Source organism: Nocardioides sp. cx-173 (assembly GCF_021117365.1).
GTDB lineage: Bacteria > Actinomycetota > Actinomycetes > Propionibacteriales > Nocardioidaceae > Nocardioides.
On the sequence record NZ_CP088262.1, the window covers coordinates 2456619 to 2571961 of the forward strand.

The 115343-nt window shown below is 70.5% G+C and carries 105 protein-coding genes, 4 tRNA genes and 1 pseudogene (2 of these 110 cut by a window edge); 38 read left to right on the forward strand and 72 right to left on the reverse strand.

From position 1 onward, the window contains the following. A protein-coding gene (gene hsaA / locus LQ940_RS11925) for a 3-hydroxy-9,10-secoandrosta-1,3,5(10)-triene-9,17-dione monooxygenase oxygenase subunit (protein ID WP_231242782.1) crosses the window boundary here: on the reverse strand, positions 1-97 show its start. Its footprint begins 1070 nt before the window's first position; 97 of the gene's 1167 nt are visible here — the first part of the coding sequence; its start codon is at positions 95-97; its stop codon lies beyond the left edge, outside the window. 79 nt (positions 98-176) lie between these two features. On the opposite strand from hsaA, the gene LQ940_RS11930 reads away from it, so the two are divergent. From LQ940_RS11930 to LQ940_RS11940, 3 genes are all read left to right on the forward strand, one after another. After that, positions 177-911 (forward strand): glycoside hydrolase family 16 protein, encoded by a 735-nt coding sequence (locus LQ940_RS11930; protein ID WP_231365022.1) that lies wholly within the window; start codon positions 177-179, stop codon positions 909-911. 79 nt (positions 912-990) lie between these two features. Further along, complete coding sequence (locus tag LQ940_RS11935) at positions 991-1914, forward strand: hypothetical protein (RefSeq protein WP_231242777.1); 924 nt, start codon at positions 991-993, stop codon at positions 1912-1914. 4 nt (positions 1915-1918) lie between these two features. Continuing rightward, entirely contained in the window at positions 1919-2227 is a 309-nt protein-coding gene (locus LQ940_RS11940) for a hypothetical protein (RefSeq protein WP_231242775.1), read from the forward strand. A gap of 196 nt (positions 2228-2423) precedes the next feature. Here the strand turns inward: LQ940_RS11940 and LQ940_RS11945 are convergent, their stop codons facing one another. The 7 genes from LQ940_RS11945 to LQ940_RS11970 all read right to left on the reverse strand — a co-directional run bounded on the left by LQ940_RS11945 (position 2424) and on the right by LQ940_RS11970 (position 8745). Further along, positions 2424-3656 (reverse strand): DUF222 domain-containing protein, encoded by a 1233-nt coding sequence (locus tag LQ940_RS11945; protein WP_231242773.1) that lies wholly within the window; start codon positions 3654-3656, stop codon positions 2424-2426. A gap of 179 nt (positions 3657-3835) precedes the next feature. After that, positions 3836-4762, reverse strand: coding sequence for an AraC family transcriptional regulator (locus LQ940_RS11950; protein WP_231365023.1), 927 nt, complete (start codon positions 4760-4762; stop codon positions 3836-3838). Positions 4763-5026: 264 nt separating this feature from the next. After that, positions 5027-5239 (reverse strand): hypothetical protein, encoded by a 213-nt coding sequence (locus tag LQ940_RS21825; protein WP_331275727.1) that lies wholly within the window; start codon positions 5237-5239, stop codon positions 5027-5029. Beyond that, entirely contained in the window at positions 5236-5805 is a 570-nt protein-coding gene (locus LQ940_RS11955) for a DUF3887 domain-containing protein (protein ID WP_231242770.1), read from the reverse strand. Before LQ940_RS11955 ends, LQ940_RS21825 begins: the two co-directional genes overlap by 4 nt. Positions 5806-5899: 94 nt before the next feature. Then, positions 5900-6982, reverse strand: a complete 1083-nt coding sequence (gene dmpG / locus LQ940_RS11960; RefSeq protein WP_231242768.1) for a 4-hydroxy-2-oxovalerate aldolase — start codon at positions 6980-6982, stop codon at positions 5900-5902. Between the two features lie 48 nt (positions 6983-7030). Beyond that, complete coding sequence (locus LQ940_RS11965) at positions 7031-7936, reverse strand: acetaldehyde dehydrogenase (acetylating) (RefSeq protein ID WP_231242766.1); 906 nt, start codon at positions 7934-7936, stop codon at positions 7031-7033. A 2-nt stretch (positions 7937-7938) separates the two neighbouring features. After that, positions 7939-8745, reverse strand: a complete 807-nt coding sequence (locus LQ940_RS11970; RefSeq protein WP_231242764.1) for a 2-keto-4-pentenoate hydratase — start codon at positions 8743-8745, stop codon at positions 7939-7941. 34 nt (positions 8746-8779) lie between these two features. Between LQ940_RS11970 and kstD the strand changes: the two genes are divergently transcribed. Then, complete coding sequence (gene kstD, locus LQ940_RS11975) at positions 8780-10501, forward strand: 3-oxosteroid 1-dehydrogenase (protein ID WP_231242762.1); 1722 nt, start codon at positions 8780-8782, stop codon at positions 10499-10501. After that, positions 10501-11349, forward strand: coding sequence for a MaoC family dehydratase (locus tag LQ940_RS11980; protein WP_231242760.1), 849 nt, complete (start codon positions 10501-10503; stop codon positions 11347-11349). Before kstD ends, LQ940_RS11980 begins: the two co-directional genes overlap by 1 nt. Positions 11350-11392: 43 nt before the next feature. Here LQ940_RS11980 and LQ940_RS11985 read toward each other — a convergent pair whose 3' ends face one another. The 8 genes from LQ940_RS11985 to LQ940_RS12020 all read right to left on the reverse strand — a co-directional run bounded on the left by LQ940_RS11985 (position 11393) and on the right by LQ940_RS12020 (position 21331). Further along, on the reverse strand, positions 11393-12607 hold the full coding sequence (locus LQ940_RS11985) for a DUF480 domain-containing protein (protein WP_231242758.1): 1215 nt from the start codon (positions 12605-12607) through the stop codon (positions 11393-11395). Between the two features lie 128 nt (positions 12608-12735). Further along, positions 12736-13962: a DUF480 domain-containing protein gene (locus tag LQ940_RS11990; RefSeq protein ID WP_231242756.1), complete on the reverse strand. Its 1227-nt coding sequence runs from the start codon at positions 13960-13962 to the stop codon at positions 12736-12738. A 59-nt stretch (positions 13963-14021) separates the two neighbouring features. Then, positions 14022-16511, reverse strand: a complete 2490-nt coding sequence (hrpB, locus tag LQ940_RS11995) for an ATP-dependent helicase HrpB (protein ID WP_231242754.1) — start codon at positions 16509-16511, stop codon at positions 14022-14024. 207 nt (positions 16512-16718) lie between these two features. Beyond that, entirely contained in the window at positions 16719-17882 is a 1164-nt protein-coding gene (locus LQ940_RS12000; RefSeq protein WP_231242752.1) for a lipid-transfer protein, read from the reverse strand. Next, positions 17879-18265 (reverse strand): MaoC family dehydratase, encoded by a 387-nt coding sequence (locus LQ940_RS12005; protein ID WP_231242749.1) that lies wholly within the window; start codon positions 18263-18265, stop codon positions 17879-17881. Before LQ940_RS12005 ends, LQ940_RS12000 begins: the two co-directional genes overlap by 4 nt. After that, the gene (locus LQ940_RS12010) at positions 18262-18651 is read right to left on the reverse strand and encodes a Zn-ribbon domain-containing OB-fold protein (protein ID WP_231242747.1); all 390 of its coding nucleotides are present in this window, start codon (positions 18649-18651) and stop codon (positions 18262-18264) included. Before LQ940_RS12010 ends, LQ940_RS12005 begins: the two co-directional genes overlap by 4 nt. After that, a complete protein-coding gene (locus tag LQ940_RS12015; protein ID WP_231242745.1) occupies positions 18648-19154 on the reverse strand; it encodes an FAS1-like dehydratase domain-containing protein in 507 nt (168 codons plus the stop codon). Before LQ940_RS12015 ends, LQ940_RS12010 begins: the two co-directional genes overlap by 4 nt. Next, positions 19151-21331, reverse strand: a complete 2181-nt coding sequence (locus tag LQ940_RS12020; protein WP_231242743.1) for an acyl-CoA dehydrogenase — start codon at positions 21329-21331, stop codon at positions 19151-19153. Before LQ940_RS12020 ends, LQ940_RS12015 begins: the two co-directional genes overlap by 4 nt. Before the next feature lie 90 nt (positions 21332-21421). On the opposite strand from LQ940_RS12020, the gene LQ940_RS12025 reads away from it, so the two are divergent. Beyond that, entirely contained in the window at positions 21422-22336 is a 915-nt protein-coding gene (locus LQ940_RS12025; RefSeq protein ID WP_231242740.1) for an alpha/beta fold hydrolase, read from the forward strand. Between the two features lie 138 nt (positions 22337-22474). On the opposite strand, the gene LQ940_RS12030 is transcribed toward LQ940_RS12025, so the two are convergent. Beyond that, positions 22475-23926, reverse strand: a complete 1452-nt coding sequence (locus tag LQ940_RS12030; RefSeq protein WP_231242738.1) for a WS/DGAT/MGAT family O-acyltransferase — start codon at positions 23924-23926, stop codon at positions 22475-22477. A 60-nt stretch (positions 23927-23986) separates the two neighbouring features. Between LQ940_RS12030 and LQ940_RS12035 the strand changes: the two genes are divergently transcribed. The 6 genes from LQ940_RS12035 (at position 23987) to LQ940_RS12060 (ending at position 32658) form a co-directional block, all read left to right on the forward strand. Then, on the forward strand, positions 23987-25219 hold the full coding sequence (locus LQ940_RS12035; protein ID WP_231242736.1) for an alpha/beta hydrolase: 1233 nt from the start codon (positions 23987-23989) through the stop codon (positions 25217-25219). Between the two features lie 105 nt (positions 25220-25324). Continuing rightward, the gene (locus tag LQ940_RS12040) at positions 25325-25699 is read left to right on the forward strand and encodes a response regulator transcription factor (protein WP_231242734.1); all 375 of its coding nucleotides are present in this window, start codon (positions 25325-25327) and stop codon (positions 25697-25699) included. After that, positions 25696-28089: a sensor histidine kinase gene (locus tag LQ940_RS12045; protein WP_231242732.1), complete on the forward strand. Its 2394-nt coding sequence runs from the start codon at positions 25696-25698 to the stop codon at positions 28087-28089. The genes LQ940_RS12040 and LQ940_RS12045 overlap by 4 nt, the downstream gene beginning before the upstream one ends. A gap of 224 nt (positions 28090-28313) precedes the next feature. Next, positions 28314-30815, forward strand: a complete 2502-nt coding sequence (locus tag LQ940_RS12050) for a hybrid sensor histidine kinase/response regulator (protein ID WP_231242730.1) — start codon at positions 28314-28316, stop codon at positions 30813-30815. A gap of 216 nt (positions 30816-31031) precedes the next feature. Beyond that, a complete protein-coding gene (locus tag LQ940_RS12055) occupies positions 31032-32246 on the forward strand; it encodes a pyruvoyl-dependent arginine decarboxylase (protein ID WP_231242728.1) in 1215 nt (404 codons plus the stop codon). A 28-nt stretch (positions 32247-32274) separates the two neighbouring features. Next, positions 32275-32658 (forward strand): response regulator, encoded by a 384-nt coding sequence (locus tag LQ940_RS12060; RefSeq protein ID WP_231242726.1) that lies wholly within the window; start codon positions 32275-32277, stop codon positions 32656-32658. A gap of 12 nt (positions 32659-32670) precedes the next feature. Here the strand turns inward: LQ940_RS12060 and LQ940_RS12065 are convergent, their stop codons facing one another. Further along, complete coding sequence (locus tag LQ940_RS12065; protein WP_231242724.1) at positions 32671-34746, reverse strand: acyl-CoA dehydrogenase; 2076 nt, start codon at positions 34744-34746, stop codon at positions 32671-32673. A 58-nt stretch (positions 34747-34804) separates the two neighbouring features. On the opposite strand from LQ940_RS12065, the gene LQ940_RS12070 reads away from it, so the two are divergent. Next, a complete protein-coding gene (locus tag LQ940_RS12070; protein ID WP_231242722.1) occupies positions 34805-35464 on the forward strand; it encodes a class I SAM-dependent methyltransferase in 660 nt (219 codons plus the stop codon). A gap of 104 nt (positions 35465-35568) precedes the next feature. Here LQ940_RS12070 and LQ940_RS12075 read toward each other — a convergent pair whose 3' ends face one another. The 17 genes from LQ940_RS12075 to pgsA form a co-directional block, all read right to left on the reverse strand. Continuing rightward, positions 35569-37800 (reverse strand): RelA/SpoT family protein, encoded by a 2232-nt coding sequence (locus LQ940_RS12075; protein ID WP_231242819.1) that lies wholly within the window; start codon positions 37798-37800, stop codon positions 35569-35571. A gap of 100 nt (positions 37801-37900) precedes the next feature. Beyond that, positions 37901-38443, reverse strand: coding sequence for an adenine phosphoribosyltransferase (locus LQ940_RS12080; RefSeq protein ID WP_231242720.1), 543 nt, complete (start codon positions 38441-38443; stop codon positions 37901-37903). 9 nt (positions 38444-38452) lie between these two features. Next, positions 38453-39679: a protein translocase subunit SecF gene (gene secF, locus LQ940_RS12085; protein WP_231242718.1), complete on the reverse strand. Its 1227-nt coding sequence runs from the start codon at positions 39677-39679 to the stop codon at positions 38453-38455. Next, positions 39679-41520 carry a protein translocase subunit SecD gene (gene secD / locus LQ940_RS12090; RefSeq protein ID WP_231242715.1) on the reverse strand — a complete coding sequence of 614 codons (1842 nt, stop codon included), beginning with the start codon at positions 41518-41520 and terminating at the stop codon, positions 39679-39681. Before secD ends, secF begins: the two co-directional genes overlap by 1 nt. A gap of 1 nt (position 41521) precedes the next feature. After that, entirely contained in the window at positions 41522-41818 is a 297-nt protein-coding gene (gene yajC / locus LQ940_RS12095; RefSeq protein ID WP_231242713.1) for a preprotein translocase subunit YajC, read from the reverse strand. A gap of 111 nt (positions 41819-41929) precedes the next feature. Then, entirely contained in the window at positions 41930-42964 is a 1035-nt protein-coding gene (gene ruvB / locus LQ940_RS12100; RefSeq protein WP_374107423.1) for a Holliday junction branch migration DNA helicase RuvB, read from the reverse strand. Positions 42965-43007: 43 nt separating this feature from the next. Beyond that, positions 43008-43604 carry a Holliday junction branch migration protein RuvA gene (gene ruvA, locus LQ940_RS12105; RefSeq protein ID WP_231242711.1) on the reverse strand — a complete coding sequence of 199 codons (597 nt, stop codon included), beginning with the start codon at positions 43602-43604 and terminating at the stop codon, positions 43008-43010. Next, entirely contained in the window at positions 43601-44143 is a 543-nt protein-coding gene (gene ruvC / locus LQ940_RS12110) for a crossover junction endodeoxyribonuclease RuvC (RefSeq protein ID WP_231242815.1), read from the reverse strand. The genes ruvA and ruvC overlap by 4 nt, the downstream gene beginning before the upstream one ends. A gap of 179 nt (positions 44144-44322) precedes the next feature. Then, positions 44323-45093: a YebC/PmpR family DNA-binding transcriptional regulator gene (locus LQ940_RS12115; protein WP_231242709.1), complete on the reverse strand. Its 771-nt coding sequence runs from the start codon at positions 45091-45093 to the stop codon at positions 44323-44325. Between the two features lie 12 nt (positions 45094-45105). Next, complete coding sequence (pdxT, locus tag LQ940_RS12120) at positions 45106-45720, reverse strand: pyridoxal 5'-phosphate synthase glutaminase subunit PdxT (protein WP_231242813.1); 615 nt, start codon at positions 45718-45720, stop codon at positions 45106-45108. A 69-nt stretch (positions 45721-45789) separates the two neighbouring features. Further along, positions 45790-46863 (reverse strand): signal peptidase I, encoded by a 1074-nt coding sequence (locus LQ940_RS12125; protein WP_231242708.1) that lies wholly within the window; start codon positions 46861-46863, stop codon positions 45790-45792. After that, positions 46860-47477 (reverse strand): SipW-dependent-type signal peptide-containing protein, encoded by a 618-nt coding sequence (locus LQ940_RS12130; protein ID WP_231242705.1) that lies wholly within the window; start codon positions 47475-47477, stop codon positions 46860-46862. Before LQ940_RS12130 ends, LQ940_RS12125 begins: the two co-directional genes overlap by 4 nt. After that, on the reverse strand, positions 47474-47971 hold the full coding sequence (locus LQ940_RS12135; RefSeq protein ID WP_231242703.1) for a hypothetical protein: 498 nt from the start codon (positions 47969-47971) through the stop codon (positions 47474-47476). Before LQ940_RS12135 ends, LQ940_RS12130 begins: the two co-directional genes overlap by 4 nt. Further along, positions 47968-48540, reverse strand: a complete 573-nt coding sequence (locus LQ940_RS12140; RefSeq protein WP_231242701.1) for a signal peptidase I — start codon at positions 48538-48540, stop codon at positions 47968-47970. The genes LQ940_RS12135 and LQ940_RS12140 overlap by 4 nt, the downstream gene beginning before the upstream one ends. A gap of 30 nt (positions 48541-48570) precedes the next feature. Next, entirely contained in the window at positions 48571-49125 is a 555-nt protein-coding gene (locus LQ940_RS12145) for an alternate-type signal peptide domain-containing protein (RefSeq protein ID WP_231242699.1), read from the reverse strand. Between the two features lie 146 nt (positions 49126-49271). Further along, positions 49272-50189, reverse strand: coding sequence for a pyridoxal 5'-phosphate synthase lyase subunit PdxS (pdxS, locus tag LQ940_RS12150; protein ID WP_231242697.1), 918 nt, complete (start codon positions 50187-50189; stop codon positions 49272-49274). Between the two features lie 19 nt (positions 50190-50208). After that, a complete protein-coding gene (gene pgsA, locus LQ940_RS12155) occupies positions 50209-50832 on the reverse strand; it encodes a phosphatidylinositol phosphate synthase (protein ID WP_231242695.1) in 624 nt (207 codons plus the stop codon). Positions 50833-50963: 131 nt separating this feature from the next. On the opposite strand from pgsA, the gene LQ940_RS12160 reads away from it, so the two are divergent. Further along, a complete protein-coding gene (locus tag LQ940_RS12160) occupies positions 50964-52115 on the forward strand; it encodes a N(5)-(carboxyethyl)ornithine synthase (protein ID WP_231242693.1) in 1152 nt (383 codons plus the stop codon). Between the two features lie 39 nt (positions 52116-52154). Here the strand turns inward: LQ940_RS12160 and LQ940_RS12165 are convergent, their stop codons facing one another. Beyond that, complete coding sequence (locus LQ940_RS12165; RefSeq protein WP_231242811.1) at positions 52155-52688, reverse strand: HIT family protein; 534 nt, start codon at positions 52686-52688, stop codon at positions 52155-52157. A 223-nt stretch (positions 52689-52911) separates the two neighbouring features. On the opposite strand from LQ940_RS12165, the gene LQ940_RS12170 reads away from it, so the two are divergent. Next, a complete protein-coding gene (locus LQ940_RS12170; RefSeq protein ID WP_231242691.1) occupies positions 52912-54237 on the forward strand; it encodes a hemolysin family protein in 1326 nt (441 codons plus the stop codon). Beyond that, positions 54234-55265 carry a hemolysin family protein gene (locus LQ940_RS12175; protein WP_231242689.1) on the forward strand — a complete coding sequence of 344 codons (1032 nt, stop codon included), beginning with the start codon at positions 54234-54236 and terminating at the stop codon, positions 55263-55265. The genes LQ940_RS12170 and LQ940_RS12175 overlap by 4 nt, the downstream gene beginning before the upstream one ends. 12 nt (positions 55266-55277) lie before the next feature. On the opposite strand, the gene LQ940_RS12180 is transcribed toward LQ940_RS12175, so the two are convergent. Beyond that, positions 55278-56219, reverse strand: a complete 942-nt coding sequence (locus tag LQ940_RS12180) for a hypothetical protein (protein ID WP_231242687.1) — start codon at positions 56217-56219, stop codon at positions 55278-55280. Positions 56220-56230: 11 nt separating this feature from the next. Continuing rightward, a complete protein-coding gene (locus LQ940_RS12185) occupies positions 56231-56695 on the reverse strand; it encodes a PPOX class F420-dependent oxidoreductase (RefSeq protein ID WP_231242685.1) in 465 nt (154 codons plus the stop codon). Positions 56696-59485: 2790 nt separating this feature from the next. Here LQ940_RS12185 and LQ940_RS12190 point away from each other — a divergent pair. Next, entirely contained in the window at positions 59486-60712 is a 1227-nt protein-coding gene (locus LQ940_RS12190) for an HNH endonuclease signature motif containing protein (RefSeq protein WP_231242683.1), read from the forward strand. Positions 60713-61066: 354 nt separating this feature from the next. Here LQ940_RS12190 and thrS read toward each other — a convergent pair whose 3' ends face one another. From thrS to LQ940_RS12215, 5 genes are all read right to left on the reverse strand, one after another. Further along, positions 61067-63061: a threonine--tRNA ligase gene (thrS, locus tag LQ940_RS12195; RefSeq protein WP_374229519.1), complete on the reverse strand. Its 1995-nt coding sequence runs from the start codon at positions 63059-63061 to the stop codon at positions 61067-61069. A 116-nt stretch (positions 63062-63177) separates the two neighbouring features. Next, the gene (locus tag LQ940_RS12200) at positions 63178-63900 is read right to left on the reverse strand and encodes a VOC family protein (RefSeq protein ID WP_231242681.1); all 723 of its coding nucleotides are present in this window, start codon (positions 63898-63900) and stop codon (positions 63178-63180) included. Between the two features lie 150 nt (positions 63901-64050). Then, on the reverse strand, positions 64051-65145 hold the full coding sequence (locus LQ940_RS12205) for an ABC transporter substrate-binding protein (protein ID WP_231242672.1): 1095 nt from the start codon (positions 65143-65145) through the stop codon (positions 64051-64053). Between the two features lie 70 nt (positions 65146-65215). Further along, positions 65216-66985: an ABC transporter permease gene (locus LQ940_RS12210; RefSeq protein WP_231242671.1), complete on the reverse strand. Its 1770-nt coding sequence runs from the start codon at positions 66983-66985 to the stop codon at positions 65216-65218. Further along, positions 66982-68154: an ABC transporter ATP-binding protein gene (locus tag LQ940_RS12215; protein ID WP_231242670.1), complete on the reverse strand. Its 1173-nt coding sequence runs from the start codon at positions 68152-68154 to the stop codon at positions 66982-66984. The genes LQ940_RS12210 and LQ940_RS12215 overlap by 4 nt, the downstream gene beginning before the upstream one ends. Positions 68155-68349: 195 nt before the next feature. Between LQ940_RS12215 and LQ940_RS12220 the strand changes: the two genes are divergently transcribed. Beyond that, positions 68350-69309: an LLM class flavin-dependent oxidoreductase gene (locus LQ940_RS12220; protein WP_231242669.1), complete on the forward strand. Its 960-nt coding sequence runs from the start codon at positions 68350-68352 to the stop codon at positions 69307-69309. 104 nt (positions 69310-69413) lie between these two features. Beyond that, positions 69414-70802, forward strand: coding sequence for an amidohydrolase family protein (locus LQ940_RS12225; RefSeq protein WP_231242668.1), 1389 nt, complete (start codon positions 69414-69416; stop codon positions 70800-70802). A gap of 76 nt (positions 70803-70878) precedes the next feature. On the opposite strand, the pseudogene LQ940_RS21875 reads toward LQ940_RS12225, so the two are convergent. Continuing rightward, positions 70879-71172, reverse strand: a pseudogene (locus tag LQ940_RS21875) (type II toxin-antitoxin system RelE/ParE family toxin); the annotation flags it as partial. 20 nt (positions 71173-71192) lie between these two features. Next, positions 71193-71417: an addiction module protein gene (locus LQ940_RS12230; protein WP_231242667.1), complete on the reverse strand. Its 225-nt coding sequence runs from the start codon at positions 71415-71417 to the stop codon at positions 71193-71195. A 431-nt stretch (positions 71418-71848) separates the two neighbouring features. Between LQ940_RS12230 and LQ940_RS12235 the strand changes: the two genes are divergently transcribed. The 4 genes from LQ940_RS12235 (at position 71849) to LQ940_RS12250 (ending at position 77170) form a co-directional block, all read left to right on the forward strand. After that, the gene (locus tag LQ940_RS12235; protein WP_231242666.1) at positions 71849-73009 is read left to right on the forward strand and encodes a tyrosine-type recombinase/integrase; all 1161 of its coding nucleotides are present in this window, start codon (positions 71849-71851) and stop codon (positions 73007-73009) included. 664 nt (positions 73010-73673) lie between these two features. Next, positions 73674-75974, forward strand: coding sequence for an ATP-binding protein (locus LQ940_RS12240; RefSeq protein ID WP_231242665.1), 2301 nt, complete (start codon positions 73674-73676; stop codon positions 75972-75974). Between the two features lie 204 nt (positions 75975-76178). Beyond that, positions 76179-76769, forward strand: a complete 591-nt coding sequence (locus tag LQ940_RS12245) for a nucleotidyltransferase domain-containing protein (protein ID WP_231242663.1) — start codon at positions 76179-76181, stop codon at positions 76767-76769. Next, the gene (locus LQ940_RS12250; protein WP_231242660.1) at positions 76769-77170 is read left to right on the forward strand and encodes a hypothetical protein; all 402 of its coding nucleotides are present in this window, start codon (positions 76769-76771) and stop codon (positions 77168-77170) included. Before LQ940_RS12245 ends, LQ940_RS12250 begins: the two co-directional genes overlap by 1 nt. A 127-nt stretch (positions 77171-77297) precedes the next feature. Here LQ940_RS12250 and LQ940_RS12255 read toward each other — a convergent pair whose 3' ends face one another. The 8 genes from LQ940_RS12255 to LQ940_RS12290 all read right to left on the reverse strand — a co-directional run bounded on the left by LQ940_RS12255 (position 77298) and on the right by LQ940_RS12290 (position 89053). Next, positions 77298-77495 (reverse strand): helix-turn-helix transcriptional regulator, encoded by a 198-nt coding sequence (locus LQ940_RS12255; protein ID WP_231242658.1) that lies wholly within the window; start codon positions 77493-77495, stop codon positions 77298-77300. A gap of 3 nt (positions 77496-77498) precedes the next feature. Then, positions 77499-77726 (reverse strand): hypothetical protein, encoded by a 228-nt coding sequence (locus tag LQ940_RS12260; protein ID WP_231242656.1) that lies wholly within the window; start codon positions 77724-77726, stop codon positions 77499-77501. Positions 77727-77867: 141 nt separating this feature from the next. Further along, positions 77868-80582 (reverse strand): MobF family relaxase, encoded by a 2715-nt coding sequence (mobF, locus tag LQ940_RS12265; RefSeq protein WP_231242654.1) that lies wholly within the window; start codon positions 80580-80582, stop codon positions 77868-77870. Between the two features lie 306 nt (positions 80583-80888). Continuing rightward, positions 80889-83936 (reverse strand): type I restriction endonuclease subunit R, encoded by a 3048-nt coding sequence (locus LQ940_RS12270; protein ID WP_231242652.1) that lies wholly within the window; start codon positions 83934-83936, stop codon positions 80889-80891. Next, positions 83933-85135, reverse strand: a complete 1203-nt coding sequence (locus LQ940_RS12275; protein ID WP_231242651.1) for a restriction endonuclease subunit S — start codon at positions 85133-85135, stop codon at positions 83933-83935. The genes LQ940_RS12270 and LQ940_RS12275 overlap by 4 nt, the downstream gene beginning before the upstream one ends. After that, complete coding sequence (locus tag LQ940_RS12280; RefSeq protein WP_231242650.1) at positions 85132-86703, reverse strand: type I restriction-modification system subunit M; 1572 nt, start codon at positions 86701-86703, stop codon at positions 85132-85134. The genes LQ940_RS12275 and LQ940_RS12280 overlap by 4 nt, the downstream gene beginning before the upstream one ends. Continuing rightward, positions 86700-88769 carry a DUF262 domain-containing protein gene (locus LQ940_RS12285; RefSeq protein WP_231242648.1) on the reverse strand — a complete coding sequence of 690 codons (2070 nt, stop codon included), beginning with the start codon at positions 88767-88769 and terminating at the stop codon, positions 86700-86702. The genes LQ940_RS12280 and LQ940_RS12285 overlap by 4 nt, the downstream gene beginning before the upstream one ends. A gap of 212 nt (positions 88770-88981) precedes the next feature. Continuing rightward, positions 88982-89053 (reverse strand) — tRNA-Val (locus LQ940_RS12290). 213 nt (positions 89054-89266) lie between these two features. Here LQ940_RS12290 and LQ940_RS12295 point away from each other — a divergent pair. Then, positions 89267-89698, forward strand: coding sequence for an SsgA family sporulation/cell division regulator (locus LQ940_RS12295; RefSeq protein WP_231242646.1), 432 nt, complete (start codon positions 89267-89269; stop codon positions 89696-89698). On the opposite strand, the gene LQ940_RS12300 is transcribed toward LQ940_RS12295, so the two are convergent. Further along, complete coding sequence (locus tag LQ940_RS12300) at positions 89684-90505, reverse strand: aminotransferase class IV (RefSeq protein WP_231242645.1); 822 nt, start codon at positions 90503-90505, stop codon at positions 89684-89686. The genes LQ940_RS12295 and LQ940_RS12300 overlap by 15 nt on opposite strands. A gap of 143 nt (positions 90506-90648) precedes the next feature. Here LQ940_RS12300 and LQ940_RS12305 point away from each other — a divergent pair. The 3 genes from LQ940_RS12305 to LQ940_RS12315 all read left to right on the forward strand — a co-directional run bounded on the left by LQ940_RS12305 (position 90649) and on the right by LQ940_RS12315 (position 90913). Continuing rightward, positions 90649-90721 (forward strand) — tRNA-Gly (locus LQ940_RS12305). A 31-nt stretch (positions 90722-90752) separates the two neighbouring features. After that, positions 90753-90826: transfer RNA gene (locus LQ940_RS12310), tRNA-Cys, on the forward strand. Between the two features lie 12 nt (positions 90827-90838). Continuing rightward, positions 90839-90913, forward strand: a tRNA-Val gene (locus tag LQ940_RS12315). 135 nt (positions 90914-91048) lie between these two features. Here LQ940_RS12315 and LQ940_RS12320 read toward each other — a convergent pair. Continuing rightward, entirely contained in the window at positions 91049-91426 is a 378-nt protein-coding gene (locus tag LQ940_RS12320; protein ID WP_231242644.1) for a winged helix-turn-helix transcriptional regulator, read from the reverse strand. A gap of 112 nt (positions 91427-91538) precedes the next feature. Here LQ940_RS12320 and LQ940_RS12325 point away from each other — a divergent pair, with 112 nt between their 5' ends. After that, positions 91539-91910 (forward strand): DoxX family protein, encoded by a 372-nt coding sequence (locus LQ940_RS12325; RefSeq protein ID WP_231242642.1) that lies wholly within the window; start codon positions 91539-91541, stop codon positions 91908-91910. 50 nt (positions 91911-91960) lie between these two features. On the opposite strand, the gene LQ940_RS12330 is transcribed toward LQ940_RS12325, so the two are convergent. Continuing rightward, positions 91961-92326, reverse strand: a complete 366-nt coding sequence (locus LQ940_RS12330) for a hypothetical protein (protein WP_231242641.1) — start codon at positions 92324-92326, stop codon at positions 91961-91963. A gap of 141 nt (positions 92327-92467) precedes the next feature. On the opposite strand from LQ940_RS12330, the gene LQ940_RS12335 reads away from it, so the two are divergent. Continuing rightward, a complete protein-coding gene (locus tag LQ940_RS12335; protein WP_231242640.1) occupies positions 92468-93208 on the forward strand; it encodes a hypothetical protein in 741 nt (246 codons plus the stop codon). 181 nt (positions 93209-93389) lie between these two features. Here LQ940_RS12335 and LQ940_RS12340 read toward each other — a convergent pair whose 3' ends face one another. Continuing rightward, positions 93390-93611: a PLDc N-terminal domain-containing protein gene (locus tag LQ940_RS12340; protein ID WP_231242639.1), complete on the reverse strand. Its 222-nt coding sequence runs from the start codon at positions 93609-93611 to the stop codon at positions 93390-93392. A gap of 150 nt (positions 93612-93761) precedes the next feature. Between LQ940_RS12340 and LQ940_RS12345 the strand changes: the two genes are divergently transcribed. Next, the gene (locus LQ940_RS12345; protein WP_231242637.1) at positions 93762-94355 is read left to right on the forward strand and encodes a hypothetical protein; all 594 of its coding nucleotides are present in this window, start codon (positions 93762-93764) and stop codon (positions 94353-94355) included. A gap of 43 nt (positions 94356-94398) precedes the next feature. Here the strand turns inward: LQ940_RS12345 and LQ940_RS12350 are convergent, their stop codons facing one another. After that, the gene (locus LQ940_RS12350; RefSeq protein ID WP_231242636.1) at positions 94399-94830 is read right to left on the reverse strand and encodes a pyridoxamine 5'-phosphate oxidase family protein; all 432 of its coding nucleotides are present in this window, start codon (positions 94828-94830) and stop codon (positions 94399-94401) included. A gap of 272 nt (positions 94831-95102) precedes the next feature. On the opposite strand from LQ940_RS12350, the gene LQ940_RS12355 reads away from it, so the two are divergent. After that, a complete protein-coding gene (locus LQ940_RS12355) occupies positions 95103-95786 on the forward strand; it encodes a helix-turn-helix domain-containing protein (RefSeq protein WP_231242635.1) in 684 nt (227 codons plus the stop codon). A 538-nt stretch (positions 95787-96324) separates the two neighbouring features. Here LQ940_RS12355 and LQ940_RS12360 read toward each other — a convergent pair. From LQ940_RS12360 to LQ940_RS12370, 3 genes are read right to left on the reverse strand one after another with little or no spacing between them, the layout of a single operon-like run. After that, on the reverse strand, positions 96325-96618 hold the full coding sequence (locus LQ940_RS12360) for a hypothetical protein (protein WP_231242633.1): 294 nt from the start codon (positions 96616-96618) through the stop codon (positions 96325-96327). Positions 96619-96663: 45 nt separating this feature from the next. Next, positions 96664-97758: a potassium channel family protein gene (locus tag LQ940_RS12365; RefSeq protein WP_231242632.1), complete on the reverse strand. Its 1095-nt coding sequence runs from the start codon at positions 97756-97758 to the stop codon at positions 96664-96666. 35 nt (positions 97759-97793) lie between these two features. After that, entirely contained in the window at positions 97794-98756 is a 963-nt protein-coding gene (locus tag LQ940_RS12370) for a YihY/virulence factor BrkB family protein (RefSeq protein WP_231242630.1), read from the reverse strand. Positions 98757-98773: 17 nt separating this feature from the next. Between LQ940_RS12370 and LQ940_RS12375 the strand changes: the two genes are divergently transcribed. Beyond that, a complete protein-coding gene (locus LQ940_RS12375; protein ID WP_231242629.1) occupies positions 98774-100444 on the forward strand; it encodes an acyl-CoA dehydrogenase family protein in 1671 nt (556 codons plus the stop codon). 39 nt (positions 100445-100483) lie between these two features. Here LQ940_RS12375 and LQ940_RS12380 read toward each other — a convergent pair whose 3' ends face one another. Further along, the gene (locus tag LQ940_RS12380) at positions 100484-101926 is read right to left on the reverse strand and encodes a glycine hydroxymethyltransferase (protein ID WP_231242628.1); all 1443 of its coding nucleotides are present in this window, start codon (positions 101924-101926) and stop codon (positions 100484-100486) included. A 59-nt stretch (positions 101927-101985) separates the two neighbouring features. Beyond that, positions 101986-102705 carry a hypothetical protein gene (locus LQ940_RS12385; RefSeq protein WP_231242626.1) on the reverse strand — a complete coding sequence of 240 codons (720 nt, stop codon included), beginning with the start codon at positions 102703-102705 and terminating at the stop codon, positions 101986-101988. Positions 102706-103093: 388 nt separating this feature from the next. On the opposite strand from LQ940_RS12385, the gene LQ940_RS12390 reads away from it, so the two are divergent. From LQ940_RS12390 to LQ940_RS12405, 4 genes are all read left to right on the forward strand, one after another. Then, positions 103094-104809, forward strand: a complete 1716-nt coding sequence (locus tag LQ940_RS12390) for a nitrite/sulfite reductase (protein ID WP_231242625.1) — start codon at positions 103094-103096, stop codon at positions 104807-104809. Continuing rightward, on the forward strand, positions 104806-104976 hold the full coding sequence (locus LQ940_RS12395) for a hypothetical protein (RefSeq protein WP_231242623.1): 171 nt from the start codon (positions 104806-104808) through the stop codon (positions 104974-104976). Before LQ940_RS12390 ends, LQ940_RS12395 begins: the two co-directional genes overlap by 4 nt. After that, positions 104973-105719, forward strand: a complete 747-nt coding sequence (locus LQ940_RS12400) for a phosphoadenylyl-sulfate reductase (protein ID WP_231242621.1) — start codon at positions 104973-104975, stop codon at positions 105717-105719. Before LQ940_RS12395 ends, LQ940_RS12400 begins: the two co-directional genes overlap by 4 nt. Positions 105720-105789: 70 nt before the next feature. Next, positions 105790-106533, forward strand: a complete 744-nt coding sequence (locus LQ940_RS12405; RefSeq protein ID WP_231242620.1) for a sirohydrochlorin chelatase — start codon at positions 105790-105792, stop codon at positions 106531-106533. A gap of 10 nt (positions 106534-106543) precedes the next feature. Here the strand turns inward: LQ940_RS12405 and LQ940_RS12410 are convergent, their stop codons facing one another. The 8 genes from LQ940_RS12410 to LQ940_RS12445 all read right to left on the reverse strand — a co-directional run bounded on the left by LQ940_RS12410 (position 106544) and on the right by LQ940_RS12445 (position 112291). Further along, positions 106544-106927 (reverse strand): DUF3037 domain-containing protein, encoded by a 384-nt coding sequence (locus LQ940_RS12410; RefSeq protein ID WP_231242619.1) that lies wholly within the window; start codon positions 106925-106927, stop codon positions 106544-106546. Further along, positions 106924-107691 (reverse strand): HipA family kinase, encoded by a 768-nt coding sequence (locus LQ940_RS12415; RefSeq protein ID WP_231242617.1) that lies wholly within the window; start codon positions 107689-107691, stop codon positions 106924-106926. The genes LQ940_RS12410 and LQ940_RS12415 overlap by 4 nt, the downstream gene beginning before the upstream one ends. Further along, the gene (locus tag LQ940_RS12420) at positions 107688-108542 is read right to left on the reverse strand and encodes a PPK2 family polyphosphate kinase (protein ID WP_231242616.1); all 855 of its coding nucleotides are present in this window, start codon (positions 108540-108542) and stop codon (positions 107688-107690) included. The genes LQ940_RS12415 and LQ940_RS12420 overlap by 4 nt, the downstream gene beginning before the upstream one ends. A gap of 21 nt (positions 108543-108563) precedes the next feature. After that, the gene (locus LQ940_RS12425) at positions 108564-109322 is read right to left on the reverse strand and encodes a GNAT family N-acetyltransferase (protein WP_231242615.1); all 759 of its coding nucleotides are present in this window, start codon (positions 109320-109322) and stop codon (positions 108564-108566) included. Then, complete coding sequence (locus tag LQ940_RS12430; protein ID WP_231242614.1) at positions 109271-109765, reverse strand: phosphoribosyltransferase; 495 nt, start codon at positions 109763-109765, stop codon at positions 109271-109273. The genes LQ940_RS12425 and LQ940_RS12430 overlap by 52 nt, the downstream gene beginning before the upstream one ends. A 58-nt stretch (positions 109766-109823) precedes the next feature. Next, positions 109824-110429 (reverse strand): regulatory protein RecX, encoded by a 606-nt coding sequence (locus LQ940_RS12435; protein ID WP_231242613.1) that lies wholly within the window; start codon positions 110427-110429, stop codon positions 109824-109826. Then, positions 110413-111468 carry a recombinase RecA gene (gene recA, locus LQ940_RS12440; protein WP_442939791.1) on the reverse strand — a complete coding sequence of 352 codons (1056 nt, stop codon included), beginning with the start codon at positions 111466-111468 and terminating at the stop codon, positions 110413-110415. Before recA ends, LQ940_RS12435 begins: the two co-directional genes overlap by 17 nt. 142 nt (positions 111469-111610) lie before the next feature. Next, entirely contained in the window at positions 111611-112291 is a 681-nt protein-coding gene (locus LQ940_RS12445) for a DUF4396 domain-containing protein (protein WP_231242611.1), read from the reverse strand. A 46-nt stretch (positions 112292-112337) separates the two neighbouring features. Here LQ940_RS12445 and LQ940_RS12450 point away from each other — a divergent pair, with 46 nt between their 5' ends. Both LQ940_RS12450 and LQ940_RS12455 read left to right on the forward strand, forming a co-directional pair. Beyond that, positions 112338-113285 carry a hypothetical protein gene (locus LQ940_RS12450; protein WP_231242610.1) on the forward strand — a complete coding sequence of 316 codons (948 nt, stop codon included), beginning with the start codon at positions 112338-112340 and terminating at the stop codon, positions 113283-113285. A 26-nt stretch (positions 113286-113311) separates the two neighbouring features. Beyond that, entirely contained in the window at positions 113312-114433 is a 1122-nt protein-coding gene (locus LQ940_RS12455; RefSeq protein WP_231242609.1) for a DNA glycosylase AlkZ-like family protein, read from the forward strand. On the opposite strand, the gene LQ940_RS12460 is transcribed toward LQ940_RS12455, so the two are convergent. Continuing rightward, positions 114430-115343: the 3' portion of an MFS transporter gene (locus LQ940_RS12460; protein ID WP_231242608.1), read on the reverse strand. The gene runs 358 nt beyond the window's last position; only the last 914 of its 1272 coding nucleotides appear in the window; the start codon falls outside the window, past its right edge; the stop codon is at positions 114430-114432. The two genes, LQ940_RS12455 and LQ940_RS12460, sit on opposite strands and share 4 nt — an antisense overlap.

Consider the following 115343-nt stretch of genomic DNA (forward strand, 5'->3'; position numbering starts at 1 on the left):
ACGCCTCCGGGACGACGCGGAGCCGCTCGGCCTCGTCGGCGCGCTCGCGGATGGCGGGGAGCAGGTCACGGACACCGTCGAGCACAGCCTGGGACATCGAGAGCTCCTGTCGTGGTGGGACAGGGTCAATACTAGAACACGTTCTCGTTTTGGTCGATATCGCTGGCGGCCACCGCGTGGACCTGACCGCGAGCGACGGCGATACTGCGGTGATGTGGAGCCAGGACTTCGAGGGCCCGGCCGGAGCGCGGCCCGACCCGCGGGTGTGGGGCCACGAGCGCGGCGGCGGTGGCTGGGGGGACGCCCAGCAGCAGGTCTACACCGACGATCCCGGCAACGTCGCACTCGACGGCGCCGGACACCTGGCGATCACGGCTCGACGCGAGCCCGACGGGACCATCACCTCGGCCCGTCTCACCACGCACCGCCGCTTCGCCACGACCTACGGGCGCGTCGAGGCGCGGATCAAGGTCCCCGGAGGTCGCGGCAGCTGGCCGGCGTTCTGGATGCTCGGTGACGACCTGGACGACGTCGGGTGGCCGGCGTGCGGCGAGATCGACGTGATGGAGCACGTCGGCGCCCAGCCTCACCTGTGTCACGGGACCGCGCACGGCCCGGGCTACAGCGGTCTCGCCGGGGGTCTGGGTGGTGCGGTCGACGCGGGCACGGACCTGTCCCAGGACTTCCACGAGTACGCCGTCACCTGGGACCGGCGGGGCATCACGTGGTCCCTCGACGAGCGGGAGTACCACCGGGTGACACCGGCCGACGTCGCTGCCTGGCCGTTCGATCACCCCTTCCACCTGGTGCTCAACCTCGCGGTCGGCGGCGACTGGCCAGGCAACGACACCGAGGACCCCACACTTCCGGCTGTGCTGCTGGTCGACCACGTGCGGGTCCACCCGCGCTAGCCCGCGCAACACGGCCCCGCCCCGCATCGTCGGCGAGCCCGTTGCCGGCGGGACGGTCACCGTCGAGCCGGGGACCTGGGTGGGCACCGGGCCGCTGCGACGCCTCGCCTGGGTCGAGGCCTGCGACGCCGACGGCTGCCGGCGGCTCGGCCCGGTCGACCCGGCGGGAGCCGAGTACACCAGCCCCGACCTGGCCGGGCCGGCGACCTACGCCGTGGGGCGCGAGCAGGTGGGCAAGCGCCTGCGCGTCGTGGTGGCGGGCTACTCGTGGCGTGGGGTGAGCACGGCGTCGTCCGAGCTCACCCCGGCCGTGACAGGTCCCCCCATCGAGGCGGCTCCGACCTACCGCACCACGTCCCCGCCGTACGTCGAGATCGTCGGGAACACGCTCGTGGCGCCCCGCCGGTTCACGCACTGGTCCTCCATCGCGCAGCCGGAGCTCGCCTTCCAGTGGGAGCGGTGCGCCGGCGAGACCTGCGAGCCCGCCCCCGGCGCCGCCGGCCCGCTGCACCCGCTCGTCACCGACGATGTCGGCCATGAGCTGCGCGTGACTTTCACCGCGACCAACGCCTACGGCTCGGTCTCGGGGACGTCGGCCCGCATCGGCGTCTCCGCGGAGATGCTGCGACTGAAGTCCGGAGCCCTCGCCGTCGACCAGCCACGGCTCAGCGGTGTCGCGCAGGCCGGCCTCCCCCTGCAAGTCGAGCCCGGCGCCTGGATCGACGACGGCAGCGCGCACCGGTACTCCTGGCAGCGGTGCACCGACACCTGCAGCGACATCCCGGGCGCCGCCGCGGCGACGTACACGCCCACCTCCGCCGACGTCGGCGCCCGACTGCGGACCCTGGTCACCGCGACCGGCACCGTCCGCACCTGGTCGGGACGCCCCGCCACCGTGAACGTCGCCACGGCGACGACCGAGCCGGTGCTGCCGGGGCGGGAGGACCCGGGACCACAGGAAGCCCGGACCACAAGACCCCGGACCACAGCAGCCGGTGCCTGATCGCGTGTCGCCGCGGCTCACCGGCGTCACCCTCACCCCCGTGCGACTGGGGGCGCGTGGCGCAAGGCTGAGCCTGTTCAGCTCGGAGCGCGCCTCCCTGCTGCTGAAGGTCACGCGGGTGGGTAGACCCGGGCGCGTCGTCACCCGGGCCCGCCGCGCGGTCGTGGCCGGAGCCCAGCGGCTGCATCTGAGGCGGCGCATGGGCGGGGTCAGGCTTGCGCCAGGCCGCTACTTCCTCACGCTCGTGGCCACCGACGCCGCCGGCAACCGATCGACCGCCACCGTGCTGCGGTTGCGCGTCCAGCGTCGCTGACGACCAACCGCTCGGATGCGAACTGACTCGCGGCAGTCCGCCGCGGCGAGGGCTACTCCCCCGGCGGCGGGTCCGGGTGGGGTCCCGGCTGGTTCGTGTCTGGCTCCTCACCGTCCGGAGTCGGCGGCTCGGCGTCCTGATCGTGCTCGTGAGCGGGGTCCGTGGTCATGAGGACCGGTACCCGGGCTCGCCCGATCTACGTGCGCCGATGGAAGCGGACCCGGCCGTCGGCGAGCCGGTCGACGCGGTAGTGGTGGTCGTGCGCACGATGGTGGTGGAACGAGCAGAGCAGGTCTGCCTGCGCCAGGTCGGTCCGACCTCCTGCGGACCACGGCTCGCCGCCGTGATGGGCCTCGCACCAGGAGGAGGGGATGTCACAGCCCTCGGAGCGGCAGGTCGGTTGACGTACGGCGAGCGCCTTGCGCTGCGCGGGCGAGTAGAGGCGGCGCGCCCGGCCCAGGTCGAGCACCTGGCTCTCACCGCCGAGGACGACGGGGATGATGCTCGCGGTGCACGCGAGTCGGCGCGCCTCGGCGGCCGAGATGGGCTCGTCGCCGGCGAGCGCCACGCCCAGCCCGCCCATGAGCGTCTGCAGGTCGATCGTCACGAGCACCGTCGTCGCGTCGCCGCCGTGCATCGGGATCCGCGCAGGGTCGGCCGCCTCGAGGAAGGCGCCGAAGGCATGGCCGAGCTTCTGGTCGTGGGGTCGCCGGTCGTCCGGGGCGCTCTTGCGCTCGCGGCGCGGCGAGGTGAAGGCGTTGAGGTAGGTCAGCAGCCGGGCACAGATCCGGTCGGAGACCCGGATGTGGATGTCAGTCGTGCCGTCACCGTTCCTGCGGGTCCTCAGGAAGGTGCGCCGGGAGGCCTGCCTCTCCTCCTTCTCGAGCTGACGCTCCTCGATCCCCTCGCCGACCTCCGGCGCCACGACCTCCAGGACCCGGCGCCCGAGCACCCGCAGCACGTCGGGCGCGAACTGGGCGGCCTCCGCCACCAGGCGCTCCTCCGCCGCAGCGCGCACTGCCGCGTCGACCTCCTCGGGCAGCGCCTCGACGGCGCTGACCACCACCGAGGCCTGGGCAAGGTTGAGCGCCCCCTGGCGCAGCGCGTCGGCCGTCGTCGGGTGCTGCGTCAACGTCTTCGCCAGCGGCAGCCGACGCCGGCACTCACCGCGGTCGCGTCGTCCGCGGTGTGCCAGCCACGCGGCCGCGTCGCGGGCGCCATCGCGCTCCGCGACGTCGTCGGCGTTGGCCAACACGCGCATCCGCAGCTCCTCGACCCCGTCGATCACCGAGCTGAGCCCCAACAGGGCTGCGGCCTTGTCCTCCGTCGACAGGTACATCGGGTCGACATCGGCCGTCTCGGCCAACGCCCGATTGAGCGCGTCGACCGCCGCAAACACCGGATGCTGCGGGACTTCGGTCTGAGACATGGAGGCACCTGGAGATCGACGGTCGCCCGGGGACCCACCCCACCGGGACTCAACAGAACGTCGATGCCAGCGCGTCGCGTGACGAGCTCCACCGAAGCGGAGGACTACTGCATCTGCACTTATTAGATCATGTGTTCGAAGCAAAGTCAAGTGTCGACGTGCCGTTGTGAACATGCAGGTCAGCGCCACATCGGCGAAGATGAGTCTTCGGCCGCGCCGTCGCGCCTTCCTATGCGGGCTCGACGGGTAGCCAGAGCTCGCAGGTGGCGGTCCCGGCTTCGGCATCGAAGGCGAGGATGGCGACGATCTCGGGTCCGGGGCGCAGCCGCCACGGCTGCGACGGGAACCAGGTGCCCGAGGTCGCTGCCCAGACGTCCTGCAGGGCTTGCGGGTGCGGACCCTCGGTTCGGAAGACTGCCCACGTCCCCAGCCGGCACCTGGATGACGTCGAGACCCTCGGGTGCGGCGGCTGTGGTGGCCACACCGTGCAGGTAGGTGAGCTCGCTCCCCTCCGTCCGGTCAGGGTCGAGGTCGTCGCTGACGGCGAGCACCCCCGACGGCTCGGTGTCGTTCAGGCTCTTCAGCCGCTTGACCTCCTCGACCGCGATGCTGGCAACGTGCTCGGCGATGTGCGCATTGATGCCCTCGTGGATCAGTGGCACGCGCTTGGCGTAGCCGATGAGGCGGACGGCGGGCAGGCTGGTGATGCGGGTGTCCATCGGGACGCTCCCTTCAACGGTCAGGTGGAACCTGATCCGTGGTTGTGTGCGTAAGGGGCCCCCATCACGCCGTGCGTCGCTCGGACCGACCCCGTGCACAGCACGGAACGCTCGCCCGAACGCCTCGGTCGAGCCGTAGCCGTACCGGACCGCGATCGTGAGCAGGTCATCATTCGTGGTGACCAGGTCCGAGGCGGCCAATGACATCCGGCGCCGGCGTACGTACTCCGACAACGGCATCCCGGCCAGCGATGCGAACATCCGCCGCAAGTGGTGCTCTGTGGTGCCCGTGCGCGTGGCGGTGCCTGACGCATCCACCGGAGCGGACGGGTCGGTCACCAGGTGTGACTCCACGTCGTCGACGGCGAGGTTGAGAACGGCGATCATCTGGGTCCCTCCTTTCGCCTCCAGCCTGCGGCCCCTGAGCGCTCAGGACCCGATCATTGCGGTCCGATGCCGTCAGCAACCCGTGAGGAACCGCACGACGAGGCGAGAGGAGCAGACACGCAGATAGGTCGCTTCGCGGGCCTCGCGGCCATGCCTGGTCCGGAGGGCCCGAGACCTGCGTCATCGCGCCGCGTTGGTGCGGAGTGAACTAGGTGTTGCTGGACAGGAGGTTAGTGAGGCGCCTTGCGGGGCTGGGGCCGGGGATCACTGAAGGATGCGGTCTACGAACTCGCTGATGGCGGCGTCCACGGATAGTCCGATATCGATCGGCGCGGTGAGGTGGTCGAGCATCAGTCCGTCGATGGCGTAGTGGAACAGGGCGATCTCGGCTTGTCCCCCTGGCAGGCCAGAGCCGTTGTTGAATGCGACGTCCTCCGGGAATGCTCGCTGTCGCCACGCCGACAGGGCCTCGCTCAGAACGGAAGCGGCTGGTGATCTGGGGAAACGATGAGCAGACCCACCACGCGTAGTGCATTGTCGACCGCGACCCGCCCCATCACCTCACCGGCTTCGCAGTTCAGCGTCGTGACGCCGACGACCGTTCCGAGTATCTGCTCGTCGTCCTCGATCCGGTCACCGCCCGGCAGCACGACGTGAATGTCGGTCTGTGTCTCCAGCGCTCCGACCTCTGCCAGTACGCGGGACCAGGTGTCCATGACGAGGACCTCCGGCAGCTCGCTGCGAACGTCGGGGTGGAGCAGCTCTTCGAGACTCGCGTAGTCGCCGGAGCTGATCAGCTGAAACACGCGCTCGGTCAGTGTGCGGACCTGCTCAACGGACATGTTCTCTCCTGTGATCGGTTGGCCGGTGGCCGGGTTGGTGGCGCGCCCGAAACGCTTGAAAGCCGCCTGACGCGTCATGCCGAGGGTCTTGCCGATGTCGGCCCACGTGCGGCCCTCCGCACGGGCTTGATCGACCGCCCGGTTCAGGTTCTGTCGGGCGTGCTCAAGCTCGGCGCGAGCTGCGCTGATCGGATCCACCACGTCCGCAGTCAACCGGAGGATGACAAGATCGTCAACCTTTGGATGACGCCAGCGAAGCCCGTGAGTTGCTTGTGGGCGGCGACCCGGGTTTGGGTCAGGAGTTGGCGGCCTGCTTGTCCTGCTCTGCCTTGAGCATCAGGGCGATGTCGATGAGCTGGTCCTCCTGGCCGCCGATGAGCTTGCGGCGGCCGGCCTCGAGCAGGATCTTGGCGCCGGAGACGCCGTAGCGCTCCGCGGCGTTGCCGGCATGCTTGAGGAAGGAGGAGTAGACGCCGGCGTAGCCCATCATCAGCGTCATCCGGTCGAGCTGGCACTCCTCGGGCATGGCCGGCTTGATGACGTCCTCCGACGCATCGACGATGGTGAGGAAGTCGATCCCGGTCCTCCATCCGAGCTTGTCGCAGACACCGACGAAGGCCTCGAGCGGGGTGTTGCCGGCGCCGGCACCGAAGCGGCGCACGGAGCCGTCGATCTGAGTGGCGCCGGCGCGGGCGGCGATGACGGTGTTGGCGACGCCGAGGCCGAGGTTCTCGTGGCCGTGAAAGCCGACGGTCGCCTCTCCCCCGACCTCGGCGACGACGGCCGCGACCCGGTCGGCGGTCTGCTCCATCACGAGCGCGCCGGCGGAGTCGACGACGTAGACGCACTGGTTGCCGGAATCGACCATGATCCGGGCCTGCCTGGCCAGGACCTCGGGGGGCTGGGTGTGGCTCATCATCAGGAAGCCGACCGTCTCCAGGCCGAGCTCGCGAGCCAGGCCGAAGTGCTGGATCGAGGTGTCGGCCTCGGTGCAGTGGGTGGCGATGCGGCAGATCTGGCCGCCGTTGTCCTGGGCGGCGCGGATGTCGTCCTTGGTGCCGACGCCCGGCAGCATCAGGAACGCGATCCTGGCGCGCTTGGCCGTCTCGGCCGCGATCCTGATCAGCTCCTGCTCGGGCGTGCGGGAGAAGCCGTAGTTGAACGACGAGCCGCCGAGGCCGTCGCCGTGGGTCACCTCGATGACCGGCACGCCCGACTCGTCGAGCGCCTCGACGATGTCGTGCACCTCCTGCGCGGTGAACTGGTGCCGCTTGTGGTGCGAGCCGTCGCGCAGGCAGGTGTCGGTCAGGCGCAGGTCCAGCCCGCTGTCGGGGTCGGTCTGGGACCAGGTACGGGCGAGGGTGTCACGGTCGTTCATGTGGCTGCCTTTCCGGGACGTGGTTTCGAGGCTCGCTTCGCTCGCACCTCAACCACCGAGGGACCTCGCGATGCTCTCGCCGACGCGGGCGGCGGCGGCGGTCATGATGTCCAGGTTGCCGGCGTACGGCGGCAGGTAGTCGCCGGCGCCCTCCACCTCGACGAAGACGCTCACCTTGGTCTGGCCGCGGGTGGCCGGCGACGGGTCGTCGATCTGCGGCTCCTGGAGAAGCCGGTAGCCGGGCACGTACTCCTGCACGGCGTTCTCCATCGCGAAGACGCTGGCGACGATCGCGTCGCGGTCGGCGTCGGGCGCGACGGCGCAGTAGATCGTGTCGCGCATGATCATCGGCGGCTCGGCCGGGTTGAGGATGATGATCGCCTTGCCGTGGGCGGCGCCGCCGATCGTCTCGACGCCGGCGGCGGTGGTGCGGGTGAACTCGTCGATGTTGGCGCGGGTGCCGGGCCCCGCCGACCTGCTCGAGACCGAGGCGACGATCTCGGCGTAGGACACCGCGGCCGCGCGGGAGACGGCCGCGACCATCGGGATGGTGGCCTGGCCGCCGCAGGTGATCATGTTGACGTTCATCGCTCCCAGGTGCTCCTCACCGTTGACCGGCGGGATGACCGCGGGGCCCACGGCGGCCGGGGTGAGGTCCACCGCGCGGATGCCGGCCTCCTCGTAGCGCGGGGCGTACTCGCGGTGCACGTAGGCGGAGGTCGCCTCGAAGATCAGGTCCGGCAGCTCGTCCTGCTTGAGCAGCCAGTCGACGCCCTCGTGGCTGGCCTCCAGCCCGTGCTCGGCGGCCAGGCGCAGGCCCTCGGAGACCGGGTCGACGCCGATCATCCAGCGCGGCTCGACGCTGCCCCCGTCCCGGGCGCTGCGCAGGAGCTTGTACATCAGGTCGGTGCCGATGTTGCCCGGCCCGACGATCGCGGCGGTGCGCTTGGTCATGCTCACTCCTCGAACTGCACGCTGAGCGGCGCGAAGCCGCTGATGGTCGCCACGACCCGGTCCCCCGGGGCGAACGGCACGAACGGGCCCAGGGCCCCGGACAGGATCAGGTGGCCCGCCCGCAGCGGGTCGCCGAAGCGGTACGCCTGCACGGCGAGCCAGCGCAGCGCCTCCAGGGGGTCGCCCAGGCAGGCCGCGCCGGTGCCGGAGGAGCGCTCCTCCTCGTTGATGCTCAGCGACATCGCGACCTCGCGGGGCTCGATCTCCTCGAGGCTGCGCCCGTCGCGGCCCACCACGAACAGGCCGCTGGAGGCGTTGTCGGCGACGGTGTCGGTGAAGCCGATGTCCCAGTCGGCGATCCGCGAGTCGACGATCTCCAGCGCGGGCAGCGCGACCCCCACGGCCGCGCGCACGAGGTCGAGGGTGATCTCGTCCTCGTGCTCGGGCGCGAGGTCCCGAGCGAGCTCGAAGGCCACCTCCCCCTCCACCCGCGGCTGCAGCAGGGTGCCCATCGAGACCGGGGCCCCGTCGGCACCGTGGCTGACGTCCATGTCGCTGAGCAGGTAGCCGAAGTCCGGCTGGTCGACGCCGAGCTGGCGCTGCACGGCCTCCGACGTGGCGCCGATCTTGCGCCCCACGACCCTCGCTCCGACCGCCAGGCGGGCACCGACCAGTCCCTGCTGCACGGCGTACGCCGCCGGGAGGTCGTCGGTGCCGATCAGGTCGCGCACCGGGGCGCACGGCACGCGGGTCGCCTGGGCGTGCGCGAGCCGGTCCACGGCCGCCGCGATCGAGTCTCCGGAGGTCACGGCACCAGAGTAGAACCTGTTACAGTTTCGCGCCATGAGCACCCCCCTGCCCCCCGAGGTGGACGTCGTGGTCGTCGGCGCCGGCGGGGCCGGCATGACCGCCGCGCTGGCCGCCACGAAGCGCGGGCTGGAGACGGTGCTGGTCGAGCGGAGCGCCTACTTCGGCGGCTCGACCGCGCGTAGCGGCGGCGGGGTGTGGATGCCGGGCAACTACGCCCTCCGGCAGGCGGGCCAGGCGGACCCGCTCGAGGAGTCCAAGCGCTACCTCGACTGGATCGTGGGCGACGTGGTGCCGAAGGTCCGCCGCGACACCTACGTCGACCGCGGAGCCGAGGTCCTCGACTTCGTGCGCGAGCACACTCCCCTGCGCTTCACCTGGGTGCCCGGCTACTCCGACTACCACCCCGAAGCGCCCGGCGGCCGGGCCGAGGGCCGCAGCTGCGAGCCGGTGCCGCTGGACGCGCGCGTCCTCGGCGAGGAGCTGCGGCGGCTGCACCCGCAGTACACCAAGGCGCCGGCCAACATGATCGTCACGCAGGCCGACTTCCGGAAGATCAGCCTCGGGATGCGCACGCTCCGCGGGCCGATGACGATGGTCAAGGTCCTGCTCAACCGGATCCTCAGCGGCCTGCGCGGGCGCCGGATGTACGCGATGGGCAACGCGATCGCGATCGGTCTGCGACAGGGGCTCATCGACGCCGGGGTGCCGCTCCACTACGAGACCGACCTGACCGAGCTGGTGCTCGAGGACGGCCGCGTCGTGGGTGTCCGCGTGACGCAGGGCGGTCGGGAAAGTGTCGTACGGGCACGGCGCGGGGTGATCCTCGGCAGCGGCGGCTTCGAGCGCAACCTGGAGATGCGCGAGAGGTACCAGCCGCGGCCCACCTCGGTCGAGTGGACGACCGGCTCGGAGTTCAACACCGGGGGCGGCATCGTCGCCGGCATCGCCGCCGGCGCGGACACCGACCTGCTCGACGACGCGTGGTGGGGGCCGACGATCCCGCTGCCCGGGCGGCCGTGGTTCTGCCTGGCCGAGCGCAACCTCCCGGGCTCGATCATCGTCAACCAGGCCGGCGAGCGGTTCATGAACGAGGCGCTGCCCTACGTCGAGGCCGTCCACGAGATGTACGCCGGCGAGGCCACCGGCGTGGGCCACGTCCCGAGCTGGATGGTGATCGACCAGCGCTACCGCAACCGCTACGTCTTCGCCGGCCTGATGCCGCGACAGCCGTTCCCCGGGCGCTGGTACAAGGACGGCGTGATCCGCACGGCCGACTCCCTTGCGGCGTTGGCCGCCGAGATCGAGGTGCCGGCCGCAGCACTGACCGCGACCGTCGAGCGCTTCAACCGCTTCGCCCGATCGGGCACCGACGAGGACTTCCACCGCGGCGAGTCGGCCTACGACAAGTACTACTCCGACCCCACGGTCAAGCCGAACCCGTCGCTGCACACGATCGACCAGGGGCCGTTCCACGCCGTCAAGATCGTGCCCGGCGACCTGGGCACGAAGGGCGGCCTGGTCACCGACGAGCGGGCGCGGGTGCTGCGCGCCGACGGCTCGGCGATCCCCGGCCTCTACGCCGCCGGCAACGTGTCGTCCGCGGTCATGGGCCGCACCTACGCCGGGCCGGGCGCCACCATCGGGCCCGCGATGGCGTTCGGCTACCTGGCCGCCCAGGACCTCGCGTCGACGCCGGTGGTCGAGGAGGACGGGCAGCAACCGGCGCGAGACCCCGGAGCCAAGGAGACCGCCTGATGCCCATCGACGCCTCCGTCGCGATCGGCGCAGACCTGGGCTCGCGTGAGTTCGCCTGGACCGAGAGCGACGTGCTGCTCTACCACCTGGCCATCGGCGCGACCGACCTGTCCTACACGCTCGAGACCGCCGGGCTGCAGGTGCTGCCGTCCTTCGGCGTGGTGGCGCCGACGTTCCACGACACCGACCCGCCGCCGCTCGACCTGCCCGGCTGCGACCTCGACCTGGCCCAGGTCGTCCACGGGTCGCAGTCCATCTCGACGGCAGGACCGCTCCCGACCTCCGGGTCCGCCACCGTCTCGACGCGGATCAGCGACGTCTGGGACAAGGGCACGGCCGCGGTCATCTGGCAGGAGGGCGTGGCGACCTCGCCGTCCGGCCAGGAGCTGTGGACCACCCGCTCCTCGATCTTCGTCAAGGGCGAGGGCGGCTGGGGCGGGCACCGAGGCACGTCGGAGAAGGTGGCACCGCCCGATCGGGCGCCCGAGGTGGACGCGACGTACGACGTGACGGCGCAGCAGGCCCTGCTGTACCGCCTGTGCGGAGACCGCAACCCCCTGCACGCGGACCCCGAGTTCGCCGCCGGCGCCGGCTTCCCCGCCCCCATCCTGCACGGCCTCTGCTCCTACGGCATCGTCCTGCGCGAGCTCACCGACCGACTGCTCGGCGGGGACGCCGCCGCGGTGTCCGGCTTCGCTGGCCGCTTCGCGGGCGTCGTCTTCCCCGGCGAGACGATCCGGGTGCGGGGCTGGCGCGACGGCGGACGCATCGTGGCCTCGGCCAGCATCGCCGGTGGCGAGCGCGACGGCGCGCCGGTCCTGGCCGACGTGGTGCTGGCGCCGGCGTGACGGCGCCCCGTTCTCGGCGGCTGCTGGGTTCGCCGAGCGTGCGTCAGGCCGGCTTGGTCGCCAGCAGGTAGAACCGCTCGGTGATCTCGCCGCGCCAGGCGAGCGGACCGCGCAGGTACCACTCCAGGTCGACGAGCCCGGCGGCCTCGACGGCGGAGCGCACGTGCGCGGGGTCGTGCATGACGAAGTCCAGCGACACCTCGACGTCCAGCCACGAGTCCAGGTGCCGTACGGCGGGTCCCGCCTGCATCGCCAGCATGAGCCGCCCGCCGGGGCGCATCGGCCGCGCCAGCGCACCGACGGCCTCGGTGAGCTCCGATGGGGCCAGGTGGATCAGGGAGTACCACGCGAGCACCGCGCCCCAGCCGTCGCCGGTGGCGGGCCGCATCAGCCGCCTCAGGTCACCCACGTCGTAGCGCCCCTCGGGGTAGCGGCGCCGGGCCTGCTCCACCATCTCGGGGGTGAGGTCGAGCCCCCACGCCTCCACTCCGGCGTCGGCGAGGTACGCCGTCACGTCTCCCGGCCCGCAGCCCACCTCGACCACGGGCTGGTCCCCTGCCTCACTGGCCACCCGATCGAGCAGCCATCGCTCGAACGGCAGTCGGGCGAGGTCGTCGCTCAGCTGCTCGGCGTAGGTCTCGGCCAGGGCGGCGTAGCTCGTCCGCACGCGCTGGTCGCGCGCCTCGCCGCCCTCGGCGAGCACGACGTCGAGGTCGGCGGTCGCCGCGGCCGACGGAGCCGTCGAGCCGGCTTCGACCGGTCCGAGCAGGTGGACCCAGCGGTTGTCGTGCTGGCCGGGGCGCCGTTCGAGCTCGCGCACCAGGGGGGTGGGCCGGGCGGCCATCCGGCGCAGGGTCTCCTCGACGGCCTCGCGGTCGGCGAAGGCGTGCAGCCGCTCCGTGCGCGAGCGCAGCTCCCCGGGCGCCTGCCGCCCGCGCAGCAGCAGCACCGTGACCAGCGCGCGCTCGGCGTCGGTCAGGGACAGCGTCTCGGCGAGCGTCTCGTGGTACTTCAGGGTCCGGCGCCCGGTCGGGGCCCAGACGATCCGCACCAGACCACGGTCCTTGAGCTCGCGTGCGACGCGCTCGACCGTGGCCTCGTCGTAGTCGGTGATCGGGTCGCGGCTGCTCGTCTGGTTGCAGGCCGTGCGCAGCGCGTTGAGGGAGAGCGGGTACGACGCCGGGACGGTCCGCTCCTTCTCGAGCAGGGCGCCGAGGATCCGCTGCTCGGTGGGGTCCAGGTCGGGTAGCTCGGACATGTGCCGACACTAGCCACGGGCCGCGACCTCAGCGCCGCATGACCAGCCCTGCCGGCGGACGAGCCCGGCCGGGCGCCAGCGCCCTCGCGTCCCGCACGATCGCGGGGCGGCTGCCTCGGTGCGGGCGGTCAGTCGGGCTTGCGGGCGATCACATAGAGCCGCTCGGACGTCTCGCCCCGCCAGGTGAGCGGTCCGCAGTGGTACCACTCGACGTCGACCAGGCCCGCGGCCTCCACGACCGACCTGACCTGCTCGGGCCCGTGGAAGACGAAGTCGAGCGAGACGTCGAGGTCGAACCACGAGTCGACGCGCGTAACCGCCGCCGCGCCCGCGTGCAGGGCGAGCACCAGCCAGCCGCCGGGCCGGATCGGACGCACCAGCGCCGCGACCGCGTCGGGCAGCTCGGAGGGGGCGAGGTGGATGAGGGAGTACCACGCGAGGACGGCGCCCCAGCCGTCGCTGGCCGTGGGGCGCATCAGCCGGCGCAGGTCGCCCACCTCGTAGCTCCCTCCCGGGTGCCGGCGGCGCGCCTCCTCCACCATCTCGGGCGTGAGGTCGAGCCCGGTCGCGTGCGCGCCCGCGGCCGCGAGGTACGCCGTGACGTGGCCGGGCCCGCAACCGACCTCGACCACCGGCTGCTCCCCGGCGTGCGCGGCGACCCGGTCGAGCAGCCAGCGCTCGAACGGCAGCCCGGTGAGCTCGTCACCCAGCCGGTCGGCGTACGTCGTGGCCACGGTGCCGTAGGCCGCCCGCACCCGGTCGTCGCGGACCTCGCGGCCCTCGGCGATCACGCTCTCGAGGTCGACCGCCGGCTCGCCGGCACCAGCCGCGGCGGACCCGGCGCCCTCGTCGACCGGTCCGAGCAGGTGCACCCACCGGTGGTCGTGCTGCCCGGCTCGACGCGGCAGCCGGCGCACCAACGGGGTCGGGCGCTGCGCCATCCGCTGCAGCTCCGCCTCGACCGACTCCCGGTCGGGGAAGTGGTGCAGGCGCTCGGTGCGCGAGCGCAGCTCCCCGGGCGCCTGCGGGCCGCGCAGCAGCAGGCCCGTGATCAGCGCCCGCTCGGCCTCGGTGAGCGAGAGCTCCTCGGCCAGCGTCTCGTGGTACTTCAGGGTCCGGCGCCCGGTCGCCGCCCAGACGATCCGCACCAGCCCGCGGTCCTTGAGCTCACGTGCCACCCGCTCCACCGTGGCCTCGTCGTAGTCGGCGACGGGCTCGCGGCTGCTGGTCTGGTTGCAGGCGGTGCGCAGCGCGTGGAGCGAGAGCGGGTAGGACCCGGGGACGGTCCGCTCCTTCTCCAGCAGGCTGCCGAGGATGCGCTGCTCGATCGGGTCCAGGACGGGCAGGTCGGCCATGCTCCAGACCTTAGGCGCCGGGCCCAGGCCGACTCTGGCGCCCCTTCTCTCGGGGAGGATCAGCGCCTGACGCCGCGCGTGGGCGGCGCCGTGCGCGGGTCGTCGGGCCAGGCGTGCTTGGGGTAGCGGCCGCGCAGCTCGGCGCGCACCTGCGGGTATCCGGTGTCCCAGAACGACGCCAGGTCGGCGGTCACCGCCGCGGGGCGGCGCGCGGGCGAGAGCAGGTGCAGCAGCAGCGGGACCCGGCCACCGGCAAGCGCGGGCGCCGCCGCCCAGCCGAAGACCTCCTGGATGCGCACGGCCAGCACGGGCTGGTCGCCGGTGTAGTCCACGCGGACCGCCGACCCACTCGGCACCGTGACCCGCTCGGGCGCCAGCTCGTCGAGGCGACCCGCCTCCGGCCACGGCAGCAGCCGGCGCAGCGCCGCCGTCACGTCGATGCGGCGAAGATCGCCCGCGCCCCGCACCCGCGCGAGGTCCGGCCCCAGCCACCGCTCGGCGCCCTCGACCAGCGCCTCGTCGGAGACGTCCGGCCACGGCGCCCCGAGCGTGCGGTGCAGGAAGGCGAGCCGGGCGCGCAGCGCCGTGGCGGCCTCTCCCCACGGCAGGACGGCGAGCCCGTTCGCCCGCAGCCCCTCGCGTACGGCGGCCGCCACCAGGTGCGGGGCCGGATCGGCCAACGGGGCGGAGGTGAGCTCGATGGCACCGAGCGACGTCGTACGCCGGGCGACCACGCGGCCGTCGCGCCAGGCGACCTCCTCGTCCTCGCGCCACAGCGCGGAGGCGGCCTGGAGGGCGAGGTCCTCGTCGAGGGGGGCGGCCGCGCGGATCGTGGCGTCGCGCCGGCCTCGGGGCCGGTCGGCGTCGGCGACGGCCAGCCACGGGGTGCCGGAGAGCGACGACTCACCGCGTCCGAAGACGGCACCGGTGCCTCCGGCCATCAGGTAGGCCGACCCGCCGGGCCGCAGCCGGGCGATGCGGTCGGGGTGGGCGAGGGCGACGACCACGCCGACCGCCAGGTCGTCGCTCAGTGCCTGGCCCTCGTGCTGCCCGGCCGCGCCCTCGAGGCGGCGGACGGCCGCTCGCCAGGCCGCGCCGTCGGGCCCGCCGCGGCGCAGCCCTCGCAGGGCCGCGACCAGGTCGGCGCCGGGCGCACGGACGTCCTCGGCCAGCATGGCTACGACCTCCGCCGCTCGTCGCGAGCCCACCAGCGGGGCGCCGTCGAGCAGGGCCCGGGCCAGACGCGGGTCCACGGCGACCGCGGCGATGGCGCGGCCCCGGTCGGTGACGGCACCGGTCGCGTCGACGGCCCCCAGCCGGGACAGCGTCTCGCGCGCCGCGCTCATCGCCGCGGCGGGAGGCCGGTCCAGCAGCGCCAGACCGGCGCCGTCGGGGCTGCCCCACACGGCCAGCTCGAGGGCGAACGACGTCAGATCCGCGGTCGCGATCTCGGGAGCCGGGTGCTCGGCCAGGTGCTCGTCCTCGGCCGGCGACCAGCACCGGTAGGCCGCGCCCGGCCCCTCGCGTCCGGCCCGCCCTGCCCGTTGCGCCGCGCTCGCCCGGCTGACCCGCACGGTGACGAGGCCCGCCAGCCCGCGGCGGTGGTCGGTCCGAGGCTCGCGCGACAGCCCGGCGTCGACCACGGTGCGCACCCCGGGCACGGTCAGCGACGACTCGGCCACCGCGGTCGACACGACCACCCGCCGCCGCGGGCCGGCGGTGAGCGCCAGGTCCTGCTCGGCGTGGGGCAGCCGCCCGTGCAGCGGGCGCACGTCGGCGCCCACACCGGCCAGGCGGCGTACGACGCCGGACACCTCGGCGGCGCCGGGCACGAACACCAGCACGTCGCCGGCCCGCTCGTCGAGGGCCCGCCGGGTGGTGGCGGCGACATGGTCGAGGAAACGCGGGGTGACCCCGCGGTCGTCGAGCCGCAGCACCCCGCTCGGGAGCGGACTCCACACCGTGTCCACCGGGTGCAGGGAGCCGGGGACGTCGACGACCGGCGTGCCGGGCCCGAGGAGTGCGGCCGTGCGCTCGGCCTCGACGGTCGCGGACATGGCCACCACCGCGAGGTCCTCGCGAAGGTTCTCCCGGACGTCCACCAGGAGCGCCAGCGTGAGGTCGGAGTCGAGCTGACGCTCATGGACCTCGTCGAGGACGACGGCGCCGACGCCGGTCAGCGCCGGATCCCGCTGCAGGCGGCGCAGCAGGACGCCGGTCGTGACGAACTCGACCCGGGTGCCGGCGCCGGTCTGCCGGTCGCCCCGCACGGAGTAGCCCGAGGTGGCGCCGACCGGCTCGCCCAGCAGGTGGGCCAGGCGCCGGGCCGCGGCGCGAGCGGCGATGCGCCGCGGCTGGGTGACGACCACGCGGCCGCTGCCGAGGGAGGCGACGGCCGGCGGCACGAGCGAGGTCTTGCCGGAGCCCGGCGGCGCCTGTACGACGGCCGCGGCTCCGGAGCGCAGGTGGCTCAGGAGCTCGGCGAGGCCCGCGGCCACCGGCAGGTCCGGCGGCCTGGCCAGCAGCCGGGCGATCGGGTCCTCGGGCACAGCGGCCACCCTGCCACGTCGGCCGTCCGCCGCTCGCAGCGCGCCAGCCGGCTCGGCGGCCGTTCCGAGCTGGTCTCATCTGTACCAGTGGCCCCGAGATTCACCGGGCACCCGGTGAATCTCATGCCTCCCGTACGAAGCTTCGTCAGGAAGGCGTGAGTTTCACCGGGCACCCGGTGAAACTCACCGCCCGCGAACACAGCAGCCTCACGCCGAGAGGATCAACCCGCTCGTCGGCACGCCGGTGCCGGCGGTGACCAGGACGTGCGACGCGTCGACCGGGTTGACCGACGTGCCGCGGATCTGGCGCACGGCCTCGGCGATCCCGTTCATGCCGTGGATGTAGGCCTCGCCGAGCTGACCGCCGTGGGTGTTGAGCGGCAGCCGGCCCCCGACCTCGATGGCGCCGTCGGCGATGAAGCCGGGCGCCTCGCCGCGGCCGCAGAAGCCCAGCTCCTCCAGCTGCATCAGCACGTACGGCGTGAAGTGGTCGTAGAGGATCGCCATCGGCATGTCGGCGGGAGTGAGCCCGGACTGGCGCCACAGCTCGCGGCCGACGACGCCCATCTCGGGGATCCCGATGTCGTCGCGGTAGTAGGAGGTCATCACGAACTGGTCGCGCCCGCTCCCCTGCGCCGCCGCCGCGATCACGGCGGGGCGCTGGGCCAGGTCCCGGGCCCGCTCGGCGGACACCACGACGAGCGCAACCGCCCCGTCGCTCTCCTGGCAGCAGTCGAGCAGGTGCAGCGGGTCGACGATCATCCGCGAGGCCTGGTGGTCCTCGAGCGTGATCGGCCGGCCGTAGAAGAACGCGTCGGGGTTGTTCGCGGCGTGACGACGGTCCGCCACGGCGACGACGCCGAAGTCGCGTGAGGTCGCGCCGTACTCGTGCAGGTAGCGGCGTGCCTGCATCGCCACCGTCGCCGCCGGCGTGCCGAGGCCCATCGGGTACGTCCAGGCGTTGTCGAGGCCGTTGGTGTTGACCTGGGTCGCGGCGGCCACCGAGAACTGGCCGAACCGGCTCTCCGAGCGCTCGTTGAAGCCGCGGTAGCAGACGACCACGTCGGCCACGCCGGTCGCGACGGCCATGGCGGCCTGCTGGACGGTCGCACACGCCGCGCCACCGCCGTAGTTGATCCGGCTGAAGAAGCGCAGCTCCTCGATCCCGAGCTCTCGCGCGACGGCGATCTCCGAGGAGGTGTCCATGGTGAACGTCGTCAGCCCGTCGACGTCGGCCGGAGTCAGCCCGCAGTCGGCCAGCGCGTGCTGCACGGCCTCGACCGAGAGCTGCAGCTCCGAGCGGCCCGATGCCTTGGAGAACTCGGTGGCCCCGATGCCGGCGATCGCCGCCTTGCCCGACAGGCCGCTCACGCCAGCACCCGCACGGTGCCGGTGACGTGGTCGCCCAGGGACACCGCGCCGACCACCGCGATGGTGGCGACGCCGTCCTCGACCGACTCCACGCGACCGCGGAAGGTGAGCGTGTCGTAGGGGTACGCCGGCGCCCCGAGCCGGATCGCGATGCCCTTGAGCTCCGCGTCGTGCCCGAGCCAGTCGACGACGTACCTCTCGACCAGTGCGTTGCTGGTGAGGATGTTCATAAAGATGTCCTGCGAGCCGGCCGCCTGCGCGATGTCGCGGTCGTGGTGGACGTCCTGCCAGTCGCGGGTGGCGATCGCGGTGCTCACGATGGTGGTCGGCGTCAGCGGCAGGCTCCACGCGGGGATCGCGTCACCCACCGTCAGCGCCCTCATGCCCTCCTCCACACCGGCAGCGTCAGCTCGTCGTCGACGCGGTCGAAGCCCACGCGCAGCCGCATCCCGATCTCCATCTCCTCGGGGGGTACGTCGGCGACCTCGCCGACCATGCGCACGCCCTCGTCCAGGTCGACCAGGGCGATCACGATCGGCAGCTCCTTGCCGGGGACCGGTGGGTGCCGGTGGACGACGTAGGAGAACACGGTGCCGGTGCCGGACGCGACGACGTGGCCGCGGTCGAGCGCGCCGCAGTCGGGGCATGCGGGGCCGGGCGGGAAGCGCAGGGCCCCGCAGGCGTTGCAGGTCTGGACGCGCAGCTCGCCGGCGGCGGTGCCGTCCCAGAAGAACTGCGAGTCGCGGCCGACCATGGGGCGCACGGTCACGGCGTCTCCTTCGGGATGAACTTCAGCACCCGGAAGAGCATGGTGGCGACGACCTCACTGCGCCCGTCCGGGTGGTCGACGTACCAGGTGTTGCGCGAGGTCACGAAGTAGCCCTCGCCCATCGCGGTCTGCTTGGGCCCGACCACCGAGTCCAGCGCACTGGTGACCCGCACCTCCTCGCCGACGCGCAGATAGCGCTCGTAGGACTGCTCGCAGTTGGTGCCGAGGACGGCGGTGAAGCCCTCCTGGGTGAGGACCTCGGTCATCCGGCTCAGCGGGTCCTCGGGAGGACGCCGGCGTCCCAGGCCGGGCATCGTCCACACCTGCGCCATCGACGGCGGCGCCTCCCCGTGGCGGAAGCGATCGTTGTCGTAGCCCATCGCGTCCAGCCAGGTGCCGATCGTGGGCTGGTTGACCGGGTACGGCGCCCGGGACTCCGACGCCTCACCGAGCGCCTCGATCCGCTCGGCCTCGGCCAGGATGCGGTCGTGCCGCTCGCTCATCGAGGCACCCGCGGGAGCCCCAGGCCGAACATCGCGATCAGCTCGCGCTGCACCTCCTGGACGCCACCGCCGAAGGTCAGCACGAGGTTGCGCTTGGCCTGGCCGTCGAAGTACTCCAGCAGGGCCTTCGTCTCCTCCTCGGCCGGGTCGCCGTAGCGATGCACGATGCCGACCAGGTCGGCCGCGAGGTGCTGGACCTGGTCGGCCGCGAAGACCTTGGAGGACGACGCGTCGCCGACCGAGACCTCCCCCGCCTGCCCGGCGCGCGCCACCTCCCAGTTGAGCAGCTCGTTGACGCGGAACGCCGCGGTCACGCGGCCCATGACGTCGCGCACGTCCGGCCGGTCCAGGACACCGGCCTTGGTGGCCCAGTCGGCGACCCGGTCGCGCAGGCCCTCGATGCGACCGGCGGGGCCGAGCATCACCCGCTCGTGGTTGAGCTGGGTGGTGATCAGCTTCCAGCCCTGGTTCTCCTCGCCCACGAGCATGTCGACCGGGACGCGGACGTCGGTGTAGTACGTCGCGTTGACGTGGTGGGAGCCGTCGGCGGTGATGATCGGGGTGAACGAGTAGCCGGGGTCCCTGGTGTCGACGATGAGGATCGAGATCCCTCGGTGCTTGGGGGCGTCGGGGTCGGTGCGCACGGCCAGCCACACATAGTCGGCCTGGTGCCCGCCGGTGGTCCACAGCTTCTGGCCGTTGACGACGTAGTGGTCGCCGTCGCGCCGGGCGCTGGTGCGCAGCGAGGCCAGGTCGGTGCCGGCGTCCGGCTCGCTGTAGCCGATCGCGAAGTGCACGTCGCCCCGGAGGATCCGCTCGAGGAACAGCTCCTTCTGCCTCGGGGTGCCGTAGCGGATCAGGGTCGGGCCCACGGTCTGCAGCGTCACCGCCGGCAGGTGCACGTCGGCGTGCTGGGCCTCGTTGGCGAAGATCGTCTGCTCGACCTCCCCCAGGCCGTGGCCGCCGTACTCCGTCGGCCAGCCGACGCCCATCCAGCCGTCCTCGCCCATCTGCCGCACCACGCGCTGGTACGTCGGTCCGTGCCGGTCGCGACCCATCTCGAGGTGCTGGTCGTGCGAGGCGAGGTCGGTGAAGTAGGTGCGCAGCTCGGACTTGAGGGCGCGCTGCGCGGCGGTGAGCTCCAGGTTCTTCGTCGTCGGGTCCTCCAGCGGTACGTCGGAGGGCTGCGCTCCGAGCGTGGCGACGATGTCGTTGACCCAGGAGAAGTAGTGGTGCAGCGGGTAGGTCTCGTCGACGCCCATGCCACCGTGCAGGTGGTGGCAGGTGCGCAGCGCGGGCGGCGCCTCGGCGCACACCCAGTAGGCCGCGACCGCCAGGTCGTCGGCCGCGTCGAGACCCTCGCGCAGGCGCCACACGGCGTTGTCGGCGACGAGGTCGAGCGTGCGCGAGGCGATGTAGACGTCGGCGATCTGCATCGCGACCGCCTGGAACTGCGCCAGGCTGCGGCCGAACTGCGTGCGCCCCTTGATGTAGCCCGCGGTCAGGTCGCGCGCGCCGGCGACCAGCCCGGAAGCGGTGACCGCCAGGCCCGCGACGGCGTGCTCGGTGAGGACCCGCGCGGCGTCGGCGCCGAGCAGCTCGCCGGGCGCACCGTCGAGCACCACGGTGTGCGTGGCGTGACCGGCCGAGGAGCCGGACTCCAGCAGCGTCACCCCCGAGACGGCCGGGTCGACCAGCGCGACGACCTCGCGGTCGCCGTCCAGCGCGGTGACGAGCAGCCGCGCGGCCCGGTCCGCGTAGGTGACCCCGATCTTGCGGCCGCTGACCCGGCCCTCGGCGTACGTCGCCGCCGGGCGATCGCGCAGCCCGATCCCGACCTCGCGCAGGGCCGGCGTGAGCACGGTGTCCCCGCTCGCCACGCCGGCCAGGAGCGCCTGCTGCTCGGGGCTCCCGGTCGCGGCGAGGGTCAGGACGCCGCAGCAGAGCGTCTCCCACACCGGCAGGTGCACCGCGCGAGCGCCGGTCTCGCGCAGCAGGACCGCGACCTCGGCCAGGCCGAGCCCCTCGCCGCCCTGGCCCTCCGGCACCGCAAGGCCCAGCATCCCCGTCCCGGCGAGGGCCGCCCAGTCGGCGTCGCGGTCGAGCGCCTGCCCGATGACCGCGCGCACCGCCTCGACGGACTCCTGGTCCGCCGGGGTGAAACCGTCCGAGCCCACGTGGTTCTCCTGCCGTGTCGAGGTCGCTGCCCGACGAAACTGTAACCTGTTCTAGTCTAGCGTGGCCACGACGGAGAGGGGGGTCGCACCGTGCTGTCACCGGGGGACCTCCTGCGCCACCGGGTCTACCTGCCGTGGGCGCTGATCCCGCCCGGGGAGATGGTGGAGCTCCCCGGCCGCGGAGGCTCGACGTACGTCACGGACACGCCTGGCCCCTCGCCCGACTCCCCCACGCTGGTGCTGCTGCATGCCCTCGGCTGCACCGGGCTGCTGACCTGGTACCCCGCCATCCACCCGCTCGCGCGCCGCTTCCGGGTGGTCACGATGGACCAGCGCTGGCACGGGCGGGGCATCCGCAGCGAGGAGTTCTCGCTGCGCGACTGCGCCGACGACGTGGGTGCTCTGATCGACGTGCTGGGGCTCGAGGACGTCATCGTGGGCGGCTACTCGATGGGCTCGATCGTCGCCCAGCGGGTCTGGCGCCAGCACCCGGACAAGATCCAGGGCCTGCTCCTGTGCGCGACCACCGACCGGTTCCGGCTCAACCCGGCCGAGCAGCTCTTCTTCACCGGCATGGGGGTCACCATGCTCGGCGCCCGGGGCGTCTCCCGCTCGCGTACGGCGCTCACCGCCGCGCGGGCGGCCGCCCGCGCGCTCGACCTGGCGCCCTCCGACATCCACGAGTGGGCCACCCGCGAGCTGCGCAGCACCAGCCCCTGGGCCGTCGGCCAGGCCCTCGCCGCCCTGGGCCGCCACCACTCACGCCCGTGGCTGGGCGACATCGACGTCCCGACCGCGGTGGTCGTCGGCACCGGCGACCGGGTCATCCCGGCGCGGCGCCAGGTCCGCCTCGCCCGCGCCATCCGAGGCGCCACCGTCCACGAGGTCGAGGGGGGCCACGCGATGTGCGTGCTCGAGGCCGAGAAGTTCGTCCCCGTCGTCGTCGAGGCGGCCCACACCGTCGACGCCCGCCTCCGCGACCTCCGCCGGCGTACCTCCTCCTGAGGCGCAGCGCGCGTGCCGCGAGTTTCACCGGGCAGGCGGTGAAACTCGTGCTGGTGGTGCGCAATTGCGTGCAGGTAGCGCGAGTTTCACCGCTTAAGCGGTGAAACTCGCGCATCCGCCACGTCCACCACAGCCCGCTCAGGCCTTCGCGCGCGCCTTCTTCTTCGCGTTCTTGGTGATCGGGGTGGTGGCGTCACGGGCGGCGACGGCGTCAACGAGGCGGTCGAGCTCGGCGGGGAAGTGCCGGACGAGGGCCTCGACGTCGGGCATGGACTCGCGACAGGCGATGACGCCCACGTGCAGGCGACCGTTGTTCGACATGACCGTGATGTTGACGCCGGCGCCGTGGAAGACCGGGCCGAGGGGGTAGAGGCCGATGATCTCGGCGCCCATGAAGTACAGCGGCAGGGGCGGGCCGGGGACGTTGGAGATCACCAGGTTGTGCACCACCGGGTGCCTCTCGGCGAGGCGGAGGCCGGCGTACGCGCGGACGGCGAGACCGAAGGTGCGGGGGGCGGCGAACTCCGCCCAGTCCTGCAGCGCGTCGGCGCTGATCGCCTGGTGGTGGTCCTTGGCGTGCCGGTTGGAGTCCGCCACCTCCTCGAGCCGCTCGAGCGGGTCCTCCACGTCCGTGCCGAGCCTGGCGAACAGCGTCGAGACCTTGTTGGCGCCGTGCTCGTGGCGCGACTGCTCGCGCACGCTGACCGGCACCGACGCGAGCAGCGAGCTCTCGGGCAGCTCCCCGCGCTCCTCGAGATAGGCACGCAGCGCGCCGCCCGCCAGCGTGAGCACGACGTCGTTAACGGTGGTGCCGGTGGCCGACTTGACGCGTCGGACGGCCTCCAGGTCGACGTCGACCACGCCGATCGTGCGGTGCCCGGTGATGGTGCCGTTGAACGACGTCCGGGGCGCCGTGAGCGGCGCCGCCATGGCCGTCCCGGCACGGGCGCGTCCTACCGTGCGGGCCAGGCCGGCGACCGTCGGCGCGATGATCCGGGCGGCGTGCACGGGAAGCGCCAGGTTGCTCAGGACGGCGCGCCCCAGCAGCTCACGCGCGCCCGGGTCGCGCCCGTGCGTCTCCTGCGGACCCAGCGCCAGAGGGGCGGCGTCGGGCTCGAGCGCGCACAGGTGCGAGATCAGGTTGGAGCCGGAGACACCGTCCACGGTCGCGTGGTGCATCTTGGAGAAGATGACGACCTTGTCGCCGCCCTGGTAGCCCTCGATGACCCACATCTCCCACAGCGGCCGGGACCGGTCCAGCGGCAGGGCGGCCAGGTGCGAGGCCAGGCTGACCAGCTCGTCGTACCCACCCGGCGACGGCAGCGCCAGCCGGTGCACGTGGCGCTCGATGTCGTACTGCCGGTCGCGCACCCAGATCGGGTGGTCGAGTCCCATCGGCACTCGGCGGAGCTTGCGCGTGAACGCCGCGACGTCGCAGACCTGCTGGTCGATGGCCGCCTGCATCGCTGCGAAGGAGTAGCCGCCGGGGATGGTGGCGGGGTCCAGGACGATGAGCCCGCAGACGTGCATGAGCTGCGCCGGCGTCTCCAGGTACAGGAAGCTGGCGTCGAGTCCGGACAGGCGGTTCATGGGGGCATCCTAGGCGGGGGAAGTGGAACGTGTTCTAAACGACTCGACTAGCCTGTGGTTATGGGGTTCCGTCGCCGACAGGTCGTCACCGCCGCGCTCACCGCCAACGCCCTGCGGCCGATGCCGGGCTTCGAGGTGGGCATCCCGTCCTTCCTCGCGGGCTGGCTCACCGGCGAGCTGGCGCCGCACCTGCTGGCGGTCACGGCGGCGGATGCCGCGACCCACGCCGGCAGACGACGACGTGACCCCGTGGGCCTGGCCCTGGCCGGGCTCAACGCGGCGGGCCTGGCCTTCATGATCGCCCAGGCCCGACGCGTCCGCGACCAGGCGGAGGAGTCCCTGGTCGAGGCGCTCGGTGCCGAGTACGTCGAGCAGCTCGATGCCGCGCCCACTCCCGCGGACCTCGCCCTGCCTTGGCGCAAGCTCGTCTACCCGTTTCGCATGCGCAGCGCCGAGGTGCGCGTGGAGCGCAACCTCTCCTACAACGACCACGGCAGGCGCGGGCTGCTCGACGTGTACCTGCCGGCCGCCAGCCCGGTCGAGGGCGCCCCGGTCCTGCTCCAGGTCCACGGCGGCGGCTGGACCCTCGGCAACAAGGACCAGCAGGGGATCCCGCTCATGCAGCACCTGGCGGCGAAGGGCTGGGTCTGCGTCGCCATCAACTACCGGCTCTCGCCCCGCGACCCGTTCCCGGCGCACGTGGTCGACGTGAAGCAGGCGATCGCCTGGATCCGAGAGCACATCGCCGACTACGGCGGCGATCCCGACTACATCGCGATCACCGGCGGGTCGGCCGGAGGACACCTGACGGCCCTGGCCGCACTGACCGCCGATGACAAGACGTGGCAGCCCGGGTTCGAGGACGCCGACACCTCCGTGCAGTGCGCCGTGCCGCACTACGGGGTCTACGACTTCGCCGGGGCGACCGGGCTGAAGAGCGCCGTGAGGATGCGCGACAGCTTCCTCGCCCGTCGGATCATGCAGGCCAGCTGGGAGGAGCGCCCGGAGGTCTTCGAGGCGGCCTCCCCCATCTTGCGCATCACCCCCGACGCGCCGGACTTCTTCGTCCTGCACGGCAGCTCCGACACCCTGGTCCAGGTCGACCAGGCCCGTCTCTTCGTAGCCCGGCTGCGCGAGATCTCCCGGCGCAGCGTCGTGTACGCCGAGCTGCCGGGGGCCCAGCACGCCTTCGACGTGTTCCCCTCGATCCGGTCCTCGCACATCGTCCGGGCGATCGACCGCTACCTGCACTGGCACTGGAACAGCTACCGACGAGCACGCTCCCCCGCCTGACGTCGGCCCCCGCGGCCTCTCCGGGGTCTACTCTGCACGTACCGACGCTCCGCCTCAGCGCGACGCTCGGCGTCCCACCGGATCGGACCGGAGCAAGGAGGGCGCATGGCCAGAGTGCTGATCGTCGATGATGACGAGGACATCCGAGAGCTGCTGTCCCTTGCTCTGCGCATTGCGGGTCACGACGTGCTCACCGCCTCGGACGGGCCGGCGGCGCTCGACGTGCTCGATGCCGAGCCGGTCGACCTGATGGTGCTCGACGTGTCCATGCCGCAGATGTCCGGGCTCGAGGTCGCCCGCCGGGTCCGCGCCTCGCCGCGCTCACCGGAGCCGCTCATCCTGATGCTCTCGGCGATGGCCGATCCCGGCGACATCGCTGCCGGGCTGGCGTCGGGCGCCGACTCCTACGCCACCAAGCCGTTCAGCATCCCGGTGCTCACGCAGGCGGTCGACGAGCTGCTGCAGGGGCGATCTGCATGAGGTCGACGCCGTGGGCCGTACGCTCCGGACCGCTCGGCGTCACCCTGGGCTACGTCGCGATCTTCTGCCTGTCGGTCCTCTCGGTGCACTTCGCGCCGCTCGGCTCCGAGGTGGCCACGTGGTGGCCGGCCGCCGGCGTCGGGGTCGCGCTGGTGGTCCTCAGCCCGGTGCGGCACTGGCCCCTCCTGCTCGGCGGCATCGTCGTGGTGACCGGTGTCGCCAACGCCGTCGCCGGACGATCGCCCGAGGTCGCCGCCCTGTTCGGGGTGGGCAACGCCTCCGAGTGCCTGGTGGCGGCACTGGTCCTGGGGGTGCACCGGCGGCCGTTCCGGCTGAGGGCGCCGGAGGACCTGCCGCGGGTACTGCTGGCGATCGTGGCCGGCGCGGTCAGCGTGGGCACCGTGATCGGGGCCACCGTGACGCTGCTGCGGGGCGCGCCGTTCCTGGACATCTGGGGCAGTGTGGCGGCCGCTCACGGCGCCGCCACCCTCCTGATGCTCCCCCTGGTCCTGATGGCCGGGGATCCCCAGGCCCGGGCGAGCGACGCCCCCCGGGCGATCCAGTTCCTCCAGGCGGCCGCCACGATCGCCGCCTTCGCGGTCGTCCACCACGGCGCACAGCCGCTGCCGCTCGCCTTCCTCCCGCTGCCGCTGCTCGTGTGGGGCGCCCAGGTGCTCTCTCCGCGCGCTCTCGCGCTCGAGGTACTGACCGCGGGCGTGGTGGTCACCGCCTTCGCCGCCGCGGACGGCGGTCCCTTCGGATCGGACCCCGACCTCACCGCTCGAAGCCGCGATGTCCTGGTCCAGCTCGACCTGGTCGTCATCGCTCTGGCGTCCGTGCCCCTGTCGCTCTACGTCAGCCAGCGCCGCGCCGGCCTGCGCACGGCGCTGGCCGTGGGCGAGACCTACCGGCGCAGCCTCATCGAGTCGGTCATCGCGACCATGCTCCTGCGACCGGCCCGCCACGGCCTGGTCGTGGTGGACCTCAACGAGCCGGCCGGCGACCTGCTCGGCGTCCGGCGTGACGACCTGCTCGGCCGGGACTGGGTCGAGCGGCTCGGCTCGCACGGCGACGCGGTCGTCGAGGCGGCGCGGCAGATGATGGCCGGTGAGCGTGGCGGCTGGGAGGAGGAGCTGGCGTTGGCGGGCGAACCGGTCCGCTGCGTGCGTCTGGCGCTCTCGTGGGTCCCGGACACGGCCTCGGGCGACCTGGTCGTCGCCCAGCTCGTCGACCTCACCGAGCAGCGCGAGGCGCAGCGCGAGCTGGAGAGGGAGCGTGACTTCAACGCGGCGCTGCTGGCCGCCACCACCGGGACCTCGATCATCGCGACCGACCCGCAGGGGCGGATCACCTACGTCAACCACGGCACCCGAGAGCTGCTGGGCTTCGGCCCAGAGGACCTTCGAGGGCGTCGCCTCGCCGAGCTCTACGACCCGGCCGAGCTGCGCGAGCGCGCCGAGGAGCTGACAGCCGACCTCCCCAAGCGGGGCGACCGGACGCTGGTCGGGGCCGACGGTCGCCGACTCCTCCTCAACGTCAACGTCACGCCGATACGGGCCGCCGACGGCACGCTGATGGGCCACCTCCAGGTCGGAGAGGACGTCACGGAGCGGGCGCTCGCCGAGGAGACCCTGCGCGGCGCGCTGGACCGGGAGCGGCAGGCCGTCGAGGAGTTGGAGCGGCTGGACCGGTCCAAGTCGGACTTCCTCGCGACGGTCAGCCACGAGCTGCGCACCCCGCTGACCAGCATCATGGGGTTCAACGAGATGCTCGCCGCCGAGGCGGTGGGACCGGTCAACGACCAGCAGCTGAGGATCCTGAATCGGGGCAGCCGCGCCGGTCAACGGCTCCTGGGACTGATCGAGAACATCCTCACCCTCTCGCGCGTCGAGTCGCTCGCGGACAGCTCCCACCACGTGACCCTCGACCTGGCGGACGTGGTCACGCACGCCCTGGAGTCGACCGAGCCGCTCGAGCACCCCGGCCTCGAGGTCTCCGTCGACCTCCCGGAATCCGGCCCCCACGTCGTGGGCGACGCCGTCCAGCTCGAGCGGGCGCTGGTCAACGTGGTGTCGAACGCGCTCAAGTTCAGCCCCCGCGGCGGCCGGGTGCAGATCTCGCTGGAGACGGACCCACCCGGCGCCTCGCCGGGCTTGGCGGTCGTCACCGTCAGCGACACCGGGATCGGGATCCCGGCCATGGAGCAGGACCGCCTGTTCGAGCGCTTCTTCCGCGCCAGCAGCGCCGTCGTGTCCTCCATCCCCGGGACCGGCCTCGGCCTGGCCATCGTCCGCACCATCGTCGAGGGCCACGGCGGCACGGTCACCGTCACCTCGCAGCCGGGCGAGGGCACCACCGTGCGGATCTCGCTGCCTCGCGCCGTCGCCTGAGCTACCTTCACGGATGCGCCCCCCTCCCAACCGCCCCTCGGGTCCGCGCGGCGGCCAGACAGCACCCGGGTCGTCGACGCGACGATGTTGCCCTAGGCTCCCTGGATCGGACCCAGGCCTTCGGCCACCGCGTGATGGAGAGTGAGAACCCTTTGGCAGCGGCAGGCCTCGCGTCCGACTCCAGGCGCCGATTCCGGGGGGCAGTGGCCCTCTGGGCGGTAGGCGTGGCGGCGTTCACGCTGCTGCTCTCCCCCGTCCTGCCCGCCGAGGCGCGCGAGTGGGTCAGCGCGGCGGGCATCGTGATCGCCGGCCTGGTCGCGATCACCTGCGGGACGCACAAGGCTCGCACCAGCGGAGCCGAGGACGCCCGCCCGTGGTGGGTGCTGGTCACGGCAGGGTGCGTGCTGCTGGTAGGCAACACCTGGTCGGCGGTGGTCGGCGCCGACCCGGTCACCTCGCCCAGCCTGCTCGGCAACCTGTGCATCGCCGTGGCGCTCGTACTCTCGACGTTCGCCCTGACGATCTTCCCGGGCGTCCGCCGCCGCGGCGCGGACCTGCTGGTGATGCTCCTGGACAGCATCGTGGCCGGCGGCGCGTTCCTCCTGATCGCCTCCGCCCTGGTGTACTCCGAGCTCCTCAGCGGCGCCGGACCGACCGGCAGCGCGGCGAACCGTGCGCTGGCGCTGCTCTTCCCTGCCCTCGACGTCGCCCTGGTCACCGTGGCGGTACTCCTGGTGGTCCGCGCCCCCCGCGGCGACCGGCTGATGCTCGGCCTGGTCGCGGCCGCCTTCCTGATGTACGCCGCCGCGGACCTGCCCTTCGCGGTGCTCACCTCGGAGGGCACGTTCCGGTTCGGCAGCCTGCTCGACCTCGGCTGGATCGCGGGATACCTGACGCTGGCCCTGGCCACCGCGGTGCCCAGCAGGGCCGCCCAGTCCGACCTTGCCCAGTTCCGGCCCTCGGACCTGGTCGGCACCTCGCTGGTCTTCAGCATCCTGGCCACTGCCACGGTCGTGCAGGTGGTGAGCGGAGACACCGGACGGCTGCAGACCGCCCAGTCGGTCCTCTGGGTCCTGATCGTCGTGGCCGCCGGAGCCCGGCAGCTTCTCCTGACCATGGACAACACGGCCCTGCGCCGGGGCTTGGAGCAGCGGGTAGCGCATCAGACCGCCGGACTGCGGCGGCTGGCCCGAGCCAACGAGGTCCTCATCACCTCGGTCGGTGACGGCGTCTACGGCGTCGACAGCGAAGGCCGGGTCACCTTCGCCAACCCCTCCGCTGCACGGATGCTCGGCTGGTCCACGGAGGAGCTGCAGGGCCAACGCGCCCACGAGCGCTTCCACGCCACCGACGCCGACGGGATCCCGCTTCCGTGGGCGGGCTGCTACATCAACCAGGCGATCGCCCACGGGGACCTGTCCATGTCCGTGGAGGACGAGTACGTACGCGCCGACGGCTCCCGCTTCGCCGTCGAGATCACCGCCTCTCCCCTGATCGAGGACTCCGACGTCAAAGGTGCTGTGGTGACGTTCCGCGACATCACCCAGCGTCGCGAGGTGGAACGGATGAAGAACGAGTTCCTCTCCGTCGTCAGCCATGAGCTCCGCACCCCGCTGACCTCGATCCGCGGCTCGCTGGGCCTCCTGCACGCCGGGCAGCTGGGCGCCCTTCCCGAGCGCGCCGCGCCCCTGGTCGACGTAGCGCTGCAGAGCAGCGAGCGGCTGACCCGGCTCATCGACGACCTGCTGGACATCGAGCGCATCGAGTCCGGCACCCAGCCGATGCAGGTGCGCGTCCATGACGCAAGTGACCTCCTCCAGACCGCCGCCGGCCTGATCGAGGGCATGGCGGCCGAGGCCGGCATCCAGGTGCTGGTCGGCGCCGCACCAGGACAGGTCCTTGCCGACGAGGACGGCATCGTCCAGACCCTGCTGAACCTGATCGGCAACGCCATCAAGTTCTCCGAGCCGGGCTCCGCAGTGCACCTCGAGTCCGAGATCATCGACTCCGAGGTCCACTTCCGCGTGCGCGACCACGGCCGGGGCATCCCTGCCGACAAGCTCGAGATCGTCTTCGAGCGCTTCGAGCAGGTCGACTCCTCCGACACCCGGCAGAAGGGTGGCACGGGGCTCGGGCTGGCGATCTGTCGCGGCATCGTCGAGAAGCACGCAGGACGCATCTGGGCCGAGAGCGGGCTGGGGCGAGGCACCACCATCCACTTCACCCTCCCCTCGGCGGCTCGGGCCGACGGCTCCGCGGGCGCCGGCTCCTCGCCCGGCCCGACCACCGGCGCGACCACCGGCCCACCCGCCGGCGCGTCGGGGTCGGACTCTCGAAGCGTGCTGGTCTACGCCGAGGATGCGACGGCGGTGGAGAGGTCGTGCTCCCTGCTGCGACAGCACGGCTTCCGCGCGATCGGCGTCACCAGGGGCGACCGGGCCCTGGACCTCATCCGCCGCGAGCGCCCCGACGTGGTCCTGCTGGATCTGAGCCTGCCCAGCACGAGCGGCGTGGAGGTGCTGACGACCCTTCGCGAGAGCGAAGCGTCGCACCGCGTGCCGGTGGTCGTCCTCTCCCAGGTCGCTGCGCAGACCGACGCGGCGACAGACGGACACAGCGACGGCTGGCTCGTCACACCGGTCAGCGAGGCGCAACTCGTCAACACCGTGGCGGCGGCAGTGCCGAGCACTCACAAAGGGCGACCGAGTGCGGCGGCACGAGGCTGACCGGACGGCCTGGGGGCCGGGTGTCGTCGTCGGCGCACGATGGCGCAGAATTCTCCTGCCGTCCACAGCGCCGTCGACGTCGAGGTGCTCTACTGCCAGCGATCTCATCCGGCCCCCGCCCAGCGTGGGCCTCTACTTAGCCGAGGGCCCGCCCCACGGCTGCTGATACCCGCGAGCCGTCACCGCCGTCGAAGACCTCACCTACCCAGGAGATCCATGACCACCACGCGATCCGAGCGGCACGTCCCTGACGACACGGTGCCCGCCCAGGACTCCACCGGCTTGCACATCACCCTGCGCACGGGCTCGGGCACCGGCAGCACCCGGCTCTCCGCGTTCGACCACGCGCTGCACCTGGCCGGTGTGGCCGACTTCAACCTGGTCACCCTCTCCTCGGTGATCCCGCCCGGCAGCCGCCTCGAGCACGTCGACACGCCTCTGGCCGGCGGCCACGGCGACCTGCTGTTCTGTGTGCGCGCCGAGGCCTACGCATCCCACCCGGGCGAGGTCGCCTGGGCCGGGCTCGGCTGGTGTGCCGATGAGACCGGCGCCGGTCTCTTCGTGGAGCACCACGGCAGCTCCGAGGAGCAGGTCCGCGGCCTGATCGCAGCCAGCCTCGCCGACATGGTGGCCACCAGGGGCCACGACTACGGCGCCGTCTCCATGTCCGTGACGTCCGCGACGTGTGTCGACCAGCCCGTGTGCGCCCTGGTCCTGGCGGCGTACCAGGTCTCGACCTGGCACGAGGGCACGCCCGCCGGTGCCACCGGCGCCGTGCACCCGGTGACTCCCGACGCCGACACGTCCGAGCGGAGCGACGATGCCGGGGTGTCTGTCTCGGTGCCCGTGCCGGTGGCCGCCCAGAGCGCGGTGGCGCGAGTGAGCGTGGAGTCCCGGGTCGACACCGTGACGGCGGCCGACTACTACCAGCTCTACCGCGACGCCTTCTCGGGCATCGAGACCCGCGCCGTCGCCAGGCACATGCTGCACGAGTCGGAGTTCCTCGAGGAGATGCACGACCCGCGGGTGCGCAAGTACATCGCCTGGGGCCACGACGGTCAGGCGATCGGGATGACCACGCTGACCACGGACCTGGAGGCGGTGCCGTGGATCAGCCCCCGGTGGTTCGCCCGCCGCTTCCCCGAGCACAGCGCCCGCAACGCGGTGTACTACTTCGGCTTCGCGCTCGTGCACCCTGAGCACCAGGGCGCCCAGGTGCTGCACGCCATGATCGAGCCGATGGCGCTCGAGGTCATGAAGAACCGCGGCGTCGTCTCCTGGGACATGTGCGCGTTCAACGACGCCCGCGGCTTCGGCGAGACCTACATGAAGCTCCTGGAGGCCTACGGTGAGGTGAGCACCGAGGTGATCGATCACCAGACGTACTACGCCGCCATCTACCACGACCCGGCGGCCGACCCGACTAGCTGAGCCTCGCTCACCTCGACCAGGAGCGCCCATGACGCCTCGCACCGTGCTCGTCGTCGACGACGACGACATGATCCGCCAGCTCGCCCAGATCAGCCTCGAGACCGTCAACGGGTGGACCGTGCTCACCGCCGACGGGGGCCTGGCCGCCATCGACATGGCGGTGCGGCACCGCCCCGATGCCGTGCTGCTGGACATGATGATGCCCGACATGGACGGGTTGACGACCTTCCAGCACCTGCAGGCCGACCCCGCGACCCGCGAGACCCCCGTCGTCCTCTTCACCGCCAAGAGCACCGTCGGCGGCCAGGAGCCGTGGGACGACTACGCGATCTCCGGAGTGATCGCCAAGCCGTTCGACCCGATGACCCTGGGTGCCCAGATCGCCGCGATGCTGCGGTGGACGTCCCCGTGAGGGGGCGAGCCGTCAGCGCGGCAGCCCGAGGAGGCGCTCGCCGACGACGTTGCGCAGGATCTGGGTGGTGCCGCCGGCGATCGACAGGCAGCGGGTGTTGAGCATCTCCCACACCGCCGACCGCACGTCCTCGTCGTCGCTGCGCACCAGCCGCTCGCCGTACAGCTCGACGACGAGCTCGGCGCTGTCCTGACGGTTGCGTACGCCGAGCAGCTTGGCGACGCTGGACTCGGCGCCGGGGCCCTGGCCGGCGAGTGAGCGCAGCGTGGACCGCACGCCAAGCAGCGAGCAGACGCTCGAGAGCGCGACCGCATGGCCGACCCGGACCCGCTGGGCGCAGGTGAGGCCCGAGGCCGCCAGCGCGACCGCCCGCTCGACGCTCTTGTCGAGGCGGCTCGTGGCCATGGCGACCCGCTCGTTGGCCAGGGTCGTCCGGGCGAGGCGCCAGCCGTCGCCCTCCTGGGCGACCAGGCACTCGTCGGGCACGAACACCTCGTCGAGGAAGACCTCGTTGAAGAGCGCCTGGCCGGTGATCTCGCGCAGCGGCCGGATGTCGATGCCCTCGCTGCGCATGTCCACCAGGAAGTAGCTGATGCCCCGGTGCTGCGGCACGTCCGGGTCGGTGCGCGCCAGACAGATGCCCCAGTCGGCCCGCTCCGCCACCGACGTCCACACCTTCTGCCCGGTGAGCCTCCAGCCCCCCTCGACGCGCTCGGCGCGCGTGCGCAGGGACGCGAGGTCCGAGCCGGAGCCGGGCTCGGAGAAGAGCTGGCACCACACCAGCTCCCCGAGCAGGGAGGGCCGCACGAACCGGTCCCGTTGCTCGTCGGTGCCGTGCTCGAGGATCGTCGGCAACGCCCACCCCGCGATGACGATGTCGGGTCGCGTCACGCCGGCGCGGTCCAGCTCCTGGTCGATGACGAGCTGGGTGACCGGGTCCGCGCCCAGCCCGAAGGGCTCGGGCCAGTGCGGGGTCAGCAGACCGGTCTCGACCAGCTCGGCACGCCGATCCTCGGCGGCCGCCACGCGGTCGACCGCCGTCGCGATCTGCTCGCGCACCTCCTCGTCGCGACCGCCCAGGTCCACGCGCACCGTGCGCCGTACGCCGGTGACGGCGCGGGCGGTCAGCCGCTCGGCCGCGGCGTCGGCGTCGCCGAGGAGCCCGCGCAGCGTGAGGGCGCGGCGCAGGTAGAGGTGGGCGTCGTGCTCGTAGGTGAAGCCGATGCCGCCGAGGACCTGGATGCAGGCCTTGGCCACCGAGACCGCGCCGTCGAAGGCGACCGCGGCCGCCACGTCCGTCGCGAGGGCCCACTGCTCGTCGTCCTCGAACGCGACCGCCGCGGCGTCCCACGCCACCGCGGTCACCGCCTCGGCGGTCTCCAGCATCTCCGCACACAGGTGCTTGACCGCCTGGAAGGCCCCGATCGGCTGGCCGAACTGCTCGCGCACCTTGGCGTGGTCGACCGCGGTCTGCAGGCACCAGCGCGCGACGCCCGCCGCCTCCGCGGCCGCGAGCGTCACCGCCGTCCGCCGCACGACGTCGGCGGTGAGCCGCGGCACCGGGACGGCCCCTTCGGCCCGGTGGTCGACCCGGGCCGAGCCGAGCCGCCGGCTCAGGTCGACCCCGGCGAGGGGCGTGCCCTGCGCCGTCTCGGCCGGTACGACGGCCCAGTGGTCGTCGTCGCCGACCAGCAGGTGCGTAGCACCGGGGGCGTCCCACATCACCTCGGAGCCCGCCAGCTGCAGCCCGAAGCGGGCGCCGCGCGCCAGCGCCTGCGCCGCCGTGGGCGTCTCCCCCAGCAGCGCGGCGGCCACCGCGGTCGACAGCAGGGGGCCCGGCACCAACTCGTGGGCGCACGCCTCCAGCGCGACGGCGACGTCCAGGACGCTCCCGCCCCCGCCCCCCGCTGACTCGGGGAGGCCGATCGTGGCGACGCCCATCTCGAGCACGCGCGCCCAGACGTCCTCAAACCTCGCGCCCGGATCCTCGGCGGCCGCGCGGACCGCCGCGGGCGCGTCGAGCGAGGCGGCCCACTTGCGCAGGCTGGCGGCGAGCTCGACATGCTCGCCCGAGATCCCGATCGACATACGGCGCCTCTCCGTGGCGGTCAAACTAGAACGTGTTCCATATCCTAGGGTGGCGCCCGTGTCCGAGACCAGCATGCCCGCCGACCTGCTCCCCCACGCCCTGGCCGCGAAGGGGTTCATGCCCGAGGACGAGGGCGACCTGCTGCATCGCGTCGCCCGCCAGCGGCTGCCCCACGGGCCGGCGCTGGAGGTCGGCAGCTACTGCGGCAAGTCCGCGATCTACCTCGGTGCCGCCGCCCGGGAGGTCGGCGGCACCGTCGTCACCGTCGATCACCACCGGGGATCGGAGGAGAACCAGGCCGGCTGGGAGCACCACGACCCCACGCTGGTCGACGCCGACCTCGGCCTGATGGACACGCTGCCGGTCTTCCGGCGCACGATCGCCCTGGCCGGCCTGGAGGACCACGTCGTGGCCGTCGTGGGCCGCAGCACCACGGTCGCGCGCCTGTGGTGCACCCCGCTCTCGCTGCTCTTCATCGACGGCGGGCACGCCGAGGAGCATGCGCAGAACGACTACACCGGCTGGGCGCACTGGCTCCTGCCCGGCGGGGCGCTGGTCATCCACGACGTCTTCGCCGACCCCGCCGACGGTGGCCAGGCGCCGTACCACGTCTTCCAGCGCGCGCTCGCCGGCGGCGCCTTCACCGAGTCCGAGTCCTGCGGCTCGCTGCGCGTCCTCACCCGCACCACCGGCGAGCCCGGCACCCCCGTCGGCTGACCCGTCACAAACTCGCGGGTCCCCCCGCTGACCCGTCAGAAACTTTGTGACGGGTCAGCGCAGGCTGGGGTGAGTTGGTGACGGGTCGATCGCGGGAGGGGCCGCTACTGGGTGATGCGGTAGGCGTCGAAGACTCCAGGGACGCCCCGGACGGCCTTGAGGACGGTGTCGAGGTGCTTGGCCTCGGCCATCTCGAAGGTGAAGCGGCTCTTCGCGACGCGGTCGCGGGTGGTGGAGAGGTTGGCGCTGAGGATGTTCACATGGGCGTCGGAGAGCACCATGGTGATGTCCGAGAGCAGCCGGGCCCGGTCGATCGCCTCGACCTGGATGTTGACCAGGAACGTCGAGTTGCCGGTCGGGGCCCACTCGACCTCGAGCACCTTCTCCGGCTGCGAGAGCAGCGAGTTGGCGTTGGTGCAGTCGCGGCGGTGGATCGAGACTCCCCCGCCCTTGGTGACGAAGCCGAGGATGTCGTCGGGCGGGACCGGCGTGCAGCACTTGGCGAGCTTGACCCACACGTCCGGTGAGCCCTTGACGATGACGCCCGCGTCGCCGCCGGTCGGGATCTTCGAGCGGCCCCGACGCCCGGTGATCGTGACGGCCTCCGCCAAGTCCTCCTGGGCACCGTCGTTGCCGCCGTGCAGCTCGATCACCCGGCGTACGACGGCCTGCGCGCTGAGGTTGCCCTCCCCGACCGCGGCGTAGAGCGCGGAGACGTCCGCGATCTTGAAGTGGACGGCGGCGAGCGTCAGCGACTCGTGGGACAGCAGCCGCTTGAGCGGCAGCCCCTCCTTGCGCATCAGCTTGGCGATCTCGTCCTTGCCGCGCTCGATGGCCTCCTCGCGGCGCTCCTTGGTGAACCACTGCCGGATCTTGGAGCGTGCGCGCGGCGAGCGGACGAACGTGAGCCAGTCCTGGGAGGGCGCGGCGTTGGGCGCCTTGGAGGTGAAGACCTCCACCACGTCGCCGTTGTCGAGGGTCGACTCCAGCGGCACCAGCCGGCCGTTGACCCGCGCGCCGATGGTGTGGTGACCGACCTCGGTGTGCACGGCGTAGGCGAAGTCGACCGGGGTGGCGCCCGCCGGCAGCGCGATCACGTCGCCGCGGGGGGTGAACACGTAGGTCTCGGCGCGGTTGATCTCGAAGCGCAAGGACTCCAGGAACTCGCCCGGGTCCTCGACCTCGCTCTGCCAGTCGAGCAGCTGACGCACCCACGACATGTCGTCCATGTCGCCGCGACGCTCGGTGTCGGCGCCGGCGCGGCCGTTCTCCTTGTACTTCCAGTGCGCCGCGACGCCGTACTCCGCCCGGCGGTGCTGGGCGAAGGTACGGATCTGCATCTCGACCGGCTTGCCCTGCGGGCCGATGACCGTCGTGTGCAGCGACTGGTACATGTTGAACTTCGGCATCGCGACGTAGTCCTTGAACCGCCCCAGGACCGGATTCCAGCGCGAGTGGAGCACGCCCAGGACCGAGTAGCAGTCGCGATCCTCGTCGACGAGGATCCGGATGCCGACCAGGTCGTAGATGTCGGAGAAGTCGCGGCCCCCGACGATCATCTTCTGGTAGATCGAGTAGTAGTGCTTGGGTCGACCGGTGACGGTGGCCTTGACCTTGGCCTCGCGCAGGTCCTGCTCGACCTGGGTGATGACCTCGGCGAGGAACTGGTCGCGCGACGGCGCGCGCTCGGCGACCATCCGCACGATCTCGTCGTAGATCTTGGGGTGCAGGGTCGCGAACGCGAGATCCTCGAGCTCCCACTTGATCGTGTTCATCCCGAGCCGGTGGGCCAGCGGCGCGTAGATGTCGAGCGTCTCGCGGGCGGTGCGCTCCTGGCTCTTGGCCGGGACGTAGCGCAGCGTGCGCATGTTGTGCAGGCGGTCGGCGAGCTTGATGACCAGGACCCGGATGTCGCGCGACATCGCGACGATCATCTTGCGGATGGTCTCGGCCTGCGCCGAGTCGCCGTACTGGACCTTGTCGAGCTTGGTCACCCCGTCGACGAGGCGGGCGACCTCGTCGCCGAAGTCCTCACGGCACTGGTCGAGCGTGTACGGCGTGTCCTCGACCGTGTCGTGCAGCAGCGCCGCGACCAGGGTCGACTCGGTCATGCCGATGTCGGCCAGGATCGTGGTGACGGCGAGCGGGTGGGTGATGTAAGGGTCACCGCTCTTGCGCATCTGGGTGCCGTGCATCTTCTCGGCGGTCGTGTAGGCGCGCTCGATCAGGCTCAGGTCGGCCTTCGGATGGTTGGCGCGGATGGCGCGGAAGAGCGGCTCGAGCACCGGGTTGGCGCTCGGGGTGCGCGTGCCCATGCGGGCCAGCCGCGCCCGCATGCTGCGCGTCGAGGGCGGCGCCTGGTCCGACGAGGCCGCGGGCGCGCGCTCCCGCGTCGGCGGAGCAGCGCGTTCCTCGGTCACCTGTCGAGTCTACGTGTCAGACAACCATGAGCGACGCCAGAGGCAGGTCGCCGATGACGTCGCGGCCACGGAGGAACGAGAGCTCCATCAGCATGGCCGCCGCCATGGCGGTGCCGCCGCAGCACTCGACCAGCTCGACCGCGGCGCGCGCCGTGCCGCCGGTGGCGAGTACGTCGTCGATGAGCAGCACCCGCTGGCCGGGGGCGATCGCGTCCTGGTGGATCTCCAGCGTCTCCTCGCCGTACTCCAGCGCGTAGGAGACGGCGTACGTGCTGCGCGGCAGCCGGCCGGCCTTGCGCACCGGCACGAACCCCACCCCCAGGGCGAGGGCCACGGGGGCGGCCAGGATGAAGCCGCGGGCCTCCATGCCGACCACCTTGTCGACGACGACGTTGCCGTCGCCGTCACGACCGGCCGCCGCCAGCGCGTCCACGACAGCGGCGAAGCCCTCGGCGTCGTCCAGCAGCGGCGTGATGTCCTTGAACACGACCCCGGGCTCGGGGAAGTCCGGGACGTCCACGACCAACCGCTCGAGCGCTTCGCGCGCTCGCTCACTCACGGGCGCGGCTCACTTCTTGTCGCGCTTGGACTTCGGCTGGCGCACCGGCTGCTGGCGCCCCGCGGCGTTGCTCTGCCGGACGGGCTTGCGCACCGCCGGGGCGACGCGGCCCCGGTCGCTGGCCTCGACGGCCCGTGGCGGCGCCGTGGGCCGCGTCTCGGGCTGGCCCTCGTCGTCGAAGGCCTCGTCGTCGGGATCGTCCATGACCGGCATGTCCTCAACGAACGTCGGCACCGAGGCGTAGCGGTCAGCCATCGCACGGGCGCGGGCCTTGGCCCGGCGCTCCTGCTCCTTGACGGCCGACTCGCCGGACTTCATGTGCACGAGCACGCGCGGGGCGAGGAAGACCGAGGAGTAGACGCCGACCGCCATCCCGACGAACTGGGCGAGCGCCAGATCCTGCAGCGAGCTCGCCCCCAGCTGGATGGCGCTGACGTAGAGGATCGCGCCGATCGGGATGAGGGCCACGATGCCGGTGTTGATCGAGCGCACGAGGGTCTGGTTGACCGCCAGGTTCGCGGCGTCGGCGTAGCTCTGGCCCTTCTGGAGCCGCTCGTGGGTGTTCTCCCGGATCTTGTCGAACACCACGACGGTGTCGTAGAGCGAGAAGCCGAGGATCGCCAGCAGGCCGGTCACCGCCGAGGGGGTCACCTGGAAGCCCGAGAGGGCGTAGACCCCGATGGTGATGATGATGTCGTGCGCCAAGGCGACGAAGGCCGCGATCGACATCTTCCACTCGCGGAAGTACAGGCCGATGAAGATCAGGACCAGGACGAGGAAGACCGCGACACCGAGCGCGGCGCGCTCGGCGACCTCCGCCCCCCAGCTGGCTCCGATCTCGTCCTGCGCCAGGTCGTTGGCGGGTACGTCGACGACCGTGCGGATCGCCTCGGCGACGGTGTCGGCCTCACCCTGGGTGAGCTCCTCCACCTGGATCAGCACGCTGTCGCCGGCCGTGGTCGCGGAGGCGGCCTCGGTGCCGTCGACGCCGGAGCCGGCGACGGCGTCACGCAACTCCTCGGCGGTCTCCTGGGTCGCTCCCCCGGCGATCGGCACGCGGTACTCGGTGCCGCCGGTGAACTCGATGCCGAAGTTGAGCCCGCGCACCACGATCGCCGCGATCGCGAGGAGCACGACGACGCCGGTGATGGTGTACCAGAGCGGGCGGCGGTGGACGAAGTCGATCGAGCGGCGACCGTTGTACAGGTCGTTGCCCAGCCGTGAGAACTTGCCCATCAGGCCTTACCTCCGGTCGAGACGCGTGCACGGGAGGGCGCAGGCGTGGGGAGCGCGTCGATGCCGAGGGTCTCCGCGCTCAGGCCCGAGAGCCGGTGGCCGCTGTTGAAGAACTTGAAGCGGGCCAGCCACGAGATCATCGGCTTGGTGAACCAGAACAGGATCGCCAGGTCGACGATCGTGGAGAGGCCGAGGGCGAAGCCGAAGCCCTTCACCGCTCCGGTCGCGAAGATGTAGAGCACGGCCGCGGAGAGCAGCGACACGACCTGGGCCGCGAGCCGGGTGACCTTGGCGCGCTTCCAGCCGGTCTCCACCGCGACCCGCATCGTCTTGCCGTCGCGCATCTCGTCTCGGATGCGCTCGAACAGGATGATGAAGGAGTCGGCGGTGACACCGACCGCGATGATCAGTCCCGCGATGCCCGGCAGGGTGAGCGTGAAGCCCGCCGTCTCGCTGAGGAGCAGGACCAGGGCGTAGGTCACCGCGGCAGCGGCGAGCAGCGAGGCCACCACCACGAGCCCGAGGCCGCGGTAGTAGAGCAGGCAGTAGATCAGCACCAGGCCGAGGCCGAAGGCGCCCGCCGTGAGGCCGGCGCGGAGCTGGTCGCCGGCGAGCGAGGGACCGATCGTCTGGATCGACGGGTCCTCGAACGAGATCGGCAGCGAGCCGTACTTGAGGCTGGTCGCCAGGCTCGAGGCCTGCGACTCGGTGAAGTTGCCGGTGATCTGTGCCGAGCCGTCGGGGATGGTGCTGGTGAACGTCGGCGCCGAGATGACCTCGCCGTCCAGCACGATCGCGAACTGCTCGACGTCGGGCGTCAGCGTGCTGGACGCCTTCGAGAAGACGTCCTCGCCCTTGCCGCCGATGTCGAGGGTGACGGCGTAGTTGACCGAGTTCTGCGGGATCGCGAAGCCGGCGTCCTCGAGGTCCGTCCCGGCGATGACGGCCGGCGACAGCAGGTACTTGATCGAGGGGGTCGCGGGCTGGCTCTTGGTCTCGGCCTCGGGCTCCGAGCAGGCGACGAGCGGCTTGAGCGGGTCGTCCGACGGCACCTCGGGCAGAGCGGCGGGGGCGCCCTCGACCTTGGAGATCAGGCCGTCCTCGTTGCACTGGTAGGCGTTGTAGGCCTCGTAGTCGGCCTGCGTGTAGGCGCCGCGCATGAAGGCCACGGCCTGGTCGAGGGGCACGACCGCCCGCTCGTCGAAGCTCTCCGGCAGCGCGGTCGGCTCGTCGCTCGGGCGCTCGGTGGACGACTCCACGGGAGCGTCGCTCGCCCCCTCGGTGGGTGCCGGGGACTGGCTGGGCGAGGGCGTCTCGTCCTCGGTCGCGAAGCCGGGGGCGACGCGGTTGCTGCCCGACTGCGTGGCACTGGGCGACGCACTCGGCGAGGCACTGGGCGACGCACTGGGCGAGCCGCCGGGGGTGGCGCCCGGGTCGGGCGCCGGCGCCGGCGTACCGGCGGTCGGTGGCGGGCAGCCCTTCGAGTCCGAGCACGCGACCAGACGGAACCGCAGCTGCGCCTGACGCTGGACGGTGCCGACCAGGTCGCGCCGGGGGTCACCCGGGATCTCGACCACGATGATGTCGCCACCCTGGGTGACCACCTCGGCCTCGGACACGCCCGAGCCGTTGACACGCTGGTCGATGATCTGGCGAGCCTCGTCCAGGTTCTCACCGCTCGGGTCGCCCTTGGCGACCATGGTGATCCGGGTACCGCCCTGCAGGTCGAGACCCAGCTCGGGCTTCCAGGAGCCGGCGAGCGCCACAAGCCCGTAGAGAAGGGCGGTGCCCAGGAAGAACACCACGAGGGTGCGTCCAGGGCGGGCCTGCTTGCGTGCCATGTCAGTTCTCCTCGGGCTCGGGCGGACCGAGCTCCGGCTCAGGGGTGACCACGTTGCCGACCGCGCCGCGGGCGACGCTGATGACCACACCCGGTGCGATCTCGACGGAGACGCGGTCGTCGTGCAGCTCGCGCAGCGTGCCGAACACGCCGGAGGTGAGCATGACCTCGTCCCCTACAGACAACGACGACTGCATGCGCGCGAGTTCCCGCTGCCGGCGAGAGGCCGGTCGGATGACCAGGAGCCAGAAGAGGAGAGCGATGCCCACGAGGGGCAAGAGCTGGACGAGCTCGGGCACGACAAGACCTTCCAACCGATGACGATGAGGGAGAGCAGCCTGCGCGCACCAACCGCAGGGGCAGACCGCCCGACGGGAGAGTCTAACCGTGGCAGCACCGCGGACCGCCAATCACTCCTCGAACAGGGGCTCCTCCGCGCCCGGGAACGCGCCGCGCGGTGGGGTCAGCCCCAGGTGGCGCCAGGCGGCGGGAGTGGCGATCCGGCCACGTGGCGTGCGCGCGAGGAAGCCGTTGCGCACCAGGAACGGCTCGGCCACCTCCTCGACGGTCTCGCGCTCCTCGCCGACGGCCACCGCGAGCGTGGAGACACCGACGGGACCCCCACCGAAGCGCTGGCACAGCGCGTCGAGGACGGCGCGGTCGAGGCGGTCCAGGCCCAGCTCGTCGACCTCGTAGAGCTCGAGGGCGGCGCGAGCGACATCGAGGCCGACCACGCCGTCCGCGCGGACCTGGGCGTAGTCCCGGACGCGGCGCAGCAGGCGGTTGGCGATGCGTGGGGTGCCGCGCGAGCGCGAGGCGATCTCGGCCGAGCCGTCGTCGGTGACGTCGACCCCCAGCAGCCCCGAGGAGCGCCGCACGATCAGGTCGAGCTCCTCGGGCGCGTAGAACTCCAGGTGCGCGGTGAAGCCGAAGCGGTCGCGCAGCGGCCCCGGCAGGAGCCCGGCACGGGTGGTCGCGCCGACGAGGGTGAACGGCGGGATCTCGAGCGGGATCGCGGTCGCCCCGGGGCCCTTGCCGATGACGACGTCGACTCGGAAGTCCTCCATCGCCATGTAGAGCATCTCCTCGGCGGGCCGCGACATCCGGTGGATCTCGTCGACGAACAGGACGTCGCCCTCGTTGAGTCCGGACAGGATCGCGGCCAGGTCGCCGGCGTGGGTGATCGCGGGCCCGCTGGTCAGCCGCAGCGGCGTCGACATCTCGTGGGCGATGATCATCGCCAGCGTCGTCTTGCCCAGCCCCGGGGGGCCGGACAGCAGGACGTGGTCGGGGGCGCGCTCGCGCTGGCGGGCCGCCTCGAGCACCAGGCCGAGCTGCTCGCGTACGCGGTGCTGGCCGACGACCTCGTCGAGCGATCGGGGTCGCAGCGCCGCCTCGATCACCCGCTCGTCGCCCTCGGCCTCCGCGGCCGTGAGCGAGCGCAGGTACTGCTCCTCGGCGACCTCCAGCTCGTCCTCGTGCACCGGCTCAGGCCTTGCTCAGCGAGCGCAGCGCGGCGCGCAGCAGCGCGCCCACATCGGGCAGGTCGCCGGCCTCGGGCGCGACGGTCTCCACCGCCGCATCGGCGTCCTTCGCCGACCAGCCCAGCCCGACCAGGCCCTGGGTGACCTGGTCGCGCCACGGTGCGGCGGCGGCGGCCGGGCTCGCGGACCGAGCGCCGGTGGGGGCGCCGATGCGGTCCTTGAGCTCGAGGATGATCCGCTGCGCGCCCTTCTGGCCGATGCCGGGCACCCGGGTCAGCGTCTTGACGTCGTCGGCGGCGATCGCGCGGCGCAGGTCGTCGGGGCTGAGCACGGCGACCATCGCCTGGGCGACCTTGGGGCCGACTCCGGACGCGGTCTGCACGAGCTCGAACGTCGACTTCTCGTCATCGTCGGCGAATCCGAACAGCGTGAGCGAGTCCTCGCGCACCACCATGCTGGTCGACAGGGTGGCCTGGTGGCCCGGGCGCAGCGACGCGAGGGTGCCGGGGGTGCACATCAGCTCCAGGCCGACTCCCCCGACCTCGAGCACGGCGCTGGAGACGGTCAGCGCGGCCACCTGGCCGCGGACGAAGGCGATCACGCTCTGCTCCTGAAGGTGGGGGCGGTGGCCCGTGGGCGGCGGTTGGCGGCCAGCGCCGCGTCGATGCGCGCCTGTGCGCCGCCGCGCCAGATGTGGGTGATGGCGAGCGCCAGGGCGTCGGCGGCGTCGGCCGGCTTGGGCAGGGTCTCCAGGCGCAGGATCCGGGTGATCATGGCGCCCACCTGGGCCTTGTCGGCCCGGCCGTTGCCGGACACCGCCGCCTTGACCTCGCTGGGCGTGTGCAGCGCGACCGGCAGGCCGCGCCGGGCCGCGCAGACCAGGGCGATGCCGCTCGCCTGCGCCGTACCCATGATCGTGGAGCTGTCGGAGCGCGCGAACACCCGCTCGACGGCGACCGCGTCGGGGCGGTACTCGTCGAGCCAGGCGTCGATGCCGCGCTCGATGGTGACCAGCCGCTCGGCCACCGGGAGGTCGCTGGAGGTGCGCACGACGTTGACGTCGACCAGGCTCAGCGGACGCCCCACGCTGCCCTCGACCACCCCGATGCCGCATCGGGTCAGCCCCGGGTCGATTCCCAGCACCCGCATGGGCCTGCTCATCGCGCCGCCTCTCGTCCGAACACCTGTTCGGAGAACACGCTATCCGCCCACGTCGCGCCCCAGGGTCTCGACACGCCCCCAGACCGCCGACCCGTCGCAAACTCGTCCGATTTTCCGCTGACCCGTCAGAAAGTTTCTGACGGGTCAGCGGAATGTGGTCAGGACTCGTCGTCGAGGGCGGCCATGACGTCGTCGGGGACGTCGAAGTTGGCGAAGATGTTCTGGACGTCGTCGAGGTCCTCGAGCACGTCGACCAGGCGGAACATCTTGCCTGCGGCGTCCTTGTCGAGCGCGACCTGCATGTCGGGCACGAACGAGGCCTCGGCCGAGTCGTAGTCGATGCCGGCGCTCTGGAGCGCGGTACGGACATCGACCAGGTCGGTGGCCTCCGAGATGACCTCGATGGCCTCGCCGAGGTCGTGGACGTCGTCGGCGCCGGCCTCGAGCGTCGCCTCCAGCACGTCGTCCTCGCTGACCTGACGTCCCTCCTGCTCGCGGGGCACCACGACGACGCCCTTGCGGTGGAAGAGGAACGACACGGACCCGGGGTCGGCGAGCGAGCCGCCGTTGCGGGTCATGGCGGTGCGGACCTCCATGGCGGCGCGGTTCTTGTTGTCGGTGAGGCACTCGATGAGCATGGCGACGCCGGAGGGGCCGTAGCCCTCGTACATGATCGTCTGGTAGTCGGCCCCTCCGGTCTCCGCGCCGGAGCCGCGCTTGACCGCGCGGTCGATGTTGTCGTTGGGGACCGAGGACTTCTTGGCCTTCTGGATGGCGTCGTAGAGCGTCGGGTTGCCGGTCGGGTCACCGCCGCCCATGCGGGCCGCGACCTCGATGTTCTTGATCAGCTTGGCGAACATCTTGCCGCGCTTGGCGTCGACGACCGCCTTCTTGTGCTTGGTGGTCGCCCATTTGGAGTGGCCGGACATGCGCTCCCTTACCTACGACTGCTTGACGAGATCCACGAAGAGGCTGTGGATGCGGTGGTCCGCCCCGACCTCGGGGTGGAACGACGTGGCCATCAGGTGACCCTGGCGGACCGCGACGATCCTACCCGCGGCCTCGCCGTGCGTGACCGCGGCGAGCACCTGCACCGTCTCCCCGACCTGCTCGACCCAGGGCGCGCGGATGAAGAGGGCGTGCACGGGCGAGTCGAGCCCGGCGAACGCCAGGTCCCCCTCGAAGGAGTCGACCTGGCGACCGAAGGCGTTGCGCCGCACCGTGATGTCCAGCCCGCCGAGGGTCTCCTGGTCGGCCGTCCCGTCCTCGACCCGCTCGGCGAGCAGGATCATCCCGGCGCAGGTGCCGAAGGCGGGCATGCCGCGCTTGATCCGGTCGCGGACCGGCTCGAACAGCTCAAAGGTGCGGGCCAGCTTGGCCATCGTCGTCGACTCGCCCCCAGGGAGCACGAGCGCGTCGCAGGCCTCCAGCTCGCTGGGGCGACGTACGGCGATCGAGGCGACCCCGAGCGACTCGAGCGCGCGCAGGTGCTCGCGCACGTCGCCCTGCAGGGCGAGGACGCCGATCGTGGGGGTGGTCGTGCGGCCGGTCGTGATGCGGGTCACGCCGTCAGTCTAGGAACGCCTGGCCGTTGCCTTGCGTGGGGCCACGCTCGGACCACTCTGCTAGAGGCAGGTGGGCGCTTCGTTCTTGTTCTTGCCCACCTTGAACTGCTTGGTTCTTGCTGGACCTTTCCAGGCTGACCGAACGGTCATCTCCGGGGTGACGGTGACCGTGACCGTGACGTTGCTGAGCTCACTTGGAGTGAAGGTGATAGCCACGGACTTGGTCCCTCCGACTGTTCCGACTGTCCCCGGCGTCGCCTTGGAAGTGGACACGGTGACGACGTACGTCGTCGCAGGGGAGCTCACTCCTAACCAGGTCAAGGTCACGATGCGACTATCCTTGGTGCCGCCGACCGCGCACTGCAGCGTTGGCGGCTGAGGGACCCTGTAGGCGTTGGTGCTCGCGGTCACGGCCACACTGTCGGTCCACGCGGCCAGCGTGTCGGTCGCGCGCGGCGTGAGGGTGGCGGCGCTCAACAAGACGACCAGCAGCCCGAACATCACCATGGAGGAGCGTGCGGATCCGGCGGCCGGGTCTGCGGGCGGGGCCGCCGACGGCAGTGCTCGGCGCCGTCCGGGTGTCGGCGCAGGCGCGGAGCCGTGACCATGGGCGTCTTCCGCCGGGTCGGGACGGCGCGGGCCGCGTGGGCCGCGTGTGCGGGCGAGCAGGACCAGGAGCACGCCGCCGACCAGCAGCCCGGCCAGGAATACGCCGACGGTGCCGGAAAGCCACCCGGCGACGTAGCCTGCCTTCGGCACGGAGAACAGCAGCCGGTCAGCCTCTTCGACCGTGTAGGTCTCGGCGTCGGGCTCCTCGTTGGCGTCGCCGCGCAGCACGAGCACGGTGCCGGCGTCGGCGGGCTCGGCCGAGACCACGCGGTGCGTGACCCGGACGCCGCGGCTGGTCAAGACCGACACGATGTCTCCGGGGCGGAGCTCGGCTGCCGGGACGCTGCGCGCGATGCCGAGGTCGCCGGTCTCGACCGCGGGTGCCATCGAGCCGGAGCGGAACACGAGCGGGGTGACCCCGAGCACCGCGGCCGCCACGGCCAGCAGGATGCTCCCCACGCCGAGCAGTGCGCCCGCTGTCAGGAGCCACTCGCGCAACCGGTGCCGCCGGCGAGCCCCGGTCATGCCAGGTCGGAGGTGCCGAGGAACGTCAGTGTCGCGGTCGCAGTCTTGCCCTGCAGTGCCGTCGGCGCGCTGAGCGAGAACGTGACCTGGAAGCACAGCGCATCCGTGCCCGGGGACGCCGGGACCGGGCCGCGCTTGGCCGCAGTGGTGATCAGCTGAGTGGTGGTCGTGGTGGTGAGCACCGCGTTGTAGATCGAGGTGCCGCCGGTGCAGGTGGCACCCGACTTGGTGCCTCCTGCCCGGATCGTCAGCGTCAAGTGCGGCGCCATGGCCGCGGCGTCGGTGCCGGAGAGCCCGCCGGTGAGCGAGTACTTCATCGCGACGTTGCCGACGTTCTGCACGGTGAGGACCTCCGCCGAGGTCGCGCCGGGCACCATCGTGGGCATCGCGAGGGTGGTGGAGGCGTAGGGGTCGCCGCCGCTGACCGACATGTCCAGGGTGCCGCCGGTGAAGCTCGCCCCGGAGATCACGACGCTGTCGGTCCAGAACGCGAGGGTGCCCATGCCCAGCGGGAGCGTGAGCACCCCGAGCGAGAGCACCGCACGCAGTCGCACGGACGCCCGGGCCCGTCGCAGCAGGCCGGGCCGTCGCGACGCGTGCGAGCCGGCGCTCACCTCCGCTCCTCCGTCAGCCGCAGCTTCACGACGAAGCGCATGGAGCGCTGTGCGTCGACGGCCGTCGCGGAGGGCCACATCCGGATTCGGATGATCACCGGCACGACCTCGCCGGCGCGGACGCGCAGGTTGCCCACGCCAGTCCTGCCCGCAAAGGTGATCCGCCGCCACCGGCCGTCGACGCGCAGGAACATCCGCAGCGCGCCACGACTCAGCCAGGCCGTCCGGTCGAAGACCCTGACCGCCACCGACAGCCGGGCGTCCTCCCCGCTCTGGTTGCGGGCGAAGAACCTGCGGGTGCGGACGTCACCGGGAACCCAGCGGGTCGACGTGGCGAAGATCGGACGGGTCAGGTGCTCGGTCCAGACCCGGCCCTCGCGGCTGACGGCGAGGTCGGCCCACATGCGAGTCGGTGCCGCCTGCGCCGGAGCACTCACGAGGATCAGCCCGGCGAGCAGCGAGCCCGCCACCAGCACCGCCAGCCGCCCGGTCACGCCGTCACGTCCGCGGTTTGCTCATGCTGAGCTGTCCTTCGGCTGTCGCGGCGGGCCCCACGGAACATCGAGAGCGCATAGCCCGCCAGCCCCACCACCGCTGCGATCGTGAGGAGCTCACGCTGCTGACCCGAGACGAGCGAGGTCGCGTGACCGAGGAGCGGCACGGTGTACCACTCGCGGCCCTGGACCTGGACGGGCAGCACCCAGCCTTGGTCGGCCGCGTCGTTGGCGTCGCCCTGGGTCCGCCACCGGGGCTCGCCCGTGGCGTCGATGCCCGTGGCGATCACGCGGTGCGTCACGACCTGGGACTCGCCCGAGACGATCTGGTAGGTGATGACGTCGCCGATCGCGATCGCGCCCGGCTCGACCGGCTTGGTGACCACCAGCGTGCCGGGCGGCAGCTCGGGACGCATCGACCCGGTCTCCACGACGTACGGCGTGCCGCCACCCACCCGCGGGACGATGAGTCCTGCGAGCAGGGCGGCACCGAAGGCGAGGATGACCAGCCACGACAACACCAGGCCCACCCACCGGACGGGTCCGGGCACTCGCCACCGAGATCTCATGCTGAGGCTCCTTGCTCGAACGGCTGCGAGCTAGGGGGTGACGGTGACGTCGTTGACCTGGGTCGCCGTGACGACGAAGTCGGGGATGACCTCGGTCTTCGCGCCGTTGGTGCTGTTGTCCTCGGTGCCGAACGGGAAGTCGACGACGACCACGGTCTGCAGGTTCTTGGCGTTGTCGGCGCTGGTGATCCGCGTGACCGCTTGGGTGCCGACCTTGAAGCTGGACGTCAGCGAGATCGCGGGCGCGAGGTCGCCGCTGTCGTTGAACGGGTTCGTCACCGACAGAGTGGCGGCGAGGTTGTCACCGGTGGCGGTGATCTGCGAGGTGCAGGTCTGGGTCGCCTTGTCTCCGGGGACGAGCCGGACATTTGCGATGCCGGCCTGGGTGATGGCGGTCTGCGTCGTCGCACCTGTGTGCTCGAGCGTCCAGGTGCAGGTGGGGTTGACGAGGGAGAGCGTGCCACCGGTGATGGTGCCACCGGGCGACGTGCTGGTGTCGGTCCAGTACGCCAGCGTGCCGGCGCCGCCGAGCAGGATCGAGCCGGCAGCCGCGGCGGCGAGTGCGCCCTTGGTGGTCTTCTTCATGGTGGTGTCCCCAGCTCTCGGGGAACCCTGACGGCTCCCTCGTCTGGGAGCGTGCACCCTGAGAGGGCTCTTACTCGCCGGATTACCAGTTCGTGGCGGGCATGTGTACGACTTGTGGCCGGGACGCCCCGAATGAGGCCGTGCGGTTACCAGCCGCGCTCGGCGAGGCGGTGCGGCTGCGGGATCTCCTCGACGTTGATTCCGACCATCGCCTCGCCCAGCCCGCGGCTGACCTTGGCGACGACGTCCGGGTCGTCGTAGAAGGTGGTGGCCTTGACGATCGCCTCCGCGCGCTGGGCGGGGTTGCCGGACTTGAAGATCCCCGAGCCGACGAACACGCCCTCGGCGCCGAGCTGCATCATCATCGCCGCGTCGGCCGGGGTGGCGATGCCGCCGGCGGTGAACAGCACGACGGGCAGCTTGCCGCTCACGGCGACCTCCGCGACCAGCTCGTACGGCGCCTGCAGCTCCTTCGCGGCGACGTACAGCTCGTCCTCGGCCATCGAGCCGAGGCGGCGGATCTCCTGGCGGATGGTGCGCATGTGGGTGACCGCGTTGGAGACGTCGCCGGTGCCGGCCTCGCCCTTGGAGCGGATCATCGCGGCGCCCTCGGTGATGCGGCGCAGCGCCTCGCCCAGGTTGGTGGCCCCGCACACGAACGGCGCGGTGAACCTCCACTTGTCGATGTGGTTGGCGTAGTCGGCCGGGGTCAGCACCTCGGACTCGTCGATGTAGTCGACGCCCAGGCTCTGCAGGACCTGCGCCTCGGCGAAGTGGCCGATGCGGGCCTTGGCCATCACCGGGATGGAGACGGTCTCGATGATCGACTCGATCATGTCCGGGTCGCTCATGCGGCTGACGCCGCCCTGCGCGCGGATGTCGGCCGGCACGCGCTCGAGCGCCATCACGGCGACGGCGCCGGCGTCCTCGGCGATCTTGGCCTGCTCGGCGGTGACGACGTCCATGATCACGCCACCCTTGAGCATCTCGGCCATGCCGCGTTTGACGCGCGTCGTGCCCCGTCCGTCGGCGCTCTCGGACGGGGTGGGGGTGCTGTCGGCCATGACGAAAGTCTACTCGCCGTCAGGTCAGGCTGTTGTCGCCGTCCAGCGCCTGGCGGCGCACCTTCAGGACCCGGAAGACCACCGTGTAGGTGCTGGCCGCGGCCAGCGCCCACAGGGTGACGTAGATGAGGATCGGCAGGTCGAAGATCGCGCCGAGCCCGGTCATCACCAGGATCGACACCAGCCGGTCGGCCCGCTCGGCCAGGCCGCCGCGCGCGTCCCAGCCCAGCGACTCGGCGCGGGCTCGCGCGTAGGAGGTCACCGAGCCCATCACCAGGCAGTAGAGGGTGAGGCACAGGTAGAGGTAGTGGTCGCCGGGGCCCGCGAAGTAGAGCGCGAGACCGCCGAAGATCGCGCCGTCGCCAATGCGGTCGAGCGTGGAGTCCCAGAACGCGCCGAACTTCGAGGTCTTGCCGCTCTTGCGGGCCATCTGGCCGTCGACGAGGTCGCTGAACACGAACGCGGTGATGAACAGGACCCCGATGAGCAGCTCGCCCTGCGGGAAGAAGATCAGCGCACCCGCCGAGACGCCGAGCGTCCCCACGAGCGTCACCGTGTCCGGGCTGATGCCCAGGCGCAGGAAGAGGTTGACGAACGGCGCCAGCATGACGTTCTGCCAGAACGACTTGAACCTCTCGAGCATGCGGGGAGGCTATCGGCTGTCGCGGTGCCGGCCACAACCCGCGCAGCCGCAGGAGGGCTACAGTCACCAGCAGGGGCCGCCCAGGCAACCCATATCGAGAGACTCACCGAGAAGAAGAAGCGCTGACCCGGGTGGGCGACGCGCTGCTCGGTCTTGGCGCCGTCGGCACCTCGGCGAAGGAGAACGAGCTGCGGCTCCCCCTCCATCCGGGTCACCTGGAGGGGATGGACGCGGACCTGCGTGCCCGTACGACCCTGCAGACCGGGTACGGCGAGCGGTTCGGGTACTCCGATTCCGACCTCTCCGGCCTGGTGGGCGGCTTCGCCTCGCGCGACGAGCTGCTCGCCACCTCCGACGTGGTGCTGCTGCCCAAACCACAGCTGGCCGACGTGGAGGCGCTCTCGCCCGGCCAGACGCTGTGGGGGTGGCCGCACTGCGTGCAGGACACCGCCGTCACGCAGGCCGCGATCGACCGGCAGCTCACCCTGATCGCGTTCGAGGCGATGAACCACTGGACCCACGAGGGGGCGGTCGGGCTCCACGTCTTCCACAAGAACAACGAGCTGGCCGGCTACTCCTCGGTGATCCACGCGATGCAGCTGGCCGGGATCACCGGCGACTACGGTCGCCGGTTGAGCGCGATCGTCATCGGCTTCGGCGCGACGGCCCGCGGAGCGGTCACCGCCCTCAACGCGCACGGGGTGCACGAGGTCGCGGTCCTCACGACCCGGGGCGTGACCGCGGTCGGGTCGCCGATCCACTCGGTCCGCATCCGCCACCTGGATCAGGACCCCGACGACCCCGGCCTGCTGAGCGTCATCACCGAGCGCGGCCGCAAGCCGCTGCCGGCGTACCTCGCGGAGAACGACATCGTCGTCAACTGCACGTTGCAGGACACCGCCGCGCCGGTGACCTACCTGCGCACCGACGACCTGAGGGCATTCCGCAAGGGCAGCCTGATCGTCGACGTGTCGTGCGACCTCGGGATGGGCTTCGAGTGGGCCCGCCCTACCGGCTTCGACGACCCGACCTTCGAGGTGGGCGACCACGTCCTCTACTACGCGGTCGACCACAGCCCGTCGTACCTCTGGGGCTCCGCCACCTGGGACAACAGCTCGGCCACGCTGCCGTTCGTCCGCACGGTCCTCGAGGGCCCCGAGTCGTGGGCTGCCGACGAGACGATCAGCCGCGCCATCGAGATCCGCGAAGGTGCGGTGGTCAACCCCGCGATCCTGGCCTTCCAGAACCGCTCGGCGACCCCGCCGTACGCCCTCCTCGGCTGAGGGCCCGTCCGGGCGTGCCTCGATGCCTTGAGGGCCGAGCTACGACGCCCTATCCCAGGCGTCCGCGAGCAGCGCCCGGGTGTCGGTGAGCAGCTCGGGCAGGGTCTTGGTGCGCCCGATGATCGGCATGAAGTTCTGGTCGCCGACCCAGCGGGGTACGACGTGCTGGTGCAGGTGGGCGGCGATGCCGGCCCCCGCGACGGCGCCCTGGTTCATGCCGACGTTGAACCCGCCGGCGCCCGACACCGAGCGGATCACCCGCATCGCCTGACGGGTCAGGTCGGCGATCTCGGTCGACTCCTCGTCGGTGACCTCGGTGTAGTCGGCCACGTGACGGTACGGGCAGACCATCAGGTGCCCGGGCGCGTAGGGGTAGAGGTTGAGCACCGCGAACGCCAGGGCACCCCGCCGTACGACGAGGCCCTGGTCGTCGGGCAGCCGCGGGATGCGGCAGAAGGGGCACTCCCCCGACGTGGCGTCGGCCGGCTTGTTCTCCCCGCGGATGTAGGCCATCCGGTGCGGCGTCCAGAGCCGGTCGAGGTCGTCGGGGTCCCCGACGCCGTCCTGCACCATCTCCTCGTCCACGGGTGAAGACTAGCCGCGTCGCCACGGCGCGAGCCTGGTCGGCCGGGGCCCGGGCCGCGGCGGGAGTCGAGCGGCCTGCGGTGTGAGCGGTTGGTGTGCCTCGCTAGGGTGAGCGCGAAATGGATGACATAGACCTCCGGCCCGTGTTCACCCGCTGCCTCGAAGGCGTCGGCCCGGCCGACCGCCACGGCGCCCTCTCCGCGACCGCCCGATGAGCGAGTGGCTGCTGCTGTCGATCGGCCTGCTCCTCACGGTCGGGACCGGGTTGTTCGTGGCCTCGGAGTTCGCCCTGGTGAACCTCGACCGTCACGACCTGGAGACCCGCGCCGGGCGCGGTGAGAAGGGACTAGGCACGACGATCGGTGCGCTGCGCATCACCTCGACGCACCTCTCCAGCGCGCAGCTCGGCATCACCCTCACCACGCTGCTCACCGGCTACACCTTCGAGCCCGCGGTCAGCTCGCTGCTGGAGGAGCCGCTGACGTCGGCCGGACTGCCCACCTCCGCGGTCCCGGTGGTGGGCGCGGTCGTCGGGGTCGTGCTGGCCACGCTCTTCTCGATGGTCATCGGCGAGCTCGTGCCCAAGAACTTCGCACTCGCCGTCCCCCTGGCCACGGCCAAGGTGGTCGTGCCGTTCCAGGTCGCCTTCACGACCGTCTTCCGTCCCCTGGTCTCGCTGCTCAACAACACCGCCAACGGCCTCATCCGCGCGATGGGCGTGGAGCCCAAGGAGGAGCTCAGCGGCGCCCGCAGCGCGGACGAGCTGACCTACCTCATCCGGCACTCGGCGACCGCCGGCCTGCTGGAGCAGGACGAGGCCACGCTGCTGGACCGCACCCTGCGCTTCTCGCAGTACGACGCCTCCGACCTGATGACCCCACGCGTGCGGATGACCTCGGTGGACCGGCTCGACTCCGCCGCCCGGATCATCCAGGTCTCCGGCCGCACCGGCTTCTCGCGCCTGCCCGTCCTCGACGACGGGCCCGACGACATCGTCGGCTTCGTGCACGTCAAGCGCGCGTTCGCCGTACCGCTGGACCAACGGTCGACGACGACCGCCGAGGACCTCATGTTCGAGCCGACGCGGGTGCCCGAGACGCTCGGCGCAGGCGCCCTGCTGGCCGAGCTGCGCGACCGGGGGCTCCAGATCGCGGTCGTCACCGACGAGCACGGCGGCACCGCCGGCATCGTCACCCTCGAGGACCTCGTGGAGGAGATCGTGGGCGAGCTCGAGGACGAGCACGACCGCGCCAAGTCCGGCGTGACGCTCCGCGGCCGCTCGGTCTCCTTCGACGCCTCCTGGCGTCCCGACGAGCTGCTCGACCGCACCGGCGTGCGGGTCCCCGACTCCGAGGACTGGGACACCGTGGCGGGCTTCGTGGTCGACGAGCTCGAGCGGCTTCCCGAGCTGGGCGACGAGGTTGCGATCGAGAGCGGGACCCTGCGCGTGGAGCGTCTCGACGGCGCGCGCATCGTGCGCATCGCGTTCCTGCCCAGCGCCGACCACGCCATGTCACTGACCGAGGACCGCCGATGAGTGAGTACCTGCCCGGGATCCTCTGGCTGTTCGTCCTCCTCGCCGGCAACGCGTTCTTCGTCGGCGCGGAGTTCGCGGTCATCTCCGCGCGGCGCAGCCAGATCGAGCCGCGGGCCGCCGGGGGCAGCCGCGCCGCGAAGACGACCCTGTGGGCGATGGAGCACGCCACCTTGATGCTGGCCACCTCCCAGCTCGGCATCACGATCTGCTCGCTGCTGATCCTCACCGTCTCCGAGCCGGCGATCCACCACCTGCTGGAGTACCCGCTCGGGGCCACGGGGCTGTCCGCCGACGCCACCAGCGTCCTCGCGTTCGTCGTGGCGCTGGTGCTGGTGACGTTCCTGCACGTGGTCTTCGGCGAGATGGTCCCGAAGAACCTGTCGTTCTCCGTGCCGGACCGCGCCGCTCTGATCCTCGCCCCGCCGCTGGTGATGGTCTCGCGCGTGTTCCGTCCGCTCATCGGCACGCTCAACTGGATCGCCAACCGCGTGCTGCTGCTCTTCGGGGTCCAACCGAAGGACGAGGCCACCAGCACGTTCACGTTGGAGCAGGTCGAGGCCATCGTCCAGCAGTCCCACCGCGAGGGCACCCTGGTCGACGACTCCGGCACGCTCGCGGGGGCCTTCGAGTTCACCGACAAAACGGTGGCCGACGTCGAGGTACCGCTGGACCGGATGGTTCTCCTGCCCGCGTCGACGTCGCCGGCCGACGTCCAGGCGGCGGTCGTGGCGCACGGCCACTCGCGCTACGTCGTCACCGACCAAGCCGGACGGCCTGACGGCTACCTGCACATGAAGGACGTCATGGACCTCGGCGAGGACCACTTCCACGACCCGGTCCCCGCCAAGCGCGTGCGCCGGCTGGTCGCGGTGTCGCGCCAGGCCAGCCTCGAGGACGCCATGGCCCGGTTGCGCCAGCACGGCGCCCACATCGGGCTCACGGTCGACGAGCAGGGCGAGACCGTCGGGATGCTGTTCCTCGAGGACGTGCTCGAGATCCTGGTCGGCGAGGTCAACGACGCCGCCTGAGCGCGCGGGCGCTCAGTACTGGTGGAACCAGGCGCCGAGATCGAGGTGCGCCTCGCCGCAGGTGATGTTCTGGTCGCGGTCGGCCTCGACCCACTGCGCGAGCACGGCCGGACCGCCCTGGATGACCCAGTCGTCACCACAGCGAGACTCGGCCTCCGCCCGCGACGTCTCCCCGGCGGCCCGCCACTCGGGCACGCCCAGCTCGAGCCCGCCCACGACCCCCTCCCAGAGCGCCGGCGTGGAGTACACGCCGATCGCGTAGCCGCCGTCGACGTACCCGCGCGCCGCGCCCTCCACCACGGCGGCGTTGGCCACGAGGTCGCTGCTCCAGGGGAAGTCCGGCACCGGCTCCACGTCCACCCACACGAAGGGCGTCTGCAGCCGGGCGTCCTTCATGGACGCGACGTTGAACAGCGCCTGCTGATAGCCGACGTTGCGCAGTGCGTCGAGCTTGGAGCCGCCGTCGTAGGGGCCGTCCTGTCCGTAGCGGGCCAGCTCGTCGCCCTGCGGGAAGCTCGCCACCGCGTACGCCGAGACCAGCAGCCGCCGCTCGCGCACCCACGCGACCTGGTCGGCCAGGCACGGGTTGACGTGGAAGCCGGGGCCGTTGGTGAGCCCGACGACGACGTAGCGCGCCTGAGGCAGCGGCATCGGCATGCCTAGCGTCCGCTTCTCGGGGATGCCCAGTCCCTTCGGGCACTGCGGCCAGCTGATGTCGCCGCCCAGCACGGGTGCGGGGTACGGCGCGACGGTGGCGCTCGGTGCCTCCGTGGCCGCCTTCTCGGCGAGGTCGGCGAGATCCTCCCGCTCGCTCTCCACCGCCGGCGGCACGGCGGTCGGCGACGAGGAGACCGACGGCGGGGAGACCGACGGCGTACCTGTCGGATCGGGGTCGTCCGCCTCGGGCGCGCCGCTGCAGCCGGCCACGAGGACCAGCACGAGCAGCGGCAGCACTCGGCGCACGGTCAGTCCGCGAGCCGCGCCGGGAAGCCACCGGTGGCGATCGGCGACCAGCGCGTCGGCGTGATGCGCAGCAGGGACTTGCCCTGGTCGCGCATCGCCTGTCGGTACTCGTCCCAGTCGGGGTGCTCCCCCGCGATGCTGCGGTAGTAGTCGACCAGCGGCTCGACCGAGTCGGGCGGGCCGATGACCTCGCACGTCCCCTCGAGCTGCACCCAGGCGTCGTTGAACTCCTCCGACAGCACGAGCACCGTCGCCTCCCCCGCCCGCCGCGCGTTGGCCGTCTTGGCGCGCTCGGGGTACGTCGAGATCACCACCCGCCCCTCGTCGTCCACCCCGCCCGTCACCGGCGAGGACTGCGGGTGCCCGTCCCTGCGCGTGGTGATCAGGATCATCCGGTGCCGTGGCCGCACGAACTCCAGCAGCCCGTCCAGGTCGACCTCGGTGTTCGTCGCAATAGTCCGTCCCATCCCCCCACCCCACCACACCTCTGGTCGCCCAGGCGCACCTCCGGCGGTCCCCGGCACTGGGGAGGGGCGAGGAGCGCCGGTCCCGAGCCTCGAAGGGGACGAGGGTGCCCTACGGTGGTTGAGGTGCGAGGAGCGTCAGCGACGAGCCTCGAAACCCGGTGAGCCGGAAAGCAGCCTCGGGGTACGGCGGTCGGTCGCGGGGTCTCGAGGCTCAGGCGTTGCACGCCTTCGCACCTCGACCACCGAAGGCTTTCGGTGGTCGAGGTGCCAGGAGCGTCAGCGACGAGCCTCGAGACCCAGTTGAGCCGACAAGCAGCCTCGGGTACGCCGGTCAAGTCGCCAGTCACGTCACCAGGTCTCGAGGCTCAGGCGTTGCACGCCTTCGCACCTCGACCACCGACGGCTTTCGGTGGTCGAGGTGCGAGGAGCGTCAGCGACGAGCCTCGAGACCCAGTTGAGCCGACAAGCAGCCTCGGGGTACGGCGGTCAAGTCGCCAGTCACGTCACCAGGTCTCGAGGCTCAGGCGTTGCACGCCTTCGCACCTCGACCACCGAAGGCTTTCGGTGGTCGAGGTGCGAGCGAAGCGAGCCTCGAGACCCGGTGAGCCGACAAGCAGCCTCGGGTACGCCGGTCAGGTCGCCAGTCACGTCACCAGGTCTCGAGGCTCAGGCGTTGCACGCCTTCACACCTCGACCACCGACGGCTTTCGGTGGTCGAGGTGCGAGGAGCGTCAGCGACGAGCCGCGAGACCCAGTTGAGCCGACAAGCAGCCTCGGGTACGCCGGTCAAGTCGCCAGTCACGTCACCAGGTCTCGAGGCTCAGGCGTTGCACGCCTTCGCACCTCGACCACCGAAGGCTTTCGGTGGTCGAGGTGCGAGGAGCGTCAGCGACGAGCCGCGAGATCCAGTGAGCCGGGAAGCAGCCTCGGGTACGCCGGTCAAGTCGCCAGTCACGTCACCAGGTCTCGAGGCTCAGGCGTTGCACGCCTTCACACCTCGACCACCGAAGGCTTTCGGTGGTCGAGGTGCGAGGAGCGTCAGCGACGAGCCGCGAGACCCAGTTGAGCCGACAAGCAGCCTCGGGTACGCCAGTCAAGTCGCCAGTCACGTCACCAGGTCTCGAGGCTCAGGCGTTGCACGCCTTCGCACCTCGACCACCGACGGCTTTCGGTGGTCGAGGTGCGAGGAGCGTCAGCGACGAGCCTCGAGACCCAGTTGAGCCGACAAGCAGCCTCGGGTACGCCGGTCAAGTCGCCAGTCACGTCACCAGGTCTCGAGGCTCAGGCGTTGCACGCCTTCGCACCTCGACCACCGACGGCTTTCGGTGGTCGAGGTGCGAGCGAAGCGAGCCTCGAGACCCGGTGAGCCGACAAGCAGCCTCGGGTACGCCGGTCAAGTCGCCAGTCACGTCACCAGGTCTCGAGGCTCAGGCGTTGCACGCCTTCGCACCTCGACCACCGAAGGCTTTCGGTGGTCGAGGTGCGAGGAGCGTCAGCGACGAGCCTCGAGACCCGGTGAGCCGGGAAGCAGCGTCGGGTACGCCGGTCAAGTCGCCAGTCACGTCACCAGGTCTCGAGGCTCAGGCGTTGCACGCCTTCGCACCTCGACCACCGAAGGCTTTCGGTGGTCGAGGTGCGAGGAGCGTCAGCGACGAGCCTCGAGATCCAGTGAGCCGGGAAGCAGCGTCGGGTACGCCGGTCAAGTCGCCAGTCACGTCACCAGGTCTCGAGGCTCAGGCGTTGCACGCCTTCGCACCTCGACCACCGAAGGCTTTCGGTGGTCGAGGTGCGAGGAGCGTCAGCGACGAGCCTCGAGACCCAGTTGAGCCGACAAGCAGCGTCGGGTACGCCGGTCAAGTCGCCAGTCACGTCACCAGGTCTCGAGGCTCAGGCGTTGCACGCCTTCGCACCTCGACCACCGAAGGCTTTCGGTGGTCGAGGTGCGAGCGAAGCGAGCCTCGAGACCCGGTGAGCCGACAAGCAGCCTCGGGTACGCCGGTCAAGTCGCCAGTCACGTCACCAGGTCTCGAGGCTCAGGCGTTGCACGCCTTCACACCTCGACCACCGACGGCTTTCGGCGGTCGAGGTGCGAGGAGCGTCAGCGACGAGCCTCGAGACCCAGTGAGCCGACAAGCAGCCTCGGGTACGCCGGTCAAGTCGCCAGTCACGTCACCAGGTCTCGAGGCTCAGGCGTTGCACGCCTTCACACCTCGACCACCGACGGCTTTCGGTGGTCGAGGTGCCAGGAGCGTCAGCGACGAGCCTCGAGACCCAGTGAGCCGACAAGCAGCCTCGGGTACGCCAGTCAAGTCGCCAGTCACGTCACCAGGTCTCGAGGCTCAGGCGTTGCACGCCTTCACACCTCGACCACCGACGGCTTTCGGTGGTCGAGGTGCCAGGAGCGTCAGCGACGAGCCTCGAGACCCAGTGAGCCGACAAGCAGCCTCGGGTACGCCAGTCAAGTCGCCAGTCACGTCACCAGGTCTCGAGGCTCAGGCGTTGCACGCCTTCGCACCTCGACCACCGACGGCTTTCGGTGGTCGAGGTGCGAGGAGCGTCAGCGACGAGCCGCGAGACCCAGTTGAGCCGACAAGCAGCCTCGGGTACGCCGGTCAAGTCGCCAGTCACGTCACCAGGTCTCGAGGCTCAGGCGTTGCACGCCTTCGCACCTCGACCACCGAGGGGGCCAGTGCGCCTTCGCACCTCGACCACCGAGGAGCGAGAATGCCCTGTGGATAAAGGGGATTCTCGACCCCACTCACTGTCGGTGGCGCCTGCTTGAGTAGCCCTATGAGCAGCCCCGCCGCCCCCACCGCGAGCCACCCCGTGGCCGCCGGAGTGGCACGGCTGCGTGAGCAGGTCGCCGACCTCAACCAGACCCCGATGTGGTCGATGACCCCTACCGAGACCGCGCAGGCGCTGGGCGACGCGACCCGGCTGCGCGCTCAGGCCGACGAGCTGACGCTGCGCCTGGCCGCCCACGCCGACACCACCCAGGTCGGGACCGAGACCGGCGCGACCTCGACCGCGGTCTACTGGGCCAACACCACCCACCAGACCCAACGCACGACCGCGGCAGCGATGAAGCTCGCCAAAGCGTTGGAGCGCCACGACAGCGTCGCCGCCGCACTCGCGAGCGGTGAGATCCTCACCGACCAGGCCCAGGTCATCGTCGAAGCCGTCGACGCCCTGCCCGAGGACCTGCAGCCCCAGCTCCGTGCGGAGGCGCGTGCGCACCTGCTGGGCCAGGCCGAGCACCACGACGCCCGTGCGTTGCGGATCCTGGGCAGACGGATCCTCGACGTCCTCGCCCCCGAGATCGGCGAGGCCCACGAAGGTAGGCAGCTAGAGGCCGAAGAGAAACGTGCCGAGCAGAAGGCCCGGCTCACGCTGCACGACGACGGCCACGGCACCACCTACGGCCGATTCCAGATCCCCACCCATGTCGCGGACCGGTTCCGCAAGCACCTCGGCGCGATCGCCAACCCGAAGGTCGGCGGTCAAGGGTCCAGCCCGCACGGGATGGGGCTCGCCCTGATCGAGTACGTGCAGCGCTACCCGGTCGACCGGCTCCCGGACTCCGGCGGAATGGACGCCACCGTCGTGGTGACAATGACCCTGGAGACCCTGATGGGTGGGTTGAAGGCGGCCCAGCTCGACACCGGCACCCGGATCAGCCCCGCCCTGGCCCGCACGCTCGCCTGCCAGGCCGGCGTCATCCCCGCCGTCCTCGGCACCAAGTCCCAAGTCCTCGACCTCGGCCGCAAGGCCCGCTTCCACACCAAGGCCCAACGCATCGCACTCGCAGTCCAGCACGGCGGCTGCTACGCCCAAGGATGCGAGAGACCCTCCGCGTGGTGCCAGGCCCACCACCTCACCCCCTGGTCTCAGGGCGGCGAGACCACCGTCACCGACGGCGCCCTGCTCTGCGCCAGACACCACACCCTCGCCCACCACCCCAACTACGACACCACCCACCTGCCCGGCGGCAAGGTCGCCTTCACCAAGCGCGAGTGAGTCCGCAGATCCGCGATCCGGGCCTCAGCGCGCCGGCATCCTGGGGCCGAGCAGCCTGACCACCGAGAGCCCGCCGGTCGAACTCCCTCGTCGGTCGAGCCCGCGTCGAGACCCTCCCCACAGGCAGGATCGCGCCTGTTGTCGCTGTCTCGGGAGCCGCCACACACTCGACCGACGGCTTTCACCTACATGCTGCGCTGCTCCGATGGCTCCTTTACCTGGGCAGCACGCGATCCCTCGACTCGCGGGTCTACGAGCCCAGCGGGCCCGCGGCGAGACCGCGCACTCTCACCGGGTCTCGACACGCTCGCTGCGCTCGCGGCTCGACCACCGAGACCCCGCTGGGCGGGCGGGTCAGACCTGCTCGCGGGTCGCGACGGCGGCGATGACGCGCTCGATGGCCTCCTCGATCGGGACGCCGTTGTCCTGGCGGCCGTCGCGGTAGCGGAAGGAGACGGCGCCGGCGGCGACGTCGTCGTCGCCGGCGATGATCATGAACGGCACCTTCTGCAGCTGCGCGTTGCGGATCTTCTTCTGCATCCGGTCGTCGGAGTCGTCGACCTCGACCCGAAGGCCGGCGACCTTCATCCGCCGCGCGACGTCGTAGAGGTAGTCGGCGTGGCGCTCGGCGATCGGGATCCCCTGCACCTGCACGGGCGCCAGCCACGGGGGGAAGGCGCCGGCGTAGTGCTCGACGAGCACCCCGATGAACCGCTCGATCGAGCCGAACTTGGCGGAGTGGATCATCACCGGCTGCTGGCGCGAGCCGTCGGGCGCGACGTACTCCAGGTTGAACCGCTCGGCCGACGGCTGGTTGAAGTCGTACTGGATGGTCGACATCTGCCAGGTGCGGCCGATCGCGTCGCGTGCCTGGACCGAGACCTTCGGGCCGTAGTACGCCGCACCGCCGGGGTCGGGGACCAGCTCGAGACCGGAGTCGACGCAGACGTCCTCGAGCACCTTGGTGGCGATCGCCCAGTCCTCGTCGGAGCCGATGAACTTGTCCGGCTTGGAGTCGTCGCGGGTGGACAGCTCGAGGTAGAAGTCGTCGAGACCGAAGTCTCGGAAGAGCCCCAGGCAGAAGTCGAGGAGGTGCTTGATCTCCGCCGGCGCCTGCTCCTTGGTGACGTAGGAGTGCGAGTCGTCCTGCGCGAACCCACGCACGCGGGTCAGCCCGTGGATCACGCCGGACTTCTCGTGCCGGTAGACGTGACCGAACTCGAAGAGCCGCAGCGGCAGCTCGCGGTAGGAGCGCTGCCGCGACCGGTAGATCAGGTTGTGCATGGGGCAGTTCATCGCCTTGAGGCGGTAGTCCATGCCGTCCACGTCGAGTGCCGGGAACATCCCCTCGCCGTAGTACGGGAGGTGCCCCGAGGTGTAGAACAGGCCCTCCTTGGCGATGTGCGGGGTGCCGACGTACTCGAAGCCCTCCTCGATGTGCCGCTGGCGGACGTAGTCCTCCATCGCCCGCTTGATCACCCCGCCCTTCGGGTGGAAGACCGGCAGGCCGGAGCCGATCTCGTCGGGGAAGCTGAACAGGTCGAGCTCGCGCCCGAGCTTGCGGTGGTCGCGACGCTCGGCCTCCTCGATCCGGAAGAGGTGGGCCTCCAGCTCCTCCTTGCTCGGCCACGCGGTGCCGTAGATCCGCTGGAGCTGCTTGTTCTTCTCGTCGCCGCGCCAGTACGCCGCCGCCGAGCGCATCAGCTTGAACGCCGGGATCCGCTTGGTGGTGGGCAGGTGCGGGCCGCGGCACAGGTCGCTCCAGGCGACGTCGCCGTTGCGTCGTACGTTGTCGTAGATGGTGAGCTCTCCGGCGCCGACCTCGACGCTCGCGCCCTCAGCGGCATCCTCGGAGTTGCCGGAGCCCTTGAGCCCGATCAGCTCGAGCTTGTAGGGCTCGTCCTGCAGCTCGTCGATCGCGTCGGCGTCGGTCGTGACGCGGCGCGAGAAGCGCTGCCCCTCCTTGATGATCTTGCGCATCCGGGTCTCGATCTTCTCGAGATCCTCAGGCACGAACGGGGTCTCGACGTCGAAGTCGTAGTAGAAGCCGTTCTCGATCGGCGGACCGATCCCCAGCTTGGCGTCGGGGAACAGCTCCTGCACGGCCTGCGCCATGACGTGGGCGGCCGAGTGGCGCAGGATGTCGAGCCCGTCCTGGCTGTCGATGGCCACGCCGGCCACCTGGTCGCCGTCCTGCAGCTCGTAGGACAGGTCCTTGAGGTCCGCTCCGACGCGGGCGGCGATGACCTCGGTGTCCTCGGCGAAGAGCTCCCACGCCTTGGTGCCGGTCGTGGTGGTCCGCTCCTCACGCTCACCGGCGTGGATGCGGACGACCTTGATCTCGGACACGGGGGACTCCTACTCGCAAGCGGCAACGGCCCGGGACCGGGCCGCCCCTCGATCGTATCGAGGTCCTCCGGCGCCGCGCGCCCGAGTATCACCCGCTCAGGATCGCTCGGGTCGACTCAGCCGGCCCGGGCGTGGAGCACGCAGAGCTCGTTGCCGGACGGGTCGGCGTACGTCCGCCACGGCAGGTCGCCCCACAGCCGCGGCAGCTCGTAGCCGCCCCGCGCGAGGATCCCCGCCGCCACCGCGTCGGGGTCGTCACCGGCCTCGAGGCGGACGTCGAGGTGAAGCCGGTTCTTGGCCGGGCCCTTGGGGACGCGCTCGGGCAGCATCTCGAGGAGCGGTCCGCGCCCCGAGGGGTGCCTGAGCGACCGGGGCGCCAGCCCGTCGACCACGGTCCAGCCGGTGAGCCAGGACCAGAACCTCGCGTCCCGGTCCGGGTCGCCGGACTCCAGCGGAAGGGCCGCGATCGGTCCGGTGCCGGCGTACGACGGACGGTCCTCGATGACGCAGCAGGGGTTGCCCTCCACGTCGGCGAGCACCACCCACGGCACGGCACCCTGGCCGATGTCGAGGTGCCGGGCACCGAGCCCCAGCAACCGCTCGACCTCCTCGCCCTGGTGCCCCCCGCCCGCGAGGTCGAGATGCAGCCGCGGCGGGTCGGCCGGCGCCTGGGGCACCCGCTGGAAGCACAGGTCCAGGACCGGTCCCCCCTCGATGCTCAACCGGGTCTCGAAGCCCTCCGCCACGTCGGTCAGCCGCTCACCCCCGACCACGGCCTCCCAGAACCGGCCCAGCCGCTGCGGTTCGAGCGCGTCGAACACGAGGTTCTCCAAGAACATCTCCCCACACTAATGACGTGAGGCGTCGCCCGGCCAGGCTCGGAGGCGAGCAGCCTCTGAGGTCACGAGCGTTGCCCGCCACGAGGAAGCGCCGCCGGTCGACCTCGGTCGACCGGCGGCGCTTGTCACTGCTCGGGAGTCAGGACGGGTTCACGACTGGGGCACCAGGTCCGACCACTCGGCGATGAACGCGTCGCGGTTCTCCAGGAGCCACGCGGTGTCCACCGAGTACGTCTTGCCGAGCTCGGGGGCGTCCTCCGGCATCAGCTCCGGCGTGGAGAGCCGCAGCGAGAGGAACTTGGTGTGCTTCCAGACCTGCTTGGCGCCCTCGATCGACGTGGCCCAGCCGGCCCAGATCGTCGCGCACGACTGGTGCTTGGCGTCGGTCGTGATCAGCTGCGCCTGGGACCAGGTGGGGGCGCCCTCGGCGGGTGGCGCCCACGCGACCGGGTTCCCCTCCTCCTGGTACTCCCGGATGATCGACAGGTCGGTGATCGCCACGGGGACCTCGCCGCGGATCAGGGCCTGGCTGAGCGGTACGACGGACGGGTAGATCTTGGGCTCCTGCTCCCCGAACTCGGCGGCCCGGTCCCCCAGCCCGTCGTAGATGGACTTCGCCACCGTGATCGAGGACAGGCCGGTCTGCACGGCGGTCATCCCGAACTTGCCCTTCCACTCAGGGGCGAGCAGGTCCTCGTAGGACTTCGGCGCCTCGTCGTCGTCCACGATCTCGGTGTTCCAGGCGATCACCTGCGAGGCGGTCTCCCCCGGCTTGGCGAAGGCGAACTGCGGCTCGTCGGGGTTCTCCGCCTTCAGGCTGGCGTCGTGCGCGATCTCGAAGTCGGTGACGATGCCCTTGTCATAGAGATCCTGGCGCAGCGTCGGGTCGTTGACCGCGATCGAGTCGGCGCCCACCTTGCCGCCGGCGTGCTCGGAGACCAGCTTGGAGTAGAGCTCGTTGCTGCTGGCGCGCACCAGGGTGATGGTGATGCCGGTGTCCTTCTTGAAGGCCTCAGCGACGCCGGCGAAGGTCTCTGGCGGGGCGGCGGAGTAGTAGACGAGCTCGCCGCCCTCCTCCTCGCACTCCTCGAGCATCTCGGCGGTGGCGACGGTCTCGTCGCCGAGGACCAGGTCCTCGCCGGTCGCGATCTCCGCGCTGTCGCCGCCGCAGCCGGCCAGCAACAGCACCAGGGGCGCCACCGCCATCGACGCGAGCGCGCGGTGGGTGGGTCGTGAACGAGTCATGAGCATCCTTGCTTCTTTGAGGGGTCGGGTTCTCGACGGCGCGGCATCGGGACGCCACGCACGCGCGGGGTCAGCGGGCGCTGGACTCAGCGATCCACCGTCGGGTGAGCAGCACGAGGATGAGCGTGAAGACCGCGAAGATGAAGCTCATCGACGCCAGCTGGGACCACGTGCCGTTGGCCCACAGCAGATACAGGTAGACCGCGAAGGTCTCGGTGCCCGGCGTGTACAGGAAGATCGACATCGAGATCTCGCGGGTCGCCATGATGAAGAGCACGACCCCGGTGGAGACCAGGCCCGTGCGCAGCAGCGGCACCGTGACCCACCAGACCGCGCGCACGCGTCCGGCCCCGGACACGGTCGCCGCGTCCTCAAGGTCGACGTGGATCCCGGCCATGGCGGCCGAGACCGAGCTGGTGCTGATCGGCAGCAGTCGGGCGACGCAGGCGACGATCAGGATGGCGAGTGTGCCGTAGATCGTCACCGGCAGGATGACGTAGGCCCACAGCATCCCGAGGCCGAGCACGACGCCCGGGATCGCGGCGGGGAGCATCGCGACCTGCGTGAGCAGGCGGGCGACCCGGCTGTTCTGGTCGCGGGTCGCGTAGGCGACCAGGACGGCGAGCGCGACCCCGATGACGGCCACCGCAAGGGCGATCATGAACGAGTTCCCCGCCACCTGCCACATGTGCTCGTCCGACAGCGCGCTGGTCAGCGAGTCGGTGGTGAACTCCTCCGGGTCGAGAAGGGCCTTGAAGTCCGGGACGTACAGCGTCGGGCGCAACGAGCCCATGAGCAGTGCGAGCATCGGCAGGCCCACCGCGAGGAACATGTAGCCGAGCACGAAGACGAGCGCGAGCGGGCGGCCGACCCGTCCCAGCGCGACCTTGCGGTGCTGCATGCCCTTGCCGGTGACGGTGGCGTACGAGCGGCCCTTGAGCAGGCGCCGTTGGTAGGTCACCAGCACCACGACGACGATCATCAGCAGCACCGCCTGCGCGGCGTTGTCGTTGACCGGAGGCGGCGCCTGGCCCTCCATGACGAAGATCCGGGCGGCCAGCGTCTCGATCCGGTTGGCGTAGCCGAGGATCATCGCGACCGGGAAGTCCTCCACGGTCGAGACGAAGTTGAGCAGGACCGCGGAGAGCATCGCCGGCTTCACCAGCGGGAAGGTCACCGACCGCATCGTCCGCCAGCGGGTCGCGCCGTGGACGTTGGCCGCGTCCTCCATCTCCGGGTTGGTGAGCCGCAGGGCGCCGTACAGGAAGACGAAGGCGAGCGGCACGTTGTAGAGGGAGTAGACGAACAGCATGCCCCAGTAGGAGTACATGCTGAAGCTCCAGTCGATCCCGATCTGCTCGAGCAGCAGCGGGATGTAGCCGACCTCCGGGGCGCCGAGGAACGACCACGCGATCGCGCCGACGAGCGCGGGAATCAGCATCGGGATGATCCCCGAGAACGCCGCCAGGCGGGGCATGGGGATGTCGGTGCGTGCGGCGAGCCAGGCGAGGAGCCCACCGACGGCGACGCCGAAGACGGTGGACAGGGCGGCGAGCGAGATGGAGTTCCACAGAGCCTGCAGTGCGGCCCGGGAGGTCAGCACCTCACGCAGGTGGCCCATGGTCGGAGCCCAGTCCGTCCCGACGTCGGGCAGCGGGGTGCCGTCGGTGATGAAGGACGCGATGACGATGAGGGCCGTCGGGTAGAGCACCAGGCCGAACAGCAGCAGGAACGCGATCGGCCGCGAGGGCCGCAGCTGGGTGAGCCGCTGGGTCCGCGTGGCCGAGCGCCCTGCCGGGGGCGCGGGGTCGACCGGCGGGCGCTCGAGGAGCGCGGTCATGCCGTGGGCTCCGCCGTGGTGCCGGCGCCGTCCACCGGCGCCGCATAGAGCCGGACGTGCTCGGGGTCCACGCTGATGTGGACCTCGTCGCCGGCCCGGAAGTCGCTGGTCCGCCGTTGCGCCACCACCTCGATCTGCGCCCCGGAGCCGGTCTCGACGAGGTAGGCCATCTGGCTGCCCTCGTAGACGGCGACCAGGACCCGGGCCGGATACTCATTGACGCGCCCCTCCGCGGAGGCGTGCAGGTCGACGTCCTCGACCCGGATCCGAGCGATCGCAGGTCCGGTGCCGTGCCAGCCCGTGGTACTGGTGAGCCGGATGCCGCCCTCGCTGCCGAACTCGGTGGACCCGGCGCCGGCCACGGCGTCGCCCTCGAGCATGTTGCTCTTGCCGAGGAACTCCGCGACCTCGAGCGTCGCCGGCGCCTCGTAGAGCTCGCGCGGCGAGGCGAACTGGTGGATGACGCCGCCGAACATCACCGCGACCCTGTCGGCCATGGCGAGCGCCTCCGACTGGTCGTGGGTGACATAGACGCTGGTGATGCCCAGCTCCTGCTGCAGCCGCTTGAGCTCGATCCGCAGGCGATCGCGCAAGGAGGCGTCGAGGTTGGACAGGGGCTCGTCGAGCAGCAGCAGGTCGGGGCGCATCACGATGCTGCGAGCCAGCGCGACTCGCTGCATCTGTCCGCCCGACAGCGCGCTGGCGCTGCGCCTGCCGAGATGGCCGAGGCCGACGAGCTCCAGCGCCTCGTCGACGCGGCGGGTGACCTCGCCACGGGCGACCTTCTGGACCTTGAGCGGGAACGCGACGTTCTGGGCCACCGTGCGGTGCGGCCAGATCGCGTAGCTCTGGAAGACCATGCCCATCGCCCGGCGGTGGACCGGGACGTTGGTCGTGTCGTCGTACATGACCCGGTCGCCCACCCGGATCGTCCCGGAGTCGGGGGTCTCCAGGCCGACGATCGAGCGCATCGTCGTGGTCTTGCCGCAGCCCGAGGGACCCAGCAGGACCAGGAACGAGCCTTTCGGCATCGCGAACGACACGCCGTTGAGGGCCGGCGACGGGGCTCCGGGATACGTCTTGACGAGGTCCGTGACCTCGAGGAACCGCTCGTCGCGGGCGTCCGCGGGGGTGGCGTCGACGGCGGGGTCAGAGATCGTGCTGCTCACAAGTGCGCTCCTCCGAGGGGGTGCGATGTCCGAGATGAGACATCGGCCCCGAGTGTTGGGGGTCACACCGGGTCCGAGCGAAGACGTCGCACTCAGCGGAAGATCCGGCCGTGCTCGAGGCGGGGTTCCGCGTGCGCGTTCCACCTGGTGCGAGGTCGCCGCTGGCGCGCCACGACGGTCGATGTGCTGGCAGGCATGTCAGCGACCGGCGGCGCAGCAGACCGACCCCCACAGCGACTGGCGGCCCGGGCGCGCCTCGGGGTATCGCTGCCGCACCGCTGGGCGCGACGGCCCGCCGACCTCTCGTCCGTCGGCGAGGTGGCGCGACAGGCGGAGGCACTGGGCTTCGCGGACCTCTGGGTCACCGAGAACACCACCGACCACGCCACCTGCCTGGACCCGGTCGTGGCGCTCACCCATGCGGCGGCGGTGACCTCCCGCATCGGTCTGGGCGTCTCGGTGGTGGTCCTGCCCGTCCACCACCCGCTCCACGTCGCCCACCAATGGGCCTGCCTCGACGCGCTCAGCGGCGGCCGGGTCGTGCTCGGCGTCGGGCTGGGGCGCGAGGCGCACCTGCGCGACTTCGGAGTGCCGACCGAGCGGCCGGTACGCCGCTTCCTCGACGGCGTGCAGGCGGTGCGGGCGCTATGGCGCGAGGACCGAGCGACCGTCGCCGGCGAGCTCGTCGCCCTCGAGGCCGTGGGGATCGGGCTGCGGCCGTCGTCCGGCGTCGGACCGCCCCTGTGGTTCGGAGGCATGGTCCCGGCATCGCTTCGTCGCGCCGCCCGGTACGCCGACGGGTGGATGGCCAGCGGGCACTCGGGGCACGCGGAGTTCGCAGAGTCCGTCTCGGTGCTCGGTCAGGAGCTGTCCGACGCCGGCCGCGACCCGTCGACGTACCCGATCTCGAAGCGGGTCTTCCTCGCCGTCGACGACGACCCGGCGCGAGCAGAGGCGCGGCTGCGCGGGTGGTTCGCCGAGGTCTACCGCGACGCCGACCGAGCGCTCGTCTCCGGCGTGGCGGGGCGCCCCGGCGACGTGGCCGAGCGCCTGCACGAGCTCGCCGACGCCGGTGCCACCCACCTCGCCCTCAACCCCGTCGACGACCACGCCGAGCAGGTCGACGCTCTCGCGGAGCTCACCGGCCTGCGCTGAGCCGGACCTGGCCGGTGGACTGCTACGTTCCGCATCGTGGAGACGGCACGGCGCGACCGCTCGGGGCGCGGTGACCACGTGGCCGCCGGTGCGGGTCCACCTCGATGAGCATCCTGCTGCGCCGCGTGGAGGTAGACGGCCGAGGCGTGGACGTACGGATCGCCGGCAGCCGGATCGAGGCGATCGGTCCCCACCTGGACGCGCTGGGCTCCGAGGTCGTCGACGGCCGCGGTGGCGCGTTGATCCCCGGCCTGGCCGACCACCATCTCCATCTCTTCGCGATGGCCGCAGACCTGCGGTCGGTGCGGTGCAGCCCCGCGGCCGTCGGCGGGCTCGCCGGTCTCGCAGCGGCGCTGAGCGCCGCGCCCGCCGACGAGCACGGCTGGGTGCGCGGGGTGGGCTACCACGAGGACGTAGCCGGTCTCCTGGACGCCCCGACGCTCGACCGGATCCATCGAGATCGTCCGGTCCGCATCCAGCACGCGAGCGGTGCGGTGTGGTTCCTCAACTCGGCGGCTATCCGCGCGACCGGCCTGGCCGCCGCGCATCATCCGGGGGTGGAGCGCGATGCCACCGGCCGGCCCACCGGACGCGTGTGGCGCGGCGACGACCTCCTGCACAGCCTTCTCCCCGCCGGTGACCCCCCGTCGCTGCGCGAGGTGAGTCGACGGCTTGCCCGCTTCGGCATCGTCGCCGTCACCGACGCCACGCCGCGCCTCGACCAGCAGCGGGTCGACCTGTTCCGGACGGCCCTGGCATCCGGCGAACTGGCCCAGCACGTGACCCTGCTCGGAGCTCCCCTCGGTGTCGACCTCCAGGAGCCGCTGCTGGCTGCCGGTCCGTGGAAGATCGTGCTCGCCGACTCCGAGCTGCCCGGGATCGACGATCTGGTCGCCGAGATCCGCGAGGCCCATTCGTCGCTGCGACCGGTGGCCGCCCACTGCGTGACCAGCGCGTCGCTCTTCCTCTTCCTCGCCGCACTGGACGAGGCCGGGACCCTGCCCGGCGACCGGATCGAGCACGCCGCCGTCGTGCCCGCCCCCGCGATCGGCATGCTCGCCGAGCGGGGCTTGAGGGTCGTGACGCAGCCCGGCTTCCTCCCCGACCGGGGTGACCGATTCGCGGCCGGGACGCCGCTGGCGGAGCACGGCGACCTCTACCGGTGTCGCTCCCTGCTCGATCGCGGGATCCCCGTCGCGATGTCGAGCGACGCGCCGTACGGCCCCCTGGACCCGTGGCAGGTGATCGCCGCCGCGGCCGATCGGCTGATCCCGGGCGGGCACACTCTTGGCGCCTCTGAGGCCTTGACGCCCGCCCGCGTGCTCGAGAGCTACCTGACCCCGACGTACGACCCGGGCGGCCCACCGCGCCGGCTGAGCGCCGGGGGCCCTGCCGACCTGGTGCTCCTGCACCAGCCCCTCGGCGAGGCCCTGCGCGAGCCCTCCTGCGAGCAGGTCAACATGGTGTTCGTCCGCGGCCTCCCTGCCACCTGACGACCTGGCGTACCGCGATGGTGCCCCGCTTTGGTGCCCTGGCCCGCCTCCCGAGGTCGAACATGGACGGCCTGATTCAGGGGCTCAGACGGTCGCGCCAGTAGTAGGGACGGCGGCGACTGTGGGCAACGGCGATCACCCACAGCGTGTCGTCGATGACGACATAGACCAGCCCGAACGGGAAGCGCGGCAATGGAGCCTGACGAACCGGCCCCGACCGCTCGGGAAGGAGTAGGCGGGGCGCGAGGTCGGGCCAACGCACGATGCGCTCGATGGTTGTTTCGACCTCGACAATCAGGTCCTCCCCGAGGCCCGGTTGCGCGTCTTCGTACCAGTCTCGCGCCGCACGCAGCTCGTCCCCGGCCTCCGGCTCGAAGAGAACCTAGAGCCTCACGACCTGAGCTGCTCGCGTACCTCGGCCCAGGGGATGCCGGTCGTGGTGCCGGCTTCGATACCGGCCAGGCGGCGCCCAACCTCGCCGGTCCACTCCTCGGCGACCATCGCCGGATCGTCGGACGGCTCGTCAAGGCTCACGATCAAGCGATGGGCCAGCTCGGCGCGCTCGCTCTCAGGCAACGTCAGCGCTGCTTCGAAGAGATCGCCCGGCGAAGTCATGCCCCTGAGTCTAGATCAGCCCTGACTCATGAGCATCTGACTGCGCCGCCTCCGGGGCCGATGGCACCACCCGACGCCACGACCCATTCCTGGACGTCAGATGCGACACGGTTGACCAGGGAACGGCCCCTGATCAGCGTTTCAGCAGATCGGGCCACATTTCATTGTGGCGATACTGGGTTCGAACCCCAACGGAGCGTGCGGTCGATCTGGCCACTTCTGACCTGTCCATGAGCGCGAATCGCCCGTAGAATAGGGGATCTGAGCATCGCGGTGATCGAGACACCCGTCGACATCCGCGGACAACTTTGATCGCCGTTGTTCCTTTTTTGTTCCCTCCCAGTCCACTTCCAGTATCGCCGTCAGTGCACTTCCAGTGTCGCGGCGGAGCAGGGGGAACAGCGGCATCGGACGAGACAGGATCACTCCCAATGGCGCCCTCGAGATCGGGGAACAAGCAGACTCGACGCGGCTTCGGCAGGGTCGAGCTGCGACCGTCGGGCCGCTACCGCGCCGGGTACACCGGACCCGACGGCAAGCTGCACCGACCGCCGTCGACCTTCGACTCGAAGGACGACGCCATCGCGTGGCTGGCAGCGCGACGCGCCGAGATCCAGCTCAACGTCTGGGCGCCCGACCTGGTGGACCGCACCGAAGCCAAGAAAGCCGTACCGACCTTCGAGGAGTACGCACAGCGCTGGCTCAAGACCCGCAAGACTCGGGGGCAACCCCTACGTCCGACGACGCGGGACCACTACCAGTACATCCTCGACGGATCGCTCTACCCGACGTTCGGCAACATGCCGATCGACGAGATCTCAGTCGACGACGTCATCGACTGGTACGAGAAGGTCTCGCCAGGTCGCGAGTCGCAACGAGGACACGCCTACAGCCTGCTCCGCACCATCCTCGCCACGGCGGCCTCGACGCGACCCAAACCGCTGATCCCCTTCAACCCCGCGCACATTCGAGGGGCTGGCAACGTGAAACCCGCGCACAAGGTGCGCCCGGCCAGTCTGCAGGAGCTCGAAGAGCTGGTGCAGAACCTTCCGGACAAGTATCGGCTGATGGCGCTGCTGGCGGCCTGGTGCGCGATGAGGTTCGGCGAGCTCGCGGAGCTACGTCGCGGCGACATCGACCTGGAGCACAAGCGGATCGAGATCCGGCGCGGGGTGGTCCGGGTGCGCGGCGAGATGATCGTCGGGCCGCCCAAGACCGATGCCGGCATCCGCGACGTCTCGATCCCGCCTCACCTGATGCCCGCTGTCAAGGACCATCTCGACCGGCTCGTCGGCCCCTCTGCGGATGCTCTCGTATTCCCGTCGTCGAGCCACACCAATAGGCACATGCAGCCCTCGACGCTCTACAAGGTCTACTACCCCGCCCGCGAAGCCGCCGGCCGGAAGGACCTCCGCTGGCACGACCTCCGCCATACGGGCGCGGTTCTCGCTGCCCAGACCGGCGCGACACTTGCCGAGCTCATGGGCCGCCTCGGTCACTCGACCCCAAGCGCCGCGATGCGCTATCAGCACGCCGCCGCAGACCGGGACGCCGAGATCGCCCGGCGCCTGTCTGAACTCGCTGGCTCATAGGCGGCGGTAAGACGCGACTCCTGGGGACGCGCGGATCGGCATGAGCGTGCGTGAGCCGCCCTGTCGCTGCGCCCGCAGGTGTTTCTGCCTCGTGCCAGCAACACGTCCAACTCTCGCCACCCTCGCGCCTAAGATGCGCAACATGAGCGCCTACTGTCCTTACTGTCACGGGGTCTACGACGAGTCCGAGTACACCCGTTGTCCCGACTGCGAGTCTTCACGTCAGGACTGACGACCATGGACTGTCCTGAGTGCGGGCACGGCATCAGTTACCACTCCTCCGAAGGCTGCTTTTGGGGCCCCAGCGACATCCGCGACATGTCGTCACCGATGTGCTCGTGCGGGCTCAACAAGCGCGACATCCAAGCCCTTGTTGACGAGCAGGGGGCCTGAGGTCTGCGCCTCATTGTCCCTAGGAGCGAGAACAGCAGCGCACGCTCATCGGCATGAGAGGAGGTTCAGATGCACCACCGGCGGGGAAAGACGAGCGCGGCATGACGACTGAATCGCGATGCCGGCGTCTCCATGAACTGAAGGTCCGGAACAAGATGCTCCCGAGCTGTCCTGTCCCATGGCCATGTTGTTCGAATCGTCGGACACCGTGGTCCCGAAGGTGGATAGTGACAGACACTCCTTCCGGTACCGATCTTAGTTTAGGAGAGACGTGTCAACAAGGAACGGAACGCCGCTTGTTCGGCTGACGATCGTGACCGTGAGTCTCATAGCGCTCTCGGCGGTCGCTCGGATTAGCACGGGAAGTTGGGTGCCCGACGATCCGCTGGAGGCCATCCTTTTCCAGAATGCCTTGCTCCTTGTAGTCTTGGGGTCGTCGCTACTCGAGACACACTTCACCAAGCCGGCCGAGGGTCTCGTCAATTCACTAACAGCATTAATCACAATGACCGGCGTGTATACGACGGCACCAAGGGCACCTTGGATTCTGGTCAGTTGCTTTCTCGCGTTCGTATTCCTTGCGTCAGCGATCTGCGTTGCTCTGCAATCGCGAGGGTCCAGCGGTCGCCTCGTGGACGGTGTAGCCGCCGCCACGTACCGAATGTCGGTAACCCTCGGCAGCGCACGGATTGTCTTTTCGGTGGTATTTCTCTCGGCCGTCGGATTCTTCGTAGTCGACCAGACCACGACGACATTGGTGCTGCTGACATTCTGGGCCGTGTTCATGGCGATCTGGCCCCTCGGTCTTCCCGAGTGGTTCTCCGAGTTGCGTCGCGGCAGGGACCCCGCCTCACGGGTAGTCGGGCACGTGGACCGTGTCGATAGCCCTGGAATTGTCCGAGTAGCCCTACAGGTTCCCGACGCGTGGCGATGGGGGCAGGGCGATCCAGTGCTAGTTCACCTCCAAGATCGTTCTACCGCTTGGGGTATACCGGTCGCCTCGGAGGATCGTCCTGACGGACGGTGGGGAACCCTGTTGCTGGCAGGTGTCGCGCTGGGGCACGACTGGAGATCTCCTGGTGGCGTAGTTGAGCGGGCCGCGCTAGGCGAGGATGTCCCTACCGGGCCGGAGCTGTACCGCAAGATCACTGGCATCGAGTCGCCCGAACTCATCGGTTTCGTGCGTGAGGGGTCGAACGTTTCATCATTGAACGTTGAGGCCCTCCCCGGAGTGAATCTCGAGATCGGGCAACTCGTTGTCGTCCCCATCGAAACCGGGAACGTTTGGTACCAGGTAACAAGCGGCGAGACCTATGAAGAAACCTTCAAGGGATTGAACTACGGGTCCCACTTGGTCAGGGTCGCCCAGATCGGTCGTGCCGACGCGAAGGGCGCCTTTAGGAAATTCTCTTGGTTGCCCCCGATGAATGCACCTGTATTCCGTGCACCAGCCAACTTCGGCGGCGGCGAGGAAGGGGATCCTGCGGTCTACGAGCTCGGTCGGATTCCAGGTACTGAAGTGGTGCTGCGAGGTGACTTCGTCGAAAACCTGCAGACCCACACAGCGATCCTGGGTGTCACCGGTTCAGGTAAGACGGAGTTCGCGTTCGACTTATTACGCCATGCTGTGGAGAATCAAACCAAAGTTGTCTGTATAGACCTGACCGCTCAATACGCGGATCGGCTCGATGATCTGTCACCGACTTCGCTATCAATTTCTGACGACCTAACGACCAAACTCGGTGCCAAGCTTTTCGACGTGGAGACGGGCAACTATGGGGCCGGGGCCGAGAAGAAAGCACTCGAGGCCTTTGCGGCGCAGATTCGTGATGACGTTGCCACAGCACTCCGAGCGTTCGTGGACGACCCAAACTCTAACCTGGGCCTGATCGAGCTTCGCGAGATCTCGAATACGAAGGCAACCCTGTGGATTACGGAGGCCTTCTTGAGCGCCCTGTTGCGTCTTGCGAAGGACGGCGGACTAAACAGCAGGAAGGTCTTGGTGGTCGTAGAGGAGGCACACACCGTGATGCCTGAGTTGTCCTTCGTGGGCGTGGGCGACTTCGACTCGAAGGGCACGGTTGCGAAGATCTCTCAGATCGCGTTGCAGGGTCGCAAGTACGGAGTCGGTCTACTCGTCCTCGCCCAGCGAACAGCGACGGTGAGCAAGTCGGTTCTAACTCAGTGCAATACCGTGATTAGCTTCTCGTGCATCGACGACACAAGCATCAACTTCCTCCGGAACGTGTACGGCACCACCGTGGCGGAGGGATTGCCGTTGCTGCCTCGCCTACGCGCGGTAGCGCACGGGGCCTGGATCGACTCCGAGTCTCCGATTGTTTTCGAGGTTCCGTTTGACGCGGCCAAGGCCGGTCTCGGATCCTGGGCCCCAAAGGGCGCGTCCAGCGGTCCGTCTGCGGGCGCGGGCTCGGCCCCAACAACGCCGACCGCGCAGCCGACCCAAGACGCTGGGGGCTGGGCACAACCGGCGGCAACGAAGCCTGGACCGCAACCGACGACTCTGGCACCTGGCACTTCGACGGGGAGCGGGTGGGACGAGCCGCCGTTCTAGGCGGGTGTACTGGGTCGAGTGTGCTTTGTACGCAAGCCGTAGATCGACCGCCATCGATCGCGCTCGCGGAGCCTGCCGGGAGTCCTGAACTAGAAGTCATAGTGGGTGGAGCGGGCTACCCGGCGGTTTCCGCTCTTCCAGGATCGTATGACTGTCGCGGCGTTCATATGACCGGCATGTCAGTCATGCTGTAGACTGAGACCCATGCACTTCAACCAGCCCTTCGGTGGCGTGATGCCGGGTGCTCGTGGAGCGGTACTCGCGGTCCTGCTGCGCACTGGTGAGCCGCTGACGGGCCGGCAGATTCATGGCATCGTCAGCGACGAGCACAGCCTGTGGTCAGTTCAGGAGGCGTTGAAGGCACTCACCGACCTCGGGCTGGTCACGTCCCGCACGGTGGGTAGGGCCGGCATTCACGAGATCAACGAGGCGCACGCGTCGGTGGCGCCGCTGCGGGCCCTCCTTGATCCAATGGCGTCGCTACGTGCGGCCGTCTCCGATGCGGTTGGCTCGGACGTGGACGCAGTGCTGCTTTTCGGTTCCACCGCCCGCGGGGAAGCCACGGAGGCGAGCGACGTCGACCTTGCGGTGATCGCCGCTGTCGGTTGGAGCGGGCGCGTCGAGCTCGAGGACATTGTGCGTGCGCGACTGGGCAATGAGTGCGACGTCCTTGTGTTCACCCCGGCCGAGTTCGCAGAGAGGGCGCAGGAGGCTGAGCCAGTGGTGGCCGACATCGTCCGCGACGGCGTTGCCTTGGTGGGTCGGAAGCCGGTCCTCAGCCGAGGCGCCGCCTGATGGCGACCGCTGAGCAACGCAACCACGCCAGGAACTACCTGAAGAAGGCCGAGGAGTACGCCGCGTCCGCGGCGGCCAATCTCGCGGCCGGGCGGTTCACGCCGGCTGCCGCCGACTCGATCCACGCTGGCATCTGCGCGAAGGATGCCATCGTCACAGTGCTGACCGGCTCCACTCGCAAGGGCACCGACCACGCCACAGCAGCCAAGGAGCTACGGCGAGCGCTGGGTGCCCGATCCGCCGCAGCGACTGCTGAGCGCGCTTTACGCGAGCTGCTCGCGGCCAAGGGTGACGTCGAGTACGGCACCAACCTCATCACCGGCGCGAAGGCCGAGCCGCTGGTACGGAGAGCCGACTCGTTGGTCGAGCTGGCGACCGAGATCGTCCGACTAGGCGGATAGAAGAACCACGTCCTGGCAGGCTCTCGGACGATGAGTTCTCCGTTCATCGGACTCTGGGGCAGCGCGAGTACTTCTGCGAGTCGGCGGGCCCCGGCGTGCGATCGCGGATGGCCGTCGTTCATCGCGGTCACCGCCGGGCCGAGGGGATGCGGCGCAGTGCGGATTCGAGCTCGTCGAGTCGTAGCCGTATGGAGCGTCGCCCGCACTGGTACGCGGGGATGGTGCCGTCGCTGATGCGGCGTCGGATGGTCCGGGTGGACAGCGACATCATCTCGGCAGCCTCCTCGAGGCTGACGTAGACGGGCAGCTCACGCCTTCTGGCCATCGTTCAGCTCCTCGCCGTCGACTTGGCCGTGGCGGTAGCGACGAAGCGCCGCGCCTCGGCTACCTGGATGTACAACCGTCCGCAGCCCTCGAATCTGGCCCAGCGGGGTCCGACGCCACGTCGGCGCCAGTCGCGCACGGTGCGTTGCGGGGTGTGGATGAGGAGGCAGAAGTCCTCGAAGGTGAGGAGCGCCTGGTCGTGCCATTCCTCGGGGATGTGGATCTGGTCCATGGTGCCCTCCGGTCGTTGAGGACGTGATCGCGCCGGTCAGGTCCGGTGCGTTCCGCGGTTGGCGGCGGATGTCCTCTCACGTTCACCAAGGTCAAAAGATGCCGTCGGGCGATCACTCAGGCCGAAACTCGTCACTGCTCGTCACCGACCGATGCCCCTGGGCGAGGCCGTAGGCGTCGGCGGCACTAGGTGCTCGAGGCGGCGCCGACTCTGCGGGATCGCGTCGGAGTTGGGGTTGGTGTCTGGCGTCTGAGTGCCGTAGCGGTCGATCGCGTCGAGCGCGCGTTGGACGGCGTGTGCGGGGCCGAGGTCGGCGCGGTCGCGGCCGAACACCTCGATCCACTGCGCGCGTGCCTGGTCGAGGTTGTCGGCGACGAGGTGGGCGGTGTTGCTGTCTCGGCCGCGGGTCATGCCGACGTACGCCGACGCGGCGCCGGTGGTCTCGCCGATGAGCAGGTGCGCGTGGTCGACGGTGTCGCCCTGGGCGCCGTGCACGGTGGTGGCGAAGGCGAGCTCGACGTGGCGTCGGGCGTACTCGGCGGGCAGCCTCCGCTCGCCGCACCGGCCGTGGACGAGGAGGGATCCGTCGTCGCTCACGGCTGCGACGGTCCAGGTGTCGCGGTTGGCGACGCCCAGGTCGCGGTCGTTGCGGCGGGTCGCGACGCGGTCGCCTTTGCTGAGTTGTTCGCCGGCGGACGTCGTCAGGGTCGCCGCTTCGGCTGACTCGACGGCGCCCTCGTCGGCGAGCCGTAGGTCGCGGATGGCGGCGTTGAGCAGACCCACCTGATCGCGGGTGTCGGCGATGAGCAAGGGAGCCGTACGCAGGTCGCCGGCGGCTGCTCGTGTGACGGCCGCGAGGCGCTCGACCTCGGTTGGGTGGATGACGATCTCGCCGCGGCCGACGAGAGTGTCGAAGACGTCGCCGCTGCGTTCGCCGGTGCGCATCTGGAGGGTGAGGTCGGCGTAGGTGTCGTCGACGAAGCGGTGGACGGTGTCGAGCTCGACGCAGGCTTCGTCCGCGGTCCAGCGGATGGCCAGGTCGAAGGCGCCGCCGCGGCCAACGGCCGGCAACTGGTGTCGGTCGCCGACGAGCGCGACGCGAGCGCCGGAGTCGTCGGCGACGGTGAGCAGTGCGCGCATGACGTCCTGGTCGAGCATGCCGGCTTCGTCGACGAGCAGGACGTCACCAGGCAGGAGGCGCGCGAGTGCGTTCGGGCTCGGGTGGTCGTCGAGGTCGACGCGGTGCCAGCGTCCGTCGTCGTCCCAACGGAAGCCGTGCTGGTGGACGAGCCAGGCGGCCGAGAAGGCGTCGCAGCCGACCTGCTCCCCCGCGACCTGCGCGGCCTTGAGGGTCGGGGCGACCACGACCAGTCGGTGGCCTTCGCTGTCGAGACGGTCGCTGGCCGCAGCGAGGGTGGTGGTCTTGCCGGTGCCGGCCGCGCCCTCGACGACGACCAGTCGGGCCGTGCCGAGGAGTGCGCCGACGACGTCTCGTTGGCCTTGGTCGAGCTGTCGTCGGGCGACGACGGATCCGACTTGGGCTGGCGTCCCGGGGTGCTCGGCTCGCGCGACCAGGCGGGCGATGATGTCGGACTCGACGGCGAGGACCTCGCGCGAGGTGAGCGCGCGGACGTGGTCGGGTACGTCGTCGCGCTGCAGGAGGGGACGCGACGCCTCGACCGCGCGAGCGGTGAGGTCCTCCCCCAGTTCGCGTCGTACGACGCCGTCGACGATCACCCCAATGTCGGCGACGATCCGTTCGCACTCGCCGCGGAGGTCGGCGGCGTTCCAGCTGGAGCGTCGAGCTCCGAGACGCACCAGCGCGAGCTCGGCCACGGCGTCGCGGTTGATGCGGGCGATCGGCGTCGCGGCCGGGATGACCGCGACCGGGTCGGTGGGTGGCGTTGGAGGATCGAACCCGAGGCCGCGCAGCTCGTCGGTCCACCGCTGCGCGAGGTCGGCTCCGGATGCCGGCACGACCTTGTCGGGACGCGCCTCTGACCAGGCTCGGCGGTCCCATGCCCGTCGCTGGCGCGGTCCGGGCTCGTGGTCGGGGTGGTCCGCGCGCCACGCCGCTTCGTACTTGTCGACGTTGCGGTCGATCTGTGCGGCCCGGGCGCTGAACCGGCCGGCGTACGGCACGAGCTCGGTGATCTCGCCGGTGCCGGCGTCGAGGGTGTAGCCGTGCGCGGCGAGGGCGCGCCGGAACTCGGGGTCACAGGCGACGGCGGCGTGCCCGATCCCGTTGATCGCCTCGATGCTGTCGACGACACCGATGGAGTGCAGTCCGCGCCACGTGCCGTGGGCGAACACGCGAGCGTTGATCTGCAGATGGAGATGGCGGTGCGGGTCGCCGGCGCGGGAGGTGTGGTGTCTGACGACGGCTGCCTCGATCCGCTCGACCGGCACCTGCACCTGTCGGCCGCGCGGCCCGATCCGCGTCGTGGCGTGGTCGGCGACCCAGCCGATGATCTCGCCGGCGGCGCGTTCCTGGGCAGCGTCGTACGCCTCGGCAATCGCGGGGTGGACCGCGGCTGCCAGCGACCACGTCTTCGGTCCGTTGACCACGACCTCGACGAACCGGAGTCCGTGCTCGTCGCTGCGGAGCCGACCCTTGGGCGTACCGGTCTTGACGTCGTACCCGGCGACCCAGCGTTCGTAGCTGTCGCCGTCGAGCGTTCCCGCAACCTCGGCACCGCCGCCGTCCGTCGGTGTCGCGACGTAGTGGGTGGCCAGTCCGGTGCCCTCTGCCAGGTAGTAGTCGTCGACGCGTGCCCGGTCGGCCTCGACGTAGGAGCGTGCGGCGGCAGCGGCGCCGCGGTAGAACTTCACCCCGCCGTGCACTCCCCCACTCACCGCTCGTCACTGCTCGTCACTTAGCCCGCAAATGGCGCTCGGCCCGCCCCAGGGGGACGGGCCGAGCTGGTTGATCTACGGACCTTCGTAGCATGCGTGCCGCTCCGTTTCGAGGCCAATCAGGCGGTTTGGGGACCACCGGAATCCGGAACCGTCACTCGTCGTAAGTCTGGGCCGTCGGCGCACGACTTGCGATGAGTCGCGACCTCGTCGCTGCTTACGGATCAATGGCGGCTGGTCGCTGGGGACATTAGAAGGGCCCGTGGATGGGCGCGCATCGGTATGGCCCTCCGGTCGACGAGTGGATCAGCTCAGCCCGGCGTAGCGGTCGAAAAAGTCGATGAGCTTAGCCAGTACCCGTTGCTTCTTGCCTCCGTGATCATTGCCCTTCGAGAAGCGCGAGGCGGGCGGCAGGATCTTCGTGATCGCGGTGCCGGACGTCGGCACGGACCCGTCACGGAACGCCTCGGTGACAAACGCTCGCGCCTCCTCACCCTTGAGTGCTTCGGTCTTGATCAGGTCGTCCAACTCGGCGTCACGGCGCTGGGTGATGAAGGCGCGCCAGTCGTCGCCGACCTCGTCGCTGACGGACTGCGAGTCGACGAAGTCCATGATCAGGTCGCGCTTGTTTCGCAGCGTCGGGCTCGCATCGACGGCGTTCTCGATGTCGACCACCTGGCTGACGTGCTCGGTCCCATCGGCCTTCGCCTCACGCCACTTCAGGACGAGCATGAGGATGTAGTCAATGTTGACCTCGACCTGCTTGACCAGCTCGATCTCGAAGACGACGTCGTCGAGGATCGACTCCTTCTCGGGGGTCTCACGCTTGCGGTGCTTCTCCCAGAGTCCGTTGTAGACGCTGGTGTAGTTCTGCAGGTCGCGCGCGGAGAGGGTGTCGTCGCTCGCGAACTCGTCGAACGAGGTCAGGACGTTGCGCAACTTCAGGATCTTGCCGAAGAGCTCCACGAACCGCTTCTCCGCGGCTTCCCCGAACGGCGCATCACCCGGTGGGGTCGACTCGAGGAGCTGTCCCACGACCTTCTCGTAGGAATCGCGGTAATCCTTGTATGGCTTGAGCAGCACCACACCCCGGGCCTGGCTGTTGGCGAAGAGCGCGAGCGCGTCGTCGACCGCAGTCTCCAGGTTGCGGAAGCAGACGATGTTGCCGTAGGCCTTGACCGAGTTGAGGATCCGGTTGGTGCGGCTGAAGGCCTGGATCAGGCCGTGGGACTTGAGGCTCTTGTCCACCCACAAGGTGTTGAGGGTGGTCGCGTCGAAGCCGGTGAGGAACATGTTGACCACCAGCACCAGGTCGACGTCGCGCTCCTTCACGCGCTTGGCGAGGTCCTTGTAGTAGTTCTCGAACTTCGCCGACGACGTGTCGTACGACGTCCCGAAGGTCGCGTTGTAGTCACCGATCGCGTGCTCGAGGAAGTCGCGGGAGGAGCCGTCGAGCGCGTCGGCGTCCATCGCCTCGTCGCTGAGGATGCCTCCGTCCTCGACCTCTTCGTTGGCGGCGTAGCTGAAGATCGTGGCGATCTTCAACGGCTGGTATGCCGGATCGGCCGCCAGACGCGCGGCCTGCTGCTTCGCGAACTCCAGGTAGTAGGCCTTGAGTGCCGGGATCGAGGCGGTGGCGAACATCGAGTTGAAACCGCGCACCCGCTTCTCGCCCAGGGCATACCCCTGACCGCGCATGGTCTTGGTGTCGAAGTGGTCCAGGACGTAGCCGACCACCTTCGCGATGCGCTCGGGGGCCAGCAGCACCTCTTCGGTGTTGATGGCCTCCACGTCCTTGTCGGTGACGTGGTCGGCCACCCGGACCGTGTTCTGGTACGACACCCGGAAGGGCAGCACGTTCCCGTCGTTGATGGCGTCGACGATCGTGTAGGAGTGCAGCCGGTCGCCGAAAACGGCCTCGGTGGTGTCGAGCTTCGCGCCGGTCGCGTTCTCCGGGAAGATCGGCGTCCCGGTGAAGCCGAACAGGTGGTAGCGCTTGAACGCCTTGCGGATCGAGGTGCCCATGTCGCCGAACTGGCTGCGGTGGCACTCGTCGAAGATCAAGACAAGATGCCCGGAGTAGATCTGGTGGCCCTTGTTGCCGTCAATGAAGTTGGAGAGCTTCTGGATCGTGGTGACGATGATGCGGGAGTTCGGGTCCTGCAGCTGCCGCTTGAGCTCGGCCGTCGACTTCGACCCGTTGACCGAGTCCTTCTCGAACCGGTTGTACTCCAGCATCGTCTGGTAGTCGAGGTCCTTGCGGTCGACCACGAACAGCACCTTGTCGATGCCGTCCATCTTGGACGCGAGCTGGGCGGTCTTGAAGGACGTGAGGGTCTTGCCCGACCCGGTGGTGTGCCAGATGTAGCCGCCTGCGGCGGTGCTGCCGAGCTGTTTGGCGTTCGTCGAGGTGACGACGCGTTGCAGGATCCGTTCGGCGGCGACGATCTGGTAGGGCCGCATCACCAGGAGCGTGCGGGAGACGTCGAAGACGCAGTACTTGGTCAGGATGTTGAGCAGCGTGTGCTTGGCGAAGAACGTCTTGGTGAACGCAGTCAGCTCGCCGATTCGCTTGTTGCGCGCGTCGGTCCACCACGAGGTGAACTCGAACGTGTTCGACGTCTGCTTCTTGCCCCGCCGTCCGCCTTCGGACTCTGCGATCCTCCGGGCGCGGGTGGTGTTGGCGTAGTACTTCGTCTGGGTGCCGTTGGAGATGACGAACAGTTGGACGTACTCGAACAGACCGGCGTCGGCCCAGAACGATTCGCGCTGGTAGCGGCTGATCTGGTTGAACGCCTCCTTGAGCGCGACCCCGCGCCGCTTGAGTTCGACGTGCACCAGCGGTAGGCCGTTGACCAGGATCGTGACGTCGTAGCGGTGCTGCCGGGCGACGCCCGCGCCCTCACCGGTGGTCTCGTACTGGTTGATGACCTGAAGACGGTTGTTGTGGATGTTCGCCTTGTCGATCAGCCTGATGTTCTTGCTGGTGCCGTCGTCGCGGGTGAGGACCTGGATGTGGTCCTCCTGGATCTTCGCGGTCTTCTCGACGATGCCCTCGTTCTTCGAGGCCACCTTCTCGGTGAAGAACCGCTCCCACTCGGCGTCGCTGAACGTGATCCCGTTGAGAGTCTCCGGCTGCGTGCGCACGTTCGCCACCAGATCCGCGGACGAGGTGATGACCAGCCGCTCGTACGCCTGCGCCTGGAGCCGCTCGATGAAGCCCTCCTCCAGTTGCGCCTCGGACTGGTAGCCCTCTGACGTGGCCGGCTCGGGTTCGTACGTCGCCACCACGGTCGACTCGTCGGTCACGGCGATCGGTTCATAGCGGAGCGCGGAATCCGGGGCTTCGGTCATGCCGCATCCGACCTCTCGGGGAAGGTCAGGAGCCTGTCGCGGTAGTACTCGTACTGCTGGCGACGGGCAGCGATCTCGGCGGGCAGGCCGATCGACGGGCTATTGACGAGGGCATCCAACCTGTCCAGGATCGCGACGATGCGCTCCTGCTCGTCAAGCGAGGGCACCATGATGGTGGCATTCAATATGTTGCTGTTATAGAGCCGGGCGATGGTCCCGCCGTCCGTTGCGCCCCATTGAATAACCCCGTACCAGTGTCTGAGGTAAGCGTCGGTCACGACCGACTCATCGTGTTCCAACCAAACGATGTTCGAGTCCTGAAAGTACGCGTCACGGCCGTCATACACCACCACGCGCCCGATGGTTCCCGATGCTGAGACGAGAACGGCGCCGGGCCGGGGAAACGGGAAACGCGCTCGGTAATCCTCGAAGACTTCTCGCTCGATAAAGGAGTTAGGTGTCCTTCCAAAGGTGCCGATCTTGTAGAAAGGGATTTCGCCAGTGGACGACGTCTCGTGCTTGAAGATGCGCTTGCACATCGCAACACGTCCGATGTCGCCCAAAGTCATCGATTGATGCCGAGCATCCTTGAGAAGCGCGTCGCGGTAGAACTCGTACTGACAGGAGCGCGCATTCAACTCTGCTTGCAGCTCCGCTTGCAGTCTTTCCATGTTGTCGAGAATCGAGACGATCTCGCGCTGGACTGCGAGGGGCGGGACCGGGATCTGGATGCGTGCAATGTCGGCCGCTTTGATGTCCTTGACCTTGGTGCCACTGACGAACCTGCGCTTCTGAATCTCGAATCGCTCGGTCTGGAAGTAGTAGGCGGCGTACATCGGGTCGAGCGAGTGCTTGAACACGCACGCGTGACCACCGATGGCGATGTCGGTGTCCCCCAACCACGCGACTGCCGTGCAGACGTCCTCAACGTTCTCACTGGTGGTCGTCACCACCAAGTCACCTGGGGCGGCCTTCTTCAAGGTCGCCGCCAGGGTCGGCGTGATGAACGACTTCGTCGTCGTGGTCGAGGTGCCGTAGAACGTGTAGATCTGTCCGTAGTGGATGCACGGAAAGCCGTCCTCCACGAAATCCTTCTTCTGGAGACCGCTCCCGCGCAGGAACGTCCCGACGTCGCCGAGCGCTCGGAACTCGACGCCGTCGGGACAGAACTCCGAGATCAGGTCGTCGATGCGGCTCACGCCTGCGCCTCCAACTCGGCGACGATCGCGTCGATTTCGGTGCGCAGCTTGGTCTGGCGCTCGACGATCCGGGCGATCTCGGTGTTCAGTTCGGCGATGTCGACGGCGACCTGGGTGTCCTCGGCCTCGACATAGGAGCTGACCGCGATGTTGTAGTTGTTCTCCGCGATCGTGGCGTGGTCGACGAGCGTCGCGAAGTGGGCGACGTCCTCGCGGGCCGTGAAGGCGTCCAGGATCTTCTGCTGGTGCTCGTCGGTGAGCTTGTTCTTGTTGCCCTGGCGGGCGAACTCCGCCGAGGCGTCGACGAAAAGCACCTTGTTGTCGGTCTTCGACTTCTTCAAAACGATCACGCAGGTGGCTATCGTGGTGCCGAAGAAGAGATCCGGAGGCAACTGGATCACCGCGTCGACGTAGTTGTTATCGATGAGGTACTTGCGGATCTTCTGCTCTGCGCCACCGCGGTAGAGCACGCCGGGGAACTCGACGATCGCCGCCGTGCCATCGACGGCGAGCCAGTGCAGCATGTGCATCGTGAAAGCCAGGTCGGCCTTCGACTTCGGGGCCAGCACACCGGCCGGGGCGAAGCGCTCGTCGTTGATCAGCAGCGGGTTCGCGTCGCCCTCCCACCTGATCGAATAGGGCGGGTTGGACACGATCGCTTCGAACGGCTCGTCGTCCCAGTGGGCCGGGTCGATCAGCGTGTCGCCGTGGGCGATGTCGAACTGCTCGTAGTTGACGTCGTGCAGGAACATGTTGATCCGGCACAGGTTGTAGGTGGTCAGGTTGATCTCCTGACCGAAGAAGCCCCTGCGGACCCCGCCGGGCAACACCTTGTTGAACTGCAGCAGCAGGGACCCGGAGCCGCACGCGGGGTCGTACACCTTGTTGACCTCGGTCTTGCCGACCACGGTGATCCGCGCCAGGAGTTCGGAGACCTCCTGGGGTGTGTAGTACTCGCCGCCGGACTTGCCGGCGTTGGCGGCGTACATGCCCATCAGATATTCGTAGGCGTCGCCGAAGGCGTCGATGGTGTTGTGAGTGAAGCCGTCGTTGCCGAAGTCGAGGTCGCCGATCGCGTCGAGCAGCTTGACCAGCTTCTCGTTGCGCTTGGCCACCGTCGGGCCGAGCTTGCCGCTGTTGACGTCGAGGTCGGCGAAGAGGCCCTTGATGTCGTCCTCGGAACCGGCGCCCACTGCCGAGGCCTCGATGTTGGTAAAGACCCGCGAAAGGGTCTCGTTGAGGTTCTCATCGGTGCGGGCGCGCTCGCGGACGTTGGCGAAGAGGTCCTGAGGAAGGATGTAGAGGCCCTTCTCCTTGACCGTCTCCTCGCGGCCGAACTCCGCGTTGGCGTTCGGTAGACGGCGGTAGTCGAAGTCGGCGTCCCCGGCCTTGCGCTCGGCCTCGTTGAGGTAGGCGGTGAGGTTCTCGGAGATGAACCGGTAGAACAGGATCCCCAGGACGTACGTCTTGAAGTCCCAGCCGTCGACGCTGCCACGCATGTCGTTGGCGATCCGCCAGATGGTCTTGTGGAGCTCTGCGCGCTCGATTTCCTTGGTGGTGCTGGTCATGCCACTTCCTCTATGAGCGCGGTGAGGTCTTCGGCGGCGAGCTTGGCGTCCGGGTCGGCGCAGCCGTCGGTGAAGACCAAGCCTTCGGATTCCAGGACAGTTTGAGGGTCACGGGTGTCATCAGGGTCAGTCCAGGCAAACCCTTCAGCGATGCGGCCGTCCCAGGTGAGGACCCGGTACGGATGGGCACACAAGGTGCACTTGGAGACGTGGTTGGCCACAGCTTGAGCCGACGTCCCGATCGCCTCACCGAGATAGTAGTAGCCCGTCCACCTGCCCTCGGGGATCAGGCTGAGGATCTCGTGGGCCACCGACCAGTCGAAGCCCTGCTCCTGCTTGAACTGGACGCGGTAGTCAGCCAGGACCTCAGGTGACAACGAGGGCCGCTTCCAGAGGCGGACGGCCTGCTGCGCGAGCCTCTCAGCGCGCTTGACGATCTCGGTCTCGTTCCAGGTGTCGAGCTCGGCGAGATCCTTATTCAGCTGGAGGTGGCTGTCCTTGAAGCCCCCGGCCATGTCGCGCTTGTCGATGAACGGTTTGTCCGACAGCTCGGGGTTGTAGCCGGTCAAAGTCAGGTTGCCGAGCGTGTGCAGCAAGCGAGACTGGACGTCCCGCCAGTCGGCGCCCAGCATCGCCTGCCAGGCGGGCGAGAGCTTCTCGTTCTGCGGCATGACGTGCTCGATGGAGTAGTCGCCGATGCTGATCGGTTCCTTGTGGCTGTCGTTCTCCATCTTGGTGAAGAAATACGGGGCACGCTGAAGCCCGTAGAGGTTTTCGTCGCGCAGATGCTTCGCGAACTCCTCGTCGTCGGGGAAGCGCTTGTAGCTGTCGAGTGTCAGGAAACGTCCCCAGATGGCCTCGACATACGCCCCAGGGACCATCTGGCTGGCGAGCGCCGCGAAGGTGCTGCGCAGTGAGTTGGTGGGCACTCGGCAGATGGTGCGCCGGAAGAGGTAGGAGATGACAGCGTCGAGCAGCTGTGAGAACTCAATCGTGGTGAGCTTCTGGGCTTCGTAGTCCTCGTAAACGCGCAGCAGGAATGGGTAGACCACGACGGCCTTGAGTTGCTCCAACTCCACGAACCGCATCGCGAGCTGGGGGTTGGTCTCCTTGCCCAAGGCCATCTTGACGAAGTAGGCCGAGGTACGGCTGAGGTCGATCACGACGTCTTCGCAGCTGACGCCGATGAGCGCCTGGCTGTCGACGTACACCTTGAAGGCGTCGTAGATGTCTTCAAGCCGCGGGATCGTGCCTGTCCGGACGGTCAGGAAGTGTCGGACGAACTCGTCGAAGCGGCGCTCATTCGTGCCTTTGAACGCCTGCTCCATCGGGAACCAGTAACCCTCGTACAGATGAGTCTGATGGCTCGGCTCAAGGTCCATGAGCACGAAGTTGCGGATGAGGTCGGCCTGCGAGAGCTTCTTGCCGGTCGAGTTCATCGCCTCGAAGACGAGCTGCGGGTTGTCGACGCCGCGCGCGAGGTGGACGTCGACGACCACCAGCTTGCTGATGCCCTTGCACACAGCCGCCAGATCGGTCTTCGGATCCTTGAGCTTGGCGACGAAGTACTGGTAGTTCGCAATCACGCGCGAACGGTTGTCCGAGGGCAGCGGGTCCTTGCGCACCACGGCCTTCAGCGCTTCATTGTCGCTCTGGGACAGGATCAGCTTGAAGAACTTGTCGCCGCTCTCGTACTCGTTCGTGAGCCACAGGCCGCGGATCTTGCGGGGAGCGAAGCCGTCGACTGGCTCCTGTTCCGCGGCTGGGAGGCCGTCGAGGTGAGCAGCGATCGCGGCGAGAAGCAAGGTCACCGTGGTGGTGCGCTGCTGGCCGTCGATGATCAGGGCCGGCTCGGCCTGCGCGATGTTGCCCTGGGCCTTCTCGACGTACACGATCGAGCCGGTGAAGTGGGCGCCGATGGTGTCGCTGCTGCCCGCGCGGACGATGTCCTTCCAGAGCTGCTCGCATTCACTGGGATCCCAGGAGTAGACCCGCTGGTAGATCGGCACCACGAACTGGGTCGCCTTCTTCAACAGATCGAGCAGGTTGGCGTCGACGGCTTTCACAGCGGCCATCCTGCCGTCTACCTCTGACCAATGGGTCCGGTCCCCCTGATCGACACGGGAGCGGATACGCAGATCAAGGCCCCGGACTGCGCCGGCCTACGTTCGGCCCAAGTGGTGACAGAAGCGGCCAGAACTGGGCGCTCACTGTTCCTCGTATGTTCCTCATCCGCTGATGTGGGAACAAAACAGGCCTCTGACCTGCGGAAACGGGGTGGGCGATACTGGGTTCGAACCAGTGACCTCTTCGGTGTGAACGAAGCGCGCTACCACTGCGCCAATCGCCCCTCTACTGCGGTCGCAGACTCTAACGTATGCGCCGCCACCGTTCACATCCCGGCCCCCATCGTCGAGCCCGAGGACTGCCGGCGACGAGCCCTCACGACCGCCCCGCAGAAAAAATTCTTCTCACGAGGCAACCAAACCGGCGTCTGTCGCGTCAGACCTCCTTGAGACCATCGTCTCGTCCTCAGACACCAGGACCTCGGACAAGGATCGTCATGACGCAGCCCGTCACCCCAGCAGTGACACAGGACATCACCCTGCACTGCCTCGACGAGCGCGGCGACGTCGCGTTCGTCGCGTCGTTCGGCTACGGCCCCGGCGACCCGTACGCCGTGTGGCTGACCTTCCACATCCCCGGTGGCGACGTGAGCTGGGCGGTGGCCCGCTCGCTGATCGTCCGGGGCCTCACCGAGCCGGTGGGCGACGGCGACATCCGGCTGCGGCCCGCGATCGACGACGAGGGGCACGCCGTGGTCGTGTTCGACTTCCACTCCCCCAGCGGCAGGCTGCTCACGCAGGCCCGCACCGCCGAGCTGCACACGTTCCTGGGCCAGACCCGCGCGGTCGTGCCGTTCGGACAGGAGAGCGCCAGGCTGGATCTCGACGGCCTGGTCGACGCCCTGCTCGTGCCCTCAGAGGCCGAGTAGCTCCGGCTCCCGCCGGCGCCAGGTGGCCAGCGCGTCGCGCGTCACCGGACCGGGCGCCTCGAGCTCGACCCCGTCCCACCGGCTCACGCCCTGGACGTCACGCGTGGTCGACGCCAGGAAGATCTCGCTCGCGGCCGCCACGACCTCCAGCGGCTCGTCGACCTCCCGACCGCCGTACCACTCGAGGATGAGCGCCCGCGTCACCCCGGCCAGGCACCCGCTGGCCAGCGTCGGCGTCCGCAGCTCGCCGTCGACGACGTAGAAGACGTTGGACCCCGTGCCCTCGCACAGGTGGCCCTGGAGGTTGGCGAACACCGCCTCCGTCGCACCGCGGCGCTTGGCCTCGGCCAGCGCGATGACGTTCTCCGCGTACGACGTGGTCTTGAGGCCCGCGGTCGCGCCCCGCTCGTTGCGCGGCCAGGGCACCGTCGCCACCGTCGTCGTCGGCGCAGCGGGGTCCATGGGCGCCGCGACCACGACGATGGTGGGCGGATGGTCGCCGCGCCCCGACCCCAGTGGCGCCGGCCCGCCCGTCACCGTGATCCGGACCCGGCCCAGTGGCAGGTCCTGCCCCTCCACCGTGGCCCGCACCCCACGCCGTACGGCGTCCAGGTCGACCTCCGGCAGCCCCAGCCCGGCCGCGGAGCGCTGGAGGCGCGCCAGGTGCCGCTCGAGGGCGAAGGGCAGCCCGTCGACGACCTTGATCGCCTCGAACACCCCGTCCCCCACCGTGAACCCGTGGTCCACGACCGGCACGGCCGGTCCCGTCGGGTCGGACAGCAAGTCTCCGTCGATCCAAGCGCGCATCCGGCCACTCTAGGAGGCCGACCACGCGCTCCGGAGCAGCCCGTGCGCGACACACGGCGAGGCCGGTTTGGGACCGCCGCGAACCATCGGGTACGGTTCTCACGCACATCAGGTCCGACCGCAAGGTGGGAGCAGATGAGCGTGCGGACATAGCTCAGTTGGTAGAGCGCAACCTTGCCAAGGTTGAGGTCGCGAGTTCGAGTCTCGTTGTCCGCTCGGAGTAGGTCGTTGGAGGCCTGGCCGTCACGGTGGGTTGGCCGAGAGGCGAGGCAACGGACTGCAAATCCGTGTACACGGGTTCAAATCCCGTACCCACCTCCACAACTTCACAGCGGGCGATTGGCGCAGTGGTAGCGCGCTTCCCTGACACGGAAGAGGTCACTGGTTCAAACCCAGTATCGCCCACCAGCAAGATATAGCCCCTGACCTGCGGAAACGCAGATCAGGGGCTTCTGTCATCTCGGACGCGTGGCCAATGTGTGTCCCATGATGAGAGTCGTGGTCTGAAGACCAGAAAGCCTCGCCAGCCGAGTTTGAGGCCCCTCAGGCCTGCCGGCCGTCGTACTCCTGCTGGCTCGTCTCGATCTGGGGATTGTGGGCAACCGCCCACTCCGCGAGGCGGACGGCCGGGTCGATGAGGGTGCGTCCGGCGTCAGTCAGCTCGTACTCCACCCGCGGGGGCACCTCGGCGAAGACGGTCCGACTCACGAGTCCGTCGCGCTCGAGGTTGCGCAGGGTGCGGGTGAGCATCCGCTGGCTAATGCCCGGAATGCGTTGCTGCAACGCGGTGAACCGCATCCGCTCGCCCTCGAGCGTGGCAACGACCAGGAGCGTCCACTTGTCGCCGATCCGGTCAAGGATCCCGCGGATCGCCTTGCCTCCGTCACCCCGAATGAGGCAGGACCTCTGGTACGTCGACATCCGTTCCCCGCTGCACTCGACTGTGGCCAAGGCACACCGATGTGCCTTTTGTAGAGGGTAAGCCAGTACCCAACAATGCTGTTACTTACTGGTCGTAACCATAGGAGTCACCATGGAGATCGCGTACTGGATCGTGGCGGGCCTACTGTCCCTCATGTACGTCTACTCGGGTGGGATCAAGCTGGCACAGAGCCAGGAAAAGCTTGCGCCGATGATGGCCTGGGCCGGCACCACGGTGCCGATGGTCGGCGTCCGCGCCATCGGCCTGGTCGAGCTGCTCGGTGCCGCGGGACTGATCGTGCCGCCGGCCACCGACATCGCCCCGATCCTCGCCCTCGCCGCTGCCGTCGGCCTGCTCGTACTGCAGCTGCTCGCCAGCGGGTTCCACCTCTCCCGCCGGGAGACCAACGACATCTGGCTCAACGCGGTCCTCGCCGTCGCCGCGGCCGTGACCGTCTGGCTGGCCGCCGCCCTCTGGACCTGACCGTGGCGCCGGATCAGGCCTGACCAGGCGCTCGCCTCAGGCCGCCCGCTTCACACAGGCGGCGGCGGCTCGACGTGAGCGCGCTCAGCACGAGCCGCGTAGAGATCGTGGATCAGCGCGCGAGAGCGCTGGCGCCAGTCGGCGCCCTCGAAGTAGGTGACCGGGACCACGTAGACGAGGTCGCCACCGCGGCGGTGCGAGATCTTGACCGCGTCCGCGTCGCCCACCTCCAGGTAGTTGAACACGTCGTTGCCCTTCACGGCTGTGTGGTGCAGGGTGATCCATCGCCGCCAGGCTGGTTCAACCTGCAGTTCGTCCCATGCCTGGTCGAAGGCGTCCGGCAGGTCGTCTGGGATCCGTCGACTCAGCCAGGCGACGTTGATTCCCGAGTTGATCCACTCGTCGTGACCGCTCATCTGCTCATCATCACGCTTGACGGCACGAGCCGGTCGATGTGACCGCCATCACGTGACGCGGGCCACGTCGAAGGGTGGGGTCGGCGCGCCCCGGGCGGCGTTTTAGGTTGGGCTCTTAATTCCCTCAACCTAAGGAGACCCATGCGCCGTACGCTCCCCCGCTCGACCCGCGTCGCCGTCGCCGGCATCGCCTCGCTCGCCCTGTTCGGGCTGACCGCGTGCTCGGACGACTCGGACTCCGACAACGCGTCCGACACGTCGTCGGAGTCGCCGAGCGAGACCGAGAGTGAGAGCGAGGCCCCGACCGAGGAGCCGACGGTCTCGGAGGACGACGAGAGCGCGGCCTCAGGGTCCCAGCCGGAGTGGGCCAACCCGGTGACGACGCCGGGCGAGAAGATCACCACGATCGAGGCCGGGGACATGACGGTCGACGTCTACCAGGTGGGCACGACCAAGGCGACCAAGACCGGCCAGTTCGTCGACCCCGACACCAACAAGCCGCTGCTCGCGGTGGGCGACGAGATCGTGTTCGTCAACTACGTCGCCACCAACAACGGCGACGACATCGACCTCGGCTCGAGCGGCGTGAGCGTGGAAGCCCGCTACGACGACTGGCCCTACATGCAGGGCATGGACTCGGTCGTGGACGACGCGCTGTTCGAGGCGCAGGAGGTCAACGACGGCGCCTTCGCGCCCGGCTCCTACGTCGACCCGCCGGTCTACACCTTCGGGTCCGGGCAGGTCATCTCGTTCGGCGAGAACTTCATCTACCAGAAGGGCTCGCCCATCACCTTCGAGGTGTCGGTGACTCCCGTGGACGCCGAGGGCGAGCTGCTGCACGACGAGCGGATCGAGGCCGAGGGCGCCGCGACCATCTCGTAGGGGTCCGAGGACGGGCGCGGTGGTTTCGAGGCTCGCTGCGCTCGCACCTCAACCAGCGAAAGGGTGCGGGCGCGGCGGTTTCGAGGCTCGCTGCGCTCGCACCTCAACCACCGAAAAGCTGCGCTCGCACCTCAACCACCGAAAAGCTGCGCTCGCACCTCAACCGGCGCGAGGAGCCCGCTCAGGTGCGGCGGACCCGACCTGCCAGCAGGTAGGCGATCGGGCCGAAGGGCTGCACCGCAAAGGACAGCGCCCACAGGGGCTTGGGTCCCCGGACCTGGTCGGCAGGACGGGACGCCAGGTCGCGTGATGCCGCGGTGGTCAGGACCACCTCGACGAGGCTGGCCGCGACGATGATGCGTCGCTGGCGCCGGGTGAGGTCGGACCACTTCTTCTTCGCCACCCCCCGAGCCTAGGCCGCGCCACCCCTGACACGGGCACACGGGTGGGCCGGTGCGCAGTTCGGCGTGAGCGCGCCGGGAGGAGTGAACCGGCGCCTCCGAGGGAAGACAGTGGGGGCATCATCCCGATCCCTGGCAGAGACGAGAAGCCGATGGACCAGCAGCAGACCTCCTGGGCAGTGACCAGGGACGGCGTCCGGCACCAGCTCACCCTGAGCGCCGAGGGTCTGAGCCTGCGCGAGTCCGACGGCGAGGGGGTCGCCCACTACTCCTGGGCGGAGGTGCCGCTGGTCGTGCTCCCGACCCCGCTCGCCGTCGAGCTGCACACCCAGCACGCCGGGGTGATCACCCTCGCCGTGCACGCAGGCGTGATCCAGCGCGAGCTGCGCGAGACCCTGCGCGAGCTCGGGGTGGACGTCCGCACGCCGCCGACGCCCGTCGCCTCGTTGCCGGATCCGGACGACCGCGTGACCCCGCGGCGCCCGAAGTACGTCGACGGGGCGGGGTACCTGGCGCTCGGCCTGGTCATCAACGTGATCGGGGTGCTCATGCTCCTGGCCTCCTCGAACGCCCAGACCAGCGAAGCGGGCGATGGCATCACGCCCGGGTACGTCATCGCGTGGCTGACGCTGGGCGTCGGCTCGCTCGTCTCGAGCATCGGGGTCATCGCCATCGGCGTCACCATCGGGCTGCGGCGGGCGGTCGACCTCCTGGGTCCCCCCTCGCAGTGGGGGGCACGGCGGTAGGCGTCGCTCGACCCGAGCTCTGACACCCCCACTATCGGCCGGGTCAGGGGCGGGTGACGTCCCCGAGGTCGAGTCGGAAGCGCTTGCCGGTGACGGCCACGGGGATCAGCTCGACGACGTCGTACTTGGGCGTGGAGACCCACGGCCGGCCGGCCAGGTCGTCGGCACGGCCCTGCTCGTCCTCCTCGAGCCGGCGCAGGACCCCGCGGGCCACGACGGACCAGGCGCCCTCGAGGTCGTGCCAGTCGATCTCGAAGGCGACGTCGCTCTGCAGCGCAGCGGCCAGCAGCTTGTTGCCCGACGCCGTGCGGAAGAGCAGGCTGCGGTTGTCGACGAGGTAGTTGATCGGGACGATGTGGACCTCGTCGACCAGGCGGTAGGCCAGGCGGCCGAACTCCTCGAGCTCGAGCAGCTCCCAGCACTCCTCGAGCGTCAGGTCCTCGACCGGATCGTGGACGGACTGTGCGGTCATCATGGTGCTCACCTCGTTCCGCGGGGCCGACGGGCAGCTGCGCGTCGTGGTCACGATCCTGGTACTCCCGAGGCGGCAGCAGGAGGGTCCTTGGTCCCGTCGCCTACGGACCTCAGGCCGCACCCCACACCCGAGCAGGGGACCCGCTGACCTGGCGGTCGTCTAGACCCGGTCCCGGGCCATGGTTAGGCTCGTGAAGTCCAGGGAATGGACCTGTCGACCAAATCCGGTGCACCCGGATACAGGACAGAGGTTGTCGAACGAGGACGGTCCGGATGCCGCTTTCACTGCCACGAGAGACCGGCGGGCCGGTGCGTCTCGCGATCGTCACCGACGAGGACGTTGTCTACCGGGGCCTGTCCTCCGTGGTGGTGGAGATGGGCGCGCCGACCCAGCTGCTCGGCCGCACCGTGGATCTCACCGCCGACCCCGGCGTCGACGTCGTGCTGTACGACGTCGCCCGCCTCAGCAGCGGCAGCGCCGACGAGCTCGAGTGGCTGGTCAAGGAGTCCCACGCCGCCGTGGTGGCGATCGCCCGGGACCTGCGCCCGGACCTGGCCAGCCACGCCCTCGAGAAGGGCGTCGACGGGGTCATCTCGATGTCGGCCGGCGCCGAGGAGATCATCCGGGCGATCGAGGCGGCCGCGGCCGGCGACCTCGCCGGCGACAACTCCCCCGAGGCCGCCGACTACACCGGCAACCCGAGCCGGCTCGGAGTCGCCGAGGGCCTCTCGCCGCGCGAGGTCGAGGTGATGGGGCTGATCACCCAGGGCCTCGGCAACGACGACATCGCCCGACGGCTCTACCTGAGCATCAACTCGGTGAAGACCTACATCCGCTCGGCCTACCGCAAGACCGGCGTCACCAGCCGTAGCCAGGCCATCGCGTGGGCGGTGCAGCACGGCTTCGCGCTCGACGATGTGCGCGATGCCCCCGCGCAGGGCACCGACGAGTCGTAGGGTCGCCCTGCTCCCTGGGCCCGTCGCCGGGCGCGACTCGATCTTGAGCCACTCTTGAGTGAGAAGCGCTGCGCGCCGGCCATGTTGCGACATACCGTGACCACGTCGTATCGGACGGGTCGGGTGATCTGCGAACACGCCGCACTCTGCGTCGCATACGTCCGAGACCACCGCTCCGCCTACTAGTAAGAGGCGGACCGGTGGTCTCGTCAGCACGCTACACCGCGCTCGGAATTCCTCCGTAGTCCGAACAATCACCCGCCAGGATGAGGCGTACGCCACACCCACCGGAGTACGTTGGTAGCGTCGGCGGTCTCGAGAGTTAGGGCTTACGCAGCCCATTCGGGAGGACTGCACCTCGAAAGAGACCGCCGACGCCAACCCTCATCCCGGGCCTCCCGCCGGATGACCACCCCCGAGGTAGCGACTCGCCCGTGGAGGTGTGGCCGCTCGTCGGCTAATCTGGTGACGCCGGACCGCTGGCGACCCGAGACGCCGGCGGTTCGGTCTTCTCATGCCCTGCCAGGGCCGCGGCCGTCTAGCCCGGGGTCAGCCACGCCGCGGGCACCCACTCCTCGACGAGCTGCCAGGCGTCGGGGCGCAGCTGCGCCAGGTAGGCCACCCGACCCTCCCAGCCCGCCTCGGCCTGGCGCCACTCCACCAGCAGGCCCGGACGCTGCACGCCATGGCGGTCCAGGGCATCGGAGACCCAGCAGTGACGCGCGGGGCACTCCTGGCTCCGGTGGGCAGCCTCAGGATCTGCGGGTGCGCCCGGGCGCACCCGCTCCGAGAGCGGCACCCCGCTGCCCTGCTTTGCCCAGCCGCCACCCATGCCTCGATGGTCTCACAGGTTCGAACACACGTTCGATGTGAGGCCTCAGTCGGAGGCCGTCTCCTCGTGGTGGGTGCCGGGGCGCGGCGCCCAGGGCAGCTCCTTGGCCGGGCGTACGACGATCAGCCGGTCGCCGCGGGCCAGCTGGGTGACGACCGGGTCGAAGTAGCGGTAGACCTTCTCGTCACGCACGACCGAGATCACCTGGTCCGGCAGCTGTTGAGGCTGCTTGCCGACCTCGCTGACCAGCAGGTCGCGCTCGGCCACCTCGAGGCCCTCGCCGTAGGTGAGCAGGTCCTCCATGACCGAGCCCAGCGTCGGCGACAGCGACGAGAGTCCGAGCAGCCGGCCGACGGCGTCGGAGGAGGTGATGACGGAGTTGGCGCCGGACTGGCGCATCAGGGGGGCGTTCTCCTGCTCCTTGACCGCCGCGACGATCCAGGCATCGGGGTTGAGCTGACGGACGGTCAGCGCGGAGAGGACGTTGGAGTCGTCGCGGTTGGTGGTGATGATGATCTGGTCGGCCTCCCCCACTCCGGCGCGGCGCAGCACCTCACGACGCGTGGCGTCGCCGGAGACGACCGCCAGTCCGTCGGCGTGCGCGTCGGCGAGCGCGGTCGGGCTCGGATCGACGATCACGATCGCCTCGCGGTTCTGGCCGTTGTTGACCAGGGTGTCCACGGCGCTCCTGCCCTTCGTGCCGTAGCCGACGACGACGACGTGGTGACCCATGTTCTTCCTCCAGCGAGAGACCCGGAACATCTCCCGGCCCTGCGACGCCAGCACCTCGAGGGTGGTGCCGATCAACAGGACCAGGAAGGCGATGCGGGCGGGGGTGATGATGAACGCGTTGACGAGTCGAGCGCCGTCGGTGACGGGGGCGATGTCGCCGTACCCGGTGGTGCTGAGCGTGACGGTCGTGTAGTAGATCGCATCGATGAGGCTGATCTCGTTGTTCGGGTCGTTGCCGTCGACGTAGCCCTTGCGGTCGAGGTAGACGAGCAGCACGGTGCCGGCGAGGATCCCGAGCGCGGCGAGCAGCCGGCGGCCGAGCTCCCACCAGGGGGAGCGGACGACCTCGGGCAGTGCGATGCGTCCACGGAAGGCGCTGCCAGCCTGGTCCCCCGTCACGTCCACCACACGGCGAATCTAGTGGACGCCCCGCACCGATCCGGTCAGGACCGGTCCTTCGTCATGCGGTTGCGCAGTCGGTTCACCAGCTCGAGGCGCGCGTGGGCGGTGCCCTTCTGCGGAAACACGGTGTCGAACGCGGCGTTGACGGCCGCGCCGATGAGCACGGCCAGCGCCAGGATGTAGAGCCACAGGAGCACCGCGATGGGCGCCGCGAGCGGCCCGTAGATCGACGTGGAGTCGGCAGCGGTCACGGTGAGCACCCAGCGCAGGACGTAGGAGCCCACGATCCACGCGACCAGCGAGAACGTCGCGCCCGGGAGGTTGAAGCTCCAGTTGGTCCGCACCGGCACCGACAGGTGGTAGAGCGTGGCGAGGAAGCAGACGCAGACCGCCACGACGACCGGCCAGTAGAAGCCCATCACGAACTGCGCGCTGTCGGGCAGGGCCTCTCTGACCAGCTTGGGTCCGGCCACCACCAGAGGGATCGAGACCGCGCCGGTGATCAGGGCGAGGATGTAGAGCACGAAGGACAACGCCCGGGTCTTGATGATCCCGCGGTGCCCACCGAGCCCGTGCATGATCGTGATGGTGTCGATGAAGACGTTGAGCGCGCGCGAGCCCGACCAGAGGGCGAGCACGAAGCCGAGCGAGACCACGTCGAAGCGGCCGGTCTCGAGCTCCTCCATGGTGCGGACGACGATCTGGTTGACGGCGCTGTCGGTGAGGAACGACGACGACAGGTCGACCACGGCCTGGCGGACGTCCTCGACCTGGGCGGTGGTGAAGCGGTCCGAGACGTAGCCGATGGCACCGGCGAGCGCGAAGATCAGCGGGGGCACCGACAGCACCGCGAAGAACGCCGCCTCGGCGGCCAGGCCGGTCACGCGGTAGCGCAGGCAGGCGCTCACGGTGGTGACCACGAGGCGCCAGAGGGTCTCGCCGCCGTGGCGCGCGACGGTCCTGGCCCGGCCCGGTGAGGCGGTGTCCTGGGTGTCCGCCGCCATGGCTCTACGGTAGTCGTATGGCACCCCCGGACCCGCCAACCCCGACGCGCCGCGAGGTGCGCGTCACGACCAACCAGGCGCCTCCGCTCGTCGGTCACAACGTCGTCACGGCCGACGCCGCGCTCACCGAGGCGGTGCTCCGCCACTCCGGCCCCGAGGTCCTGGAGGACCTGGTGGCCCTGGGCGCCGAGGCCGGCACCGCAGAGGCGCGCGAGCACGGTCAGCTCGCCAACGAGCACCACCCGGTGCTCACGCCGTACGACCGGTACGGCGAGCGGATCGACGAGGTCGTCTTCCACCCCTCGTGGCACTGGCTGATGGAGCGCGCGGTGGGCCACGGCCTCGCCGCGACGCCATGGGAGCAGCAGGAGGCCGGCAGCCCGCACGCGCATGTGCGCCGGGCCGCGGGCTTCATGGCGTGGTCGCACACGGAGCCCGGTCACGGCTGCCCCATCTCCATGACGTACGCCGCCGTGCCCGCGCTCCGCGCCGACGACGCGGTCGCGAAGGAGTGGACGCCCCTGCTGGCGTCGACGACGTACGACCCGGGCCTGCGGCCGATCGCGCAGAAGCGCGGCGCGCTCGTCGGCATGGGCATGACCGAGAAGCAGGGCGGCTCCGACGTGCGGGCCAACGTGACCGTGGCGCGGCCGACCGCAGTGGACGGCGAGTACACGCTGCACGGGCACAAGTGGTTCACCTCCGCGCCGATGAACGACCTGTTCCTGGTGCTGGCGCAGGCCGACGGGGGCCTCACCTGCTTCGTGCTCCCCCGCGTCCTGCCCGACGGCACCCGCAACCAGCTGGACGTCGTCCGGCTCAAGGACAAGCTGGGCAACCGCTCCAACGCCTCCTCGGAGCTGGAGTTCGACGGCACGCTCGCCCGCCGGCTCGGCGACGAGGGACGCGGGGTGCGCACCATCATCGAGATGGTGGCCGCCACCCGGCTCGACTGCGTGCTGGGGTCGGCGTCGCTGATGCGGCGTGCGGTCTCCGAGGCCTCGTGGCACGCCGCGCACCGCTCGGCGTTCGGCTCGCTGCTGGTTGACAAGCCGCTCATGCAGAACGTCCTGGCCGACCTGGCCGTGGAGTCCGAGGCCGCGACGGCGCTCGCGTTGCGGCTCGCATCGGCGGTCGACCGGCGCGACGACCCGCACGAGGCGGCGCTGCGGCGGATCGCGCTGCCGCTCGCGAAGCTCTGGGTCTGCAAGCGCACGCCCGCCCACGTGGCGGAGGCGCTGGAGTGCCTCGGCGGCAACGGCTACGTCGAGGAGTCGGTGCTGCCGCTGCTCTACCGCGAGGCGCCGCTCAACTCGGTCTGGGAGGGCTCGGGCAACGTCAACGCGCTCGACGTTCTCCGGGCCCTCGCGCGTGAGCCGGAGGCGCTGGCCGCCTGGATCACCGAGGTCGGCCAGGCCCGGGGCGCCGACGCACGCCTCGACCGCGCCGTCGACGACACCCTGGCCATGCTCGGGGAGTCCGCGTCCCTCGAGGTCGGCGCCCGCCGCCTCGCCGCCCGCATGGCCCTGTGCCTGCAGGGCTCGCTGCTCGTGCGCTTCGCGCCGCCCGAGGTCGCCGACGTCTTCTGCGCCTCGCGCCTCGGCTCGTCGTACGACGGGGTCTACGGCGCGCTGGCCTCCGGCGACCTGCGCGCCATCGTCGACCGCGCCCTGCCCACCGACCGCTGACCCGTCAGAAAGTTTCTGACGGGTCAGCGGTGGGGCGGGCTAGGACAGGACCAGTCCGGGGTAGAGCGGGTGCTTGTCGAGCATCTCGGCGGAGGCGTCCCTGACCTTGTCGGCGATGCCGTCGCCGAGGACGTAGGACGCCTTCGACGGGCCGCCGGCCTTGGTGGTGCCGGGCTGGGTGTGCTGCAGGACGTGGACGATCAGCTCGGCCACCTGGTCGAACTCGTCGTGGCCGAAGCCGCGGGTCGTGAGCGCGGGGGTGCCCAGGCGGATGCCGGAGGTGTACCAGGCGCCGTTGGGATCCGAGGGCACCGAGTTGCGGTTGGTGACGATGCCCGCGTCGAGCAGCGCCGACTCGGCCTGGCGGCCGGTGAGGCCGAAGCCGGAGACGTCGAGCAGCACCAGGTGGTTGTCGGTGCCGCCGGTGACGAGCCGGGCGTCGCGCTTGAGGAAGCCCTCGGCCAGGGACTTCGCGTTGTCCGCGACCTGCTGGGCGTAGGTCTGGAACGACGGCTGGCGCGCCTCCGCCAGCGCGACCGCCTTCGCCGCCATGACGTGCGACAGCGGGCCCCCGAGCACCATCGGGCACCCGCGGTCGACCGAGGATGCGTACTCCTCGGTGGCCAGCACCATCCCGCCGCGCGGGCCGCGCAGACTCTTGTGGGTCGTGGTCGTCACGACGTGCGCGTGCGGGACCGGGTCCTCGTCGCCGGTGAAGACCTTGCCGGCCACCAGCCCGGCGAAGTGGGCCATGTCGACCATGAGCGTGGCGCCGACCTCGTCGGCGATCTCGCGCATCTTGGCGAAGTTCACCCGCCGCGGGTACGCCGAGTAGCCGGCCACCAGGATCAGCGGCTTGAACTCGCGAGCCTTGGCCGCGACGACGTCGTAGTCGAGCAGCCCGGTCTCCGGGTCGGTGCCGTACTGCTGCTGGTGGAACATCTTGCCGCTGATGTTGGGACGGAAGCCGTGGGTGAGGTGGCCGCCGGCGTCCAGGCTCATCCCGAGCAGCCGCTGGTTGCCGAGCTCGTGGCGCAGCGACTCCCAGTCGGCGTCGGTGAGCTCGTTGATGTTCTTCGAGCCGGCCTTCTCCAGCCAGGGGCCTTCGACCCGGTGGGCCAGGATGGACCAGAACGCGACCAGGTTGGCGTCGATCCCGGAGTGCGGCTGGGCGTAGGCGTACTCGGCGCCGAACAGCTCGCGGGCGTGCTCCGCGGCGAGGGCCTCGACGGTGTCGACGTTCTGGCAGCCGGCGTAGAAGCGGTGGCCGACCGTGCCCTCGGCATACTTGTCGCTGAACCAGGTGCCCATCGTGAGGAGGACCGCGGGCGAGGCGTAGTTCTCGCTGGCGATCAGCTTCAGGGAGCCTCGCTGGTCGCTCAGCTCCTGGCGGGTCGCCTCCGCGATCCGGGGCTCGACCGAGGCGATCACCTCGAGGGCTTGGGAGTAGGCGCTGCTGGTGAGGGCGTCGATGTCGGCCATGTCGGCAGCCTAGTGACCCGGCGGGCGGTCGCCCAACGGCCGCCGCCCGCCGGACTCGGTCAGGGGTTGGACCGACGCGCGGGACGCCCGGGCTGCCTCGCCGCGGTCGGCGCCGGCGCCTTGACCGCCCACCGGCCGTAGGCGTAGCAGGAGTCGGAGCTGCAGGTGTAGTAGATGCCGAAGCCGTCGCGCGAGACGCCGGAGGCGCCCCCGCCCACCTGGTCTTGGTTGAAGATGTTGCCGAACGTGACGCCGCCCCGGTTGAGCTCGTAGAAGCAGGCCCACCCCGTGGGCCCCACCCGACCGAGCCCGGGGCACTCCGCGGTCATCGCCGCGCCGGCGTTGAGGTAGGTGACCCGGCTCATCGGGAGGTCGGCGGGCAGCCGGCTGGGCAGGGTGACCGCGTCGGCGACGTACCCGGTCGCGTTGCCGCCCCACGCGCTCCACAGACCGGACTGGACCGACCCGGCCTTGGCGTTGCGCGGCACCAGGGCGGTGGAGTCGAGCCCGTCGAGGGCATTGGCGTCCGGTGCCTTCGCGATGATGTTGCCGGGCAGCCGGCCCTTGCCGTTGGTGGCGACCAGCTTGCCGGCTCGCTTCTTGACCGAGGCGCCCGCGCCGACGGCGCTCTTGCCGTCGACGGCGTCGGCATTGGTGATCTTCGCCGCGACGCTGGGCGCCGCCAGGACGAGGACGCTGACGAAGAGCGCCACGGCGGCGCTGCGCAGATCTCGGCTGAGGCTTTCGCGGTTCCACCGGAACCGGGGGGTGGGGGTCATGGGGTCGTTCCTCTCGGGAAGGGGGATCCCACGTTCCTCCGCGCGCTGCGAGCCCGCATGACCCGAACGGGCCATATCGCCCTCACCCGTCCGAGTGTGACCTGCGCCGCACTACTCGCGAGTACAGGCTGACCGCCCGGCCCTTGTGTCTTGAATGTTGGACACGCATTCCACATCATGAGATTTCGCCTTGTGGCGGGGGCGTCCGCAGCGTGAGACTCCTTGACATGATCAGCGCCGAGACGCACGCCTACCTCGTGGTACGTCGCCACGTGGACTTCGGGCGTACGCGCAGCGCGATGTGTTGGCCCCGCTGAACGACGCCACCCCGATCATCTCGCGCCGGCCCACCCAAGGCCCGCGGCACTCAGCGAAGGACCAGCTCCTCATGCCCGATCAGCGCTTCCAGGCCCAGCCTCCCGCCCACACCGACGTGCCCCGCCCCAAGCGGGCCGAGGGCCAATGGGCGTTCGGCTACACCGAGCCGCTGAACAAGAACGAGCAGTCCAAGAAGGACGACGACCCGCTCAACGTCCGCGCTCGGATCATCAACATCTACTCCAAGCGCGGCTTCGCCTCCATCGACCCCGCCGACCTGCGCGGCCGCTTCCGGTGGATGGGCCTCTACACCCAGCGCGCGCCCGGCTTCGACGGCGGCAAGACCGCGACGCTCGAGGAGGAGGAGCTCGACGACGAGTTCTTCATGCTCCGGGTGCGCTCCGACGGCCGGCTGCTGGACCACGAGGCCGTGCGGACCCTGGGCCGCATCGGGGTCGACTTCGCCCGTGACACCGCCGACGTCACCGACCGCGAGAACATCCAGTACCACTGGATCCGCGTCGAGGACGTCCCGGAGATCTGGGACCGGCTCGACGCCGCCGGGCTGAGCAGCCTCGAGGCCTGCGGCGACTCCCCCCGGCCCTTCCTCGGCTCCCCGGTGGCCGGCGTGGCCCAGGACGAGATCATCGACGGCACCCGGGCGCTGGAGGAGATCTTCGAGCGCTTCATCGGCAACCCCGACTTCTCGAACTTCCCGCGCAAGTTCAAGACCGCCGTGACCGGCCACCCCAGCCACGACGTCTCCCCCGAGACCAACGACATCTCCTTCGTCGGCACCGTCCACCCCGAGCTCGGCCCCGGCTTCGACCTCTGGGTCGGCGGCGGGCTGTCCACCAACCCCATGCTCGCCGCCCAGATGGGCGTCTGGGTCCCGCTGGACGAGGTGGCCGACGTCTGGGCCGGCGTCGCCGGCATCTTCCGCGACTACGGATACCGCCGGCTGCGCTCGCGGGCGCGCCTGAAGTTCCTGGTCGCGGACTGGGGCATCGAGAAGTTCCGCGAGGTCCTCGAGAACGAGTACCTCGGCCGGCCGCTGGTCTCCACCCCCTCGCCCCCGGCCCCGGTGGGCCACCGTGACCACATCGGCGTCCACCGGCAGAAGGACGGCAGGTTCTACGTGGGCATCGCGCCCACCGTCGGGCGGGTGTCCGGCACGCTGCTGGTGCAGCTGGCCGACCTGATCGAGGAGTTCGGCGTGGCCGGCGCCCGCCTCACGCCGTACCAGAAGATCGTGCTGATCGGCGTCGACGAGGCTCAGGTCGAGCCGCTCGTCGCCCGGCTCGACGCGATCGGGCTGTCGGCTCGTCCCTCCAACTGGCGGCGCAACACGATGGCCTGCACCGGCATCGAGTTCTGCAAGCTGGCGATCGTCGACACCAAGGAGCGCGCCCGCGCGCTCGTGGGCGAGCTGGAGAAGCGCTTCCCCGACCTGGACACCCCGATCACGGTCAACGTCAACGGCTGCCCCAACGCCTGCGCCCGCACGCAGGTCGCCGACATCGGGCTGAAGGGCCAGCTGGTCATGTCCGACGGCGCGCAGGTCGAGGGCTTCCAGGTGCACCTCGGCGGCGCCACCGGCCTGGAGGCCAACTTCGGCCGCAAGCTGCGCGCCCACAAGGTCACGAGCGCGGGCCTGGACGACTACATCACCGTGGTCGTCGGCAACTTCCTCGCCGACCGCACCGAGGGCGAGCGCTTCGCCACCTGGGTGGCGCGTGCCGACGAGGAGCTGCTGCGCGGCGAGAAGACGTTGGCGGCGATATGAGCAACGAGCGCGCGACGCCGTTCCACTGCCCCTACTGCGCCGACGACAACCTGTGGCCGCACGAGTCCGACGACCCGTCGATCAAGGGCGCCTGGGAGTGCCGCTCCTGCCAACGCGCCTTCACCGTGAGGATGCTCGGCATGCTGCGACGGGGGGCCCAGGCATGACGACCGCAACCACCGCGGCCGCCCGCGCCAACCGCGGCTCCCAGACCGCCGGCCGCTCCCCCGAGGAGCTGCGCGAGCTGGTGTCCCACTGGGGTGCCGAGCTCGAGCTGGCCCCGGCCGAGCACATCATCGAGTGGGCCGCGGCCACGTTCGGCGAGCGGTTCTGCATCACCTCTTCGATGGGTGACGCCGTCCTCGCCGACCTGGCCGCCAAGACGGTGCCGGGCGTCGACGTGGTCTTCCTCGACACCGGCTACCACTTCATCGAGACCATCGGCACCCGCGACGCCGTCCAGGCCACCCTCGACGTCAACCTGCTCACGATCACCCCCGTGCAGACGGTGGCCGAGCAGGACGCGGCGTACGGCAAGGACCTCTACAAGACCGACCCCGATCTGTGCTGCGCGCTGCGCAAGGTCAAGCCGCTGGCCGACTCGCTGGCGTCGTACGACGCCTGGGCGACGGGGCTGCGCCGTGCCGAGACGCACAACCGGGTGATCGCACCGGTGATCGGCTGGGACGCCAAGAAGGGCAAGGTCAAGGTCTCCCCGCTCGCGCGCTGGACCGACGAGCAGGTCGATCGCTACATCGCCGAGAACGGCGTGCTGGTCAACCCCCTGGTCTACGACGGCTACCCCTCCATCGGCTGCGCACCGTGCACCCGGCGCGTCGCCCCCGGCGAGGACCCGCGCAGCGGCCGCTGGGCCGGAACCAACAAGACCGAGTGCGGGATCCACTCATGACCCCGATCCCAGCCCGACAACGTCGTCGGCCCACCGAAGCACCCGCAACCCTGGAGAGGAGGCCACGCTGATGGCCGCTCCCGCCCTGGTGGCCCTGGCTCACGGCAGTCGTGACCCGCGGTCGACCAAGACCGTCACCGCCCTGGTCGCCGAGGTCAAGGCGATGCGTCCGGACCTGCGCGTCGAGAAGGCGTTCCTGGACCTGGCGAAGCCGGGCTTCCAGACGGTCGTCGACCGCCTGGTCAAGGCCGGGTACGACGAGATCGTCGTCGTACCGCTGCTCCTGACCGAGGCCTTCCACGATGCCACCGACGTACCCGACGCCGTGGCCGAGGCCACCTCGCGCCACCCCGGGCTGCAGATCCGGGTCACCTCGATCCTCGGGCTCGAGGCGTGCTTCCTGGAGGTGCTCGACGAGCGCCTGCGCGAGTCGCTGCGCCGCTCGCGGGTCCGCGAGCTGGACGCCCTCGTCCTGGCCGCGGCCGGCTCCACCGACCCGCTCGCCAACCAGGCCGTCGCCCGCCTGGCCCGGCTGTGGGGCACCCACCACAAGCTGCCGGTCAGCGCGGCGTACGCCGCCAGCGCCCCGCCGGCCACCGGCGAGGCCGTGCGCGCCTTCCGTGCCGAGGGCCGCCGCCACATCGCGGTCGCGTCGCTCTTCCTGGCCCCCGGCGCCCTGGTCGACCGCGCCGCGGAGCTCGCCCTCGAGGCGGGCGCCGTCGCCGTCTCCGAGCCCCTCGGCGCCCACCCCGAGGTGGCCCGCACCATCCTCGCCCGCTACGCCGTCGGCGCCGTCGAGCTCGTCCCCGTCTGACGCCGACCCGTCAACCGACGAGCTGGGTGAGCAGGCGCTCGAGCTGGCGGGGCGGGTCGGCGGTGACGCCGCCGTGGACGGGGCCGGGCTGCAGCACCGTGCTCTTGGGCGCCTTGAGGAAGCCGAAGCGCTGGCCGAGGGGCTGGGCCGCGGCCGCTCCGCCGCGAGGGTCGCCGGCGCAGATGGCCTCGACGTAGGCGAGCGCGTCGCAGACCTGGTCGACGTCGAGGCGCGGGTCGAGGGCCAGGAGGCGCTCGCGATCGGCGTTCCAGGCGACGCCGAGGTAGTCGGTGGCCTGGCAGTAGACGACCACGCCCACGTTGAGGAACTCCTCGCGCTCCACGCGCGGCACGCAGCGCAGCACCACGTACTGATAGGCGAGTCTGGCGGTCACCGGCCGGCCGCCTTCGGGAGCCACTGCCGGGTGCCCAGGCGGGCGGTGAGGAAGTCGACGTACGCCGCCCGCAGCGAGGCCGGGTCCTCGGCGCCCGGCACCCCCTCCAGCCAGGCATCGGGCACCTGAGCGACGACCTCGACGAGCACGTCGGGCGTGACGAGCGCCGAGAGCCGCTCGTCCGTGGCACCCAGGTCGCCGACCCGGTCCAGCAGCACGTGGTCGCTCGGGTCCCACGGCTGGGCCGCGAACCGGGCCGGGTCGGTCACGCCCGCCGACCAGCCGTGGTGGAAGTACAGCGAGGCGCCGTGGTCGATCACCCACAGGTGGCCGTGCCAGAGCAGGAGGTTGGGGTTGCGCCACGTGCGGTCGACGTTGGCACAGAAGGCGTCCAGCCACACGATGGCCGCCGCGTCGCCCGCGTCGGCCGGCAGCTCGCCGTCGTACCCGAAGGAGCCGGGCAGGAAGTCGACCCCGAGGTTGAGCCCGGGGCTGGCGTTGAGCAGGTCCTGGACCTCCTCGTCGGCCTCGTAGCGAGCGATCTCCGGGTCCAGGTCGAGGGCGACCAGACGCGGGGTGTCGAGGCCGAGGTGGCGAGCGAGCTCCCCCACGACGACCTCCGCGACCAGGACCCGCACGCCCTGGCCGGCGCCGCGGAACTTGCAGACGTAGGTGCCGAGGTCGTCGGCCTCCACGATCCCGGGCAGGCTGCCGCCTTCGCGCAGCGGCGTGATGTAGCGCGTGACGGAGACGGTCTCGATCACGTCACCGGCACCTCGTTCAGGAGCCGGGCGCGCTGCTCCTCGACGTCGAAGTCCGCTGCCGGCCAGGTCGGCGCCATCTGCAGGAGCTTCTCGTGGAGCAGCCGGGCGATGGTGAGGTTGCGGAACCACTTGCGGTCGCTCGGCACGACGTGCCAGGGCGCGACCTCGGTGTTGGTGCGCTCCAGTGCGCCCTCGTAGGCCTCCCGGTACGCCGCCCAGTGGGCGCGCTCATCGACGTCGCCGGGGCTGAACTTCCAGTACTTCGCGGGGTTGTCGAGGCGCGCGAGGAGCCGCTCCTTCTGCTCGGCCGCGGAGATGTGCAGCATGCACTTGAGCACCACCGTCCCGCCGGCGACCAGCTCCTGCTCGAACTCGTTGATCGCGTCGTAGCGGCGCTCGATCTCGTCGGCGTCGGCGAGCTGGTGCACGCGCCCGATCAGCACGTCCTCGTAGTGGGAGCGGTCGAACACGCCGATGTGACCGGGCTCGGGCAGCGCCTGGCGGATGCGCCACAGGAAGTCGTGGCGGAGCTCGTCGGCGGTGGGCGCCTTGAACGCCGTGATCTGCACCCCCTGGGGGTCGACCAGGCCCACGGTGTGGCGCAGTACCCCGCCCTTGCCGGAGGTGTCCATGCCCTGCAGGATCAGCAGCAGCCGACGCGGGGACCCGGTGGTGCGCTCGGCGAAGAGCCGCTCCTGGACATCGGCCAGCTCGGGGCCGAGCGCCGCCAGGGCCGCCTCCCCCGCGTCCTTGTCGCCGTCGAAGCCGGGGGTCGCATCCGTCGGGATGTCCTTCAGGGACACGGGCCCGGGTGGGAGGCGCACCAGGGGCTCAACGGTCGCGAGGGTCATGGGAGCACTATCCCAGCCCGCTCAGCCGAGCACGGTCGCCACGTCGAGGGTGCAGCCGACGACGGTCGCGACGCATCCGCCGCTCTGTGGCTCGTCGAACCAGACGCCCCGGCTGAAGCCGACCTTGTCGAGCACCCGCAGCGAGGCGGCGTTGCGGTGGTCGGGCGCCGCGAACAGCGACCGGGCGTCGGGGAAGCGCCGCAGCGCCCGCGGCATCCAGGCCCACAGCAGGCGCGCGCCGAAGCCTCGGCCCAGCCAGCTCGGCTCCCCGATCGCGTAGTCCACCCCGATCGCGTCGGGGTCCGGCGTGAGCATCGCGAAGTCCGGGTGGTCACGGACCCTGTAGTCCTGCAGGAACCCCACGGAGCGGCCATTGACCTCGGCGACGTACATGCGCGTCGGCGTCATCCCGTCGATCGAGGGACCGTAGCGGGCGGCGACCCCCTCCAGGGTGGTGTCGTCGGTGGGCCACCAGCGACGCACGTGGTCCGCGGCGAGCCAGCGGGCCATGTCCGGGAGGTCGCCCGGGGTCATCGGGCGCACGGCGACCCGGTTGTCGTGGTCGACCAGGAACTGCTTGACCTCGCCCGACAGGTCGACCGGGACCGGGTCGACGGGCCGACTGGCGACGGTACGGCGCGCGGCGGCGGCCCACGACTCCGCCTCGTGCACGGCACCGAGGAGGTCGTGACCGCGGTCGTGCACCACCAGCCGCACGGCGGACCCGCTCATCCGGGCGCGGAGCCGCCGCGTCGTACGACCGGCGGCTGGCTCGACCACGGGAAGTCGATCCAACGCTCGGTGCGGCGCCAGACGTAGTCGGGGTGCACCACCGTCCAGGGCTTCTCGTAGATGACCGCACTGCGAGCCTCGGCGACGTGGCCGGCGCAGAAGTCCTGGACGATCTCCAGCGTCTTGCCGGTGTCGGCCACGTCGTCGGCGATGAGGACCTTGAGCCCGGACAGGTCCACCGCCGCCGGCGTCGGCGGGAGCATGATCGGGACCTCCAGGCGGGAGTCGACGCCGGTGTAGAACTCGACGTTGACCGCGGAGAGGTTCTTCACGTCCAGCGCGTAGCCCAGGCCCATCCCCAGGCCCAATCCGCCGCGCGCGATGGAGAGCACCAGGTCCGGCTCGTAGCCGTCGTCGGCGACCATCCGCGCCAGGTCGCGCACCGCGCCGCCGAACATCTCGTAGGTCAGGATCTCGCGCTCGTCGGCCACGGGGTGATTGTGGCATCCCGCTGCGGCGGGGCCGTCCCCGCTCGCGAGCGGGGCGTCGCTACAGATCGGCGGGGGCCTCGCGGTCGGCGGCCTGGAGCTCGTCCTTGACGACGCGGAAGGCGAGACCGGAGCCGTAGCCCTTGCGGGCGAGCATGCCCACCAGGCGGCGCGTGGCGGTGGTGTCGTCGACGCGGGTCAGGGTGCGCAGCTTCTTGCGGACCAGCAGCCGCGCGGAGTGCTCCTCGTCGGCCGGGTCGATCTCGTCGAGGGCCTCGCGGGCGACCTCGTCGTCGATGCCCTTGCGGCGCAGCTCCTGGGCCAGCGCGCGGCGGGCCAGGCCCTTGCCGGGCTGACGACTGGCCACCCAGAGCCGAGCGAAGGACTCGTCGTCGACGAGCCCGACCTCCTCGAACCGGTCCAGCAGGCGGGTCGCCAGCTCGTCGGGGACCCCCTTCTTGGCCAGCTTGGTGGCCAGCTCGCTGCGGGAGCGCGCCTGGCCGGTCAGCTGGTCCAGGAGGATCTTGCGGGCGACCGACTCCAGGTCGGCGTCCGGCCCCGTGGCCACGGGATCGTCGGGCGGCGGTGACGGCGCGGAACGCGTCCACGCCGCCACCCCGTCCCGGACGTCACCGAGCCAGGGGTCGGACTCAGAAGGAGTCGACACCGATCGGCTCGTCGCTCAGGTCGTCGGCGGGCGTGTCGACCTGGGGGCCGACACCGAGCTTCTCGAGGATCTTCTTCTCCAGCTCGTTGGCCAGGTCGGGGTTGTCCTTGAGGAAGGTGCGGGCGTTCTCCTTGCCCTGGCCGAGCTGGTCGCCCTCGTAGGTGTACCAAGCGCCGGCCTTGCGGACCAGGCCGGCCTCGACGCCGACGTCGATCAGGCCGCCCTCGCGGCTGATCCCCTTGCCGTACATGATGTCGAACTCGGCCTGCTTGAACGGCGGGGCCACCTTGTTCTTCACGACCTTGACCCGGGTCCGGTTGCCGACCATATCGGTGCCGTCCTTGAGGGTCTCGATGCGGCGCACGTCGAGGCGGACCGAGGAGTAGAACTTCAGCGCCTTGCCACCGGTGGTGGTCTCGGGCGAGCCGAACATCACGCCGATCTTCTCGCGGAGCTGGTTGATGAAGATCATCGTGGTGCCGGAGTTGTTGAGGGCACCGGTCATCTTGCGCAGCGCCTGGCTCATCAGCCGGGCCTGCAGGCCGACGTGGCTGTCGCCCATCTCGCCCTCGATCTCGGCGCGGGGCACGAGCGCCGCGACCGAGTCGATGACGATCAGGTCGAGCGCGCCCGAGCGGATCAGCATGTCGGCGATCTCGAGCGCCTGCTCACCGGAGTCGGGCTGCGAGACCAGCAGGGCGTCGGTGTCGACGCCGAGCGCCTTGGCGTAGTCGGGGTCGAGCGCGTGCTCGGCGTCGATGAACGCCACGATGCCGCCGGCACGCTGGGCGTTGGCCACCGCGTGCAGGGCGACGGTCGTCTTGCCGGAGGACTCCGGCCCGTAGATCTCCACGACTCGCCCGCGCGGGAGTCCGCCGAGGCCCAGAGCCACGTCGAGCGCGATCGACCCCGTGGGGATGACTTCGAGGGGGGCGCGCGTCTCGTCGCCCAGGCGCATGACCGAGCCCTTGCCGAACTGCTTCTCGATGTTGAGCAGTGCCGCGTCGAGGGCCTTGTCGCGGTCTCCACCAGCCATGATGTGTCCGTCCTTCGTCTGTGTGTGCGAGCTTCGTCGGTTGTCGTCGTCGTCTGGTTGGACGCTAGACCCGACCGCCGACAGTCCGCCTCCCCGTCGGGCGGGGCTGTGGATGGCGCCGGCGCCAGCCGGTGGCTGCGCCTGCTTACGGAGACCAATCTAGCCCGAACACCTGTTCGATCCGCGCTTGGCCGTCCGGCGTGTCGCGCCAGGAGTGCGGACTCGGCGCCGCCGGCTCGTCCGGGGCGGCCAGCGCCGCGACCAGCCCGCCCAGCAGGAACGCCCCGATCGCCGCGGCGAGCGTGCTGCTGGCGAAGCGTGGCACCCACGCACGGACGGGCGGAGCCCCGTGGAAGCGATGGGTCAGCGCATGGCCCTTGCCGCGCGCCAGCAGCGCGCGGTTGACGGGGAACGCCACGACGTACGCCACACCGAGCGCGAGCGCCATGCTCAGCCAGAACACCGGCTCCGCCAGCGTCGCCTCCATGGCGCCCGGCACCAGCGCCATCACCGCGTTGTCGACCAGCTCCATGGTCGCGATCGAGAGCGTGTCGGCCGCCAGCACCACCGACAGCGCCGCGCGTGCCGACAGGCCGGCGGCCAGCAGCGGCAGCGTCGAGAGCGAGTAGCCGAAGACGAACGCTAGGACGACGGCGAGCGCGATCGTGACCCCGGCGCTCAGGCCGGCCGCCGTGCCGATCATCAGCCCGAGCACCTCGCCGACGGCACAGCCGGTCAGGCAGTGCAGCGTGGCGCCGGCGGCCATCGCGTTGCGGCCGGACCTCTCCCCGTGGGCGTGGTGTGCGAGCCCGTGGTCGTGGCTCATCGCCGCCTCCTTGCATGATTACCCTAGGGGGGTATAGTACCGAGGCATGCAGATCCCGTCGAGCACCCTGGCGCGTGCCCTGGCGTTCGCGGCCGGGCTGGCGCTCGTCTTCGGCGTCGCCCTGGCCGCCGGCGCGACCCTGGGGCCCGTGGAGACCGAGCCGCGTGGCCACGACGACACCCACGTGGAGCCCGTCGGGTCGCCGGCCACCGGCTCCCCGCAGGCCGTGCCCGGTGGGCTTCAGTCCGCGCAGGACGGCTACCGACTGGTGCTGGCCGACACCCGCCTCTCCCCCGGCGCCGACCGCCCGGTGTCCTTCACCATCGAGGGGCCCGAGGGCGCGGTCACCGAGTACGACGTCGCGCACACCAAGCTCCTGCACCTGATCGCCGTCCGCCGAGACTTCGAGGGGTTCCAGCACGTCCACCCCACCCTGGCCACGGACGGCACCTGGGCCACCACCCTCGACCTCACCGGCGGCAGCTGGCGGGTCTTCGCCGACTTCACCCCCGCCGGTGGCGAGCCGCTCACGCTGGGCGCCGACCTCGCCGTCCCCGGCGCTGCCGCAGCCGCCGACCCGCGGCCGGAGACGCGCAGCGTGACCGTCGACGGCTACACGGTCACGCTCACGGGCGACCTCGTCGCCGGCGCCCACTCCGAGCTCACGCTGACCGTCACCCGCGACGGCCGCCCGGTGAGCGACCTGCAGCCCTACCTCGGGGCCTACGGCCACCTGGTGGCGCTGCGCGAGGGCGACCTGGCCTACCTGCACGTGCATCCCACCGGCGAGCCGGGCGACGGCGTCACGGCCCCGGGCCCGGACGTGACGTTCGGGGTGGAGGTGCCCAGCCGGGGCGACTACCAGCTCTACCTCGACTTCCGCCACGACGGCGTCGTCCGGACCGCCCACCTCGCCCTTCCCGCCTCCGGTAGCGGGCACGACGGTGGCGGGCACGACGACGGCGGGCACGACGACGGCGGGCACGGCCCCTAGCGCGCGCGTCGTCGTACCCTCGGCGAGTGGTCCACGAGCTCTCTCGCACCGACGCGCGGAGGTTGGCGCTGCGCGGGCAGCTGCTGACCGGGGAGCGCCCCGACGACTGGCTCACGGTGCTGCGCCGCCTCACGATCCTCCAGCACGACCAGACCAACCACGTCGCCCGCAACGCCGACCTGGTGCTCTGGACCCGGCTGGGGTCCTCCTACTCCCCCGACGACCTCGCCACCGCCGTCGACGAGCAGCGGGTCCTGGAGCTGGAGGGCCGCCTGCGACCGTGCGAGGACCTGGCCCTGTTCCGCGCGGACATGGCCGACTGGCCGGGGCGCGGCCCGCTGCGGCCGTGGCAGGAGGAGCAACGACAGTGGGTGGAGGCCAACACCGCCTGCCGGCTCGACATCCTCGACCGGCTGCGGATGTCGGGCCCGCTGCCCGCGAGCGAGCTCCCCGACACCTGCGCGCGGCCGTGGCGCTCGAGCGGGTGGAACAACCACCGCAACGTCGTCATGCTGCTCCATCTGCTGGTCGCCCGCGGCGAGGTGGCCTCGGCCGGGCGTGAGGGCCGCGAGACCCTGTGGGACCTGGCCGAGCGCGTCTACCCCGACGACCCGGTCGTGCCCGCCGCGGAGGCGGCGCGCGTGCGTGACGAGCGGCGGCTGCGCTCCCTCGGGATCGCCCGTGCCCGGGCCGCGGCCGTGCCCGGCGAGCCCTTCAGCAGCGGAGATGCGGGCGAGCCGGCCGTCATCGAGGGAGTCAAGGGCCGGTGGCGGGTGGATCCCCAGCTGCTCGAGGAGCTACGGGAGCAACCGTTCACCGGGCGCGCGGCTCTGCTCTCCCCTCTCGACCGGCTGGTCTTCGACCGTCGACGGACCCACGAGCTGTTCGACTTCGACTACCAGCTGGAGATGTACAAGCCGCGCGACCAGCGCCTGTGGGGCTACTGGGCGCTCCCGGTCCTGTACGGCGACCGGCTGGTCGGCAAGCTCGACGCCACGGCCGACCGCCGGGAGGGCGAGCTCCGCGTCGACGCACTCCACGAGGACGTGCCGTTCACGAAGGCCATGACCGTCGCCGTGGACGCCGAGATCCGCGACCTCGCCGCGTGGCTGGACCTCGAGCTCGTCGTGGCCGACGAGACGTCCTAGTCGGCTCGAGCCCGCCAGCCGAGGAGACGCCGGCGAGCGGCAAAGGCGGCGGCCACCACGCCGGCGGCGAGCGCGGTCGTGACCAGGGCGAGGACCGGGTAGCCGAGCAGGCCGACCATCAGCCCGGCCAGCCCACCGGCGCCGGCCGCCGTCACGCCCATGGTGACGTCGGCCAGGCCCTGGACGTCGGTGCGGGCGTCCAGCGGCGCCAGGTCGGCCACCATCGTCGAGGCGGACACGGTGGCCAGCGACCAGCCCAGCCCCAGCAGGAACAGTGCGGCGAAGATCTGCCAGGACGTCCCCTCCGGCGCCCTCGAGCAGAGGACCAGCGAGACCAGCAGCACCACCCCGCCCGCCGCCAGCACCGGCGGCCGGCCGGCCCGGTCGACGAGCAGCCCGACCACAGGCGAGAACGCGAACATGCCGAGCACGTGGACGCTGATCACGAATCCGATCAGGTCCAGCTCGGCGCCGCCGTGCTCCATGTGGATCGGGGTCATCGTCATCACCCCCACCATCGCGGCGTGCGCCCCGGCCAGGCCGACGACGGCGAGCGCCAGCGCCGGCTCCGCGCGCAGGGCGGCGCGGGCCCGGCCCCACGAGGTGCCGGTGGGGGGCGCGGCCGGACGCTCCGCGAGCTCACGGGCCAGCAGCAGCGGGTCCGGCCGGAGCCGGATGAGCACGACTATGGCGGCGAGCAGCATCCCGATGCCCCCGAGGGCGAAGGGCCCCGTCAGGACCGGGATGCCGAGCAGGTCGGCGAACGACCCGGCCGGTCCGGTCAGGTTGGGGCCGACGACCGCGCCGATGGTCGTGGCCCAGACCACCACGGACAGCGCCCGAGCCCGGCGCTCGGGAGCAGCCAGGTCGGTGGCGGCGTAGCGCGAGGCGTTGTTGGCCGCCGTCGTCG

Bases quoted from the DNA above. Each gene is read 5' to 3' on its own strand.
- LQ940_RS12445 (WP_231242611.1), bottom strand. From the start codon at position 112,291: ATGAGCCACGACCACGGGCTCGCACACCACGCCCACGGGGAGAGGTCC.
- LQ940_RS12145 (WP_231242699.1), bottom strand. From the start codon at position 49,125: ATGAAGAAGACCACCAAGGGCGCACTCGCCGCCGCGGCTGCCGGCTCG.
- LQ940_RS12295 (WP_231242646.1), top strand. From the start codon at position 89,267: ATGACGCAGCCCGTCACCCCAGCAGTGACACAGGACATCACCCTGCAC.
- LQ940_RS12345 (WP_231242637.1), top strand. From the start codon at position 93,762: ATGGACCAGCAGCAGACCTCCTGGGCAGTGACCAGGGACGGCGTCCGG.
- LQ940_RS11980 (WP_231242760.1), top strand. From the start codon at position 10,501: ATGCCCATCGACGCCTCCGTCGCGATCGGCGCAGACCTGGGCTCGCGT.
- LQ940_RS12355 (WP_231242635.1), top strand. From the start codon at position 95,103: ATGCCGCTTTCACTGCCACGAGAGACCGGCGGGCCGGTGCGTCTCGCG.
- LQ940_RS12390 (WP_231242625.1), top strand. From the start codon at position 103,094: ATGCCCGATCAGCGCTTCCAGGCCCAGCCTCCCGCCCACACCGACGTG.
- LQ940_RS12055 (WP_231242728.1), top strand. From the start codon at position 31,032: ATGACCACCACGCGATCCGAGCGGCACGTCCCTGACGACACGGTGCCC.
- LQ940_RS12035 (WP_231242736.1), top strand. From the start codon at position 23,987: ATGGGGTTCCGTCGCCGACAGGTCGTCACCGCCGCGCTCACCGCCAAC.
- LQ940_RS12005 (WP_231242749.1), bottom strand. From the start codon at position 18,265: ATGAGGGCGCTGACGGTGGGTGACGCGATCCCCGCGTGGAGCCTGCCG.
- LQ940_RS12335 (WP_231242640.1), top strand. From the start codon at position 92,468: ATGCGCCGTACGCTCCCCCGCTCGACCCGCGTCGCCGTCGCCGGCATC.
- LQ940_RS12205 (WP_231242672.1), bottom strand. From the start codon at position 65,145: ATGACTCGTTCACGACCCACCCACCGCGCGCTCGCGTCGATGGCGGTG.
- LQ940_RS12395 (WP_231242623.1), top strand. From the start codon at position 104,806: ATGAGCAACGAGCGCGCGACGCCGTTCCACTGCCCCTACTGCGCCGAC.
- pdxS (WP_231242697.1), bottom strand. From the start codon at position 50,189: ATGGCCGACAGCACCCCCACCCCGTCCGAGAGCGCCGACGGACGGGGC.
- dmpG (WP_231242768.1), bottom strand. From the start codon at position 6,982: ATGAACGACCGTGACACCCTCGCCCGTACCTGGTCCCAGACCGACCCC.
- LQ940_RS12175 (WP_231242689.1), top strand. From the start codon at position 54,234: ATGAGTGAGTACCTGCCCGGGATCCTCTGGCTGTTCGTCCTCCTCGCC.
- secD (WP_231242715.1), bottom strand. From the start codon at position 41,520: ATGGCACGCAAGCAGGCCCGCCCTGGACGCACCCTCGTGGTGTTCTTC.
- LQ940_RS12400 (WP_231242621.1), top strand. From the start codon at position 104,973: ATGACGACCGCAACCACCGCGGCCGCCCGCGCCAACCGCGGCTCCCAG.
- LQ940_RS12360 (WP_231242633.1), bottom strand. From the start codon at position 96,618: ATGGGTGGCGGCTGGGCAAAGCAGGGCAGCGGGGTGCCGCTCTCGGAG.
- LQ940_RS12015 (WP_231242745.1), bottom strand. From the start codon at position 19,154: ATGAGCGAGCGGCACGACCGCATCCTGGCCGAGGCCGAGCGGATCGAG.
- LQ940_RS12210 (WP_231242671.1), bottom strand. From the start codon at position 66,985: ATGACCGCGCTCCTCGAGCGCCCGCCGGTCGACCCCGCGCCCCCGGCA.
- LQ940_RS12185 (WP_231242685.1), bottom strand. From the start codon at position 56,695: ATGGGACGGACTATTGCGACGAACACCGAGGTCGACCTGGACGGGCTG.
- kstD (WP_231242762.1), top strand. From the start codon at position 8,780: ATGAGCACCCCCCTGCCCCCCGAGGTGGACGTCGTGGTCGTCGGCGCC.
- LQ940_RS12040 (WP_231242734.1), top strand. From the start codon at position 25,325: ATGGCCAGAGTGCTGATCGTCGATGATGACGAGGACATCCGAGAGCTG.
- LQ940_RS12320 (WP_231242644.1), bottom strand. From the start codon at position 91,426: ATGTCGACGTACCAGAGGTCCTGCCTCATTCGGGGTGACGGAGGCAAG.
- LQ940_RS12350 (WP_231242636.1), bottom strand. From the start codon at position 94,830: ATGATGACCGCACAGTCCGTCCACGATCCGGTCGAGGACCTGACGCTC.
- LQ940_RS12280 (WP_231242650.1), bottom strand. From the start codon at position 86,703: ATGACCAGCACCACCAAGGAAATCGAGCGCGCAGAGCTCCACAAGACC.
- LQ940_RS12450 (WP_231242610.1), top strand. From the start codon at position 112,338: ATGCAGATCCCGTCGAGCACCCTGGCGCGTGCCCTGGCGTTCGCGGCC.
- LQ940_RS12060 (WP_231242726.1), top strand. From the start codon at position 32,275: ATGACGCCTCGCACCGTGCTCGTCGTCGACGACGACGACATGATCCGC.
- LQ940_RS12270 (WP_231242652.1), bottom strand. From the start codon at position 83,936: ATGACCGAAGCCCCGGATTCCGCGCTCCGCTATGAACCGATCGCCGTG.
- LQ940_RS11945 (WP_231242773.1), bottom strand. From the start codon at position 3,656: ATGTCTCAGACCGAAGTCCCGCAGCATCCGGTGTTTGCGGCGGTCGAC.
- LQ940_RS12420 (WP_231242616.1), bottom strand. From the start codon at position 108,542: ATGACCCTCGCGACCGTTGAGCCCCTGGTGCGCCTCCCACCCGGGCCC.
- LQ940_RS11950 (WP_231365023.1), bottom strand. From the start codon at position 4,762: ATGATCGCCGTTCTCAACCTCGCCGTCGACGACGTGGAGTCACACCTG.
- LQ940_RS12230 (WP_231242667.1), bottom strand. From the start codon at position 71,417: ATGACTTCGCCGGGCGATCTCTTCGAAGCAGCGCTGACGTTGCCTGAG.
- LQ940_RS12330 (WP_231242641.1), bottom strand. From the start codon at position 92,326: ATGAGCGGTCACGACGAGTGGATCAACTCGGGAATCAACGTCGCCTGG.
- LQ940_RS12030 (WP_231242738.1), bottom strand. From the start codon at position 23,926: ATGAACCGCCTGTCCGGACTCGACGCCAGCTTCCTGTACCTGGAGACG.
- LQ940_RS12380 (WP_231242628.1), bottom strand. From the start codon at position 101,926: ATGGCCGACATCGACGCCCTCACCAGCAGCGCCTACTCCCAAGCCCTC.
- LQ940_RS12045 (WP_231242732.1), top strand. From the start codon at position 25,696: ATGAGGTCGACGCCGTGGGCCGTACGCTCCGGACCGCTCGGCGTCACC.
- pgsA (WP_231242695.1), bottom strand. From the start codon at position 50,832: ATGCTCGAGAGGTTCAAGTCGTTCTGGCAGAACGTCATGCTGGCGCCG.
- LQ940_RS12385 (WP_231242626.1), bottom strand. From the start codon at position 102,705: ATGACCCCCACCCCCCGGTTCCGGTGGAACCGCGAAAGCCTCAGCCGA.
- LQ940_RS12405 (WP_231242620.1), top strand. From the start codon at position 105,790: ATGGCCGCTCCCGCCCTGGTGGCCCTGGCTCACGGCAGTCGTGACCCG.
- LQ940_RS12235 (WP_231242666.1), top strand. From the start codon at position 71,849: ATGGCGCCCTCGAGATCGGGGAACAAGCAGACTCGACGCGGCTTCGGC.
- LQ940_RS12115 (WP_231242709.1), bottom strand. From the start codon at position 45,093: ATGTCCGGCCACTCCAAATGGGCGACCACCAAGCACAAGAAGGCGGTC.
- LQ940_RS12200 (WP_231242681.1), bottom strand. From the start codon at position 63,900: ATGTTCTTGGAGAACCTCGTGTTCGACGCGCTCGAACCGCAGCGGCTG.
- LQ940_RS12375 (WP_231242629.1), top strand. From the start codon at position 98,774: ATGGCACCCCCGGACCCGCCAACCCCGACGCGCCGCGAGGTGCGCGTC.
- LQ940_RS12250 (WP_231242660.1), top strand. From the start codon at position 76,769: ATGGCGACCGCTGAGCAACGCAACCACGCCAGGAACTACCTGAAGAAG.
- LQ940_RS12255 (WP_231242658.1), bottom strand. From the start codon at position 77,495: ATGGCCAGAAGGCGTGAGCTGCCCGTCTACGTCAGCCTCGAGGAGGCT.
- LQ940_RS12370 (WP_231242630.1), bottom strand. From the start codon at position 98,756: ATGGCGGCGGACACCCAGGACACCGCCTCACCGGGCCGGGCCAGGACC.
- LQ940_RS12140 (WP_231242701.1), bottom strand. From the start codon at position 48,540: ATGAGATCTCGGTGGCGAGTGCCCGGACCCGTCCGGTGGGTGGGCCTG.
- LQ940_RS12300 (WP_231242645.1), bottom strand. From the start codon at position 90,505: ATGCGCGCTTGGATCGACGGAGACTTGCTGTCCGACCCGACGGGACCG.
- LQ940_RS12125 (WP_231242708.1), bottom strand. From the start codon at position 46,863: ATGACCGGGGCTCGCCGGCGGCACCGGTTGCGCGAGTGGCTCCTGACA.
- LQ940_RS12075 (WP_231242819.1), bottom strand. From the start codon at position 37,800: ATGCGGGCGCGGCTGGCCCGCATGGGCACGCGCACCCCGAGCGCCAAC.
- LQ940_RS12245 (WP_231242663.1), top strand. From the start codon at position 76,179: ATGCACTTCAACCAGCCCTTCGGTGGCGTGATGCCGGGTGCTCGTGGA.
- LQ940_RS11985 (WP_231242758.1), bottom strand. From the start codon at position 12,607: ATGTCCGAGCTACCCGACCTGGACCCCACCGAGCAGCGGATCCTCGGC.
- LQ940_RS11990 (WP_231242756.1), bottom strand. From the start codon at position 13,962: ATGGCCGACCTGCCCGTCCTGGACCCGATCGAGCAGCGCATCCTCGGC.
- LQ940_RS12220 (WP_231242669.1), top strand. From the start codon at position 68,350: ATGTCAGCGACCGGCGGCGCAGCAGACCGACCCCCACAGCGACTGGCG.
- secF (WP_231242718.1), bottom strand. From the start codon at position 39,679: ATGGGCAAGTTCTCACGGCTGGGCAACGACCTGTACAACGGTCGCCGC.
- LQ940_RS12325 (WP_231242642.1), top strand. From the start codon at position 91,539: ATGGAGATCGCGTACTGGATCGTGGCGGGCCTACTGTCCCTCATGTAC.
- LQ940_RS12165 (WP_231242811.1), bottom strand. From the start codon at position 52,688: ATGGTGCAGGACGGCGTCGGGGACCCCGACGACCTCGACCGGCTCTGG.
- LQ940_RS12260 (WP_231242656.1), bottom strand. From the start codon at position 77,726: ATGGACCAGATCCACATCCCCGAGGAATGGCACGACCAGGCGCTCCTC.
- LQ940_RS12170 (WP_231242691.1), top strand. From the start codon at position 52,912: ATGAGCGAGTGGCTGCTGCTGTCGATCGGCCTGCTCCTCACGGTCGGG.
- LQ940_RS12065 (WP_231242724.1), bottom strand. From the start codon at position 34,746: ATGTCGATCGGGATCTCGGGCGAGCATGTCGAGCTCGCCGCCAGCCTG.
- LQ940_RS12190 (WP_231242683.1), top strand. From the start codon at position 59,486: ATGAGCAGCCCCGCCGCCCCCACCGCGAGCCACCCCGTGGCCGCCGGA.
- LQ940_RS12225 (WP_231242668.1), top strand. From the start codon at position 69,414: ATGAGCATCCTGCTGCGCCGCGTGGAGGTAGACGGCCGAGGCGTGGAC.
- LQ940_RS11965 (WP_231242766.1), bottom strand. From the start codon at position 7,936: ATGACCAAGCGCACCGCCGCGATCGTCGGGCCGGGCAACATCGGCACC.